Below are 115,343 nucleotides of genomic sequence, written 5' to 3' on the forward strand. Positions count from 1 at the left end.
TGAATTGCGTTGTCCATCCTGTTCTCATAATGGTACAAGAGTGTTAGATTCGCGTCCGGTAGACGAGGGGCGCTCTATTCGAAGAAGAAGAGAGTGTGAAAGTTGTTTAAGTCGCTTTACGACCTTTGAAAGGGTAGAAGAGTCACCTCTTATCGTTGTTAAAAAAGAAGGCACACGAGAAGAGTTTAATAAAGAAAAGATTTTACGCGGTTTAATTAAAGCGTGTGAAAAAAGACCAGTATCTTTAAGACAATTAGAAGAAGTAACACAAAGCGTGGAACGTGAACTGCGTAATTTAGGTATATCAGAAGTGAAAAGTGATATGATTGGTGAAATTGTTATGGAAGAACTTCGCGATATTGATGATGTTGCTTATGTACGTTTTGCTTCTGTATATCGTCAATTTAAAGATTTAAATGTATTTATTGAAGAATTAAAAGATATACTGCAAAAAGAAAGAGAGTAGAAGTTGTATTTTATTCTCTTTACATACCGTAAGTAATAGGATAAGAGAGCTAGAAGCGAAAGCTAATAGCTCTTTTTCACTAAGAATTTATATAATGAAGATAGAAGGAATGAAGTAGAGGATAGATTGGATGAGAGAAAGGAAAAGCAAGAATGGAAAAACAGTCATGGATGGAGCTATTGCCGATTGATCGTTATAAAGTAAGTGCGAAAGGGCTACTGCATAATTACGACCGAAAAGTATTAACGATGTTGTATCAGCCGTTAATAGGTAGTAGAGCTTTTAGCTTATACATGACACTATGGGGGGAGCTAGAGCAAGATCGTGTATTTGGAAAAGAGAATACACATCATTCCCTTATGGTGACTATGCAAATGCAACTTCCTGAAATATATGAGGAACGAGTAAAGTTAGAGGCAATTGGGCTTTTGAAGGTATATATTAAGAAAGAAAAAGATATTCGAATGTTCATATATGAGTTGCAACCACCTTTATCTCCGAAGCAGTTTTTTGATGATATTGTTTTAAGTATCTTTTTATACAATCGATTGAGTCGGACAAAATATAATCAAGTAAAGCAATATTTCTTAGAAGAAGAATTTGATTTTGCTTCTTATGAAAATGTTACGCGCTCTTTCAATGATGTGTTTGGTTCGTTTAATCCAGGACAGCTTGAGCATGCGCAAGAAGACCTTCGTATTCCAAAAACGACAACTATGCCAAGTAACGAGAAGGGAGACGCTCCGAAAGTTTGGAATGATTTCTTTGATTTCTCTTTATTTGTAGATGGATTGTCCGCTCTTGTTCCTAAAAAGGCGATTACAGATCAAGTAAGAGACTGCGTTATAACACTTGCTTATGTGTATGGTGTAGATGTGTTATCGATGCAAAATATCGTTCTTGGTGCGGTGACGGAGATGCAAACAATTGATATGGAAAGGCTTAGAAAAGGAGCGCGCGATTGGTATCAATTTGAAAATGGTCAAGCATTACCGGTACTAAGTGAAAGAGTACAGCCTCATGCTGCACGTACGATGAAAGAGAAAGAGCCTTCATCACAAGAGGAGATGTTAATAAAGCAGCTAGAGGAAATCTCGCCAAAACAACTATTGAAAGAGATTTCTGGTGGTGCAGAGGCAACGAAAGCGGACTTGCAAATCGTTGAAGATGTCATGATTAATCAAAAATTGACACCAGGAGTTGTGAATGTACTTATTTATTACGTTATGCTACGCTCAGATATGAAACTTGCGAAAACGTATGTCGAGAAGATTGCTGGGCATTGGGCACGTAAAAAGGTCGGTACAGTAGCGGACGCGATGGCGTTAGCGAAAGAAGAGAACCGTCAATATCAAGAGTGGGCTGAGACGAAGAAAAAAGGCCGTACGGCGAAGAAGACGGTACGAAAAGAAATGGTGCCAGATTGGCTTAAGGAAGAAGAGCCGAAGGAACAAGAGAAAGAAACGGCGAAGAAAGATGTAAGTGTAGAAAAAGATGCAAGTACGCTAGAAGATGAACGAAAACGATTAGAAGAAGTGCTAAAAAAATATAAGCGTGATTAATAGAAGAGAATGAACGCTCTTTGAGGTGAGAAAATGGAGCATATTCAAAATTCATTTACAAAATTAATGGAAAATGAAAACTTTAAAAATAGATATGAAGTATTAAAGGCAGAAGTAATGGCGCATCCGCGTGTGAAAGAATTTATAGACGAACATAAAGGTGAAGTAACGACTTCTATGATTGAGCGCAGTCTTGTGAAGTTATATGAATATATTGGACAAAGTGTAGGTTGCGTAGATTGCCCGGATTTAGGTGCATGTAAAAATATGCTGCAAGGGTATGAGCCAAAGCTTGTTATTCAAGGGAAAATGATTGATATTCAATACGATCGCTGCGTTAGAAAAGTAGCATATGACGAGAGAAAGAAATATGAAAAACTCGTTCAAAGTGTATATATGCCAACGGATATTTTACAGGCAACTATGGAAAACTTAGACCCTTCTGATTTAAATGCACGTATCGATGCAATTGGCGCAGCGAATGAATTTTTAAGTACATATGAACCAGGTAAAAAAGCACAAGGTTTATATTTGTACGGTAAATTTGGTGTAGGAAAAACGTACCTTTTAGGAGCAATTGCGAACGAGCTTGCTCGAAAGAAAATAAGTTCGATGCTCGTATACTTCCCGGAATTTTTACGTGAAATTAAAAGTTCGATTCAAGATAATTCGATTGGCGAAAAGATTGATGCTGTTAAACGCGTACAAGTTTTAATGTTAGATGATATCGGGGCAGAAGCGATGTCGAGCTTTGTGCGTGACGATGTGCTTGGTGCAATCTTGCAATTCCGTATGCTAGAAAACTTACCGACGTTCTTTACGTCTAATTTTGATTTTAAACAATTGGAACATCATTTAACGTATACACAACGTGGTGAGGCTGAAGAAATGAAGGCAGCACGTATTATGGAACGAATTAAATATTTAGCGAAACCAATTCCAATTGGTGGGAAAAACCGTCGTCATAAGTAAAAGAGCAAGCTGAGAAGCTTGCTCTTTTGTATTATAGTGATATTTTCTTTTCAAATATGAGATCGAAATATTCAGGTTGTCCAGAACTGCCAATCGTAGGGGCAACAATCTGTACGAACCTCCAGTCATCTCTAGCATGTTCTTGAATAATTTCTTGGTAGTCTTCAGCTAGTTTTGAGCGAGTGAGCCCCCAATGAAATTCGACTTTTACGAATTTATATTCAAACATTCAGATACCTCCCTTTAGTAATAAGTAAAGTATACAATAAAAAAATTCATAGTAGCTTGTATCATTTTTTTCTCCCTCCCTTAATATATATAAAATTAGCAAGCCATATTGAGTGGATTTTCTAACGATAGGAAATGTAATTCTACTAAGAGTGAACTTCACGCGGGACGGACTCTTATAGGATTTGTAACGTATAGATACAGTCCTTTAGAGCAGGGATAAAAGGGGGGACAAAAGTGATTGAAATTTGCTTCGAAGAAAAAAATGATGCTATGCACGTATATAGACAATTGCTGAAAAGAGCGGAAGTATTATATAAGGAAACGAGTGTGTATTTACAGGAACAAAAAGTGGTGATTCACATACCAGTACGTGAATCAAATTATATTGAAAAGATCTTATTGCCGGTAATGGTGTATTTTATTGTGAATGTGAAACAAAATGAGTGGATTTATACGATCTTAAAAGAAAAGTTTTTTTATGAAGAACAAGAAGAGTGTCATCAAATATTGCACATGGCACATGAGATTTTAAAGGGAAGAAGAAAAGGGGTAGCTCAGGATTTAACGCGTAACGCATTTGAGTCATATATTAAGTCTTCTTTAAATAATTGGCTTTGTGATCCGCTCTCATTCTCGTTTTCATCATATATCCGTTTTCGTCTTCGTACATATAGGGAAATGGTGGCTAAACTTGCGGAAGTGGCAATTGATGAATATAAGATGGAGCAAGAATACCAAATGTTCATTGAGACGCTTCGGCAACAAGTAAGTAGCCGTAAATCACGCTTGTCCTGTGTGCATCTTATTTTTGATGAAAGCTTTATCTTTTATGATGATAAAGGTAGACGTTTAAAACAGGAGAAGTTGGTCCAATATATAGATGAGGAATTATTAAAGCAAAATGATGTATATATTGATACGAAAGTAATTGCGCCGCTTCTTTCTATTTCGCCCAAAAAGATTTATTTATATACGAAAGAACAAGACCATAATATGATTATTACTTTGCGAAATGTGTTTCAAGAACGGGTCCAATTACATGGATTACATGATTTTGAGCGCAATGTGAAAAATTTAAAAAATAAAGGTAACGCCCTTGATTTTCTAAGTTTTTGAGCATATAATTACCTACATAAATGAAATATATCGAAATGTCATGATGAGGACATGAGTAGTTTTCTACGATTTTCAGAGAGGGAAGCCTTAGGGTGTGAGCTTCCTAGTACGGGATTATTACTTACCACCTCTAAACTTTAGCAGTGAACGGTTTTTCTAGTAATTGCTAACGGACAACACCGTTATGTTGAACTTGAGCAATTAACAATTATGTTAATTGGAACAAGGGTGGAACCACGAATTCAACACTCGTCCCTTTTTACGGGATGAGTGTTTTTTATTTTGAGAAAAAGAGGAGTGACCAGTGATGGCAGATGTAGTTAAAATTACTTTCCCTGATGGAGCTGTGAAGGAGTTTCCAAAAGGCGTAACAACTGAAGAAATCGCAGCTTCTATTAGCCCAGGCTTAAAGAAAAAAGCTGTAGCTGGAAAATTAAACGATGAGATGATCGATCTTGTTACACCAATCGAAGAAGATGGTGCAGTTTCTATTATTACATTAGATTCTGAAGATGGCTTATATATTTTACGCCATTCAACAGCCCACGTTTTAGCACAAGCGTTAAAACGTTTATATAAAGATGTTAAGCTTGAGCTTGGCATTGGTCCAGTAATTGAAAATGGCTTCTATTACGATATCGATATGGAAGAAGCAATTACAGTTGAAGACTTCAAGAAAATTGAAAAAGAAATGCAAAAAATCGTGAACGAAAACTTAGAAATCGTTCGTCATGAAGTACCACGTGCAGAAGCACTTCGTCGCTTTGAAGAAATTGGTGATGAGTTAAAATTAGATTTAATTAACGATCTTCCAGAGGATGCAGTTATTTCAATCTATGAGCAAGGCGAATTCTTCGACCTTTGCCGTGGTGTTCACCTTCCATCTACAGGGAAAATTAAAGTGTTTAAATTATTAAGCGTTGCAGGTGCTTACTGGCGCGGCGATAGCAATAATAAAATGTTACAACGTATTTACGGTACTGCATTCGTTAAGAAAGCAGAATTAGATGAGCACTTACGTATGCTTGAAGAAGCGAAAGAGCGCGATCACCGTAAATTAGGTAAAGAATTAAAACTATTTACTAATAGCCAAAAAGTAGGACAAGGTTTACCACTTTGGTTACCAAAGGGTGCAACAATTCGTCGTATTATCGAGCGTTACATCGTTGATAAAGAAGCAAGCTTAGGCTATGATCACGTATACACTCCAGTATTAGGAAGTAGAGAGTTATATGAAACTTCTGGTCACTGGAATCACTACCGTGATGGCATGTTCCCATCAATGGAAATGGATAATGAAGAATTAGTTCTTCGTCCAATGAACTGTCCTCACCATATGATGGTTTATAAAAATGATATTCACAGCTACCGTGAATTACCAATCCGTATTGCGGAACTTGGAACAATGCACCGTTATGAAATGTCAGGTGCGTTATCTGGGTTACAACGTGTACGCGGAATGACTTTAAACGATGCGCACATTTTCGTTCGTCCAGATCAAATTAAAGAAGAGTTAAAACGTGTTGTAAACTTAACTCTAGAAGTGTACAAAGATTTCGGTTTAGAGAACTACTCATTCCGTCTATCTTATCGTGATCCAGCAGATACTAAAAAGTATTATGCGGATGATGAGATGTGGGAAAAAGCACAAGGTATGTTAAAAGAAGCTATGGATGAAATGGGTCTTGATTACTATGAAGCTGAAGGTGAAGCAGCATTCTACGGTCCAAAACTTGATGTTCAAGTTCGTACTGCTCTTGGAAAAGACGAAACACTTTCAACTGTACAATTAGACTTCTTACTTCCAGAACGCTTTGAATTAACTTATGTTGGCGAAGACGGTAAGCAACATCGTCCAGTTGTAATTCACCGTGGTGTTGTATCAACTATGGAACGCTTCGTAGCCTTCTTAATTGAAGAATACAAAGGTGCATTCCCAACTTGGTTAGCTCCAGTTCAAGTACAAGTAATTCCAGTTTCTCCGCAAGTACATTTAGACTATGCGAAGAAAGTACAAGACGAATTGCGTCGTGCTGGTATCCGTGTTGAATTAGACACTCGTGAAGAGAAGATCGGTTACAAAATCCGTGAAGCACAAATGCAAAAAATTCCGTACATGCTTGTAGTAGGTGATAATGAAGTAACTGAAAACGGCGTAAACGTACGTAAATATGGTGAACAAAAATCAGAAACAATCGCATTAGATGCTTTTGTTGATATGATTAAAGTAGAAGGAAAACGATAAGAAAAAGCCGCGGTATACCGCGGCTTTTCTTTGTAATATAAAAGAGAAAAACTAGAAAAAATAACCATGTAACACTTATCATAAAAAAGTATTGCAAGTATGTTAGTTGTTTGTTACAATATTTCTTGTTGTTAGTAAAACACATCGCGTCTTCTTGACAGACGTCATGTCCTATGATAAACTCATCAAGGATAATAGAATATTGTTTTGTGGAACAAGTAGAAGCACCCGCTTCTCACCTGATGGACGCATTCGCAGTTAGCAGGTAAATGTATTTCTTACTTAAGATTTTACAAGTGTGGGTGTCGTATGCCCGCACTTTTTTTGTCGGGTTCTATGACTACAAAATATGTTCTGAGAAAACCTTGGAGGTGGCTTACTATTAGCAAGGATATGATGATTAACGAGCAAATTCGTGCACGTGAAGTACGTTTAGTTGGCGCAAATGGCGATCAACTTGGAATCAAGTCTCGTAATGACGCTTTAGACTTAGCTGCAAATCTTAATCTTGATTTAGTATTAGTTGCTCCAAATGCGAAACCGCCAGTATGCCGCATTATGGACTACGGTAAATTCCGCTTTGAGCAACAGAAGAAAGAAAAAGAGCAGCGCAAAAATCAAAAAGTAATTAGCATGAAAGAAGTTCGTTTAAGTCCAACAATTGATGAACACGACTTTAACACAAAACTTCGTAATGCTATCAAGTTTTTAGAGAAAGGCGACAAGGTTAAAGCGTCAATTCGCTTTAAAGGACGTGCCATTACTCATAAAGAAATCGGTCAACGTGTTTTAGATCGCTTCTCAGAAGCTTGTGCTGAAGTTAGTACAGTTGAATCTAAGCCTAAAATGGAAGGACGCAGTATGTTCTTAGTTTTAGCACCGAAAAACGATAAGTAATAGATAGAGGAGGAAATACCTATGCCTAAACAAAAAACTCATCGCGGCGCTGCAAAGCGTTTCAAAAAGACTGGATCAGGTAAACTGAAACGTTCTCACGCTTACACAAGCCATTTATTCGCTAACAAATCTACAAAAGCTAAACGTAAACTACGTAAAGCTGGTGTAGTAAGCGCTGGTGACTTCAAACGCATTCGTCAAATGCTTGACAACTTAAAATAAGTTCGGCTGATATATAGAACAATTAGGAGGTAATATTATGCCAAGAGTAAAAGGTGGTACAGTTACTCGTCAACGTCGTAAAAAAGTAATTAAATTAGCAAAAGGTTACTACGGTTCAAAAAATACATTATTCAAGGTTGCTAACCAACAGGTTATGAAATCTCTAATGTATGCATTCCGTGACCGCCGTCAAAAGAAACGTGACTTCCGTAAATTATGGATTACACGTATCAACGCAGCAGCTCGTATGAATGGTCTTTCTTACAGCCGCTTAATGCACGGTCTTAAAAATGCTGGCATCGAAGTTAACCGCAAGATGCTTGCTGACTTAGCTGTTCATGACGAAAAAGCTTTCGCTGAATTAGCAACAGTTGCAAAAAACAACATTAACTAATTAATTAGTTGAAACCTTAGAAGAATTTTCTTCTAAGGTTTTTTTGTTTGTGTTCAGAGAGAAGTTTGAAGTTCTAAAGATTAACGGATGTGTTGTTATCGATATGACAAAATCAACATAAAAACTATAGTGATATAGAAGAATATACATATGAAGTCAGGAGAATCCTCCTGGCTTTTTTTAATTATGCACGTTTGGAAAGAAGAGTATCTTTCCTAGCCGAAACGACACTGCTATAATGGAAAGATGATATGGAACTTTCATCAGATGAACAATTTAAGAGTGATGACTGAAACGTATTTGCAAATTAAGGACAAGCTATTTTATAAAGAGGTAGATAGCTGACTTATTCATAAGAACTGAAACATAATAATGAACTTTGAGATGAAACAACATTGTTGCGTAAAATGCGATGTTGGAGGAGGACAATAGAATGGACTTACTACAACTATTTAAATTACAAAAAGAATTAGATGACCGTATTGCAAAAGAACATGACTTACAACCGAAAAAATTGTTAAAAGAAAAAATGTTAGCTCTTCTTGTAGAAATTGGTGAACTTGCAAATGAAACACGTTGTTTTAAATATTGGAGCAACAAACCAGCTTCGGAACGTGAAGTAATATTAGAAGAATACGTAGATGGTTTGCATTTTATTTTATCAATCGGAATTGATTTAGGTATTGATAAAAACTTCTTATTCTATAAATGTGCACAAACGAATAAAACACAAGTGGAAATTTTCTTAGACACATATGCGAAAGTAATTCGTTTTACAGATCAACCATCTATTACAAACTATATTGAATTATTTACGAGCTATCTTCGACTTGGACAAGCACTTGAATTTGAGCAAGAAGAGATTGAAAAAGCATATTTAGATAAAAATGAGGTAAATCATCAGCGTCAAACACAAGGATACTAATTTAATTTTTGAATATTTCAATTTAATTATTGTATAATGAATTGACTGAAGAAAAAGGAGGGTGTTGGCAATGACAAAATTAGACGCGACATTGACAATGCTAAAAGAATTAACGGATGCACGTGGTATTGCTGGTAACGAACGTGAACCACGTGAAGTAATGAAGAAATATATCGAGCCGTTTGCGGACGAACTTTCTACTGATAATTTAGGGAGTTTAGTTGCGAAAAAAGTAGGGGAAGAAAACGGTCCGAAAATTATGGTTGCAGGTCATTTAGATGAAGTTGGATTTATGATTACACAAATCGATGACAAAGGTTTCCTTCGCTTCCAAACGGTTGGTGGCTGGTGGTCACAAGTTATGCTTGCACAGCGCGTGACGATTGTAACGCGTAAAGGAGATGTAACAGGTGTAATTGGTTCAAAACCACCGCACATTTTACCTCCAGAAGCTCGTAAAAAGCCAGTTGAAATTAAAGACATGTTCATCGATATCGGTGCTTCTAGCCAAGAAGAAGCGATGGAGTGGGGCGTACGACCAGGAGATCAAGTTGTACCGTACTTTGAATTCCAAGTGATGAAGAATGAAAAAATGTTACTTGCAAAAGCGTGGGATAACCGAATCGGTTGTGCAATTGCAATTGACGTATTAAAACAACTAAAAGATGAAAAGCATCCAAACGTTGTATACGGCGTTGGAACTGTACAAGAAGAAGTTGGTCTTCGTGGTGCAAAAACATCTGCGAATTATATTAAACCAGATATCGCGTTCGCAGTAGATGTTGGTATCGCTGGAGATACACCGGGTGTAACGTCAAAAGAAGCACAAAGTAAAATGGGCGATGGACCACAAATCATTTTATATGATGCTTCTGTTATTGGACATACAGGTTTACGTGATTTCGTAGTTGATGTTGCTGATGAATTACAAATCCCTTATCAATATGATTCAGTAGCGGGCGGAGGAACGGATGCGGGTGCGATTCACATTGCTGTAAATGGTATTCCTTCTATGGCAATTACAATTGCAACGCGCTATATCCATTCTCATGCGGCAATGTTACATCGTGATGATTATGAAAATGCAGTGAAGTTAATTGTAGAAGTTATTAAACGTCTTGATAAAGAGGCTGTACATAACATTACATTTAATTAATAGAAAAAGCGAAGGAGATTCTCCTTCGCTTTTTTATGTTTTAAAAAGGCCGTTCTAATCCCGCTGCAGTATGAGCGCCTAAAATAATTAAACGAGTTAATTGCATCGCCATAAAATGCGGGGTATATATCATTCCTCTTTTAAGCCATGACATAATCATCCCTAGATGGGCACCAGTAACATAACTAATGAGAATATCGCGTGGAACCATTAGTTTTTCATCGTTAGGTTGTGAAATAGAGAGGCTTAATGTTAAATGCGTTTGAATTGCTTTCATCATCTTATACGTATAGTTTCCGGCAGCTTTATCACCAAGCATGACGTTATAGAAGTTAGTGTTTTCTGCAATATGTTCGAACAAGGCCAAAAAACTTGGATGTGGCGAATCAAATGTTAGTTGGAAATCTTCTTTATTTCTATTTCTCGGTTTAATTACTTCAGTTAGCTTTTCTAACATTTCTTCAATGCTTTTGTCTAGTAAGTCATATTTATCGTGGTAATGGCTATAAAATGTAGCGCGGTTTACAGGAGCGCGTTCTGCAATATGTTGAACAGTAACATTTTCAAAACCTTTTTCGCCTACTAAAGCGACAAAAGCATCCTGTATGAGTTGTCTCGTCCGTTTTACACGTGGATCATTTGTATTTTTAATAGACATTTTTATTTCCCCTCGTTTAATTTTCTGTACTTAAACAACATATTGGTATTATATTGTTGTTTAAACGACATTTCATACGTAAATTGTCGGTTGTAGATTCAAAATAATTATTTATAATTATAAACGATAGTCCTTCAGAAATCAGCACCGCTCGCAGGTAGATAAATTTCGATTTACGCTGCAGATGGTGTGATTTTTTTGTTAAAAGGTTAATATAATTAACAATTAAACAATCTAAACAATAAGGGCATAAATAGTTTAGAAAAAAATTATATGCGATATAAGGAGAGGAATGCAATGAATCAGTTTCGAAGAATGGTAATTATCAACATTATCACATTAATTGTACTAGTTGGCGGCGGTATTGGCGGTTATTACTATTACAATCAAACGGAAAATTACTTAAAAACAGACAATGCAAAGATTGATGGAAAGGTAATTCCGGTTGCTTCACCAGTAGCAGGTAAACTAACTGACTGGAAAGCTGAAGTAGGAAAAAATTATAATGAGAACGATAAATTAGGTACTGTTACTGTAGCGGCAGCTAATGGAGAACAAACAGTAGATGTAACAATTCCACAAAATGCAACAGTTGTACAATCAAACGCAACAACAAATGCTTTCGTTGGAGCAGGTAGCCCGATTGCTTATGCATTTGATATGAACAATTTATGGGTAACAGCAAACATTGAAGAAACAGATGTTGATGATGTTCAAAAAGGTCAAGATGTAGATGTGTATGTAGATGCATACCCAGATACAACGTTAACAGGAAAAGTAGAACAAGTTGGCTTAACAACAGCGAATACATTCTCTATGTTGCCATCAAGCAACGCAACAGCGAACTATACGAAAGTAACACAAGTAGTACCAGTTAAAATTTCTTTAGATCATAGCAAATCAGTAAATATTGTTCCTGGCATGAATGTGACAGTTCGTATTCATAAGTAAGGGGGAGATGAGATGTCCTCAATTGTAATTGCAGGATATGCACTATTTTGTATAATCGTCTTCTTCCTTGTAAATCGTCTTTTACGAAAGAAAAAAACGAAAATGGGAGAAGAACAAGTCCCAGCCGTAAGTAAAATAGAAGTAAGTAAAGTTGAAACAGAAGAGAAAGAAATTGAACGAAAGCAAGAATCGGAAATTTCTAATGTAGTTGAGTTAGAAACAGGAAAGCAAGAAGAAGTAAAACAAGAAAAAGAAGTGCCGAAAAAACAAATGTCTATGCCTGTAGAGAATGTGAACGTAAAAGCAGTTGTAGCTGTATTAATTCTCGGCATGTTCGTTTCTATTTTAAACCAAACAATCATTAACGTTGCATTACCTCCGTTAATGAATGAATTTAATGTATCAACTTCAACAGCACAATGGTTAATTACAGGCTTCATGCTTGTAAATGGTATTTTAGTACCGATTAGTGCCTTTTTAGTTTCACGATTTACGTATCGTAAATTATTCGTAGCAGCAATGTTATTCTTCACGGTAGGATCTATCATTTGTGCTACTTCAGGAAACTTTACAATGATGATGACAGGTCGCGTAATTCAAGCAGTTGGTGCGGGTATTTTAATGCCGGTTGGTATGAATATCTTTATGACGTTATTCCCGCCTCATAAACGCGGAGCGGCGATGGGATTACTAGGTGTAGCGATGATTTTAGCGCCAGCTATCGGACCAACTGTAACAGGTTGGGTGATTGAAAACTATAGCTGGAACTTAATGTTCTATGCGATGTTTATTATTGGTTTAATTATTACGTTTCTATCTTTAAAATTCTTTACACTAGCTCAGCCAGTGTCTAAAACGAAATTAGATATATTCGGTGTGGTTAGTTCAAGTATTGGACTAGGAAGCTTATTGTACGGATTTAGTGAAGCTGGAAATAATAGTTGGACTAGTGCAGAAGTCATTATTTCACTTGTTATCGGTGTAATTGGTTTAGCGTTATTTATTTGGAGAGAGTTAACAACGGACAATAAAATGCTTGATTTACAAGTATTTAAATATCCAGTATTTACTTTTACTTTAGTAATTAACGCAATCGTTACGATGGCATTATTCGGAGGTATGTTATTGCTTCCAGTATATCTGCAAAACATTCGTGGCTTTACGCCAATTGAATCTGGTTTACTACTTCTTCCAGGATCATTAATTATGGGGATCATGGGACCAGTGGCGGGTAAATTATTCGATAAATATGGCATTCGTCCATTAGCGATAATTGGATTGGCAATTACGACGTATGCGACATATGAATTTACAAAATTATCGATGGATACACCGTATAGCGTTATTATGACGGATTATATTATACGTTCAATTGGTATGTCATTCATTATGATGCCAATTATGACAGCTGGTATGAACGCGCTGCCGATGAAATTAATTTCTCACGGTACAGCAACGCAAAATACGTCAAGACAAGTAGCGGGTTCAATCGGAACAGCGATTTTAATTACACTTATGACGCAACAAACGACTGCTCACGTAGCAGATTACGGCAACATGTTAACAACATCAAACCCAATTTTAGTTGATAAAGTACACGGCATGGGTCAAAGCTTAGCGGCCTTAGCTGGATCAGCTCAAGCAGGAGACGCGATGAGCACACAACTATTATATGGACAAATTTCAAAGCTATCTGCAATTAACGGTATTAACGATGCCTTCTTAATTGCAACGATACTTGCAGGGATTGCTTGGGTGTTATCGTTCTTCTTACCATCAGGCAATAAACCAAATAGAAAAGCAGGGAATTAATTTCCCTGCTTTTTTGCCTTTTTAAAGAGTGAGATATAAAAAATGATAACCAGTTACGGAGCACAGCCCTGTTATAAACAAAATTGTCCCCATAGAACAAATACTCGATATTTGCCTGCCGCTTATAATAGCTAATAGTCCAGCTAAAGAGAAGAAGCACCAATATAAAGTTCCCGAAATTGGAACCATCCCCTCTAAATCTATTCCAGAACCTATACAAACAATAGGAACAACGATTAGTAATATGCTAGTGAAACCAGCTATAATGGTAAGTAATTTACGATGTTTCATGCCAGCAATAATTAAAAAAATGCCGACGATGAATTCGCATAACATTAAAGTAAGAGCTAAAATCATCCAAGTTAATATTCCAAACACTTCTGTATTACCTCCGATTTGTGGGTTTCAAAAAATGTTATATATAGAATGAATCACCTACAGACATGAGTACCCAGAAAATAACCCCTAATATTCCAGTGGTAAAAATAATGAATCCCATATTACGTATACTTTTAATTTTTGCTTGTACTCCACTTACCCCTGCTAATAATCCAGTTAAAGAAAATAGCGTCCAGTATAGAGCAGTTGGAATCGGGAAAATTGTATCGATATGAATCCCTACACTTAAAAGAACAAAAGGTAGTGTGACAAAGGATAGGGTAAGTAGCCCCATTAAACCAACGAGTAATTTCCGATATTTAATCCCTGTTACTATTAAAAAAATACCACCAGCAATCCCGCATAGTAAGAGAAGTGGCGTGAAAAGCATCCAAATAATACTGAACATATGTAAACTCCTTTATGTGAATTAAGTTATATTTTACTACATGAGGTTTATTTTGGATATTATTAATGAGTATATATGAATTGAAGGAAATGGGTAATAACGATACGGATTATCAAAAACGCTAACCGCAGAAGAGTTTGAAGTTATGATAAAAGAGTAAAGAGAGGTATCGCGATGATACCTCTTTTTAACTCAAGAATGCCAACATGTTATTCATAATATGAAATAACATAGCTGGAATAATGGACTTTGTTTTTTTACATAAAATGGCCATTAATAATCCCATAAAGAAAGTAATTACCATTACCCCAAGTGAGTATGTATGAGCGATACCGAAGAAGAAACTTGTTACGATGGCTGCAATCCAAAATGGAAAGCGTTCTGAGAAGAAGCGAAGTATAAAACCACGGAAAATAAGTTCTTCAAAAATGGGTGTGAGTATTGCAAAGCTGAGAAGTAATAATATTTGATATTGCTTAAAGACGTCTAAGCTTAGTGCGGAAGATTGCTGCTTTGTTGCGTCTTGGAACACATAATTTAACAAGATGTAATTGAGTATGATGTTGATAACGAAGAAAAGAAGTAAGTATACGTATGTGCGCCATTCTTTCAGTGTTTTAAAGTTAAAAGACTTTAGTAGTAATTTTTTTGCGGGTTCGAATTTAAAAATGAAGAATAACAATACAGCTAGTTGTAATACGGTACTTGCAGTATTTGCAATAGATTCATACAGGGCAACTTGTTTTTTATCTGTAAGACCTGCTGTATAAATTGTTAATGGCATTGCGAGGAACACAGTAATAAGTCCAGTTCCAAAAAAGGCGAATAAAACAGAGCTAATAAATTGTCCCCATGACATCGAGTGTTTTTGTTCATTAGAAAGCTGTGTAGCGGGTTGCATTTGTAAAATCACCTCTTTTATATTTGTATATTTAATTATAAAGTAAATTGTTTTTGAATGTAACATTTAAATATTACATATAAAGTGAAACTTTAATCATTGGGGAGGTTCATCCCCCACTGATTATCAGCCCTCACCAATCGGGCTTTTACGGGCAGTTGATTCCCCATCTAACTTCCTCGTCTTTGCTGAATTTCGAGGTGGGGGTCTTACTGCCCGTTAATGCGGGATAAAGGTTTATTTTCCATAAAATAATAAAAGAGGTATCACCCTGTAGTGATGCCTCTTTCTCATTGATAACTATGTTCTGCCTTGTTATTCAATTTTGCTTGCTCTATTTGCAATTCACGCTCTACCAATCGATCTAATTGCTGAATAGCTTTAAGTGCTTTTTCATAAGAAATCGTTCTATAATGATGAGCTCCGCCTGGTTCTTCATCTGCTTCGTCTGCCCATTTAATAATGTTTTGAAGAGATGTTCTTTCAATTTCTTGTTCCACTAAGAAAGAATCTGTATGAAGAAGAATTGCGATAGAAATTTCTTTTGCTAGTTTTGGATGCTCTCCCAATCTAATAAGTAATTTATGAGCTCTTTCTGCGCCTTTAATTGCATGGATATCATTCTTTTTATATAAGTCATAGTCCCATTCGCCGCCTGTGTACCACGTATGATGTCCGATATCATGAAGGAAACCGGCTTTTGTCGCAGCATCGACTGAGGCGTGATGCTTTTTAGCTAAGTGAAACGCATGGTAAGCGACAGCAATCGCGTGGACCATTCCAGAACGGTTTACGTATTTTTGTGTAATGTGATGTTTAAAAACTTGTTCAAGCGTAATACGGTGCATAAAACATTCACTCCTTTTATCTAATGATGTATATGAAGAAAAATCGATCGGTTTAAATGTATTTTGAACATTGTACTCCATCATAGTTCGTTAGTAAAGTAGAAATGTTTAGGAGAAGAAAAATTTTTTCGTAAAAAAATCACCTTAGCTTATGCAAAGGTGATTTTCAAATTGCTTATTTTTTTAATCCTTGCTCTAGTGTTTCTAACATTTCGTGCTTTTCATTTTCATCAGCGTTTTTCCAAATGACTTCAAATAAAACACCAAGACCTGGAAGCATTTTTTCTTCACCGCTTTGAATTGCATCGACAATTGTTTCTTGTAATTGATCTTGTGAATTACCAGATACATTCGCTAATACGGCACCGCGTAAATTAAAACTCATTGCTTTCACCTCTTCTTCAGAATTGAAACTGACGTTAGTTTTTGTTCTTTTTTATGTAAATATGTATGAAAAATAGGCTATAATGATAAGACAAGAAGAGAGGGAAATACATATTATGAAAAACATTGATTCAGTACAAAATCCGCGTGTAAAGCAGTGGAAAAAGCTGCAAACGAAAAAAGAACGCGATAAAAAAGGTTTATTTTTTGTAGAAGGATTTCACTTAGTCGAGGAAGCTCTGAAGGCAGGAATTGTAACAGAACTTATCGTTTCAGATCAGACAGACCTTCCGAAAGATTGGACAGTTAATGATGTGGAAATGTATATCGTGCCTGAGGCGATTGTAAAAATACTTCGTGAAACAGAAACGACGCAAGGTGTATTTGCTGTTTGTGAGAAGCATGAGAAAGAAGTAGCTCTTACTGATGGGAAATTCCTTTTATTAGATGGCCTGCAAGACCCAGGTAATTTAGGAACAATTATTCGTACAGCTGATGCAGCTGGTATTCACGCCGTTGTGCTTGGAGAAGGTTGTGTTGATGTTTACAATAGTAAAGTACTCCGCTCTACACAAGGCTCTATTTTTCACTTACCAATTGTAAAAGGGAACTTAGAAGAATGGGTAGACAAGTTAAAAGAAAATAACGTTCCTGTATATGGAACAGCTCTTGAAAATGGAGTTCCGTATGGTGAAGTAACTCCGGCCGGAAGTTTTGCATTAATTGTTGGAAATGAAGGAAATGGCGTACGTCAAGAAATTCTTGCAAAAACGGATCAAAACTTGTATATTCCGATTTACGGCGGGGCAGAATCATTAAATGTTGCGGTTGCAGCAGGGATTTTAACGTATTATTTGCAAAGCCCGGTTGCGAACAAATAAAAAACTTCTTATAATAAGTTGAAGTACATTATATTAAAAGTTAAATAACGAAAAACGTTGATAGAGAAGAGTAGCTTACAAAATCGCCATATAGGGAGAGAATGCCGTAGACTGAAAGCATTCTTATGGTAGACGGAAGTGAATTCACCTCTGGAGTTGACGCCAGGACCATATATATGTAAAGGCGTTCCGGTCAGAATTGATCGTTATAACTAATGAGTGGGCAGACTTGTTCTGTCAATTTAGGGTGGTACCGCGAATTTACCTCGTCCCTTTTTGGGAGCGAGGTTTTTTTATTTTTAAAATTAGGAGGGTTCCAAAATGGAAGCACGTTTAAAAGAGCTAAAGCAAAAAGCGTTAGAGCTTATTGAAGAAGCGAAAGAGCTAAAGGGCTTAAACGACGTACGCGTAGCGTATTTAGGAAAAAAAGGTCCAATTACAGAAGTATTACGCGGCATGGGAAAATTATCAGCAGAAGAGCGTCCACGTATGGGAGCATTAGTAAATGAAGTACGTGAAGCGATCCAAACGCGTCTAGAAGACAAAATTGGTAACTTAGAAAAAGCAGTAATTGAAGCGAAATTAGCTACGGAAACAATTGATGTTACATTACCAGGTCGTCCTGTTGAAACAGGTTGTCACCATCCGTTAACAGCTGTTGTTGAACAAATTGAAGATGTATTCATCGGTATGGGTTATGAAGTAGCTGAAGGAACAGAAGTAGAAAAAGACTACTACAACTTCGAAGCACTAAACTTACCGAAAGATCACCCAGCACGTGACATGCAAGATACATTCTACATTACAGAAGAAACGTTACTACGTACACATACATCTTCTGTGCAAGCACGTACGATGGAAAATAATAAAGAAAAAGGCCCAATCAAAATTATCTGTCCTGGTAAAGTATATCGCCGCGATGATGATGATGCGACGCATTCACATCAGTTCATGCAAATTGAAGGTCTTGTAATTGATAAAAACATTCGTATGAGTGACTTAAAAGGTACACTGCAAGTATTCGTGAAAAAGATGTTCGGTGAAGATCGTGAAATCCGTCTTCGTCCAAGTTTCTTCCCATTCACAGAGCCATCTGTAGAGATGGATATTTCTTGTATGATGTGTCATGGCAAAGGTTGCGGCACTTGTAAAGGAACTGGCTGGATTGAAATTTTAGGCGCAGGTATGGTTCACCCGAACGTACTTGAAATGGCTGGTTATGATTCAAAAGAATATCAAGGTTTCGCATTCGGTATGGGCGCAGAGCGTATCGCAATGTTGAAATACGGCGTAGATGACATTCGTCATTTCTATACAAATGATGTACGTTTCTTACAACAATTCAAACGAGCGTAAGGGAAGGAGAGGATAAATATGTTCGTATCATATCGTTGGTTACAAGAGTATGTAGATATTAAAGATGTAACAGCACAAGAACTAGCAGACAAAATCACGAAAAGTGGTATTGAAGTAGAAGGTGTTGAAGTATTAAATAAAGGTGTAAAAGGTGTTGTAGTTGGTCACGTATTAGAATGTGAAAAACACCCAGAAGCTGATAAATTAAGCAAATGCTTAATCGATATCGGTGAAGAAGAGCCAGTTCAAATTATTTGTGGAGCTGCTAACATTGCAAAAGGTTTAAAAGTACCAGTTGCAAAAGTTGGTGCTGTACTTCCTGGTAACTTCAAAATTAAAAAAGCAAAACTACGTGGTGAAGCTTCTCACGGTATGGTTTGTGCTCTTCAAGAGCTTGGCATTGATGGAAAGTTAGTTTCAAAAGAATACGCAGATGGTATCTTCATCTTCCCAAGTGACGCTGAAGTTGGTGCAGATGCACTTGAAATTTTAAACTTACACGATGAAGTACTTGAGCTTGGCTTAACACCAAACCGTGCAGATTGCTTAAACATGTTAGGTGTTGCATATGAAGTGGCTGCTATTTACGGCCGCGAAGTAAAACTTCCAGCTATCGAATTACAAGAAACAGCAGAAAAAACTTCTGATTATATTTCTGTAAGTGTAGAAGCGAAAGAAGAAAACCCATTATACATTGCAAAAATGGTTAAAAACGTAAAGATTGGTCCATCACCAATGTGGATGCAAACTCGCCTTATGGCAGCTGGTATTCGTCCAATTAGCAACGTAGTTGATATTACAAACTACATTTTAATGGAATACGGTCAACCGTTACATGCATTCGATTACGATAAATTAGGTTCAAAAGAAATCGTTGTTCGTCTTGCAAAAGAAGGCGAAAAAATTGAAACGTTAGATGATCAAGAGCGTACATTACAAAGCCACCACCTTGTAATTACAAACGGTACAAAAGCTTTAGCTGTTGCTGGTGTGATGGGCGGAGCGGATTCTGAAGTTACAAATGAGACAGTAAACGTTCTAATTGAGTCTGCATACTTTGCAGGTCAAACAGTGCGTCGTACATCAAAAGACTTAGGTCTTCGTAGTGAATCAAGTGCACGTTTCGAAAAAGGAATCGACCCAACACGTACATTTGAAGCAATTCAACACGCAGCTGCTTTAATGGCGAAATATGCTGGCGGTGAAGCACTTGAAGGTGTAGTAGAAGCTGACAACTTACAAGTACAAGAGCGTACAGTATCTGTTACTGCTGAAAAAGTAAACCGTGTATTAGGTACAAATATTTCTGCGAGTGAAATGGGTACAATGTTCACAAACTTGAAATTCCCATTCACAGAAGTAGAAGGAACATTCCATGTAAATGTACCAGCACGTCGTCCTGATATTACAATTTCAGAAGACTTAGTAGAAGAAGTGGGCCGTCTATACGGTTATGACCACATTCCAGTTACATTACCTTCTGGAACAATGACTCGTGGTAAATTAACATCAGCACAAACGAAACGTCGTAAAGTACGCCGCTTCTTAGAGGGTGCTGGTTTATATGAAGCAATCACGTATTCATTAACAAGCGCTGACAAAGCGAAACAATACATGGTTGAGCCAAACGAAAAAGCACCTGTAAACCTTGCGCTTCCAATGAGCGAAGAGCGCAGCCAACTTCGTTTAAGCTTAGTGCCACAATTGCTAGAAGCAGTTTCATACAATGTTGCTCGTAAAAACGACAGCGTTGCTTTGTACGAAGTAGGTTCTATCTTCTTACCAACAGAAGCAGGAGAACTTCCGAAAGAAGAACAACACCTTGCAGGTGTTATGACAGGTCTTGCTCTTCACCATGCATGGCAAGGTGAGAAGAAAGTAGTAGACTTCTTCGTTATGAAAGGTGTACTAGAAGGACTATTCGACGTACTTGGCGTTTCAAACCAAATCACATATGCACCAGCAAAACGTGAAGGTATGCATCCAGGCCGTACAGCTGATATCGTATTAGATGGCGAAGTAATTGGTTTCATCGGTCAATTGCACCCAGAAGCAGAAAAACAATTAGATGTGAAAAATACATTCGTATTCGAACTATCTCTTGTAAAAGTATTCGGTGCAGACGCAGAAGAAACTTACTACTCAGCAATTCCACGTTTCCCATCTATGACACGTGACATGGCTGTTGTAGTAACAAAAGAAACAAAAGCTGGTGAAATGAAGCAAGTCATTGCTGAAGCTGGCGGAGAACTTCTGAAAGACGTAACACTATTCGACTTATACGAAGGTGAAAAAATGGAAGAAGGCAAGAAATCACTTGCATTCTCTATGACTTACTTCGATGCAGAACGTACGTTAACAGATGAAGAAGTAACAGAAGCGCATAACCGTGTATTAACAACGGTAGAAGAGAAATTTGGTGCGGAGTTACGTAAGTAATTAGAAAATTGCCGGATTCATTCCGGCAATTTTTTTTATTGCACAATCGTCGACAGATGTCGGTAAGTCGATATATTACAAAAATCGCTTATATATTTTCTGGCATCTTGCATCTTTCTCTCGAATGTAGTACATTAATTTTAGTTTAACAAAATGAAAGACGATGATAAGGAAAAGTAGTATATACTATAATCCAAAGCGAGTCAGGGGCGGTGAGAGCCTGATGAGGCGGTATATGTGAAGAACACCTTGGAGTTGCTAACCGAAATTGAATCTTGTATTCAAGAGTAGACTTAGACGGGAATCCGGCCTGTTACAAACCGGGAAGTATGTATTACATACGAGTTAAAGTTGGTCTTTATGACAAATTGGGTGGTACCGCGAAGTTTAACCTTTCGTCCCTTTATGGATGAAAGGTTTTTTTGTATTTAAATATATCAGCAAAGGAGAATTTCACTATGGAAAACACATTAGTAAAAAGTCTGTATAGAGATACAGAAAAGTATGCAGGTCAAACAGTACAAGTATCAGGGTGGATTCGTAACTTACGTGATTCAAAAGCATTTGGTTTCATCGAATTAAACGACGGTAGCTTCTTCAAAAGCGTTCAAATCGTTTTCGATACAGAATTAGAGAACTTTAAAGAAATTGCAAAGCTTCCACTTAGCTCTTCGGTGAAAGTAGAAGGTAAAGTAATTGCAACGCCTGGAGCGAAGCAACCATTTGAAATTAAAGCAGAAAAAATTGATATCGAGGGCTTATCAGATTCTGATTACCCACTTCAAAAGAAGCGTCATACGTTTGAATACTTACGTACAATCGCTCACTTACGTCCAAGAACAAATGCATTCTCTGCAACGTTCCGCGTACGTTCTATCGCAGCATTTGCGATTCACCAGTTCTTCCAAGAGCGTGGATTTGTACATGTCCACACACCAATCATCACTGGTAGTGATACAGAAGGTGCTGGCGAAATGTTCCGCGTAACAACGCAAGATTTAAATAACGTACCAAAAGGTGAAGACGGAAAAGTTGATGAATCAAAAGACTTCTTCGGTAAAGAAACAAACTTAACAGTAAGTGGACAGCTGAACGCTGAAGCGTATGCATTAGCATTCCGTGATGTATATACATTCGGACCTACATTCCGTGCGGAAAACTCAAACACAACTCGCCACGCTGCTGAGTTCTGGATGGTTGAGCCTGAGATTGCATTCGCTGAGTTAGGCGATGTAATGGATCTTACAGAAGATATGCTGAAATATGCAATGAAATATGTATTAGAGCATGCACCAGAAGAAATGGACTTCTTCAACAGCTTCGTTGATAAAACAGTTCTAGAGCGTATGAACAACGTGATTAACTCTGACTTCGGTCGCATCACATATACAGAAGCAATTAAAGTACTTCAAGAATCAGGTGCTGACTTCAAATACCCAGTAGAATGGGGTATTGACTTACAAACAGAGCATGAAAGATACTTATCAGAAGAGATCTTCAAACGCCCTGTATTCGTAACTGACTACCCGAAAGACATTAAAGCGTTCTACATGCGTATGAATGAAGATGGAAAAACAGTAGCTGCTACTGACCTTCTAGTTCCTGGCATCGGCGAATTAATCGGCGGAAGTCAACGTGAAGAAAGAATGGACGTTTTAGTAGACAGAATTAAAGAATTAGGTATGAACGAAGAGGACTACTGGTGGTACTTAGAACTTAGAAAATACGGCGGTACAAAACACGCTGGATTCGGTCTAGGTTTCGAGCGCTTCCTAATGTACATCACTGGTATGGCTAACATCCGTGACGTAATTCCATTCCCAAGAACTCCAGGTTCTTCTGAGTTCTAAAATGTGAAAAAAGCGAGAGGATTTCCTCTCGCTTTTTATTTTGCATAGTTTATTACCCTGTAGCAAAAAGTAACGCGAAGGGGTGAATATAAATGAGTAAAAAAGTGAAAAAAGATCATTCAAGATCGGGCCTAGGTTCTCCAGAAGTAGAAGGACAAGGAACGACGACACATGAAACAGGTTCTCATAAAGTACCTTCATCTAATAAGAAGCAGAAACGAAGCTAACATAACAAAGGAGAGTCTTAAGGGCTCTCCTTTGTTATGTGTTACATCATATTATCGTTAATTTCTTTTGTAATCTTATTTATGTCTTTGTCTAATCGATCGAAATAGAAAAACCACAGTAAACTTATGAACACGTAATAGATGGCCATAACGCTAAGGCTATCAGATATGTTTTCGAATGTGGATTTAGTAGTGAAGAAAGTGCCCCAAACAGTAGAAATAATGAAGTAAGAAAGTGGACCTACGAGGTGTATGAAAACATATAATAATTTTTTAACTTTCACAGCGTCCATATGAATTCCCTCCTTATGTAAACAATCCTTTTCTTCTAATCATGAATTCAAATTCCTCACAGAAGTGTTGTAGCTTGTTGTGCATCGTGTTTCACGATAAATTTTCGAATCCGAAAATTTAATAGGAATGATCTACCATATCTTTCGATTAAATTTTGGAACTCCTGTTGCTCACTTAATAGTTGGATATTCTCCCTAATTTTGAATTGTCTTTCATGGGATTACCTAGTAAGATGTTTAGAATCATTTATAGAAATAGTAATAGGAATTATCTTCTTTAATTTTAATAATATGTATATTTATGTTGTGACATAATTACAAGGACAATAGTAGGGTGAAACAAAAAACAGGAGTTTGTAGGCTCCTGTTTTTGTCGATACTATTTTAATAAGCGAAACGCCTTCTCTGTATTAGCGAAATGCAGTTTCACAAACTCAGGTAATCGTTCTTTACCAAGCTTTTGAATTAATTTAGCAGCGGCGATATCAACTTGTTTACCAGCACCTTTTGGAAGTGGCATACCAGCTTTTTTACTTAGTTCGTCAAACTGTTTTACGAATGAGTAGCGAGCTAAAATAGAAGCAGCGGCTACTGCTAAATGGACGCTTTCACCTTTCGTAGCGAAATAAACATTTTCACGCTGTACCTGTTTTTGTTTTGCTAAATATTTATAGTATGTATCAGGTTGTGTGAATTGATCGATTAAGACGCCTTCAGGTTTTGTAGGTGCCATTTTAGCTAATAAGTTTGTAATAGCTTTATTGTGTAGTAAAGCTTTTAACTTACCTTGGTTGTTTCCTTTATCAAATAGCTCGTTATATTTTTCATTATGAAGGACAAGGGAGCTGTAAGGAACAACGTGTAGAAGTTGTTTCGCAATGGCAGTAATTTGATCGTCATTTAAGTTTTTAGAGTCTTTTACACCAAGTTCTTTTAGTAGTGGAATTTGCTTTGCATCCACATATACAGCAACGACTGTCATCGGTCCAAAGAAATCTCCCGTACCAACTTCATCAGACCCTACAATAGACATTGTACTGATGGAAGCAGGCGGAGCATAACGATGGGAATCAACAGATTTTTTCACAGCTGTTTTCGGTGTTTGAGAGACAGTTTGCCAACGAGAAGCTTCTGCTTCAGCGCGGCCTCCTTGGAACATTACTTTTCCAGATTTATACGCTGTAATCGTGCAAGATGGTACCTTTGCCATGAAGATCCCGCCTTGCGGAGTTTTCGGGCTAAGCGAATGTTTATATTGTTGTTTCATGTCTTCAATTACTGTAGAATTTGTTAGAATTACGATAGAATTTGACATAATGGTCACCCCTTTTTTTATATTGTTATTTTTATCATATCGGATTGTTCTTTCTGTTTCCATATTATGAAGGTTCATGGTATGATAAACTTTAGGATTCTGTACGTGATTGGAGGCCGGTGAGTTGTCACAACAAAAGGGAAAGAAAAGTCGAATTAATGTAGAAATCTATGGTCAACAATATTCAGTTGTTGGCGATGAAAGTACAAGTCATATCCGCATGGTAGCAGCGATTGTGGATGATAAAATGCGCGAACTCAATGCCAAGAATCCTTCGCTTGACACGAGTAGACTAGCGGTATTGACGGCGGTAAACGTCATACACGATTACATAAAATTAAAAGAAGAACATGAGAAATTGAAAGAAAGTATGACAAAAAAAGGAATGGAATAACATGATTGATATTATTATCATTTTACTGCTTGTTATGGGATTTTTCCTCGGCTTACGCAGAGGGTTTATTCTGCAACTTGTAAAGTTAACAAGCTTTATTATCGCATACCTTGTTGCATACTGGTACTGTAAAGATTTATCGCCAGCACTTGCGAAATTTATTCCGTATCCATTTGATAAAAACGTATCTGTTCCAGAATGGATTGATGCAAATAATATTGAGACAGTATTTTATCAAGCGCTTGCGTTTATCATATTGTTTATTATCACTAAAATTGCACTTTCATTACTTGGTAATTTGTTAAATATGTTTGCAGAAATACCGGTTTTAAAGCAAGTAAATGCGTTTGCGGGGGCAATCCTCGGATTTTTAGAAGTATATATTATTTTGTTTGTCTTAATTATCATTGGAAATATTCTTCCGATTGAACAAGTACAAACACCATTACAAAAATCATCAATTAGCAAAATAATTGTAGACGATACACCGATTCTATCTGAAAAGGTGAAGGAACTATGGCAGACAGGTAGCAGAGTATAACTTCTCTTTTTTCGGAAAGAGAAGTTTTTTTCTATGAAAGAAAGGCGGGGCAATGATGAAAGTAAATAAAAAACAAGTTATCAAATTATTAGAGACAATCGGGCTTTTTATGGAACTAAAGGGTGCGAATCCATTTAAAATATCTGCATTTCGTAAAGCGGCAGCAGCATTAGAAAGTGACGATCGTAGTCTTTCTGAAATTGAAGATTTCACAAAGATTCCAGGAATCGGAAAAGGAACAGCAGCCGTTATTCAAGAATATATAGAATCGGGAACATCTGAAGTATTGCAAGAACTTGAGAAAGAAGTACCAAGTAGCTTATTGCCGTTATTAAAACTACCAGGACTTGGTGGTAAAAAGGTGGCTAAGTTATATAAAGAACTTGGTGTTGTTGATATGGAATCGCTAAAAGCTGTTTGTGAGGAAAATAAAGTACAGGCTTTAGCAGGTTTCGGTAAGAAGACAGAAGAGAAAATATTAGAAGCAATCGATCAAGTAGGCTCTCGTCCAGAGCGTTTACCAATTGCGATGGTATTGCCTATTGCCGGGGAAATAGAGGAGAAATTGTCGAATATTGCTGAAGTAATTCGTTTCTCTCGCGCTGGTAGCTTACGCCGTGTTCGTGAGACAGTGAAAGATTTAGATTTTATCATTGCAACGACAGAACCAGCAGCGGTACGTGAGCATTTACTACAATTCGATAATATGATTGAAGTAATCGCAAGTGGAGATACAAAAGTTTCTGTCCGCCTTCAATATGAATATGATATTTCAATCGATTTTCGTTTAGTAAAACCAGAAGAGTTTATTACAACTCTTCACCATTTCACAGGATCAAAGGACCATAACGTAAAAATGCGTCAAATCGCAAAAGATAAAGGCGAGAAAATTAGTGAATACGGTGTAGAGAACTTGGAAACAGGTGAAGTGAAAACATTTGAGACTGAAGAAGACTTCTTCGCTCATTTCGGTCTGCCATTTATTCCGCCAGAAGTGCGTGAAGATGGAAAAGAAATTGAATTAATTAAAGAGTATCCGAACTTAATTCAGTTTTCCGATATACAAGGTGATTTACATATGCATACAACTTGGAGTGACGGTGCTTTTTCTATTGAAGAAATGGTACAAGCGTGCCGTGCTCGTGGATACAAGTTTATGGCGATTACTGATCACTCGCAATATTTGAAAGTAGCGAATGGTTTAACGAAAGAGCGTCTTCGTGAGCAAGCGAAAGAAATTGAACGTATGAATGAAAAGTATCCAGACATTACAATTTTACGCGGAATTGAAATGGACATTTTACCAGATGCCTCTCTTGATTTTGATGGTGAAGTATTAGAAGAATTAGACTATGTCATTGGAGCGATTCACTCTAGCTTCTCACAAGACCGTGAAACGATTATGAAGCGTCTGCGTACTGCACTTGAGAATAAACATGTCACAATGATTGCCCATCCGACAGGACGTCTTCTCGGGCGCCGTGAGGGTTATGATGTAGATACAGATTTATTAATTGAACTCGCAAAAGAGACAAATACAGTTTTAGAATTAAATGCGAATCCGAACCGTCTAGATTTAAGCGCGAAATTATTAAAACAAGCACAAGATGCTGGTGTAAAAGTAGCGATTAATACGGATGCTCATACACTTGAAATGTTAGAAGATATGGAAACAGGTGTCGCTGCAGCACGTAAAGGTTGGATTCAAAAAGATAACGTGATTAACACATGGGATATTGAACGTTTATTAGACTATATTAAACGTAATAAGTAACACAAGGGGGACCTGCAACATGTTAGAAAGAACGTTGCGTGTATTAGAATACAATAAAGTAAAAGAACAATTACTTGAACATACAGCCTCTTCACTTGGCCGTGATAAAGTGAAGAATTTAGTGCCGAGCACTGATTTTGAAGAAATTGTAGAAATGCAAGATACAACGGATGAAGCAGCGAAAGTCATTCGTTTAAAAGGTAGTGCACCATTAGGTGGCATTACGGATATTCGCTCGAATGTGAAGCGTGCAAAGATTGGAAGTATGTTAAGCCCGAATGAACTACTTGATATTGCGAATACGATGTATGGTAGTCGTAATATGAAACGTTTCATTGAAGATATGGCTGATAACGGTGTCGAGCTTCCGATTTTAGAAACTCATGTCGCTCAAATTGTATCTTTATATGAGTTAGAAAAGAAAATTACAAATTGCATCGGTGATGGCGGTGAAGTAGTCGATAGTGCGAGTGATAAACTGCGTGGTATTCGTACTCAAATTCGTACTGCGGAAAGCCGTATTCGTGAAAAGTTAGAAAATATGACGCGTTCTTCAAACGCGCAAAAGATGCTGTCTGACTCGATTGTAACAATTCGTAATGAACGTTACGTAATCCCAGTAAAACAAGAATACCGCGGCGTATATGGCGGTATTGTTCACGACCAATCTGCTTCTGGACAAACATTATTTATTGAACCACAAGTAATTGTAGAATTAAATAATGCACTACAAGAAGCACGAGTGAAAGAAAAACAAGAAATTGAACGCATCTTATTAATGTTAACAGAAGAAGTGGCAGTAGAAGCCGATATCGTTTTATCAAACGTAGAAGTAGTTGCAAATCTTGATTTCATCTTTGCGAAAGCTTTTTATGCGAAACGAATTAAAGCAACGAAACCAATTGTAAATAACGAGCGTTATATGGATTTAAGACAAGCTCGTCATCCGCTAATCGATCCAGAAATTATTGTGCCAAATAACATTATGCTAGGTAAAGATTTCACAACAATTGTTATTACAGGACCGAATACAGGTGGTAAAACAGTTACGCTGAAAACAGTTGGTATTTGTGTATTAATGGCGCAATCTGGTCTTCACATTCCAGTAATGGATGAGTCAGAGATTTGTGTATTTAAAAATATCTTTGCTGATATCGGTGATGAGCAGTCGATTGAACAAAGCTTAAGTACGTTCTCCTCACATATGGTGAACATTGTAGATATTTTAGAAAAAGCTGATTTTGAAAGCTTAGTTTTATTTGATGAATTAGGTGCTGGAACAGACCCGCAAGAAGGTGCTGCACTAGCAATTTCGATTTTAGATGAAGTATGTAACCGCGGTGCTCGCGTTGTTGCTACGACGCATTACCCAGAATTAAAAGCATACGGATACAACCGTGAGCAAGTTATTAATGCGAGTGTTGAGTTTGATGTAAATACATTAAGTCCAACTTATAAATTATTAATCGGTGTACCAGGTCGCAGTAACGCCTTTGAAATTTCGAAGCGCCTTGGATTATCTGATCGCGTTATTGACCAAGCACGTAACCATATTAGTACAGATACAAATAAAATTGAAAATATGATTGCGAAGTTAGAAGAAAGCCAGAAAAACGCAGAGCGTGACTGGAACGAAGCAGAGGCACTTCGCAAACAATCTGAGAAACTTCATCGTGAGTTGCAACGTCAAATTATTGAGTTTAACGATGAGCGTGATGAAAAACTATTAAAAGCGCAAAAAGAAGGGGAAGAAAAAGTCGAAGCTGCGAAGAAAGAAGCAGAAGGGATTATTCAAGAACTTCGTCAATTGCGTAAAGCACAGCTTGTAAATGTGAAAGACCATGAGCTTATTGAAGCGAAGAGCCGTCTAGAAGGAACAGCGCCAGAGCTTGTGAAGAAACAAAAAGTAAACGTGAAAAACACTGCGCCGAAACAACAGTTACGCGCAGGTGATGAAGTAAAAGTATTAACGTTCGGTCAAAAGGGTCAATTACTTGAAAAAGTAAGTGATACAGAGTGGAGCGTACAAATCGGGATTCTGAAGATGAAAGTAAAAGAATCTAACATGGAATACATTAACACACCGAAGCAAACAGAGAAAAAAGCAGTCGCAAGTGTGAAGGGTAGAGATTACCACGTTTCATTGGAACTTGATCTTCGCGGTGAACGTTATGAAGATGCAATGATGCGCGTTGAAAAATATTTAGACGATGCCCAGCTTGCAAGTTATCCTCGTGTATCAATCATTCACGGTAAAGGAACAGGAGCGCTTCGCCAAGGTGTACAAGATTACTTGAAGAAGCATCGCGGCGTGAAGAATTACCGTTACGGTGACATGGGCGAGGGAGGCCTAGGCGTAACAGTTGTCGAATTAAAATAGCAAACAACGAAACAAAGGGGAAACCATTATATGTTTATGGACAAACTTGCAAAAGTATTGTTAGCTTGTTGTGGAATATTTTTGGTGATTGGGGTTATTTATTTAGTTGTTTTTGCGAAGTGAAAAAGCGTCAATCGTGGCATAATGATATTGCCATAGATTGACGTTTTTATTATATATGAAAAGGAATAAAACATGAAAATCAACCAATACATAAGCGAAGCAAAATCATGCTCAAGACGTGAAACAGACCGCCTTATTAAAGCTGGACGCGTGGCTATTAATGGCGAAATATGTACGCACGGTGCACTTGTGAGCGATGGTGATGTTGTAACGATTGATGGACAGGTTATTGCGAAAGAAGAGAAAGAAAAGGTGTATATCGCATTCCATAAACCAGTCGGAATTACTTGTACAGCAGCTGATCATATTGAAGATAATATTATTGATTATATCAATTACCCAGAGCGAATCTTTCCAGTTGGGCGATTAGATAAAGCATCAGAAGGACTTATTTTATTAACGAATGATGGCGCGATTGCCAATCAAATTTTACACGGTGATCACGAACACGAGAAAGAATATGTTGTCACAGTCGATAAACCTTTTACGGACTGGTTTATTGATGAGATGTCCAGCGGTGTAAAGATTAAAGATGGTATGACGAAGCCGTGCAAAGTGACGAGAGTCGATCAATCAACATTTCGTATCGTTTTAACGCAAGGAATGAACAGGCAAATTCGTAGAATGAGTCGTGCTTTCGGATTTACTGTAATAAAGCTAAAGCGAGTGCGCATTATGAATATAGAGCTAAATGAGCTTGGAGTAGGAAAATGGCGGAACATTGCAACTGAGGAATTAGAGATATTAAAAGGGCAGTTATAGGGAGGAAAAATTTTCTCCCTATATTTTTTTGTCAGAAAAAATAAAACTATTGATTTTTTAAAAAATAGCCCATATAATAAAAAACAACAAGTTTCGACAAGATATTTTATAAAAGTAATGATGAGGACATGAGTTGTATTTTACGATTCTCAGAGAGGGGAGCCTTAGGCTGTGAGCTTCCTAATACGAAAAGACAAGCTTACCACCTCTAAACTTCAAGAGTGAACTGCATACATGATGCATTGTAATTCTTGACGGATAAAACCGTTATCAATTTACACGAGCTATAAAATGAGCTTATTTTGCTATAAATTCATTTTATTAGAATAAGGGTGGAACCACGATTTCAACACTCGTCCCTTTGTTAGGGACGGGTGTTTTTTGCGTTCTTTTACGGGGAAGTATGCTTGAAAGAGGATATGTGACGGATTTAAAATCAGAATATTTTGTCAATTAATTATTTTAGGAGGTTAGTAGAAATGAAATCATCTTTAAAGTTTTCAGAGATGTTTGCAATAAGTTTAATGTTATTTGCACTGTTTTTTGGTGCAGGCAATATGATTTTTCCACCAGCGTTAGGGCAAGGTGCTGGAACGGACGTATGGATCGCGCTGTTTGGTTTTATCGTAACAGGGGTTGGACTACCTTTATTAGGAGTAATTGTTATAGCTTTAAAGGGAGATATTAATGAGCTAGCAGGACGTGTACATCCTATATTCGCACTTGTTTTTATCACTGCAATTTATTTATGTTTAGGCGTATTCGTAAGTGTGCCGCGTACAGGAACAGTAGCTTATGAGATGAGTGTTGCACCGTTTTTACCAAGTGAGATAGCTGGTCAGTCATATCCACTTGTTATCTTTACACTTATTTTCTTTGCAGTCACTTTCTATTTAGCTTTAAATCCTTCGAAATTAGTGGGGCGTATTGGTAAAGTACTAACTCCAATATTATTAGCAGTTATTGCAATTATCGTAGGTAAAGCACTTATTACACCAATTGGAGAATTTGGTGCACCGACAGAAGCGTATAGTGCTCCTCTCTTCAAAGGATTTATTGATGGATATTTAACTTTAGATGGACTTGCAGCACTTGTTTTCGGAAATGTTGTAATTCATGCGTTAAAAGAAAAAGGCATTACAAATAAAAATAGTATTGCAAAAGTAACAATCTTTGCAGGATTTATTGCAGCACTTGGTTTACTACTTGTATATTTAGCGCTTGCGTATCTTGGAGCTTCTAGTGTATCGCTTGGAATGGGCGCAAACGGAGGAATTATTTTAACAAATGTCGTGAATCATTTATTTGGTAGCTACGGAACTTTATTACTAGGGATCGCAATTACAGCAGCATGTTTAACAACTTCTGTAGGTATTGTTGCAGCTTGTGGTGATTACTTCTCTTCCTTATTACCAAAGCTTTCTTATCAAAAAGTCGTTTTCATTTTCTGTGTATTAGCATTTATGGTAGCAAACCTTGGGTTAACTCAGTTAAATGCATTAGCATTACCAATCTTAATCGCCATTTATCCAATTGGAATCGTACTTATCGTATTATCACTTGTTGAAAACTACGTTCGTCTTCCATTAGCGATGTATGTGGGCGGGATTGTAGGAGCATTTGCAATAAGTTTCTTTGATGGGTTACACAATGCAAACCTTCAAATTGCAGCGCTAGCACCTATTTTAGATAAGATTCCATTATATAGTGTAGGAATTGGTTGGTTAGTTCCAGGCATAATCGGTATAGGATTTGGTTATATAGTTTCTAAGTTTCAAAAGCAGGAAATTGCTGTAGAAAAATAGAGAAAAGAGGCTTTCTATAATAGAAAGTCTCTTTTTTTGTAGAAAAAGCCACATATAGAGAAATTCAGATATTAAAAATTTTATACGTAATATAGTTGACAAAAAATTTATGAGTAGGCTAAGATTGACTTAGTTGTGGAAATATTGGAAGGGAAGTGAGGGAAAAGGGTTTTCTATAACTAAAGTATTGTTAGGGGGAAGAGGTGAAAGAAGAGGAGAAGAGATAGTTTATTTTTTTTGATTTATATTGAGAATGATAATCAATAAATAAGTTTTGAAATTTTTTCTCAGTTTCTATGCCTTCATATAAGGAATAGGGTGAGATATTATTTTTAACATTAAATGAGAATGATAATCAATAATACTTATATTACATAAAAGAATGCTAATTAAATAATAGGTAGAAGAGATTATTTTTTTCTTATAAATTGAGAATAATTATCATTTTCAAAAAGTGGAGTGAAAGATAACAAAGGAGGAAACAAGAAAAATGAAAAAGGTTTCTGTATTACCCGCTTTTATTATAATGTTCGTATGTATGCTAGCTTTTCTTGTAATGCCATACGGGAATGCTTCAGCAAAACTAGCTGATGGTACTTACGATATTAATTACGTAATTCAAAAAGCGGAAAATGATTCAGCTTCAATGGCAAATGACTATTTTGAAAAGCCAGCAAAATTAATAGTGAAAAACGGTGAGATGAGAGTACAAGTTCCGATGAATCATAGTGCTTGGATTACAGAATTTAAAGCACCAGAGAACGGGAATTTTGTTGATGCGAAAGTTGTTAGTAAAGATGAATCGGCAGATAAAAGAACAGTAGAGTTTAAAGTAGATGATTTATCCAAACCAGCAGCTGTAAAAATCCATGTTGTTGTACCAAATGCAAACTATGACCACCACTACACAATTCGTTTTGCTTTTGATGCAAATGTAAAAGCTGTAGGTGGCGATAACGGTGTAGCTGCTACAACAAAAAATAATGATCAAGCGAAAACAGATACACAAGTAAAAGAAGAGAAAACAAAAGTAGAGAGTAAGGAAACAGCTAAAGAAGCGAACAAAGAAACAAAAAATGAAAATGGAAAAGCTGAAAAAACAGATAACCCAAAAACAGGCGATGAAGCACGTATTGGATTGTTTGCAGCGTTAATTCTTATTTCAGGTGCTTTCTTAATTCGTAAAGTGAAATTGAGTAAATAAATCTTTTGAAGGGTGATGAATATATGTTTAAACAATTTAAAATGATTATTGCCGTATTTGCTGTTTTATTTACATTTATCGCAACACTAGGTTTACAAGATGCAAAGGCTGCTACAAAACTAGCTGATGAAAAATATAATATTGCTTTTACTGTATGGAAAGGCGATAAAGATGAATCGTCTAGAATGAATAGTTATTTTGAAAGCCCAGCAACATTAACAGTTAAAAATGGAAAACAATATGTTTCATTTAAAGTGAAAGATAGTGCTTCTATTAAAAGTTTCCAAGTAGAAAAAGATGGTCAATTTGTAGAAACAACCGTGTTAAGTGAAAACAAAAAAGATAATACTAGAGTTGTAGAATTTGAAGTTGCTGACTTGTCAAAAAAACTAAATGGCAAGGTGAAAATTAATATTCCAATTATTAATTATAATGCTTCGTATGATATTCGCTTTGTATTTGATGGGAACAGTATTAAATAATTTTCAAAAGGGAGAGTCGTTCCATTGAACAGGTATACAAAAATTATTGTTGCTATGTTTTTAATGATATTTACATTCGTATCAACATTACAACCACTTGCAGTTCAAGCAGCTACCAAGTTGGCTGACGGTGAATATTCAATTGGCTTCAAAGTTTTAAAAGATACATCAGATGAAGAATCGATGATGAATCAATATTCAGTAAGCCCGGGAACTTTAAAAGTGAAGGATGGGAAAAAGAAAGTATCCTTTACATTAACGAATAGTTCATGGATTACGAAGTTTGAAACAGAAAAAGCAGGTAAGCTAGTTGCGACAAATGTAATTAGTGAAGATAAAGAAAAAGACACAAGAGTAGTAGAATTTGATGTAGAAGATGTAGAGAAGGTATTAAATGCAAAAGTAAAAGTAGATATTGATTTTTTAAATTATCATCATGAGTACGACGTTCGTATTGCATTTGATCAAAATAGCATTACACCAATTCATGTAGAAAAACCAAATGAAAAAGAGGACCCAGCTAATAAGCCAGATCCAAATGAAACTACTGATCCAGGTCAGAAGCCCGACCAAAAGCCTGACCCAGATCAACAACCAAATTCTAACACAATTACAGATGGTGCGTACAGCATTCCATTTAAAGTATTAAAAGATCAAACAGATGAAGAATCTAAGATGAATACTTACATGGTAAATCCAGGAGTATTAAAAGTAGAAAACGGTAAGAAAAAAGCAATTGTAACACTAAAAAATAGCTCATTAATTAAAAATTTCCAAACGGAAAAAGATGGCGCATTTGTTGATGCAAAAGTAGTGAGTGAGGATAAGGAAAAAGATACAAGAGTAGTAGAGTTTGAAGTAAACGATTTATCTAAAAAACTAAATACAAAAGTATTTATCGAAATGGCATCAAGAAATTATAAGCAAACGCATGATGTACAACTTTTATTTGAACAAGATAAACTTGAACAAATTAAAAATGAAGAGAAACAACCAGAAGTAGAAAAACCGGAAGCAGAAAAACCAGAAGTAGAAAAACCGGAAGCAGAAAAACCAGAAGTAGAAAAACCAGAAGTAGAAAAACCAGAAGTAGAAAAACCGGAAGTAGAAAAACCAGAAGCAGAAAAACCAGAAGTAGAAAAACCGGAAGCAGAAAAACCAGATGAAAATAAAAAACCAGATGCTGAAACAATTAAAGATGGTGAATACAGCATCAATTTTAAAGCATTAAAAGATCAAACAGACGAAATTTCAATGATGAACACATATACAAAAAGTCCAGGTGTGCTAAAAGTAAAAGATGGTAAGAAGTATGTATCATTTACGTTAACGAACAGTTCTTGGATTACAAAATTTGAATTTGAGAAAAATGGTTCGTTTGTTGATACAAATGTAATAAGTGAAGATAAAAAAGCTGATACACGCGTAGTGGAAGTAGAAGTAAACGATTTGTCTAAAAAATTAAATGCAAAAGTAAAAGTAGATATCGATTCAATGAATTATCACCATTTTTACGATATTCAATTTGCATTTGATAAAGGTAGCATTAAGCCGTTAGATAACCAAGATGGAAACGACAACCAAGGCGGAAATAACAACCAAGGTGGAAACGACAACCAAGATAATAACACAACAATTGATCCAAAAGCTCTTAAAGATGGTGAATACAGCATTGGCTTTAAAGTGTTAAAAGATCAAACAGATGAAATCTCAATGATGAACACATACACAAAAAGCCCAGGTGTATTAAAAGTAAAAGATGGTAAGAAATACGTATCGTTTACATTAACAAATAGTACATGGATTACGAAATTTGAATTTGAGAAGAATGGTTCTTTCGTTAATGCAAAAGTGTTAAGTGAAAATAAAGAACAAAATACAAGAGTAGTAGAAGTAGAAGTAAACGATTTGTCTAAAAAATTAAATGCAAAAGTAAAAGTAGATATTGATTCAATGAATTATCACCATTTCTACGATGTTCAATTTGTATTTGATCAAGACAGTATTAAAGCTTTAGGGAACCAAGGAGGAAACGACAACCAAGGAGGGAATGACAACCAAGGTGGGAATGGAAACCAAGGTGGAAATAATAACCCGAAAGTAATAGTTGACCCGAAAAATTTAGTAGATGGCCAATATGATATTACATTTAAAGTATTAAAAGATAAAACAGATGAGATTTCAAAGATGAATGACTATGTTGTAAATCCAGCGAAATTAATCGTAAAAGATGGTAAAAAATACATTGAGATGACGCTGAAAAATAGTGCGTGGATTACGAAATTCCAAACGGAAAACAAGGAACTATTCGCTGATGCGAAAGTAGTAAGCGAAGATAAAAATGCAAATACGCGAGTAGTACAGTTTGAAGTAGAAGATCTATTTAAAAAATTAAACGCAAAAGTAAAGGTAGACATCGATGAGATGAACTACCATCATTTCTACGATGTACAAATTCAATTTGATACAAATAATATCGGCGCGTTAGGAACTATTAAAGAGGAACCGAAAAATGAACCGAAAAATCCAGTGACTACACCGAAAGTAGATAATGTAAAAACAGTAGGTACTCCTGATTTTAACCGAAATGCAGATGGTCAGAAGAAAAAAGAAGATACAAAAAATAATTCGAAAAAAGAGAAAAACTCAAAAACTGCAGATACAGCACAACTTGGTTTATACATGGTGTTACTGCTAGGTTCACTTGCTTTACTAGTTCGTAAATATAGAGCAGGTAGATTGTAATTTTTGGAGTCTTGATGCATGTTCGCGTGCATCAAGACTTGTTTCATATTGTATGGAAGGGAGTGGTGATTGAGAGTGAAGAAAATCGTAAGTGTACTAATGGCTATCATTTTGTTAATGAGTATAGCTGGGTGCTCATCACCAAAAAAAGAAACAGCAAAGCAGGTAAAGAGTGAGAGTAAGGAGCGCGTTGTTGCAACAACAGTGGCTGTTACTGAAATTATGGATGCGTTAGAAGTAGATTTAGTCGGCGTTCCAACAAGTTCTAAAACTTTACCGAAGCGATATAAAGGTTTACCTGAAGTTGGGAATCCAATGAGTCCAGATATGGAAAAGGTAAAGTCATTAAAGCCTTCAGAAGTGTTATCTGTGACAACACTTGAATATGAATTAAAGCCAGTTTTTGATGGTGTGGGTATGAAAGCAAACTTTTTAGATTTAACGAGTTTAAAAAATATGCAAAGTTCTATTAGCGATTTAGGTAAGAAATATGGACGTGAAAAGCAGGCTGAAGCAGTAGTAACTAAGTTAGATAAAAAGGTTGCTAGCATTCAAAAGGAAGTAAAAGGAAAGAAAGAACCGACAGTGCTTATTTTATTAGGTGTGCCAGGCAGTTATTTAGTAGCAACAGAGCATTCTTATATTGGAGATTTAGTGAAACAATTAGGTGGTAAAAACATTGTACAAGGTGAACAAGTAGAGTATTTAGCTTCTAATACAGAGTATTTAAAGAAAGCTGATCCGGATATTATTTTACGAGCAGCTCATGGTATGCCTGATGAAGTTGTGAAAATGTTTGATAAAGAATTTAAAACAAATGATATTTGGAAGCACTTCGCTGCAGTTAAAAATAACCGTGTTTACGATTTAGAAGAGCGTTTATTTGGAACGACAGGTAATTTAGCAGCAATTGAAGCTTTAGATGAATTGAAAAAAATGATGTATCCGTGATGCATTTTAATATAAAGGAAGAGTGGAATGAATAAAAAAACGTGGAGTTTCCTCATTGTTACTGCATTGCTTATTGTTATGACATCATTTTCAGCGATGAAAGGGAGTTTAGAAGTAGGTATTGTTGAGCTTGTGCAAGGGATATTTACAGGTGGAAATGAAGATGTTGAAGTGATTAAAGATTTACGTTTCCCGCGTATTATTATTGCACTATTTACTGGAGCAGCTCTGGCTGTTTCAGGTGTGCTTTTTCAAGCTGTTATGAAAAATCCACTTGCTGATGCTGGGGTAATCGGGATATCTTCTGGAGCAAGTTTTATGACACTTGTTATTATTACGTTATTCCCGCAATTCTTTTTCTGGACACCAGTATTCGCCTTTTTAGGTGGTGCGTTTGCATGTTATCTTGTTTATGCATTTTCATGGAAGTCAGGGTTAAGTCCCCTTCGCATTATTTTAGTTGGTATAGCTATTAATGCGATGTTCACTGGATTAAATGAATCGTTCATTACGATTTGCGGATATTTCATTAAGAGTATTAAGCAAACGACGACTTCTAATATAACGATGAAGACGTGGGGCGATGTAGAAATAATGGTTATGTATGGAACAATTGGTCTTATTCTTGCTCTGTTCGTAGGAGCTTGGTGTAACTTATTATCGCTACAAGATAAGACTGCGAAAAACTTAGGCTTGCACGTGACGAGAGTTCGTCTTATTATTTCTGCCATTGCAGTACTCTTAGCGGCAGTATCAACAGCGATTGCAGGTGTTATTGCTTTTGTAGGATTACTAGTTCCGCATATTTCAAGACAATTAGTCGGTTCAGACCATAAAGTATTAATTCCATTTTCTGCTCTTGCAGGCGCGTTATTAATTTTGACGGCGGATACGATTGGAAGGTTAATTGTGCCACCTAACGAAATTCCAGCAGCAACAATTATGGCAGTTATTGGTGGTCCATTCTTAATATTCTTGCTTAGAAAGAGTGATAAAGTTCATGGAAATTAAAAATGTAACCTTTTCGTATGATAATGTAACGGATCGATTAAAGTCGGTTAGTAGTGAAATAGAGATTGGTAAAATTACAACAATTATTGGCCCAAACGGTTGCGGGAAATCGACATTACTTGGCGTGATGTCAAGAAATCACGATCCTCGTAGCGGAGAGGTAATACTGGATGGGAAGGCGATTAGCCAATATAAACCGAAGGAGTTTGCTAGAAAGTTAGCCGTTGTCCATCAACAAAATGAAGCACCGGCAGATATGACGGTAGAGAAATTAACAAGTTTTGGTCGTATGCCTCATAAAAATGTTTTTTCCTCGCAAACTGATGAAGATAGAGAAGCGATCGAAAGGGCTTTAGCATGTACGAATTTGCTAAGTAAACGTGATAAAGAGATTCATGCGTTATCTGGTGGAGAAAGACAACGTGTTTGGATTGCTATGACGTTAGCTCAGAAAACACCAATGCTCTTTTTAGATGAACCGACAACCTATTTAGATATTTATTATCAACTTGAAATATTAGAGCTAGTAAAAGAGTTAAATGAAGTACATGGATTGACGATCGTTATGGTATTACACGATATTAATCAGGCGATTCGCTATAGTGATCATATCATTGTTATGAAAGACGGCGAAATTGTTACGAAAGGTAAGCCAAATGATGTTGTGACAGAAAGTATGATAAAGACGATATACGGTGTAGATGTCGTTGTAAAGCAAGATGAAGATACAGGATTGTATATGGTCCCAATGGGTATTTAAATATGCGAACAATCCGTTTTGAGGTGATAATTTGAGTAGTAAAAAAGAACGGAAGAAGAATTCTTTTTTTCAACGAATACTTACAGTTGTTTTTTTAGGTACCTTTTTCTATTCAGTATATGAATTAGGTGATATTTTCATGGATTACTATGAAAATCGTAAAGTAATGGCCGAAGCACAAAACATTTATGAAAAAAGTCCGATGGAAGAGCAATCACAAGATGGGGAAGTACGTAAACAGTTCAAGGCTCTGCAGCAAATTAACCAAGAAATAGTTGGATGGGTTACGATGGATGATACACAAATTAATTATCCAATCGTTCAAGCGAAAGACAATGATTACTATTTATTTCGTAATTATAAAGGTGAAGATATGAGAGCAGGAAGCATCTTTATGGACTATCGTAATGATGTGAAATCTCAAAATCGAAATACTATTTTATATGGTCATCGTATGAAAGATGGTTCTATGTTTGGAAGTTTAAAGAAAATGTTAGATGAAGAGTTCTTCATGTCGCATCGTAAATTATATTACGATACATTATTTGAAGGATATGATCTTGAAGTGTTCTCGGTGTATACAACAACAACTGATTTTTATTACATTGAAACGGATTTTAGCAGTGATAAGGAATACACATCATTTTTGGAGAAAATTCAAGAAAAATCGTTGTACAAAACGGATACAAAATTGACAGCAAGTGATCAAATCGTAACACTTTCGACGTGTGACTATGCACTTGATCCAGAAGCAGGAAGGTTAGTCGTGCATGCGAAACTAGTAAAAAGACAGTAAATAAAAAAGTATAGAATATGAGAAGTGGTAACGCTTCTCATATTCTATACTTTAAAAAAGAAATATGTTTACTGTGCTGCAGCCATTGGCATACGTACAACTTCAACATTGTAGTAAGCGATTTTATTATCAAGAATATATTCTGGCATCCCGCCTTGATGTGAGTGAGCATCTTTAAATGCTGAGCTCTTCGTCCAACCTTGGAAATCTTCTTTTGCATTCCAGCGTGTGCTAATTGTTACTTCATCATAATCAACTGTATTTTGCGTTAAAAGAACTTCTAATCCTAAAAAGCCTGGCATTGTTTCGACTTGACCTACTTTATTAAAACGCTCAATTAATTTATGTCCATTTCCCTTTGTAATTTTAGCTGTATTTGTAACAATAATCATGTTTTATTCCTCCTATAAATGTAGCCTTTATTTTCGAGAACTCATATACATTAAATGATAATGAAAATCATTATCATTGTCAATGGTAAATGTAAAATAAATAAGTTTTTTTATTGTTTTGGACAGTAAGATTTCCCTTTCAAAATGTAGTAAATATATGGTGGTTAAGCGAGAGAATGAGCGAGTTGTACTAGCAAAGCAATAATATGGTATAGTGAAACGAGGCTGTTTTTCAGTCTCGTTTTTGAAATGCTTCCTATAGAGAAAGCATGCAAATGGAAAGGAAGTTATTATATGCGATCAGAAGTAACTGTAAAAATAAAACCGAAATTTATAAAAGAAATTAAAAGTGGATATCCGCTTATTTTAAAAGATGCAATTCAAAATTTAAATGATGTTCAGGAAGAAGGAACAATCATTAAAGTGGTAGATGAGAAGAGTCAATTTGTTGGAAAAGGTTATTATGGAAAACAAAATAAAGGATACGGCTGGATTTTAACGAGAAAAGAGAGTGAACAAATTAATCAATCTTTCTTTGAAAGTAAAATAAAATCTGCCTTACATAAACGAAAGCAATTTTACAAATCAAGTGATACGACAGCATTCCGTGTTGTGAACGGTGAAGGTGATGGTCTTGGAGGCTTAATCATCGATTATTATGATGGCTATTACGTAGTAAGTTGGTATAGTGAAGGGATTTATACTTTCAGAGATGAGATTATAGCAGCTCTTCAAAAAGTAGCAAACTTTAAAGGTATTTATGAGAAAAAGCGTTTTGATACGAAAGGGAAATACATTGAAGGTGATGATTTCGTAGCAGGAGAGCGCGGTGAGTTCCCACTTATCGTAAAAGAGAATGGTGTGAACTTCGCTGTTTATTTAAATGACGGAGCGATGGTTGGTGTGTTTTTAGATCAGCGTAGCGTTCGAAAACAAATTCGTGATAAATATGCGAAGGGAAGAACAGTGTTAAATATGTTCTCTTATACAGGTGCTTTCTCTGTATTTGCAGCGCTTGGCGGAGCGAGTAAAACAACGAGTGTGGACTTGGCAAATCGTAGTTTAAGTAAAACGATTGAGCAGTTTAGTGTAAATGAAATAGATTATGAAGCACAAGACATTATTGTAGAAGATGTATTCCTTTACTTTAAATATGCAGCGAAGAAAAATATGAAATTTGATATGGTCGTACTTGACCCTCCAAGCTTTGCGCGCTCAAAAAAATATACGTTTAGTGCAGCAAAAGATTATAAAAATTTATTAAAAGAAACAATTGCTATTACAGAAAATAACGGGATTATTGTTGCTTCTACAAATTGTAGCGCATTCGATATGAAAAAGTTTAAAGGCTTTATCGATACAGCATTTAAAGAAATGAATGGCAAATATAAAATATTAGAAGAACATTCTTTACCAGAAGATTTCCGTACCATTGATCAATTTAAAGAAGGAGACTATTTAAAAGTAGTTTTCATCGAGAAAATTAAAGGTTAATAAAGAAAAAGGAGCTCGAGTTTACTTGAGCTCCTTTTTCTTATTGGACGATATTTTGCACTCTACCGACTTGCCCGTCCTGCAATCGTACTTTAATACCATGCGGATGGGAAGGGGAGTTTGTTAAAATATCTTTTACAATTCCACGTGTTAATTTGCCGGTGCGTTGATCTTGTTTTAATACAATATCAACTTCAAGACCGGGTGCGATATTAGAACGTTTTTGTCCGTTCATTTATACACCTGTACGTCTACGTTGGTTGTTTGTTTTTTTAGTTTGTTGGTTTTGTAATTTTTTCGTTTCTTGGCTTTGATTTGTATTATTTGACCCATTTCCATTTCCTTGCTTTTTCTTTGCAAGTTGTTCGCGCATTAAATCAGCTAAGCTTACTTTTTTGTTTTCTGACATGATAAGTCTCCTTTATATAAAGTTAATTATGAACAATCGTAGTGAATTTTATCATATCATTGTTAGGGGAGGAAGGGAAGTTGGTTTGAAAATTCATATATTTGTTTCAAGTCTGTAGTAGTTACGATACAATTGAATTGTTAACGTTTGTAAAAAGGGGATAGACATATGTCACATCATATTTTATTAGTTGAAGATGATCTCTCAATTCAAGAGATGGTGGAAAAGTATTTAATAAAAGAGGGCTTTCAAGTTACAATCGCATCTGATGGAGAAGAAGGCGTGAACACATATTTAAAAGGTTCATTTGATTTGATTATCCTCGACATTATGATGCCAAAGCTAGATGGCTTAGAGGTTGTGCGTATCATTCGTGAAAAAAGTGCGGTTCCGATATTAATGATGTCAGCAAAAGATACAGATGTTGATAAAGCTGTTGGATTAGGACTTGGAGCAGATGATTACATTTGTAAGCCATTTTCTATGATTGAATTGGCGGCGCGTGTAAAAGCAGGTATTCGAAGATCTACGAAATATTCGGCTACAGAAACAACAGAAAAGATGATTCAAATTGGTGATTTAACAATCGATCCAATTAATTTTACTGTGGAAAAAAATAGGAAGCCTCTCAAGCTTACTTTAAAAGAATTTGAGATTCTAAAACTGTTCGTAAAGAATCAAAATCGTGTATTTACAAAAGCACAAATATATACGCTAGTTTGGAACGAAGAGTATTATGGTGACGATAACGTTATTAATGTTCATATGAGAAGATTGCGTGAGAAAATCGAAAGTGATCCATCTAATCCAGAATATATCAAAACGTTATGGGGCATCGGCTATAAGTTGGAAGTGATGTAATATGGTCAATTTGTTAATAGGTATTATTTTCATATTGTTATGTGTCATTTACATACAATATAAAATGAGAAAAAATAGTAGTAAAAATTTGCGATACACATATGAAAAGTTAGAAAGTATTGTAAATGTACAAACAGGCGAGAAGTTACTCGTTATGACAGATGATCGAGAATTGCAAAAATTATTAGTGGCAATTAATCAATTATTAGATGCAAAACAGAAAACAAATGCAGATCATGCGAAAGTAGAAATTTCGATGAGAAAAATGCTTTCAAATATTTCACATGATTTAAAGACGCCACTAACAGTTATTCTTGGATATACAGAAATGTTAAATAAGGATAAAACAATGAATAAAGAAGAACAACAAATATTACTTGAAAAGGTGCATGTGAAAACACTAGAAGTAATGGAACTAATTCATAAGTTTTTTGATTTAGCAAAATTGGAATCTGGTGACAAGGCAATCGAGATGACAAAAGTAAATATGAATGAGGTTTGTCGTGAGAAGATTTTATCTTTTTATGATTTAGTGACGACGAAAGGGTTTCAAGTTCATATTGATATACCAGAAAAAAATATATATGCACTTGGAAATGTAGAAGTATTAGGTAGAGTATTGAATAATTTAATATCAAATGCAATTACATATGGAGACGATGGAAAGATACTGGGTATGACGTTAAGAGATGATGAAACGAATGTGTATATAGACGTATGGGATAAAGGAAAAGGGATTGATGAATCTCATATTGATAAAGTGTTTGAGCGTATGTACACACTTGAAGATTCAAGAAATAGATTGTACCAAGGAAGCGGTTTAGGGTTAACGATTACGAAAAGACTGGTGGAAGCGATGGATGGAAAAATTCATCTTTCTAGTAAGCCGTATGAAAAAACAATTTTTACAGTTGCATTAAAAAAGATGCAGTTTTAGCTTGTAGAGAAGTAGATTCTACAAGCTTTTTTTTCAGCGTAAGGAATTTGTAAGAAACGGGTAAGAAAAAAGAGATTTCCGTTGTCTATTATAAAAATATAAAGTAGTGCGAAAGGGGAAAGTGACATGACCTATATATTAAAAACGAATCAGTTAACGAAAGTGTTTAAAGGGAAAGAAGTTATTTCTAGCGTTAACATGCATGTGAAAAAAGGAGAGATATACGGTTTCTTAGGACCGAATGGTGCTGGTAAAACAACGATTATGAAAATGATTACAAATTTAATAAAACCGACGAGCGGTGAGATTGAAATTTTAGGTGAGAAGTTAACAGACACATCTTATGAAGTATTAAAAAGAATGGGGACAATTATTGAATACCCAATCTTTTATGATAAATTAACGGCGAAAGAAAATTTAGAATTACATTGTGAATATATGGGCTATTACGATAAAAACGCAATTGACCATGCATTACATTTAGTGAAACTGCAAGGGATAGATAATAAAAAAGTAAAAGATTTTTCATTAGGAATGAAACAACGACTTGGTATTGCAAGGGCAATCGTGACAAAGCCAGAATTGCTCATTTTAGACGAACCCATAAACGGTTTAGATCCAATTGGTATTAAAGAGTTACGAGACTTATTTAAAATGCTCTGCAAAGAATATGGCATTACATTATTAGTTTCTAGTCATATTTTAGGTGAGATGGAATTAATGGCGGATACAATTGGTGTAATTCAAAATGGAAAACTAATAAAAGAAGTTTCAATGAAGAGTATTAACGGAAAACAAACAGAGTACATTGAAATTACTGTTCCTGATGTGAAGCGTGCAGCTTACATTTTAGAAGATAAACTTGGCATAAAAAATTATAAAATAATGAGCGGAAATATGATTCGTGTGTATGATACGGCAGTGTCTCAGCAAGCCATTTCAAAAGCACTTATTATGAATGATGTGGAAATTGAAAGTATTAATAAGAAACATAGTTCCTTAGAGGAATATTTCTTAAATGTAATGGATGGAGAGGGCATTCATGCTTAATGGATTGTTAGTGAATCTAGTAAGTGGATTGATCGTAATGTTCATAAGTGGGATTTCATATTATAGGAAACCAGAGCGAAAATGGTTGTTAATTCTACTAGTGATAGGAATGTTAAGCGTAATTACTGCTGGAATTAGAATGTTAACAGCGTAGAGAGAGTTATATAAAGAATGGAGGCGTGGTTTATATGTTTAAATTAATGAAACTCGAATGGAAAAAACATAAATTATCTAGTTATTTTAAAGGAGTAGCGATTTGTATTATAGCAATTTTTGCTGCGGTAAGTCTTATGGCATGGGCATCTAAAGTAGAGGATGAGTTGATGTTCTCTAGCTATATGGAATACATGTCTTTAGCAAATATTTTTATTAGAATTACATTTATTATTTTTGCATCGGTTATTTTATCACGTTTAGTGATTGATGAATACAAGAACAAAACAATACAGCTACTATTTATGTACCCACTGCAAAGGAAAATGCTAATGAGAGCGAAATTAGCAATTGTTTTTAGTTTTTGCTTTGTGAGCACGATAATCGCAACATTTATTATTAGTTTGCTCATATTCTGTATGAATCCAATAATAGGAATACTTGAAACGCCTGTTACGATGGGGGAAATAATAGCTACCGTTCCAACTACTATTATAAGTGCATTTATGATATCTGGTATAAGTTTAATTCCTTTATTTTTTGGAATGAGAAAGAAATCGACACCGACAACGATTACTTCAGCAGTAATAATTGGTATGCTGATTAATGGTAACGTTGGTCCTGGAAATGGTCAAGTAAGTATGTTTGATTTTATAGCTATCCCAATCGTGCTCTGTTTATTAGGAATTTTCATTAGTTATCTATCGTATCGAAAAATCGACAAGATTGATGTGGCGTGAAGCAAGCTTAAAACAAAAACGAACTGGGGTATGACTGGTGAAAAAAATAATAGTAATTGCAATATTAGTCATTACAATTGCTAGTGCGGTTTTGGGTTTTAAGGTATTTCAGGTGAAAGATTTTAAGCAAGAAAGGTCTTTTGAAATCAATAATATAAAAGAAATAGAAGTAGACAATGAAAACTGGAATATTGAATTTAAAAGTACAGACGCTAATAAAATAGTAATTTCCGCTCAAGGTCAACAAGTAGATAAAAAGATAGATCCCGTCAAAATAGAAAATGACGAAAATAAAATTGTGATTAAGCAAAAACAAAAGGTGACCAAATTTTTTAATGGTTTTACGTTTAGGAAGAAAAATAGTATATGTATAGCTATTCCGAGGAAAGCAATAGACAAAATTGTAGTCAATAATAAATCGGGTGATGTGAAAATAAACGATATAGTAGTAAAAAGTATCGTGACAAAAGGCAAGTCTGGAGATGGAATGATTACAGGACTATCGGCAGAGAAGGGTGAATTCATATCCGAAAGTGGGGATTTGATGTTAAAAGATAGTTCATTACAAGAAGTAAATATAACTTCTACTACTGGCGATAATTATGTGAAAAATGTAAAAAACGAAAATGTGAACATCACTTCAACATCTGGGGAAGTATTACTGAAAGATATGACAGAAGGAAAATCATTATTTATAGAAACAAAATCAGGGGATATTGGCGTACGGTATAAAGGTGTCCCAGCATCATTGAAGCTTATGGCTAAAAGTAATTCAGCTGATGTAATAGTGGATTTAAAAGGACTTAAGAAAGATAAAAATACAGAAAAAATAAAAATAGGAACGATTGGTGATGCAAAAAATGAAGCGAAGATTTTAAGTGAAACAGGAGTCATTTATATTGATTAAATCTTAGGAGGAAGGAGGACACTATCATGCTACATTTAATGAAGCTAGAATTGAAAAAGTTTAAGCTTGGTTGGTACGTGAAGAGAGCAATTATTGCAAATATTGTTATACTGGCATTAATGATCTTTGTGAGCATCATCGCTCAAGTAGAAGGTGATGCAGAAATAAGGAATCCAGAGACGATATTGTTAATGGCTAGCACAATAGTAAGAGCAACGTTTATTGTTTTTGGTAGTGTATTAATCGCAAGGCTAATAATTGGTGAATATAAAAATAAAACAATACTAATCATGTTTTCTTATCCCATTAACCGAAAGAAGATGATGGCTAGTAAGTTGGCTATTACAGCGACAGTAACATTTATAACAGTTATTGTATCTAACATTTTAGTAGTAGGAATTTTCTTTGGGATAGATAGTTATTTTTCAATTCTTCCTAATTCATTCACAGTAGATCAATTGATGCAAGAAGGAATAAAACTAGTTCCTTTAGCCATTGCAACTGCGGGGATGAGTTTAATCCCATTATATTTCGGAATGCGTAAACGTTCCGTGCCAACTACAATTGTTTCATCTCTTATCGTTGTCACAATTGCAATGAATAATGGCAACCCAGCGTTTTCTACAGCAACTTTTCTTCCCCTTCAACTAGCACTTGCAGCAATTGGAGTTGTAATTGCATATTACGGCATTAAAAATATAGAGAAGGAAGATATAACTGTATGATAAGAATATGTGAAAAAGAGTTGGTGTTACACCAACTCTTTTTTGTATATGTATGCTTCGTTACTACTCTGTAAATTTAGAGTGTGTGCTTAAATACTTTTGCACTTCTGGAGAAATGTTAAAGTTATTAGGACTTTTATATTCGATAGTAAACTCGCCGTCGGTACTTGTTTCAAAGGAGATTGCATAGCTATTCATTTTAGCATCGTAAGAAGTATTTTTGACTTCTGCATCTAGATTAAAATATTTTGTAATATACTCTTTTGAGTCCGTAATTGCTACTTGTTTTCCCCAAGGGGTACCATAATAGGTGAAATAAAGAGATACACTAATAACTCCAATAAGAGAAGTTAGTAAAATAGTTCCCATAGCTATTTTTTTATTTTTTGTATTCAATTTGGTTACTCCTCTTCGTAATATGTATTCATTTTAACCTATCTTTTCCATAAAACAACCATTAAGAAAAAATAGTTTCACATGAAACAAGTTACAGAAAAAGACAAGATATGTAAACATCTTGTCTTTTTTGTCGTTACATTTTAGGAGCTTCCATTCCAGCCGCAGCCCATTCTTCTTTTGCGGGGCCATATACGCCAGGAACTGTTAAGCCAGCTTGTCGCATTAAAACCGTCATTTGTCCGCGGTGGTGATTTTGATGATTAATGAGTGTCATTAAAAATATAGAATTCGGCATAGGGCGACCAAAGAAGTCATTAATAGTAGCTAAGTCTTTATCAGTCCATTTACTTTGAAGTGTTTCAACAAAAGCCGCGTTTACTTTACGGTATTCATCTGCAATTGTTTTTGCAGAAGTTGGAACAGGATAATCTTTCGATTCTCCTTCAAACTTTAGCCCTGTGCCAGATAGTATAACAGGAATTGCCGTCACGATGTGCCAAGCAACTCTACCTAACGTCCAATGTTCAGGTGCAATTTCTTGTGATAAAGATGCATCGGTTAATGAATCAAGCATTTTCTGAGTAGACTCTGCTTCGTATGTCCATGATTGCAAGAAGCCGTCAATTGTTTGGTACATTATTGTTATCCCCCTCTACTTATGTTCATAGATTAAGTTCGAGAAGAAATGACAAGTTCCCTTTATGTTTTAATGATGGTATTTAAAATTTTATATATAAATTTTATGATACTATTGAGTGTATATAGAATTATATTAATTTAGGGGGATATTATGAAAAGATTGATTTTAGGAATCATAATTTTATTTTTAATGGTAGGATGTAGCAATGAAATCTATAAAAAAGCAATGGATCAAGGGAAATTGGCGTTAGCGAGTAAAGAATATGACACGGCAGTAGCATCATTTGAGCTAGCATTAGAAGAGAAAAAGGATGATAAAGAAGCAAAGGTATTAAAAGACCAAACTACTAAGATGATAAGTTCGATAAAAGAGAAATCGAGTGGAAATATAGAACAAGCAATAGGTTTGTTTCAAGAAGTAGAAAAGATGAAAGATGGTTCCGCAATCCTTCAAAGTCAAGCGAAAGAACAAAAAGATTCGCTCATAGAGCATAAAGAGTTAAAAGGTCAATATATAGGTCAATTGGAAAAGGCAGAGAAGTTAAAGAATGATAAAAAGTATGAAGAGGCTAAAGGGATAGTAAATAAAATTGTTAACGATACTGGCCAAAATCAACAATTTATTTCGGAAAATCAACGGGCCGAAGAGCTGAATAAGCAAATAGATGGCTTACTAACTCAACAAGCAGAAGTTAAGAAAAAAGAGGAAGAGTTAAAAAATGAAAAGAAAAAAGAGGCTGATATTGGAAAGTTAAAGGGGTCTTGGATGTCATCAGAAAGTACAGACAGGCTAGTTGGGTTGGAAATAGAATCTATTAATAGTGAGAAAACAGGCGGAGAATTTATGGAACATAATATTTTTGGGAAAGGGACTACTATAGGAGACTTTCGAATATTAAGTGTGGACCAAGGGATTATTTCCATAGAGCTTGTATTTTTAATGGGAGAAAGAAAACAGAAGGTTGATTTGAAACTTGAGGAGAACACATTAACTGTACATCATGAGTTTATGGGAGGGACTAAATCTGTGAAATTAGTGAGATCAGAGTAATTTATCCCGCTATTCACCTGCAGTAAAATTCCCACCTCAAGATTCGGCTGGAGCAAAGAAGTTAGGTGGGAGATCCACTGCTCATAAAAGCCCAATTGGTTTGGGTTAATAATCAGTGGGGATGAAGCCCCCCCCACTAATTAAAGTTTCACTTTATTTAGTATATAAAAAGGAGGCTTCTAAAACGAAGCCTCCTTTTTAATTAACTTTCTTCCCACTCTTCCTCATTAGCCATAAGAAATAAGGTGCTCCAAGTACAGCAACGACAAGACCAGAAGGAATTTCTTTCGGATATGCGATTGTACGTCCAAGTAAGTCAGCAACAGAAAGAAGGATTGCTCCAAATAGTGCTGAACAAACGAATAGTCTTTGATGATTCATACCAACAACAATTCTTGCTAAGTGAGGTGCGACAAGGCCTAAAAAGGCAATTGTACCGACAGCAGCGATATTTACTGATGCAAGTAGTGTCGCTAGCACAATCAGAGCAAGACGTGTTTTATTTACTGGTTGCCCAAGTCCAGTTGCTAAATCGTCTCCCAGTACGAGAACGTCAAGTTGTTTTATTAAGAAAAAGATAATGAATACAAGAATTAGAGATGGATATAGAATGATATTTTCTAAGTGATTCCACCCTCTTGCATACGTACTGCCAGATAACCATGTTAAAGCAGCGGCAACATTCAAATTGGCTCTAACGATAAAGATTTGAATAATTGCTGAGCCAAGTGCAGAAATACCAATTCCTATTAAAGCAAGAGCTGTTGGGCTAAATCCTGATTTCCATGAGAAGAAGAGGACAATTCCAACTGCAAGTAGTCCGCCGATAAATGCACCAATTGGTAGGAAGAAACCAGGAAGTGCAGGAAAGACATACATAATCGTTAAAGCACCGACACCAGCTCCTGATGAAATACCAATAATAGAAGGATCGGCAAGTGGGTTTCGTAATATACCTTGGAAAACAAGCCCACTTATTGCAAGGCATGCACCAGCAATAGCGGCAACGAGCATTCTTGGTAATCGAAGATTCATCATCATGTTTTTGTCAAATTGTGTTAATTGACCTGATATAACATTTGTAATGCTTTCGATATAAGCGTTACTACCGATTGTAACACCAAGAGCAATCGTCACAATACAAAGTGTGATAGATATAATGATTACCTTTTTATAAGAATAATAGCGGGAACTAGCTCCAGCTGCATTCGCACCGTTATCATTCATATATTGTTTCGACTTCATCATTCGATACACTAAGTAAATAAGCCAAGGAGATCCAATCATTGCTGTGACTGCCCCAACAGGAAGTTCTGCACCGGTTGGATCTATTAATCTACCGACAACATCTGCTCCAAGCAATAATACTGCCCCCCATAAGAAAGAAGAGAGAAGAAGAGTAAAGTGTTGACGGTATCCGATAAGGCGCATTAAATGAGGTGCAACTAAGCCGACAAAGCCAATTGGTCCAACAACAGTAACAATTACTGCTGTTAAAAAGATTGCAGCAATGAAGGCGATAAGACGTGTTACTGCTGTTTTTTCACCAAGAGAAATAGCAACATCATCACCAAGTAAGAGAATGTTGAGTTTACGAGACATAAATAGTAAAACTAGGAAAGAAATAATGATAAATGGAAAAGCAAATTGAACGCCATCCCAGTTATTTTGAATAAGAGAGCCAGCTCCCCATAAAAATAAACCAGCTGTTTCATTTTCATAGAAAAGCTGCATCGTTCCGGTAAAGGCAGAGAGCATTAATGTAACGACCATACCAGCTAATGCCATTCTAAGTGGGGTTCCCTTTTTTCCACCAGAAATACGGTATACAAATAAAGCAGTAATAGCACCACCGATAAATGTGAACAGAAGAGAATTAATTTGTAAATCTTTCGGTAAGAAAATTGTAGCCGCTACTAGAAAGAAATATGCGCCAGAGTGAATACCCATTGTACTGGATTCAGCAAGTGGATTTTTCGTTAACGTTTGTAAAATAACCCCTGATGCAGCAAGAGCGCCTCCAGCTAAAATGGCAATTACAGCTCTAGGTAATCGAAGCATGATTAAAGTTTGATGTTCTAGCGATTGGTTCGGTGAGATAAGAGCATCAATAATCATACTATAGGAAATGTTTGCTTGACCTTGTCCGATATGAATAAAGAAAAGGAGGAGCAAGAGAGCTGCTCCTCCTCCGAATACAAGACTTGCTCGAAGTGTATGTTTTAGGCTATTCATCGTGTAATCACTTCTTCGCTGTCATTACATCTGCTACTTGTGTTGCTAAAGATGTTGCAGACTCAGGACCACCGAAAATCCAAGTGTCGCCTTTTAATTTATACATTTTGTTTTCTTTTTTGAACTTTAATTCTTCCCAAGCAGGGTTGCCTTTTAGTTGCGTGTCAAAAATGTTATCTTCATCCGCTACAATGTAAATGAAGTTTGAATCTTGTACACTTTGTAATGATTCTACAGTTGTTTGTTTAAAACCATCTGGCTCAGATTTTCCTGCTTCAAAAGTATTTGTTAGACCTAATTTTTTTGTAACTTGTAAAGCTAAAGAATTTTCAGTTAAGATACGGAATGTTGGTACGTTTTTAGCAGTAAATGCTTGTGCCATTGCGATGTTTTTATCTTTTAAGTCTGCTTTATCAATTTTTGCTTTTGCATCAGCGAATGCTTTATCCATATCAGCTAATACTTTTTTACCTTCTTCTTCTTTTCCAACTGCTTTTGCAATTTGTTTAAATGTTTCTGTCATTTCAGCAAAGTGATCGTTATTGCTTGTTGATGGATCAAACATAACTGTTGGTGCAATTTGCTCTAATTCATTTTTAATTGCTTTACCACGGAATGAAGCTGTAATAATTAAGTCTGGTTTTAAACGGCTAATTTCTTCTAAGTTTGGTTGTTGACGTGTCCCTACATCTACAACATCTTTACTCGGTTTTGTTTTTGTATTTACCCATTTATTATAATTCTTAATGTCTGCCATCCCTACTGGCTGAACACCAAGTGCTAATAAGTCTTCAGAATATACCCACTCAAGTACAACTACTTTTTTTGCTGGTTTATCTAACTTCGTTTCCCCTTCAGCGTGTTTAATTGTTATAGCTTGATTTTTATTGTCCGCTTTTGTTTCTTTTTTCTCCTCTTTTTGCTGTCCACATCCAACAGCGAATAGAAGAACTACTATGAAAATACTGAGAATTTTCTTCATCTTCTGCCCCCAAATTAAGTGTTTTTTGTAACTAGTACCATAAGTGAAAATGGTTATCAATTACAACACCCAAATCATACTATGAGGGTATTTTAAGTGTCAATATATTTTTAAAATTTTGACGAAAAATAACGAATTATACGGATTTTTATATATTATAGTCGCTATTTATGAAGAATAAGCCTCTTTACTAAAAATATTGGCGAATGTGGAAAGTTTAAATGGGAAAGTGGCTGTGTACGATAGTGTAATGTGTATTGTTAATAGTCTGTGGAGATAAGGCGAAAGTACAAGCAAAAGGAGAGTGAATCGCATGTAATAATTACTAGAATGTATGGAGGAAATCTGTGTTTTATCCCCGACTAGGCAAAGTATTTCTTTGTTATTTAGATAGGTGTTTTTTAAGTCGGTGATTGCGCTAAAAAGATCGAATGTAAAGGAAGTGATCAACATGTCTTCATGGAGCAATAACGTAAATGGATATTGTGGGTGTAATAATCAAAATGGTGTACATGTTGATTCATGCTGTTTTAGTTGCGATGGGACAGTTCCTAAGGTTGGTCCAACCGGTCCGACGGGGGCAACAGGAGCAACAGGTGGCGCAGGCCCAACGGGAGCAACAGGTGGCACAGGCCCAATGGGGGCGACAGGAGTAACAGGCGACACAGGTCCAACGGGAGCGACAGGAATAACAGGAGCAACAGGTCCAACGGGAGCGACAGGAATAACAGGAGCAACAGGCCCAACGGGAGCGACAGGAATAACAGGAATAACAGGGGCAACAGGCCCAACGGGGGCGACGGGAGTAACAGGAATAACAGGAATAACAGGGGCAACAGGCCCAACGGGGGCGACGGGAGTAACAGGAATAACAGGAATAACAGGGGCAACAGGCCCAACGGGGGCGACGGGAGTAACAGGAATAACAGGAATAACAGGGGCAACAGGCCCAACGGGGGCGACGGGAGTAACAGGTTCAACAGGAGCAACAGGCCCAACAGGAGCGACAGGTTCAACAGGAGCAACAGGCCCAACAGGAGCAACGGGTCCAACGGGAGCAACCGGGGCAACGGGTTCAACAGGAGTGACAGGCCCAACGGGAGCAACAGGCTCAACAGGCTCAACAGGTCCAACGGGAACGACGGGTTCAACCGGTCCGACAGGAGCAACAGGAGCGACGGGCTCAACGGGTTCAACCGGGGCTACAGGTACAAGTATCACGGCGACATATGCATTTGCAAATAATACGTCGGGAACAGCGATATCGGTAGTTCTTGGTGGAACGAATGTCCCGCTTCCGAATAATCAAAACATCGGTCCAGGAATTACTGTTTCTGGTGGAAACACAGTATTTACGGTTGCAAATGCTGGTAATTATTATATTTCATATACAATTAATATAACGGCTTCATTATTAGTCAGTTCACGGATTACAATTAATGGAGGGGCACTTGCTGGGACGATAAATTCTCCTGCGGTAGCAACCACATCATTTAGTGCAACAATTATTACAACTCTTGCAGCAGGAGATGCTATTAGCTTACAATTATTTGGTTTGTTAGCTGTTGCGACATTATCAACAACTACCCCAGGAGCGGTATTAACAATTATAAGATTAAGTTAATGACAAACTCTCTTACTCTTTTAAGATTAAGAGAGTTTCTACATATAATAAGAAGTTAATGAAGTAAAGCATAGTTATATAAAAGTCAGAATATTATGATTGTAACGTTATGGTGACTATAATATAATGAAAATAACCATCATGAATGAACATTCATTTATTTTTTATGTATTTGAAGGGGGAATGAAGGTGGAAAAACCATGGTTGAAAAGTTATCCAGAGGAAATTCCGAGTACGATTTCTTATGATATTCAGCCGCTTCATAGATATGTAGAACAGATGGCTTCTCGCTACCCAGAAAAGAAAGCGCTTCACTTTTTAGGGAAGGATATTACGTTTTCGGACTTCCATGATAAGGTGAAGCGGTTTGCAAATTATCTTCAAAAACTCGGTGTGGAAAAGGGTGATCGAGTTGCTATTATGTTGCCGAATTGTCCGCAAGCTGTAATTGGTTATTACGGTACATTACTTGCGGGAGGTATCGTAGTACAAACCAATCCACTGTATACAGAAAGGGAATTAGAATATCAGCTTCATGACTCGGGAGCAAAAGTAATTCTTTGTCTCGATTTAGTGTTTCCAAGAGTAACGAATGTTCAATCTGCTACAAAAATTGAGCATATTATCGTAACTCGTATTGCAGACTTTTTACCATTCCCTAAAAATCTATTGTATCCATTTGTGCAGAAAAAACAGTCGAATTTAGTTGTGAAAGTATCAGAGAGTGAAACGATTCATCTTTGGAATTCAGTAGAAAAAGAAGTGAATACGAATGTTGAGGTGCCTTGTGATCCTGAAAATGATCTAGCTCTTTTACAGTACACAGGAGGAACAACCGGATTTCCGAAAGGAGTTATGTTAACGCATAAAAACCTCGTCTCTAACACGTTAATGGGAGTTCAATGGTTATATAATTGCAAAGAAGGAGAAGAAGTCGTTCTTGGGGTTCTTCCATTTTTCCATGTTTATGGTATGACAGCTGTTATGAATTTAAGTATTATGCAAGGATACAAAATGGTCCTTATTCCAAAGTTTGATATGAAAATGGTTTTTGAAGCGATTAAGAAGCATAAAGTGACATTGTTTCCAGGGGCACCAACTATTTATATCGCTCTTTTAAATAGTCCGCTTTTAAAAGAATACGATATTTCTTCTATTCGTGCTTGTATTAGTGGATCAGCACCACTGCCAGTAGAAGTACAGGAAAAGTTCGAAAAAGTTACAGGTGGTAAACTAGTAGAGGGATATGGTTTAACAGAATCCTCTCCGGTTACACATAGTAATTTTTTATGGGAAAAGCGAGTGCCAGGTAGCATCGGAGTTCCGTGGCCAGATACAGAAGCAATCATTATGTCGCTTGAAACTGGTGAGGCATTACCGCCAGGAGAAATAGGTGAAATTGTAGTGAAAGGCCCTCAAATTATGAAAGGATATTGGAATAAGCCAGAGGAAACAGCGGCTGTATTGCAAGATGGCTGGCTCCATACAGGTGATGTTGGCTACATGGATGAAGATGGATTCTTCTATGTAAAAGATCGCAAGAAAGATATGATTGTCGCGAGTGGATTTAATGTGTATCCTCGTGAAGTTGAAGAAGTATTATATGAGCATGAAAAAGTGCAAGAAGTAGTGACAATTGGAGTTCCAGATCCGTACCGAGGAGAGACAGTTAAAGCATTTGTTGTGTTAAAAGAAGGTACGGAATGCTCTGAGGAAGAATTAAATCAGTTTGCACGTAAATATTTAGCGGCTTATAAAGTGCCGAAAGTATATGAGTTTAGAGATGAATTGCCGAAAACGACAGTAGGGAAAATTTTGCGCCGTGTTCTAATAGATGAAGAGAAGAGAAAGAATGAGGATGAGCAAACGGGCTAAGGCCCTTTCTTTTTGAAAAAATAGGATTGACACTTTTCTAAATAGTCAGTATTATAAGAATATGAATGACTATTCATTCAGTCATCTTCTTGAAGGGGACAGTAAAGTGAAGAAAAATAGACCGAAATACAATCAAATTATTGATGCGGCAGTCATTGTGATTGCGGAGAATGGGTACCACCAAGCGCAAGTTTCTAAAATCGCAAAGCAAGCTGGGGTAGCTGATGGCACGATTTATTTATATTTTAAAAATAAAGAAGATATATTAATATCCTTATTCCAAGAGAAGATGGGAGAATTTGTCGAAACAATTCGTCAAAAAACAGCAGGAATTGAAAGCGCTGTATCGAAGTTATTCATGTTGGTAGAAACGCACTTCTTGCTGTTGTCGCAAAATGATCCGCTTGCTATCGTTACGCAATTAGAGCTAAGGCAGTCCAATCAAGACTTGCGCCTTAAAATAAATGAAGTATTAAAAGGCTACTTACAAGTTATGGATGAGATTTTAGAGACTGGTATAAAACAAGGTGAATTTCAAGCAGATTTAAATGTTCGCGTGGCAAGACAAATGATCTTTGGAACAGTAGATGAAGTTGTGACCAATTGGGTAATGAGCGATCATAAGTATGATCTGGTCGCACTTTCAAAAACGGTACACGGGCTACTTATTGCAGCTTGTGGTTATCGTCAATAATGGGAGGGATCATGTTGAAATTCCTATCTGTAAGAGTTGAAGATCATATCGCGGTGGCGACGTTAAATCACGCACCAGCGAATGCGATGTCTTCACAAGTTATGCATGACGTTACTGAATTAATTGATCAAGTGGAAAAGGATGATAACATTCGTGTTGTTGTTATTCACGGTGAAGGACGTTTCTTCTCAGCAGGAGCAGATATTAAAGAATTTACATCTGTTACTGAAGCGAAGCAAGCAACAGAATTAGCACAGCTTGGACAAGTTACGTTTGAGCGTGTTGAAAAATGTTCAAAACCAGTTATTGCGGCAATTCATGGAGCGGCACTGGGCGGCGGCCTTGAGTTTGCTATGTCTTGCCACATGCGCTTTGCAACTGAAAGTGCAAAACTTGGTTTACCTGAATTAACACTTGGATTAATTCCTGGCTTTGCAGGTACACAGCGCTTACCACGTTATGTTGGGAAAGCGAAAGCTTGTGAAATGATGTTAACAAGTACACCAATTACTGGTGCAGAAGCATTAAAGTGGGGACTTGTTAACGGATTGTTCTCTGAAGAATCATTTTTAGATGATACGCTTAAAGTTGCAAAACAAATTGCTGGAAAAAGTCCAGCAACAACTCGTGCTGTACTAGAGTTATTGCAAACGACAAAATCGTCTCATTACTATGAAGGTGTACAACGTGAATCACAAATTTTTGGTGAAGTATTTACGAGTGAAGATGGAAGAGAAGGTGTAGCCGCATTTTTAGAAAAGCGTAAACCTTCATTTAGTGGCAGGTAGTTCAATTATTTTTTTAATATAAATTAACAGAAAATTAAAATTGATAGAATCTTTCTGAAAAACAAGGGGGTAAATGGAATGAACATCTACGTACTCATGAAACGAACATTTGATACAGAAGAAAAAATCGTAATTAAAAACGGTGCAATTTACGATGGCGAAGCGGAATTCATCATCAACCCTTACGATGAATATGCAATTGAAGAAGCAATTCAAGTAAGAGACGCACAAGGTGGAGAAGTTACAGTTGTAACAGTCGGTGGCGAAGATAGTGAGAAAGAACTTCGTACTGCATTAGCAATGGGCTGTGATAAAGCGGTATTAATTAATATTGAAGATGATGTAGAAAATGGTGACCAGTTCACGACAGCAAAAGTACTTGCTGAGTATTTAAAAGATAAAGATGCAGATTTAATTTTAGGCGGAAACGTTGCAATTGATGGTGCATCTGGACAAGTAGGGCCACGCGTAGCTGAAGCGTTAAATATTCCATATGTAACGACAATTACAAAACTTGAAATTGACGGTACAAATGTGAAGATTGAGCGTGATGTTGAAGGTGATACAGAAGTGATTGCAACTTCATTACCAGTTTTAGTAACAGCACAGCAAGGTTTAAATGAACCTCGTTACCCATCGCTTCCAGGTATTATGAAAGCGAAGAAAAAGCCACTAGAAGAATTAGAATTAGATGATTTAGATTTAGAAGAAGATGATGTGGAAGCAAAGACAAAAACAATTGAAATCTATTTGCCTCCTAAGAAAGATGCAGGAAAAGTGTTACAAGGCGAGCTGCAAGATCAAGTAAAAGAACTTGTATCGTTGCTCCATACAGAAGCGAAAGTAATCTAATAAAATACGAAATTATATATGCAGGAGGGAAAATCTATGGCTCGTAAAGTATTAGTAATGGGTGAAGTTCGTGATGGATCGCTACGTAACGTTTCGTTTGAAGCGGTAGCAGCAGCAAAAACAATTGCAGAAGGCGGTGAAGTAGTAGGTCTTCTAATTGGAGACAGCGTTGCCTCTTTTGCAAATGAATTGATTCATTACGGTGCAGATCGCGTTGTGACAGTTGAAAATGATAAATTAAAATCATATACATCTGATGGTTATGCACAAGCGTTTTTAGCTGTACATGCTGAAGAAAATCCAGAAGGTATTGTCTTTGGACATACGGCACTTGGTAAAGATTTATCACCAAAATTAGCAGCGAAGCTTGAAGCTGGTTTAGTTTCTGACGTAACTGCTTTAGAGGTTGAAGGTGGAAATGTTATCTTCACTCGTCCAATTTACTCTGGTAAAGCATTCGAGAAGAAGATTGTAACAGACGGCATCTTATTTGCGACAGTGCGTCCAAATAACATTGCAACTCTGGAAAAAGATGAGTCTCGCAGCGGTGACGTATCTTCTATTACAGTTGATGTGAAAGATTTACGTACAATTATTCAAGATGTTGTCCGTAAAACAGCAGAAGGTGTGGATCTTTCTGAAGCGAAAGTTATTATCGCTGGCGGACGCGGTGTGAAGAGTGAAGAAGGATTTAAACCATTAAAAGAGTTAGCTGACGTACTAGGCGGCGCTGTTGGGGCATCTCGTGGTGCTTGTGACGCTGAATACTGTGAGTACTCATTACAAATTGGTCAAACTGGTAAAGTTGTTACGCCAGACTTATACATTGCATGTGGTATTTCTGGTGCGATTCAGCATTTAGCAGGTATGTCTAACTCAAAAATAATCGTTGCGATTAATAAAGATCCAGAAGCAAGTATCTTCAAAGTAGCTGACTACGGTATTGTTGGTGACTTGTTCGAAGTTGTACCTCTTTTAACAGAAGAGTTTAAAAAGTTAAAAGTACATTCATGATTTAAGTACCCTTGAGTTCCAAGTGAAGTACCCCTATATATAGAAAAAGGTGAGAGATCCCCTGTCTCTCATCTTTTTAGTATTTAATCCATATTTTTATATAGTATAAAGGAACATTTTTTTGTTACAATACATAACGATACATATTATTCGCCACGTATATAAGTTAATGATATACTCTTGGTAGAATATACTTGAAGGAGGAAATAAAATGGCAATTGTAAACGCAAATGACCAAAGCTTCGCAGCTGAAACTAGCGAAGGTGTTGTATTATTAGATTTCTGGGCACCTTGGTGTGGACCTTGTAAAATGATCGCTCCTGTATTAGAGGAGATCGATGCAGAACTAGGAGAAAAAGTAAAAGTAGTAAAAGTAGATGTTGATGAGAACCAAGAAACTGCTCGTCAATTCGAAGTAATGAGCATTCCAGCTCTTTTCGTATTAAAAGACGGTAAAGTAGTTGATCAAACGTTAGGTTACAAACCGAAAGAAGCGTTAGTAGAATTAGTTTCTAAACATTTCTAAAATAAAAAAGCTACCAGTTGGTAGCTTTTTTTATTTTCTTTTTTACAGTCTTTCCGTTACAATAAAAGAACGTATGTTGGGTGTTTGAGCATAGTATGTTTTCAAGGGAAAATAAAAATGCTAAGTATGTAGAAATGGAGGGAGACGAGTGCACGAACATTTGAAAGAGAAGTTGGCTATTTTACCAGATCAACCTGGTTGTTATTTGATGAAAGATAAGCAAGGAACGGTTATATATGTTGGAAAGGCAAAAGTGCTTAAAAATCGTGTGCGCTCGTACTTTACTGGTTCACATGATGGGAAAACACTGCGGCTTGTAGGAGAAATTGTTGATTTTGAATATATTGTAACCTCTTCGAATTTAGAAGCACTTATTTTAGAGTTAAATCTAATTAAAAAATATGATCCGAAATATAATATTCAATTAAAAGATGATAAAACATATCCTTTTATTAAAATTACGGCGGAGAAGCAACCGCGCTTACTCATTACTCGAAATGTAAAAAAGGATAAAGGAAAGTATTTTGGTCCTTATCCAAATGCACAATCTGCTCATGAAACGAAAAAACTGCTAGATCGTATGTATCCACTTCGGAAATGTACGAATATGCCAGATAAAGTTTGTTTGTATTATCATATGGGTCAATGCTTAGCGCCGTGTGTGAAAGAAGTGACGGAAGAACAAAATAAAGAAATTGTAGATGCAATTATTAAGTTTTTAAATGGTGGACATAAAGAAGTTCGTTCAGAATTAGAAGTAAAAATGTATGAGGCCTCAGAGAAACTAGAGTTTGAACGTGCAAAAGAGTTGCGTGATCAAATTGCTCATATTGATGCGATTATGGAAAAACAAAAGATGATTATGAGTGACTTAGTGGATCGTGATGTGTTTGGATATGCAGTGGATAAAGGATGGATGTGTGTTCAAGTTTTCTTCGTTCGAAAAGGAAAGCTAATTGAACGTGATGTTTCTATGTTTCCAATTTACGATGAACCAGAAGAGGGTTTTTTAACATTTATCGGCCAATTTTATGAAAACAGTAGTCATTTTAAGCCGAAGGAAATCGTCGTTCCAGGAAGTATAGACTCGGAATTAGTAGAGCGCTTTTTAGAAGTAGAAGCGACACAGCCGAAACGTGGTAAGAAAAAAGACCTTGTAGAATTAGCAAATAAAAACGCGAAAATTGCTCTTGAAGAGAAGTTTTACTTAATTGAACGTGATGAAGAACGAACGATTAAAGCAGTAGATCATTTAGGGAAGCAGCTTGGGATTGAAACGCCGTATCGTATTGAAGCGTTTGATAACTCAAATATTCAAGGAACAAATCCTGTTTCTGCAATGATTGCTTTTATCGATGGGAAACCGGCGAAGAAAGAGTATCGAAAATATAAAATTAAAACGGTTCAAGGACCAGACGATTATGAGTCTATGAGAGAAGTTGTGAGGCGCCGTTATACAAGGGCCCTTAAAGAAAATTTACCTTTACCTGATTTGATTATTATTGATGGAGGAAAAGGCCATCTAGCGGCTGCAAGTGATATTCTAGAGAATGAGCTCGGATTATATATTCCGATGGCAGGTCTTGTGAAAGATGATAAACATAAAACCTCCCATTTAATTATTGGGGACCCACCGGAACCTGTGATGCTTGAGAGAAATAGCCAAGAATTTTATTTATTGCAGCGTATTCAAGATGAGGTGCATCGATTTGCGATTACATTCCATCGTCAATTACATGGGAAATCTGTCATTCAATCAGCATTGGATGACATTCCAGGAATAGGTGATAAACGGAAAAAGGTATTGTTAAAACATTTTGGTTCATTAAAGAAGATGAAAGAAGCTTCTATAGAGGAATTTGTCGAAGCGGGTATGCCGAAAAATGTCGCGGAGACGATTTATACGTATTTAACAGATAAGAAGACGTTGTAGTTTACAACGTCTTCTGTTTTTTGGTATAATTTCTGAAGATTTAAAATAAATGCATCTGAATGAAAATACAAAAAAGTCAACTAAACTGATATGTCTAGTTGACTGTAGGTAATGCTTACACTTCAATGAGATCTTTTATATCCCATTTTACAAGAAATGTAATAGAGTCAGAACGTTTTTTCTTTTCTTCGTATGACTCTGCAACGACGTTCCGTTGCTTTTGAATTTGTTCAGCGATGAATCCAGCTTCTAGTTGATAAGAAGAATGTCGTTTTTGTTTTTGACGTTCTGCAATGAGTGTGCCTTTAAGTTGGAACTGCATTTCACGACGCTTATGTTCAATAATGCTTAAAGTGCCCCAGCCAGCTTTTTCAAAGAACTGAATGACTTCTTCAATTGTTTCTAGCGGATATTTTCTTGCAAGGTTTCTACCAGACCAGTATAAAATACCATCTAAATCGTTGCCGATTAAATCAGGTAGTAATTCTTCACGTAGCAATTCATAAGCGAAGGCGTTCAATGAAACATCTTCTAAAGATGTTATATCGATTGTATTTTTACTCACAATATTCCCCTCTTTCTATAGGGATTATTATATAACATTTTTCATTTATAAAAACAGATTTTTCTTTAGGGAAATCTGAATATCTAAGAAGAAAAAAAGAATTGCCAAATTATATGCAAATTATGTATACGTTTTCTTGACGCTTCGACAAAAATAGGGGTAAAATGAACTTGTTATCAAATTATGCTGAAATATTTCGAATAATTTTTTCAGTTTTTCTTATGCCAATAGTGAAAAAACATTATTGTTATAAATTAATCTGAAAACAGCAGTCAAACATTCAAGGGGGTAATGGGGACATGAAAGGCCGCGAGTATACGTTTCGTAAGTGGCACTCATTAATGGGGGTCATCCCGGTTGGTGTCTTTTTGACGCAACATCTAATTGTAAACAACTTTGCAACAAGAGGAGCAGAGGCTTTTAACAAAGCTGCAGGCTTTATGGAGCTCCTTCCATTCCGGTATGCGCTAGAAATTTTCATCATCTTTTTACCGATACTGTACCATGCTATATATGGCTTATATATTGCATTTACAGCTAAGAACAATGCGGTTTCTTACGGTTATTTCCGTAACTGGATGTTCGTTTTCCAAAGAATTTCAGGTATCGTTACGCTGATTTTCATTTCTTGGCACGTCTGGGAAACTCGTATTCAAGCAATGTTAGGTAAAGAGGTAAACTATGATATGATGGCAGATATTTTAAACAATCCAGCTATGTTTGCATTCTACTTAGTTGGTGTTGTTTCAACAATTTTCCACTTTGCAAATGGACTATGGACATTCTGCATCAGCTGGGGAATTACAGTATCTCCACGTTCACAAAGAATCTCTACTTATGTAACATTAGCTATTTTCTTAGGTCTATCTTATGTAGGTGTGAGTGCATTATTAGCGTTCATCGATCCACAGCTAGCAAATCAGTAAGGAGTGGGAGAGCATGAAAGGGAAACTTATAGTAGTCGGCGGTGGCTTGGCTGGCTTAATGGCAACGATTAAAGCGGCAGAAGCAGGAGTAAATGTTGAACTGTTTTCTTTAGTACCAGTAAAACGTTCACATTCTGTATGTGCTCAGGGCGGAATTAACGGTGCCGTAAATACGAAAGGTGAAGGGGATTCTCCATGGATCCACTTTGACGATACAATTTATGGTGGGGACTTCTTAGCGAACCAACCACCAGTTAAAGCAATGTGTGAAGCAGCACCTGGTATCATTCATTTAATGGACCGTATGGGTGTTATGTTCAACCGTACGGAAGAAGGACTTCTTGATTTCCGTCGATTTGGTGGAACGCAACATCACCGTACAGCATTTGCTGGTGCAACAACTGGACAGCAATTACTTTACGCATTAGATGAGCAAGTACGTCGTCACGAAGTAGCAGGACTTGTAACGAAATATGAAGGCTGGGATTTCTTACGAGCTGTTGTTGATGATGAAGGTGTGTGCCGAGGAATCGTTGCACAAGACTTACAAACTATGGAGATTAAAAGTTTCGGAGCTGATGCCGTGATTATGGCAACAGGGGGCCCTGGTATCATTTTCGGAAAATCAACAAACTCCATTATTAATACAGGTACAGCAGCTTCTGCTGTATATCAACAAGGTGCATATTATGCAAATGGTGAGTTCATTCAAATTCACCCAACGGCAATTCCTGGAGACGATAAATTACGTCTTATGAGTGAATCTGCACGTGGTGAAGGTGGACGTGTTTGGACATATAAAGATGGTAAACCATGGTACTTCTTAGAAGAAAAATATCCGGCTTACGGAAACCTTGTACCTCGTGATATCGCAACGCGTGAAATCTTTGATGTTTGCGTAGAGCAAAAACTAGGTATTAACGGTGAAAACATGGTGTACTTAGATCTTTCTCATAAAGATCCGAAAGAACTAGATATTAAACTTGGTGGAATTATTGAAATCTATGAGAAATTTACAGGGGATGATCCTCGTAAACTACCAATGAAAATCTTCCCAGCTGTTCACTATTCAATGGGTGGACTATGGGTTGACTATAAGCAAATGACTAGTATTCCAGGTTTATTTGCAGCAGGTGAGTGTGATTATTCTATGCACGGTGGTAACCGCCTTGGTGCAAACTCACTATTATCAGCAATTTACGGTGGTATGGTAGCAGGACCAAACGCAATTGAATATATGAAAGGTCTTTCTAAATCATCAGATGCTGTTTCATCTACTGTATATGAGCAAAATGAATTAATCGAAACAGAGAAATTTAACAATATTTTAACGATGGATGGTAATGAAAATGCATATGTTCTTCATAAAGAGCTTGGAGAATGGATGACAGATAACGTTACAGTAGTTCGTGAAAATAAAAAGTTATTAGAAACAGATGCGAAAATTGAAGAGTTAATGGATCGTTACAAACGTATTAACATTAACGATACAGCGAGATGGAGTAACCAAGGTGCTTCATTTACACGTCAACTTGCAAATATGTTTGAGTTAGCACGTGTTATTACAATTGGCGCATATAACCGTAATGAGAGCCGCGGGGCGCATTACAAACCTGAATTCCCAAATCGTGATGATGCAAACTTCTTAAAAACTACTATGGCAAAATTTGAAGGAGAAGGAAATGCACCAGCATTCCATTACGAAGACGTTGATGTTTCATTAATTAAACCACGTAAACGTGATTATTCTTCAAAACATGATGTAGCTGCTAAGGGTGAAGAGAAGGGGGATAAACAACATGTCTGAGAAAACAATCCGCCTCATCATTACGAGACAAGATGGACCAGATGCACAAGAGTTTGACCAAGAGTTTGAAATTCCATATCGTCCTAATATGAATATTATTTCGGCGCTTATGGAAATTCGTCGTAATCCTGTTGATTCAAAAGGAAACCAAACAACTCCGATCGCATGGGATATGAACTGCTTAGAGGAAGTATGCGGTGCATGTTCGATGGTTATTAACGGAAAGCCACGTCAATCATGTACGGCTCTTATTGACCAATTAGAACAGCCAATTCGCTTAAAGCCGATGAAGACATTCCCAGTTGTACGTGATTTACAAGTTGACCGCAGTCGCATGTTTAATGCTCTAAAACGCGTTAAAGCTTGGATTCCAATTGATGGTACGTATGACTTAGGTCCAGGACCAAGAATGCCTGAGAAAAAGCGTCAATGGGCTTATGAGCTTTCAAAATGTATGACATGTGGTGTTTGCTTAGAATCATGTCCAAACGTAAACAGTAAGTCTGACTTTATTGGACCAGCGCCGTTATCACAAGCTCGTTTATTCAACTCACATCCAACGGGTGAAATGCATAAAGCAGATCGCTTACGTGCAATTATGGGAGATGGAGGACTAGCAAACTGTGGTAACTCTCAAAACTGTGTGCAGTCATGTCCGAAGGGTATTCCTTTAACAACTTCAATTGCGGCATTAAACCGTGATACAACAATTCAATCGTTCAAAGATTTCTTTGGTAGCGATAATAACTATTAATAAATATTGCCTCTTCATCTTGAAGGGGCAATATTTATAACTTCATTTTTCAGTTTATTCTGTTTTTTTTGGCAGGAAGGGGAGATAGCGTTGAAGAGAATTTCTTATATTGAAGACTTCGAGAAATGGGAAAGTGGTTTTTCATTTTACAATCCTGTAAAGGTTCGTTTTGGTGAAGTAGATATGTTTGGACATGTAAATAATGTCGTTGCTTTTACTTATTTTGAAGAAGCTCGTATCGCGTTGTTTAAAGAACTTGGATTTATGCAAGAGTGGACACATGCATCATCAGAAACGATGATCGTTGTTGCGGATTTACAATGTAATTTTATTAAGCAAATATATTTTGATGAACAGTTGAAGGTGTATGTAAAGGCAGGATCGGTTGGGAACTCTTCTTTAGATCTACATTATATGGTGAAGAATGCAGAAGGAGAGGTTTGTTTAGTAGGTCGTGGAATGATGGTTCAAGCGTCGAAAAAAACAGGAAGAGGCGAACCATGGCCTGAAGAATGGAAGAAGAAATTACTACAATGATAGAGTGAAAGAAAAATAAGAGAGCAATTTGCTCTCTTATTTTTTGTCTTCCATCGCTTCTTCTAATGTTAAGTGATGTTTATATAGGTATGTAGCGTATGGATTACCAACGTAGCGTAAGTGCCATGGTTCATATGCATATTCTGTTGTATCTGTTTTATCTTCTAAGTAACGAATGACAAAGCCGAATTCATGAGCGTGTTCCGCGACCCATTTTCCTTCTGCTGTCTCCCCGAAAATAGGCTCTAATTGAAATTTAGCTGTTTTTGAACTAATATCCATTGCTAAACCCGTTTGGTGTTCACTCGTACCAGGAATTGCGCTTACTGAATTAGCCTCAGCTTTTCCTTGACGCCTAACGTATGTATCATGCAACGATTTTTGGCGTTTGTATGAACGATAACCAGATACAGCTGTAAAATCAAGCCCTTCTTTTTTCGCAGCTTTGAACATGTTTTCAAGTGCCTCTGCAGCATCTTTGCGTAGCAATGTTTTTTCTTTATCTTTTGGACTAGCAAATGGTACGTTTGGTCTCGTTAAGTCTTCAGGAATGTATCCATCTGGTAGTTTTCGATGTTTATTAATTAAGACAAGATTAGATTTTGGATTTGTTACAACTGAAAAGTTATTGTCTATTTTCTTTGCATTATGATCAGCTTTTGGAAAAGCAGGAATCTCTTCTTTTGGGTGATTAGTATGTTTTTGACTTTCGACAGCTTTCGCTTCATTATGTAGTGGTGATTTAGAACCAAAGTAAGTGAAAGATGTGATACCGATTACAATAGTAGTGGCAGAAATAATTATTATCTTTTTCATAATGCCTTGTAACCACAGTCCCTTCTTAATAAAATGTGTAGCGTTTTTTTATTATAAGTCTAGTTTGTTGGAAAAGGAATATAAGAGTCATAACGTAATAGAAATGCAAAGAAAATGTCAGAAAATGTGTGAATTTGTAGTATTTTTTTATATAATTCATTTCTTATCTTTCATGAATTGCATTTTTTATGTAATATATATACATAAGAAGATGTAGCGATTATCGAGAATAAAGAACTTCTTGTATAGACTAGGAGTGAATGGGAATGGATTTTGCAACAATTATTGGACTTGTTTTAGGATTTTTAGCAGTGGTAGTAGGGATGGTCGTCAAGGGCGCTGACGTAACAGCCTTATTAAATCCTGCCGCAGCATTAATTATTTTTATCGGTACATTTGCTGCAGTATGTATTGCATTTCCGATGAATCAACTAAAAAGGGTTCCAAAACTATTTAAAGTTCTTTTTGGTTCAAATAAAAAGGATTTAAGTTATGAACAGTTGCTAGAATTATTTGTTCATTGGACATCTGAAAGTAGAAAATACGGTATTTTGTCTTTAGAGCAACAATTAGACAAAATTCAAGATGAATTTCTTTTGCGCGGTATGAAATTTGTGATTGATGGCGTATCCGCAGAAGATTTAGAGCAGATTTTGGAATCTGAATTAGAGGCAATTGAAGAAAGACATGCAAAGGGAGCTGCTATTTTTTCACAAGCTGGTACGTATGCACCGACATTAGGAGTTTTAGGTGCTGTTATCGGTCTTGTAGCTGCGCTTGGTAACTTAACTGATATTGAAAAGTTAGGTCATGCTATTTCGGGTGCGTTTATTGCAACGATTTTTGGTATTTTTTCAGGTTATGTATTATGGCATCCATTTGCAAATAAGTTAAAGCAAAAATCTTCAGCTGAAATTGAGAAAAAACGTTTAATCATTGATTGTTTATTAATGTTACAAGAAGGTACATATCCGTTTATTATGAAGAACCGCATTTTAGGTGCACTTTCTGCAACTGAGCGTAAAAAGCTAGAAAAAGGAGCAGAAAAAAATGCGGAGTAAGAAAAATAGAAGAGGCAAAAAGAAAAAACATGATGAGCATATCGATGAAACGTGGTTAATTCCATATTCTGATATGTTAACGTTGTTATTTGCATTGTTTATCGTTTTATTCGCAATGAGTAGTATAGATGCTGCGAAGTTTAAACAGATGGCAGTTGCTTTTCGAAGTGAATTAGCTGGGGGAACAGGTAACAAAGAATTTTTAAGTGATCAAAAGCCAAATGAGGAAAAAGAATTATCAGCAAGTAGCCTTGAGGCAGAACAAGCAAAAAAACAAGAAGAAGCTAGAGCTAAAGAAAAAAAAGAGATGGATGAATTGAAAGCATTACAAAAAAAGATTGATCAATATATTAATGAAAAACAATTATCCTCTTCTTTTCAAACTAAATTAACTGAAAAGGGATTAATGGTGACAATATTAGAAAATATACTGTTTGATTCGGGGAAAGCAGATGTGAAATTAGAATCTTTAGGGATTGCGAAAGAGATGTCTAGCTTACTTGTTTCAGCGTCACCTCGTGAAATTACAGTATCGGGTCATACGGATAATGTCCCTATTGCGAATGCGCAGTTTGCGTCGAATTGGGAATTAAGTACGCAGCGGGCAGTTAATTTTATGCAAGTATTACTGCAAAATAAAGAATTACAACCAGAAAAATTTAGTGCGATTGGATACGGAGAATACCGTTCAATTGCTCCAAACGATACACAAGAAGGAAAGGCAAAGAATAGACGTGTGGAAGTGTTTATCTTGCCTTTAACAGAGAAAGTAAAATAAAGAGGATGGCGAATGCCATCCTCTTTTATTTTACTTCAAATGATTTTAAGTTGTTGCGACGGATTTTATCTTTTTCTGCATCTGATTTTTTGAAATCATAATCATATAAAGCGCCTTCCCAATCGCCATACATTGGATTCGGGAAAATAATGAATTTCTCACCAAATTGTGCTTTTGAATCTTCTACTGTTTGGTTACGATCTTTTACAGATTTTCCATCAAAACCTGTGAAATCAGATAAGTTATCACCGAAGAATAAGACAATATCATGGGTTTGAGAAACGAGTTCACGGCGTTTTTCTTTTCCTTTTTCTTTCGGATCTTGTAGTAATATATGTTCTTTCGTTGCTTGAGGAGCACCTACACGCTCAAGATTTTTAATTGTTGCATCTAGTTGGTTCGTTTTACGATTTGAGATGTAGTAAATATCTACACCTTTAGACTCTGTATATTTTAAGAAATCAATTGCGCCTGGAAGGGCTTCAGCCTCAGCTTTATTAATCCAATCATCCCATTTGTAAGGATAGCCTTTGCCTGTTTTTACGCTCATTGCTTGATGAGGACTGTTATCTAAAACAGTTTCGTCTAAATCAAGTACGATAGCAGGTTTTTTCTCTGTCCCTTTTGCAAGAACTGCATCAAGCTTTAATTGACCGATATTGTACCCTTGGTAGTAAAGTGCTTTCGTTTCGCCAGCTGTTTGATACCATAAATCAGCCATTAATTGCTGTTCTGTTAATTTTACTTTCTCTTCTTTCGCCACTGTTTTCTCTGGTGTTCCTGAACATGCTACAAGTGATGTAGATAGAACCGCTACAGATAATAGAGTGGTAATGCCCCTCTTCATCTTCATATGTACCCTCCTTGATGTTAGAAAATCATTTTATATTATATATTAAAATATAATATTTTTATATGAACATTTGCATATTGTCTTTTGTATATATAGTAGTATGTCCTATATTAGAAAGATGAGCAAAATAATAATAGTTATTTTGACAAGTTTTATTGTCGTAATGACAATTATAATTGACAAAAAGAGTTTTGTTATTTACAATTTTAACTAAATAGAACAAATGATGGATTAATGACGGTGTTTACATATAAGAGGATGAAGTGTAGTGCTATATTTTTTCTTGAATAAACATAGTCTTTGAAAGAGAGTACGAATGATACTAAAGGGGAGGCTTTATACTTTGAGTTTACAAATTCAAAACTTAACGAAACAATTTGGGGAATCAAAAGCAGTTAACGGTTTGCAAATTTCGTTACCAAAAGGTGAAGTACTAGGATTACTTGGACGAAATGGTGCAGGGAAAACAACAACAATCAAAATGCTTCTCGGATTATTAACGCCTAATGAAGGTACGATTACGTGGGATGGAAAAGCATTTGGGGATAGTGGCGTAACAATTGGGTATTTACCAGAAGAAAGAGGTTTATATACAAAAAGTAGAGTAATAGATCAGTTGCGATATTTTGGTAGATTAGAAGGAATGTCGAAGAAAGAAGTAGATCAAGCTATTGATCATTGGTTAGAGCGTTTAGCGATACCAGAATATAAATTTAAAACGGCTGGAGAGCTTTCAAAAGGGAATCAGCAAAAAATCCAATTAATTGCTGCTCTTCTTCATAATCCGGAACTTCTCATTTTAGATGAACCATTCAGCGGCCTTGATCCAGTTAACGCCGGGATGTTAGCTAGTATTATTGAAGAACAAGTACAGAGCGGAAAGACGATTATTTTATCAAGTCATCGTATGGAACAAGTAGAGGCTTTTTGCCAACATGTATGTATTTTGAAAAAAGGTGAAGCAGTCGTAAAAGGACAGCTAAGTGATATTAAGAAAGAATACGGTTTCCGTAATTTAACGATTGAAGATACAGTAGAGAATGAAAAGGGATTAGAAGCTATACATGTATCGTATGAAAAACAACAAGGCCTTCTTTATGTGAAAGTACAAGACGATGCGGAAGCTCTCAAGATTTTGCAACAGTTGCAAGAGCAAGGTGTTAGCTTACGACAATTCAAAATGTTAGAGCCGACGTTAAATGAAATCTTTGTAGAGAGGGCGAAATAACGATGCGTAAATTTTCTCACGTATTTTCATTTTATTTTAGGGAAGCATTTTTATCTAAAAAATCATTAATTACGAGTGCCATTTTATTTTTAGTTGTGTTTGGGATTTTTGCATTTAATCATTTTACTTCAGGCGATGATAAAAATAAGGATAAAGATAAAATTGCAGTTGTAGTAGAGAGTTCCACATATAAAGTACAAAAAGATGAGCTAAATAAGTTATTGCCATCAGCAAAAATAACACTTGGTTCAAAGGATGATTTTGATAAACTGCATAAGCAAGTAGAAGAAGGCGATTTAGATGGTCTATTCCATGTGACGGAAAAGGGTGGGGCTCCATCGATTACATATATGTATAATGGATTTCCAAGCCAAGCAACTTCTGCAATTATGGCAGGATATTTAAAGCAACAATATACGATGGTGACAATTGCCCAAAATAATGTTTCACCAGAAATTGCACAGCAATTACAAACAGAAATTCAAGTAAAGCAAGAAGCGATAAAAGATCGTACATCTTCTTTCGGAATTGCCTATTTCTTTACATTTGCTTTATATATGTTTATTGTAGCGTTCGGAAATACAATCGCAATGAATATTGCATCTGAGAAGGCGTCACGTGTAATGGAAGTAATGCTTCCGAAAGTGAAACCTCTTACGATGATGTATGCGAAAATTTTAGCGGTTGTTTCAACGGCTTTATTGCAACTTGTCATATTGGCGTGTGGTTATCTTATTCCATATTTGTTAGGTTGGGTCGATTTAGAAAGTGCCTCACTATTGGGTATTCCAATTGACTTTACGAAATTAGATGCAAAGGTTGTAAGCATGTTTCTTGTTTATTTCATTACGGGATATTTACTTTATGCAATGATGTATGCTGCTGCTGGAGCTGTCGTGTCTAAGACGGAGGATTTACAAGCTGTATCTTTCCCGATAATGATTTTAATTATGGCTGCATTCTTCATTAGTATTAAATCATTAAGTGATCCGAATAGTACTATCGTTGTTGTAAGTTCTTACGTTCCATTTTTTACACCGATGGTTACCTTCTCACGTATTGTAGCTGGTGAAGCAGGTATGCTAGAAATTACGATAACATTAGCAGTCTTATTGGCGACAATTGCGATATTAAATGCTGTTACAAGCCGCATTTACGTAAATGGCGTAATGAATTACTCAGATAAAGTGAAATTTAAAGATTTAGCGAAATTTATAAAGCGTCAATAATGAGAGAAAAGCATGATTTCCTATTGAAATCATGCTTTTTCTTTATGTATAAATTAAAAATAGTATATAATAATAAGAGTCGTCTTTTAATAGAATGAATAAAAAGGAGGGTGTGCAGATGGGGATTAGTAGTCGTTTTACAGTAGGTGTTCATATGCTGACATTACTTGCGATAGATCGAAACTCTCGCTGTACCTCTGAATGGATTGCCGGTAGTGTGAATACAAATCCAGTTGTGATTCGTCGCATTACAGGAATGTTGAAGAGAGCAGGACTTGTTGATGTACAAGCTGGTAAAGGTGGTACGACACTTGCTCGAGATTTAGAAGAAATTACATTACTTGATGTATATAAAGCAGTGGAAGTTGTAGAAGAAGGACAGCTATTTTCCTTCCATGAAAATCCCAACATTGAATGTCCAGTAGGAGCTAATATTCAATCAGTATTAGAAATTATTTTAATGCAAGCGCAAGAAGCGATGGAAAACGTGCTTGCAAATGTAACGGTAGATCAATTAGTTACAAATTTAAAGTCTAAAATGAAAGAATAAAAAAGCGAGCTTCCTCATAATGAGGGCTCGCTTTTTTTTATTCATAAATATTGAAAATTCTATTTTTCAGTATTTAAAATGAATTTACCTACGATAGCTGCGAAGATACCACCAAGAATTGGTGCTACGATGAATACCCATAGTTGAGAAAGTGCTTCTCCACCAACAAATAAAGCTGGTGCGATACTACGAGCTGGGTTAACAGATGTTCCAGTTAACGGAATTCCTAATAAGTGGATTAAAACTAATGTGAAACCAATTACTAGTCCAGCTAAAGAAGAACTTCCTTTTTTACCTGTTACAGCGACGATAACTAAAATAAATACGAAAGTTAAAATGAACTCAACTAAAAATGCTCCAGATAAACCAAGAGTTCCGAAACCATTTTGTCCTAAATTATCTAAAGGTGTTTTAGCAGATTTTAAAATTGTTACTAACGTTGCAGTTCCTAATAAACCACCTAAAATTTGAGCTAATACATAATAACAAAGTTCCATAGCGTTCATGCGTTTGTTGATGAACATAGCTACTGATACTGCTGGGTTAATGTGACATCCAGAAATTGTTCCGATGCTATATGCCATAGCTACAATAGATAAGCCGAAAGCCATAGCGATTCCTAATGTTCCAATTCCTTCGATTCCGCCGCCAGTGACAGCTACTCCAGTTCCGAATAATACAAGTACAAAGGTACCAATAAATTCAGCGATTGCTTTTTTTAACATAATTTACCTCCTATTAATGCGCATGAAACGTATTATAACATACGTTTTAGTATAAACAGCCAATGAAATACTATTCTGATAAGGCGAAATAGGGGGACAATAAAAAAGAGTATGGTTCATCTCTATAGAACCATACTCTTTTTTTATGCTGATTTTTTCTGTTTAACGGCTGGAATAGATCGGTTTAAAATACTATTTGCAACCATTCCTAACATAATAATAATCATTCCAAGTAGGGAAAGCCCGCCAGGAAACGAACCATTCAAGAAAACAATTTCTCCAAGTACGGTAAAGACCATCGTTCCAGCTTGTGTTGCTTCAACAGCTCCAAGTAAAGCCAGGTTATCTTTTGCTAAGTCAGTAGCAAAGAAAAATGTCATCGTTGCAATAACGCCGGAACATAATGCTAACAAAAATCCTTGAAGCATTTGGCTAGATGTTGGAATACCCGTAGTAGAAAATCCGTATACACCAAGCAAAATTGTTATAGGAAGACTTCCAATTGCCATTCCTAATACACGTTGGAACGTATCAAGGCGTCCGCCAACAAGCTCCATCATTTTTCGGTTACCGAACGGATATAAGAAAGCGGCTAATACGACAGGTAAAAAACCTGAAATGAACTGAGTCATTGTAATATGGCCTGCGGCAGTTGCTTGCATACAAATTACACCAAGTAAAATAAATAAAGCAACATATAAGCTACGAAGTGGAATTTTTCCACGTACAAGTTTCGTACCTGATTTTGTTTCTATTTTCACAAAAAATAGTGGTGATAGTAGTAAACCAGCTAAAATCGTAACTTGCCAAGTTCCAGCAACGAGCCAAGCTGGAGAAAAGACAGCTGCGAAACTTAATAAAGAATAAAAACCAATACCGGCAACAGAACCCCATCCGATCCACGCCAATGGATGTTTTTTTAACTCTTTCCATAATCCCCTAAAGTTTTTGCGAAATAAAACGATAAGGAATAAAATAGGGAGAGCAAATAAAAAACGGAAGGAAGCTGTCCAAGCCCAGCTCGTTCCAGATACATTCATTGCTCTATTAATAATAAAGGTTGCAGAAAAAAAGGCCGATGATAAAAGACCTAATAAAATTGCGCGCATGAAGTATAGCACTCCTTTCGAAAATAAATAATTATGTATAGTATGATATACTTTAATTTAATAAAAGTAAACTATTTTATACTTTGAGGTGGTTTTATATATGAAAGAAAATGAAGATATGCAAACGAAAGAAGTCATTCAACAAGTTGGACAGTTATTGAGACAAATTCGAAATGAACAGAAATTAAGTTTAGAAGAATTAGCTCATAAAACAGGAGTTAGTAAATTAACATTAGGAAAGATCGAAAGAGGGGAAACAAATCCGACGCTAGCTGTCATTTGGAAAATAACGAAAGGGTTATCAATTCCTTTATCTAGATTAATGGTTTTTGGAGAACCAGTAGCCGTCGCGCGCTGTGGAGAAGGATTTGCAGTAGATGTAGGACAAGCATGGCATTTAGAAACGATGTTCCGTTATACGAAAGAAACAGGGATGGAAATGCACCGTGCTTGTTTACGATCAAATAGTATATATGAACCAGAAGCTCATCATGAAGGTGCGATTGAGCTTGTAACGGTAATGAAAGGGAAAGTGTCTATTCAAGTGGAGAATGATGTATATGAATTAAATGAGTTTGATTCCATTCAATTTGAAGCGAATAAGAAGCATATTTATAAAAATGAAGAAGAAGAAGTGGCGGTATTACATTTAACGATGAAATATTCTTCATGAAAAAATCCCCTATAGAAAAATCTATAGGGGATTTTGTATACACTATGCTCAAATATATGAAAGAATGTTATTAGTAAGAGCGTGGCATAAGTAATAAACAAATAAAATAAACTAAAAACCCCGTCCCAAAACATAAAACTGCAATGACCCAAAGTATGCGAATGAGAGTAGAGCTAATATCAAAATATTCTCCTAAACCACCGCATATACCAAATAGCATTTTATCAGTTTCGGATTTACATAATCTTTTTGACATCTTCCAATACACTCCTTTTTATAGCAAACTCTATACTTCTATTCTATATGGAAATCTATGAGGAGACTATGAGGTTGTATGACATTTTTTTAGGGAACAGTCATATTAATTGTCTTAATTTTCAGTTGATATTAAAATTATAGTAAGAGGTAACTTTTAATAAAGGGTGGGGAAATAGAGATGACGGTATATTGGTTGACTAATGTAACGCTTGAATCGGGGTATACATATGAAGAGGGGAGAATTTCAAAAACAGAAACAGAGTTATGTAGTTTACTTATTGAAGAGGGACGAATTAAAAAAATTATAGTAGGGACTGTTCAAGAGGAAGGGGTACTCATTCTTGATGCTAATCGTTTATTAATTTTGCCCGCTTTCGAAGAGATGCATATTCACATTGATAAGACATATTATAGTGGTCCTTGGAAAGCTTGTATGCCAGCAGAAAGTATTTTTACACGTTTTAATGAAGAAGAAAAAATTTTACCAAAGCAATTAGCGACTGCCCAAAATAGAGCGGAAAATATGCTAGAGTTACTACTGCAAAATGGTGCAACGAATATTAGAACGCATTGTAATGTTGATCCAATTATTGGGCTTGGTAATTTGGAGGCGACGTTAGCGGCATTAGAAACATATAAAAATCGAGTGTCTAGTAGAATTGTTGCGTTTCCGCAACATGGATTATTGCGCAGTAATTCTGTGCAACTCGTGAAAGATGCGATGCGTATGGGTGCTCATCTAGTCGGAGGCGTAGATCCAGCTACAGTGGATAATGACATTGAAAAATCATTACATACAATTATGGATATCGCAGTAGAATTTAATGCGGATGTTGATATTCATTTGCATGATGCGAATAATCTTGGAACCTTTACGATGAAGAGATTGGCAAGTTTAACAGAAGAAGCAGGATGGCAAGGTCGTGTAACAATTAGTCATGCACTTGGACTTGGTGGTGTTACTGATAAAGAGGCTGAAGAAGTGGCAGAAAGACTCGCAAATGTAAATATTGATATTACTTCAACGGTACCAATTGGTAAACAAGTAATCCCAATTCCGTTATTAGATAAAAAAGGTGTTAAGGTTTCATTAGGAAATGATAGTATTACAGATCATTGGTCACCGTTTGGAACAGGTGATATGCTTCAAAAGGCGAATCGATTAGCAGAGCGTTTTGGGTGGAGTGACGAAAGGTCTTTAGGAAAAGCACTTCGCTTTATTACAGGAGGAAAAGAAACGTTAAATAATGAAGGGAAGCGAGTATGGCCGAATGTAGGGGATGAAGCGAGTTTTGTTTTGACAAATGCGACATGCGCTGCTGAAGCAGTAGCGCGTCAAACAGAAAAACGTTTAGTCGTGTATAAAGGAAATATTGTTGTTGGAATTTTAAATGAGGTGGAATTAAATAATCTTGTGTAGAAGAATCGTTTAAATATTTTGAGGGGGGTTCTAATGGTAAGTCTAGAACTCTTCTTTTTTATTCTTACAATATATTTTTTATAGGAAAGCTAGAAGGGATGAAAATTTTGGACAATCAACATAACCAAAATCATATTATGGGAACTTTGCAATGGTTTATATTTTTATTAGCAAATTCAATCGCACTACCAATTGTCGTTGGCGGATTATTTCATCTTACGACGGAAGAAATATTTTATTTAATGCAGCGTACGTTTTTTGTAGTTGGTATATCTTCTTTTTTACAAGGCTGGCTTGGGCATAGACTGCCAATTGCGGATGGGCCGGCTGGATCTTGGGTTGGTGTATTTACCGTACTTGCTTATGCAACGGCCGGACAGGATCAATTACATAGTACACTGCAAATTTTAGAATTAGGAATGATAATCTCCGGTGTTATTTTAATAGGATTAGGAGTAACTGGTTTTATAGGACGTATTTTATTTTTATTTACGCCGCTTGTGACAGGGACGTTTTTACTTTTATTATGTTTACAATTAAGTGGTGTATTTTTAAAAGGAATGTTAGGAATTACAGCTACTATTTCTCAAATCGACGGATTTACAGCAATGATCGCGTTTAGTATATTTTTGTTCGTTATTATACTATCTAATTTCGGAAAAGGCTTTGTCAAAAGTTATGCAGTTTTAATAGGATTAATTAGTGGGTGGATTATTTTTCTCATTGCAGGAAAAGTGACAATCCCATCTCAAGTAACTCATTTTGTGCAACTTCCACATATATTTGCTTGGGGACTTCCAAAATGGAATACAGGTATGGCTGTGTCAAGTTTCGTTATGGTATGTATTTTAGTTTCGAATACGGTGGCAGCTATTATAGCAATTAATCAAGCAACTATTCATAAAGCGACTATTGAACAAAAACAGTTGAAAGATGGAACATGGGTTGGGGGGATTTCACATATCATCTCTGCTGTATTTTCAACTGTAGGTGTCGTTCCGTTACCAGCAACGGCAGGATTTATACGTTTAACAAAACAAAAGTATATACGATCGTTCTTAATGGCATGTGCGTTACTAGTCGTAATGTCTCTTTTTCCAAGTATTATTCGTTACTTAGCATCTTTACCATCTGCTGTCGCATCGGCTGTTTTAATGGCTTCGTTCGTACAGTTAATTGGAATTGGATTTAATAATATAAAACAAGTGCCGATGAGTGAAAGGAATGTAACGATTTTAGGCGTTGCAGTATTATTTGGCAGCGGCGTTATGTTTTTACCGTCTGGAGCACTTCAATCCTTGCCGTCTGTTATGCAATATATATTCGGTAATGGTTTATTTGTAGGTACGGTTGTAAGTATATTGCTAGAACAAATATGGCGCGTTGGAAAGTAAGTGGATAAAAGGAGTGTACGCACTGTATAAAAGTCTAAAATAACATAGGAAATAAAGCCCATTTTCATTCACCACCTGCACATTTCGTTCATACAATATCTTGACTAAATAAACACCCAACTTACACATACACAGCTCTGGCTTAAGCAAGGAGGGTTATACCAGTTGAAGGAAAAAGCGTATCAATCTAAACCTTTACTCACAAAGAGAGAAAGAGAAGTATTTGAATTACTGGTTCAAGATAAAACAACGAAGGAAATTGCAGGTGAACTTTTTATAAGTGAAAAGACAGTTCGCAACCACATCTCAAACGCAATGCAAAAGCTAGGGGTTAAAGGACGTTCACAAGCAGTTGTGGAGCTTCTTCGTATGGGAGAGCTCGAACTATAAGAAAGCAGCCGACTTTTATACAAAGAGTCGGCTATTTTTTTGTTTGCTTCACTTGCTATATGAATGATAAGAACACTCCATACATAAATAGGTAATAAGGAGGGGATAAGTTGAAAAGGATACTGTTAGTTTCAACAAGTGCTCATGATATGAATGGACACCCGACTGGTTTGTGGCTTGAAGAGCTCGCAGCTCCTTATCATTTATTTAAAAAGGCTAAGTTTGATGTTGATATTGTGTCAATAAAAGGCGGGAGAGTACCTATAGATAGAGTGTCTATTCCGAATGGTATACCTCGTGAATTCAAGCATGTAGCTTCTTTATTGCAAAATACGAGGCCGATTTCAAATGTTCATTTCTCGGATTATGATGCGGTTTTATTTGGTGGTGGGCACGGGGCGATTGTAGATTTTCCAGGTAATTCATATGTAGCAAATTTGATTGAGAATATGTATAACGATAACCGGATTGTAGCGGCTGTTTGTCACGGAGTAAGTTCCTTTGTCGGTGTGAAAAATAAGGATAGCTCGTTTTTTGTTGCCGGTAAGCGTATAACAGGTTATACAAACGATGAAGAAAAAGCTGTACATTTAGAAAAGCGCGTTCCGTTTTTGTTAGAAAGTAAGTTGAAAGAAGAAGGAGCTTTGTTTTATGTAGCGCCTAATTTTACGCCGCATGTGGTAGTAAATGGGCATTTAATTACAGGGCAAAATCCACAGTCTAGCGTGGAAATAGGTAAGGCTATAAAAAGGGCTGTAAATAAATTATAGAAAAAGTACCCGCTACTAACAAAGGTAGTGGGTATTTTTATCCTAAAATTCCCCCCTCAAAATTGGTTTGTAACCGTCCAGTTGGTGATAATGGATTCTAGTTCTTTATGTATAGTATATGAAAATGTAATAAACTAAAAAAGCATAATGAGTATAATAACTTCATTTATAATCATTCGTGAATTTGCTATACTATTTTGTATGGACAAAAGGGGAGGCTCTTTTAAATGAGAAAAGTCGCATGTGCAAATACTTATATTAATAAAATAAAGCCCGTTATTAGAAAGACGAGTTTTAGCCAATTGAAAATAGATGAAATTGCGAAATATATGGATATTAGTAAAGCTACTTTATATAAACGTTTTTCTTCGAAAGATGAAATTATTGAGGCGATAGTAGAGGATTTTATGAATTATCTACTCGAAGGTGATGCGGACAATCAAGATGAAAGCATGTCTTTTGCAGAACGTTTCCAAAAGACGTTTATCCACTCTTTAAAATGTGTGACATATATTTCGGATGTTTTTTTGCAAGATTTGAAAGAAGCATATCCGCATTTGTCAGATCAATTAGTCGCTGCACAACAAAATCGTAATCATAATTTGCAAATGTTTTTTGAAGCGGGTATGGAACAAGGTTATTTTAATAAAATGAATGCGCAATTATTTATGGTACAAGATGATGTGATGTTACGACGTATTATAGATCATTCTTTTTGTATTCAGTACGATATTACTTTAAAGAAAGCGATACTTGATTTTTATCAATTAAAGAAGTATCAACTTTTTAAACCAGAGTATATAGAAGCAATTGATGATTCTGAAATTGAAAAAGAAGTTATTGCTATTTTGCAAATGATTTCGTAAAAAAGCAGATCTCCCTTAATAGAGGGGAATCTGCTTTTTTTAGTACATAATTATTTTTGCAACTGTTTTAATACTAATTCGGCTACTGGACCACCTGAAGCTGGGTTTTGACCAGTGATAACACGATTATCTTCTAGAGCAAAAGCTTCCCAAGGCTGTGCAGCTTTTTCGTAAAGTCCTCCATTTTTAATGAGTTCATCTTCTGTTAAAAATGGAACGAATTGATCTAATTCAGCTAATTTTTCTTCTTCATTTGAAAAGCCTGTTACCTTCTTACCGCTAATTAAACGATCCCCATTACTTAATGTAATATGAAATAAACCAGCAGCTCCATGACAAACGGAAGAAACAATACCGCCGTTTTCATAAATATTGCGGCTAATATTTTGAAGTTCTTTATTTTCTGGGAAGTCCCAAATAACCCCGTGACCACCTGCGTAATAAATAACAGCGTAGTCTTCTGGATTCACTTCACTTGGTTTCATTGTAGAACCGAGGCGATTCATAAACTCTTTCTTTTGGTACCATTCCCAATCGATGCTCTCCGCCATTGCTAAACTATGTGGATCAATTGGTGTATAACCGCCTTGTGGACTGACGTAATCAACTTCGTAACCCGCTTCTTCTACTTTTTTTACGAAATGTACAGCTTCACCGAGCCAAAGTCCGGTAGCCCTATTTAAATTTGGGTATTTTTCTACGCTTGTTAATACAACTAACATTTTTTTCTTCATCATAATCCTCCTATAATGTCTCTTCTATATAAAAGTTCTGTATTCGTTTCATTTTATTAAGTTAAAAAATGCAAATTTGAATAATCATGCCAGTCCTCCTTATATCAGCTTCGAAATTAGTTTATAATAACTTTTGAACAAAGTAAACTAAAAATACTAAATTAGTTTACTTTGTATGTTTTTCGTTGACAAACTGTAATGCTGAAACTATGATAGTTCCATGAATATCGAACAACATACGTGTTTCGTTTCGAATCCAATTTATACATTTAATGAAGTTGTTTAGTGGTGATACAACATTTAAATAACTTCATTTTTTTATCTATAGTTTGATAGTTTTAAAATTGCAATCAGGAGAGTGTTACACATGGGGAAAGATATAAGTAACCATTCGAAATGGTTTGTTTTTACATTATGTTTTATTGTTTTGTTAGGACCGATGAACGCTGTGTTATTTAATGTAGCGCTAGAGGATATTGCTAATGATTTATCAATTAGTCAATCGAAAGTAAGTTGGGTTGTAGTAGGGTATTCTTTAGTCGTCGGTATCGGTTCGATGATATATGGAAAACTGGCTGATCGTTACAGTGTAAAAAGGCTATTAATTATTTCTATTATCATATTTGTAGCTGGTTCTATTGTTGGGTTTGTAAATCAATCTTATGAGATTATCATTTTCGCAAGGCTAGTGCAGGCGAGCGGAGGAGCAGCGTTTATTGCGCTTAGTATGATTGCGGTGGCTAAATTAGTTGCTCCAGCTAAAAAACCGGGTGCGTTAGCAATGATTAGTTCTTCTATTGCATTAGCGGTTGGTATTGGACCTTTAGTTGGTGGGGCAATTACAAATACGTTAGGGTGGCCGTATTTATTTTTATTTATGGTTATTTCAATGGTTGGTATTTTCTTGCTCGTAAAATTTATGCCAGAAGAGGTGCAACATACCGATGAAGTGTTCCACTTTGATTTCATTGGAGCATTTTTATTATTTGTATTGATTACGACCGTTTTATTAGGAGTGAATATTAATAGTTGGCTTTTTGTGTTATCTGTTGCTTTCCTATTTTTATTCAAGGCTCATATGAAGAGAGCAGAGTCGCCGTTTATTGATATTGAGTTGTTTACAAATAAACCATTACTGCGTTTAATAGCGGTCGGATTTATCATTAATGTGGCGTTATGTGCTAGTTTATTATTATTACCATTACTGTTAGGAAGAGGGCACGGATTGTCTCCGTTCGTTATTGGAATTGTATTGTTTGTTGCATCTCTCTTTGGTATTGTATCTAGTTTTATTACTGGAAAGATTATTCCTGCGTTTGGGAATGTGAGGATGATGTATGTAGCGTCTGTAGTTATGATCATTGGCTTTTTAATTTTAGGGATTATTCCAGACGGGAACTTACTCTTTATTTTATTTGCGGTTATTTTAACATTTATGAGTTATTCGGCAATTCAAGTATCATTAAACACATTTATTCCGAAAACATTAAATCCAGCTAAAGTTGGAGTCGGCCTTGGTTTATATAATTTAATTAACTTTTTCGGTATGGCATTCGGACCAGCTGTAGCAAGCAAAATTATGGAATCTACAAATAGTTATCGATTGAATTTTATTTTGATCGTCATTTTAATTTCTGTTCATTTCGTCTTATTAATGGGAATGTCTTCTTTTCAAAAAAAGATGGAGCAATGAATATGCATTTTATATAGAAGAAACCGACTTTCTTATAGAAGGTCGGTTATTTTTCTATCTTGCAAATTATGAAAAAAAGGAGCAAAATAAAAAAGGTCCTAGTCTATACATGGGCAAATGAAAATTTTCATACAGAAGCATTTGAAGTGAGCGAACTTAAAGTGTGTAAAATATAATGATAAACATAAAAGATGATGAATGAGAAAACGGGTGATGAAGTTGAATAGAGCAATCGGTGTTATCGATTCAGGAGTTGGCGGTTTAACAGTAGCGAAGGAATTAATTCGTCAGTTGCCGAAAGAGCGTATCATATATTTAGGAGATACAGCACGTTGTCCTTATGGTCCACGTTCTCGAGAAGAAGTACGTCAATTTACGTGGGAAATGACGGAGCATTTACTAGATTTAAATATTAAAATGTTAGTTATTGCGTGTAATACAGCAACTGCAGTTGTATTAGAAGAGATGCAAAAACAATTACCAATTCCAGTAGTAGGAGTTATTCACCCAGGATCACGTACAGCTTTAAAAGTGACAAACACGTATCACGTTGGGATTATTGGAACGATTGGAACGGTGAAAAGTGGTGCATACGAAGAGGCGTTAAAGTCTATTAATAACCGTGTTATGGTAGAAAGTTTAGCTTGTCCACCTTTCGTTGAACTTGTAGAGAGTGGGAATTTCGAAAGTGAAATGGCGTATGAAGTTGTAAGAGAAACGCTGCAACCACTGAAAAGTACCGGTATTGATACACTTATATTAGGGTGTACACACTATCCGATTTTAGGACCTGTTATTAAAAAAGTAATGGGAAATAAAGTACAACTAATTAGTTCTGGTGATGAAACAGCACGTGAAGTAAGTACAATCTTATATCATAGTAAAATGTTGAATGAAGGAGAAGAACAAAGCGATCATCTCTTCTTAACAACAGGAAAAATAGGCTTGTTTAAAGAAATTGCATCAAAATGGTTCGGTCAACCGATTGAAAATGTGAAGCATATTCATTTAGAAAAAGAATAATAGTAGAATTCATATAAGTGAGCTCCTGAGAAATCAGGAGTTTTTTGTTTTATCTTGCTATTTGCTGGGCAGTTAGACCCTCCACTGATTAAAGTTTCACTTTATAAGAGGCACAGCTTGTTCTAAAATGTGAAACGGCTCGTATACATAATAGTACAAACTTAGATTTTAGGGGGGAATGGCATGCCTAAATCCACTTTTAAATGGGTTGTTGGTGCTACTGTGAGCGCTGTTTTACTAACAGGGTGTGGCTTTATAAATCAGGAGAAAGCAACTGAACAAATTGATCCGCCAAAACAAGTTACGTATACAGAGGGTGGGAAGAAAGAAGTAGCTAAAAAAGATAAGCAAGGGCAAATGGTAAATAGAGAACTATACCTTGTTGATAAAAATGGTTATGTTGTACCACAAACGTTAGCTATACCTACTCCGAAAGCAAATGAGACTGTGAAGCAAACGTTAGAATACCTTGTGAAAGATGGACCGGTAACGAATTTATTACCGAATGGGTTTCGTGCAGTCATTCCGGCGAATACAACGATGACTTTAGATTTGAAAAAGGACGGGACGGCAGTTATTGATTTCTCTAAAGAAATGAAAAACTATGCGAAAGAAGAAGAGCGTCAAATCATTGAATCTATAGCGTGGACGTTGACGCAATTTACAGAGATAAAACAAGTGCAGTTCCAAATAAATGGTGAGAAATTGGCGAAGATGCCGGTTGCTGGTACACCGCTTGGTGAAGGAGTGAGCCGTGCAAATGGTATTAACTTCGATGATGAACAAGTAGCAGATGTAACGAATACAAAACCAGTCACACTATATTTCATGGCGCAAAATAATAATAAACAGCAATACTACGTACCAGTCACACGCCGCGTTGCGGAAGGAAAAGAAAATGATTATGCAGCAATTATAGATGAACTTGTAAAAGGTCCGATTCATCAATCGCTCCTGAATGATTTTAATCCAGGCGTTAAGCTTATTACGAATCCGAAATTACAAGACGGAAATCTTACATTAAACTTTAATGAAAATATATTTGTAAACCCAGATAAAAATATGATCTCAAATTACGTATTGAAGTCGTTAGTTTTATCTTTAACAGAAAAGAAAGGTGTGAAAAATATTTCTATTGAAGTGAATGGAAAAGCAAATCTTATAGATGAAAAGGGCGGAAAGTTAATAAAACCTGTAGATCGTCCAGAAAACGTGAATACAGGTAGTTTTTAATCTTGAATAATTTGATATACTTAAGTAAGAAAGGAGAATTGCTTTTTGGGTTCTCCTTCTTTTATTGTATACATATCATACATTTAAATTTGGCTATACTAACGAGTAGTAATTAAGAGGAGGTTATTTTTATGCGAGTAGATGGTAGAGAGAAAACAGAATTACGCCATATACATATTCACACGAATTATTTAAAACATCCAGAGGGATCTGTATTAATTGAAGTTGGGGATACAAAGGTGATTTGCTCAGCAACAATTGAAGAGCGTGTACCACCGTTTATGCGTGGAGAAGGAAAAGGATGGGTAACAGCTGAATACGCGATGATTCCACGTGCAACAGAACAACGTACAATTAGGGAGTCAAGCAAAGGGAAAGTAACAGGACGTACAATGGAAATTCAACGTCTAATTGGACGAGCATTACGTGCGGTAGTTGATTTAGAAGCGCTTGGCGAGAGAACAGTTTGGATTGACTGTGATGTTATCCAAGCAGATGGTGGAACGAGAACAGCTTCTATTACAGGTGCATATGTAGCGATGGTATTAGCTTTCGAGAAATTATTACAAGCAGAAAAAGTATCTAAAATTCCAGTAAAAGATTATTTAGCAGCAACGTCAGTAGGAATTGTTGAAGAGCAAGGTGTTGTTTTAGATTTAAACTATGCAGAAGATTCTAAAGCAGACGTTGATATGAACGTAATTATGACTGGAAAAGGCCAATTTGTTGAAGTGCAAGGAACTGGAGAAGAAGCGACGTTTAGTAGAGCGCAGTTAAATGAACTACTTGATGCTGCGGAAAAAGGCATTTTCCAACTGATTGATATACAAAAAGAAGCTTTAGGTGACATCGTATCTCATATAGAGTAGAGGTGGAAAGTATGAAACAAGTTGTTGTAGCGACAAAAAATATGGGAAAAGTACGTGAGTTTGCTGAGTTATTTGAGCGATTTGATTTAGAAGTGAAATCATTACACGATTTTCCTCATATTGAAGAAGTCGAAGAAACTGGTGAAACATTTGAAGAAAATGCGATCTTAAAAGCGGATAGTTTGAGTAGACAGTTGAATTCTATCGTAATTGCGGATGATTCGGGTCTTATTGTAGATGCTTTAAATGGAAAACCAGGAGTGTATTCAGCGCGTTTTGCTGGTGAACCGAAAAATGACCAAGCAAATATCGATAAAGTGTTACAAGAATTAAATGGCGTTGACTTTGAAAAGCGTAAAGCTCGTTTCTATTGTGCATTAGCAGTTGCTTTCCCTGAAGGTGATAAAAAGCCTGTCATTGTAAATGGGACATGTGAAGGATTTATCTTAGAACAACGCCGCGGAGAAAATGGCTTTGGATACGATCCGATTTTTTATGTGGAAGAATACAAAAAAGCAATGGCGGAATTAAGTTCAGATGAAAAAAATGCTATTAGCCATCGTGGCCGTGCTCTTCGTAAGTTAGAAGAAAAAATCCCGGAATGGTTTTTAGGAGAATAAGGGAGAGAGAATGATGAAAGCTTTAATCGTAAGCGATAGTCATAGCTCTGTGAAGGAATTACAGCAGTTGAAAGAGAAATATGAAGGGAAAGTAGATATCATGATTCATTGCGGTGATTCAGAGCTAACGCCTGCTCATGAAGAACTGCAAGGTTTCCATGTTGTAAAAGGAAACTGTGATTATGCTAACTTTCAAGATGAAATTGTAACTGATGTAGATGGAATTCGCTTCTTAGTAGTGCATGGACATCGCCATAATGTGAAAATGACATTACAAACGCTAGCGTACCATGCTGAAGAAGTGGGAGCGCAAGTTGCATGCTTCGGACATTCTCACGTATTAGGTGCGGAATTAATCGAGGGCGTTTTATTTATTAATCCAGGCAGTATTTTATTACCACGTCAGCGTGTAGAAAAGACATTTGCTTTATTAGAAATGGATGAAAATCAAATGGAAGTTCGTTTTGAAACGTTAGACGGACAACTAGTTGAACAAGCAGTTTTTAAAAGAGGATAAGAAAATTTATCCTCTTTTAAAAAAGGTGTTGACTTTATGTGTGGTTATACATATAATAAATATTGTCGATAGGGCAACGGTGCTAACGAAGAAAAGAAAATAACATATGCGGGTGTAGTTTAGTGGTAAAACAAGAGCCTTCCAAGCTCTGGTCGAGAGTTCGATTCTCTTCACCCGCTCCATGTCCCAGTAGCTCAGCCGGATAGAGCATACGCCTTCTAAGCGTACGGTCGGGAGTTCGAATCTCTCCTGGGACGCTAAAAAAACCTTTTGCGGTGACGTCAAAGTCCGCAATATATAAGCTCTCTAATTCGTAAGTTGAATCGTACAATGTGCGGTCGCTAACGAGTTAGGGGGCTTATTTTTTTATGTCAAAAAAACGCGATTCTTTAACGATTAGTGAGGATTTATCGAATGTTTTTGGCGATAGATTGAAAAGCGATCAGAGAAAGAAAGAGACCGCAGAAAATCGTTATACGTTCAATTTAACAATCGACAAAGCGCTCGAGATAATTGTACGTCAAATGAAAGCGACAGGCTTACGTGAGCGCACGATAAACGATTATTACATACACGTTAGTCATTTTGCGAAAATAACAGACACGCACTATATAGAAGAATTGAACGTTAATCATATTTACGAGTGGTTGTCGTCTATGAATGTTAGTAATCAAACGAAATTAACCCGTTTGAAGTGTCTAAAGGCATTTCTAGGACGTTGTCATGATAACGGGTGGATTGATATTAACTTTTGGCGCAATGTGAAGATAAAGGTGGATACACCTGTTAAAGAAGGTGCGACAGACCGTGAAATTAATATCTTGTTATCGGTACTCGATTTAACACGATTCTTAGATTTACGAGATGCCACCGCTATCTTACTTATGTATCAGACGGGAATACGGGTCGGCACATTAGCGCAACTCGAACATAAACACGTCGATTTAGAAGCGAAAGTATTAAGTGTTGATGGCGGTATTATTAAGAATCATGAATCGATATATCTACCGTTTGATGACGCTCTCGCACGATTGCTAGACGTTCTTATGAAACAAAATGAAATCATTCGCAGAGAGTACCAAGCGAAAAATGGTTATCTCTTTATTACAAAGAGTGGTGGAAGTGTATTAACTAGTCCGACGAATAATATTATTTCAAAACGAATGACTAAACATGCGAAGGAATACGGGCTTAAAAATATAAATCCTCACGCCATACGTAGAGGGTTTGCGAAGAATCTTCTAAAGAAAGGTGCAAATGTTGCACTGATATCTAAAGCGCTAGGACATAGTGATATATCCGTTACAACGCGTTATCTGCATCTAGATAAAAACGAAGTAGCAGAAAGTCTACGAAATTTCTTGTAAATAAAAAGTCCCCGACGGCAATCGGAGACTAAAAACATACACAAATCAAACTAAATACAGGACAAGCCGTATCAGTCCGAATTTCTACCTTCATTCTATCGAAAAAAATCGAGGATTGCAAGGTGTCTTTAGTGATGTCTTTTTTAGGTACTGATGCGGTAGTAAGTCGAAAAGCGGAAGCCGTACCGCTATAAAAACGTAAAAGGGGAGCTAGACCGCTGCAAACACTAGCGCTATACAATTTAACGCATATCATTCCCCGTGCGTCGTATAGGTCTAGCCGATTGCGGGCATTGTACGGCAAGGGTGGAAATACGTTGTTATTACGGTAACAGGGTGTATCGAAAGGTTTACGCACTATGGGACGTTTTGTAGTGTAGAAAGTCGATATGTGTGAAAGCACAAGGACGGGGAATGCGTTACTGAAAACCTCACACAACGAGCCGACGCTAGTTGTTAACGCCTTACCTCTATTTGCATAGAAACTACGAAATTATGACGAAGTTTAAAACGCTCCGTTATTTTTTTATCTATGCGAAATAGGGGTTCAAACTGCGCCCAGCTTCCTACGACTTCCTCACCTCTGCTAGTCGATGCGTCACCGATTGTCAATAGCATAACTTCGATATTGAACGCCACTAGCGGAAGTGAGTTAAATATCGGAGGGTACAGGTGCTATAAGAGGTGGAAGACTTACGTATGGAAAGCAGACTTAATATAAGACAATACGCAAATAAAGGCGAAGACATAAGCGCAACATTAAATAGAATAGCGATACTAGCTAAAGAAGAAGTGGAAGATTATTACACTGGAATATGCGATAATAAGTATGTAGAAAAAATTGAAGTGCATTACATACCGTTGATTGAAAACTTAGCCAAAGCTAACTGGCATAAGATGAATAACGAAGTACACTTTATAGACGATTGTTTCCGTAGAATAAGATATGCGATTAGAACGTTTGATATAAATAAGGGCGATTTCGATAAGAGAGTTAAGAGTTTTATTTATCAAGCATTACGTAAATATTGCGGAGAAAGAGGAAAAAGAAGAACGGTACTAACACTTATAAGTGATATTAACGTACTTGAAACGCTAGAGGATTGTGCAGAAAATGCGGAAGAGGAAGCAATCTGTAATATAATGACTAACCGAGATACTTACGCAAAGCTATATGAAAACATATGCAAGAAGAAAATAGATTTCATTGTACTAGATACTATGATACATACGGCAGAGAATAACGAAAAGGTTACGGAGGTTGCGATTTCTAGAGCATTATCGAAGAAGACGGGGCGATCATTTGATTCCGCTAGAAGTACGGTGAGAGGATTTAAGCAGAGAATCCGAAAAAGAAATATTAGAAAGGAAGATAGGGCGTGAAGGATAGAAAGAAAGAGAAAAATACAAGGGCGAACCTGTTAATAGTTGCATTTGCATTGCTGGTTGTTACAAAGATAATCGGAAACGCCATTATAGGTGGGCTAGCAGTAGTGTTTGCAATGGCTGTAGTCGCATCGGTTATTACTGCTAGGATTGGAGAGTTTATGCGGAAGAGGAAGGAAGATGAGGACGTATAAAGATTCGATTTAAGAAAGAAGGCGGAGAAAGCTAGTTATTTAATGAACGATATATAAATAGATATATTCAAAATAATTGTGCGAGGAAAGTTGACGCAATGGGCATAGCGAGGGAGATATCAAATAATGAATACATACAAATCAATTCAAAAAGTAATGTTACTAGGAATCACGGCAACCACGCTATTGAGTGGGTGCGGTGGTTCCGACGAAGGTGCTACTAGCAAAAATCAGTCTAAAGAAGTTAATGCTGAAAAGTCATCGAAAGAAATTGCGCAGGAAATGTACGAAGCCGAAAAGAAATCGAAGGAAGTCGAAAAAGAATTGAACGCATTACGCGAATCTGATAATAGCGAATTTCTTATCGATTTTAACATCAAAATTGACGGTAAGAAGCCACAGAAACTAACGTTTGATGTTAATAATGGCGGAAATTTATCGCTAGATTCATTTAAATCGTTAAAAGTCGGTATGAGTGCAGAAAAGGTAGCGAAAACACTAGATACAAACGTTGCATCTGCGTCATTCATGCGCATCAAACAGTACGGCAAGTTGTGGGAAGGTACAATGTACACATATGAGTATGAGAATGGCGGAATAGTAACGCAGATTGAAGCTTATTTCACTCACGAAGACGATGAATTGAAGTTATATGGTGCACGTCGTACGGAAGTAAATCGTGCTAATAAGTCGAAACAAACGACTTTAGACAATAAACGTGGATTCATCGGACAAGGAGCGGATACGGAAAAGGATACACCTAAGAATGATCGCGAAGCAGATACGACTAGCGAAGGTGTTACGAAGTCTACTGACAAGCCCGCACCTAGTAAGTCGGATACATCAGCAAAGAGTGCAAAGTCTTCTATTCCTAATGATTATTGCGGACATGGACACGATGAAACGAAACAAGAAGCGCACGGATGCGAAAAGATTATTGATGAAGAAGCGCACCAAAGGCATCTGCGACAACAAGAAAGAGAATATGAAGAACAGCAACGCAAGGAAGCGGAAAAATACCAAGATGAAATGACCGAAGAAGATAAGGCGAGAATCCTACGTCAAGAAAAGCGTTGGAATACGCCTAGCGGTGGTATTGGTGATAAGTGGCAAGATGAATTAAAAGAAATGGAAGAGCAGGAAGGGACGCGTTAAAGTTCGATTTAAGAAAGAAGGGGGCGCGTGAAGATTTTACGCGAAGAAAATAAAATTATGGGATAAGCAGATGATGCTTAATACATATATCCATGTGCTGCCGACGATGCAACGGGAGGTAGCGGGTAAGTTGGATGAGATGTTTGGGTGTATATGTACACATCATCATTTATGTTTTTCGAAATATTGACTCAATTATTATGGGGATATATTCTATTAATGTTTTAACAACCACAACTATAAGGTACGGGGGGATTATATTGAGTTTAAAAACGTTTGAAAAAGAATTAGGTAACATAGTCAAAAAAGTTGTTGAAGAAAAATTAAAAAAGGGAGAAGAAATTGACGAAGATAAATTATTATCCGCTATAAAAGGAATATATTCAAAGGAAAACCTTGATGAGTATGCAAGTCCTATCTACTCTACACTTAAGCAAACAACACCAAAAATGGTAGAGGAAGAGAGGTTAATACATCAAGAATTTGAGTCGCGACTCCAACTTAGATGGTTAGATGCTTTTTACGATTTAGCCTCTATTATAAAGATTTCAGAAGAAACAGCTATGAATATTATTGATGAGTATATGGAAGAGCATGCTGAAGTAGAAAATAATAAATATTCAATTTCTGTTACCTTTGATGTACTAATGAAACTCTATGCTAAAGCAATCGTTATAAGCAAGGAAATATATACTTTGCTTAAATCGGGATTTTCAGATGGAGCAATGTCTAGATGGAGAAGTCTCCATGAATGCAATGTATATTTTCGAAATCTAACTTCAAGGTATAGCGATAAAGGGTTCACAGACGATTTAATATGTAAATTCATAGATTATTCAGTTGTTGAAGACTACCAAGAGTTGACTAAATATAGGAAAAAAGATGACGAGTTTAAACTAAATCAAATAGAAGCAAATAATATAGAAAAGGATTATAAAGAGGTTCTAAAGAAATACGGTAACGATTTTAGCAAACCATATTCATGGGCGAAATCTTTATTTCCTTTTAAAAATAGAATATACTTCAGTGATTTAGAGAATAATGCAGGAATTGATCGCCTATCTATTTATTATAAACAAGCAAGCTATCACATACACGCAAGCCCTACTGGATTATACAATAGCTTAGGGGATATTCAAGACGAAAGGGTACAGAAACATGGATATGTTTTTGGTCCTAGTAACTACGGTTTATCAATACCAGGCCAATTAACTATTATATCATTAATGCAAATGGCGACTTCTTTATTGTTACTAAACTCAAACATAGATAGATTAATAAGGGCAACAGTTTTTCAAAAGTACGCAGATAATGCAATACTTGAGTTTGATAAGGTCCAAAATGAGATTGAACAGGAAGAGATTGAAGAGAGTATTTTGAATACCACTTTATACTAAAAGAACAAATTACATATAATGCCACTGGCTACGAGAGGGATAAGTGATAAGGGATGACGAGAGTTATTACCACTAACTAAGTGAGGGGAACGCGTAAAGGGTAGGTAATTATAATCAGTAAGAAAATCCAAAAATATAAAATAGCACATGAAAATTTCACATAACCAATTTGTAATGGGAGGGACCTATGAACATACAAGAAGAAATGTTAATAAAGCAGTTAGAGGAAATTACTCCAAAACAACTGCTGAAAGAAATTTCAGGTGGTGCAGAGGTAACGATAGCAGACTTAAAAATAGTCGAAGATATAATGATAAATCAAAAGCTAAGACCAGGTGTAGTGAACGTATTAATTTATTATGTTCTACTTAGAAACGATATGATGTTGCCAAAATCATACGTTGAAAAAGTCGCTGGACATTGGGCACGAAAGAAAGTTAATACGGTCCGTGAAGCACTAGCGCTTGCGAAAAAAGAAAATCGTCAATACCAAGAATGGGCAGACAGGAAGAAAGAAAGTGCTAAACCAACGCCTGTTGAAAGGGCTAGAAGTATAGCAATAGAGCAGGCGATTTCTCAGGGGATTTCCGATGAAGAGTTAGGGAAGTTTGTTCGTACATTATTTGAAGGAAATCAATAAGGTTAATGACATGTCGATATGCCAATCGATAGGGGGGAAGAGGGTAGTGACATGTGGCACCGACTAAGCATGCGTGCCTTATTCGGACACATACAACGGTATACTTAACGTAACTTAACATTTTAGCGTACTCTAACCGTTATACATTACGTTACATATTACCAGCCGAAACCTTGTAACGCACGTCCCCCCTCTGAAACTAACAAGAATGCAATTACGTATGTTTACCGTTGAGGTATCGTACACAAATCGACTGTACACTAGCTGGTAATATTGCGCATGATATAATGTCTTATACATGTTAGTCTGTAGCGTTAATTCTTCGTTAATATACGCAGTTTTAACGTCTGTCTTCGTCTTCTTATCGATATTTAATAGTCTTGTAAGAACTTATTTGCTATCAAGTGATATCATGCGTAATCGTGGTGTTGCTCGTTTTACAAAACTTAATTTAATTAGTTAATTATATTAAAATCCTTGAATGGATAAAACTCACAAAATATGATAAAATATTACTATTGTGATTATTGCCTTTTAATAGAATTGTCAGAAATGCGGGGGGACTAACTTGCTACTAAGTAATAATGATATAAAGAGAGAATTAATTAAAGGTAATATTAGGATTCACCCTTTGAATATGGATAATATTAAAGGGGGTTCAATAAACCTAACTGCAAGCCAATTGGCATGGAGGGTGTCAGATAAAAATTCTGCTGTTAAGGATAATATTATAGAGATTCCTCCTAATGACACTGTTTGTATTTACACAAATGAAGCAATATGGGTGTCTAAGTGGATAGGAGGTACATATCATCCTAGAGTATCACTTGTTTCAAAAGGATTAGGTCATATCTCAACTACCTTAGACCCTGGATGGGCTGGTTTGTCATTAATTGCTGTTAATAATCCTACAAATAAAGCTGTAAGCATCATAGTAGGGGAATCATTAGTTTCTATTATGCTGTACTATTTAAAAACTCCCTCTTCTTTAAACACATTAGAAAACACACCGAGTCGACCAGATATTGCCAAGACCTTTAACTTAAGTAGTGGAGAGGATTTATTTCTGCAAGAACAATGGCATAGGAATGAACAAGGTATATCAGGTAGAATGTTAAAATCAGACAGTTATAAAGAGTTTTATAAAGAAGAAAATGCAGAAATAATCAAAAAAGAACAAGATAAAAAAAAGTTTAAGGAAACTTTTAAGTATCCTTTAAGTATAGCTATAATAGGGGCAGTTTTAGGAGCAATTTTAGGGAGTGCACTGTCTACTTATTTGGCAAGTTTGTTTTTAAAGTAAAATTAGCTAAAGTTAGGATAAGGAAAGGTTTTTAGGGGGACTTTTTCATTTAAGATATTTTTTTAGGTATATTTGAAAGCCCTTCCATCTCTCTTTCCTCCCATAATCTCAAAGAAGTCAGAGCGATCTATTGAAGCTTCTTATGAATTGGTATGCTTTAATAGAATTGTAGTACCGTATAGTTGGTAATTGATAGGAGGGTTACGCTGAGAAGGTGTAGCTCTTTTTATATGTGCAAAGTAACGAAAATTTATGTCGTGTAAACTATCTGACAATTTAACGTAAGACAGCGCAAAGCTATGCCACTGTAGGGTTTATGATGGTTTAGGTGTAAATATAACGATTACAACGATTTACAAAAATAAGCGATGTCACGGGGGAAAATGTCGTCAGATTGGTGTGTAGCGCTGCGAATGACAGCTATACACCTGCTGAGGAGTAGGAAGAGCGTCGACTTCGGAACTCGGGGGGTGAAGAAATCAGCGCATAATAAAAAGACACCGACCTATTCTGCCGATGCTTCTTGCTGGTCACGTTGCTTTCTAGCGAATCGTTGTAGCGTACTCATGCTAATACCCGTTGCTTCCGATAGCTGGCGGAATGAGTAGCCCATTTTCTCTTTCATACGCATAGCTTCGACTAGTTTTTTATCTGAATGCGACTTCGGGCGACCTTCCTTGTAATTTGGATTCTGTCTAGCTACTATTTTACCTTCCTGCGTTCTTTCTAAGATTAGGTTACGCTCCATTTCTGCGACTGCTAATAACGTTTGTAAAAAGAAACGCCCCATTGTCGTATCTTCTAGTAGTCCTACGTTGAGAACGTGAACCCTTATACCTCTCTTGAATAGCGCTTCAATTATCTCGATACCTTCCTTTGTATTACGTGCAAGGCGATCTAGCTTTGTTACTGTCAGTGTATCTCCTTCGCTTAATATTGCGAGTACTTTCGATAGTTCGGGGCGGTCTGTCGTCGTTCCCGTGAACTTTTCCGAATAAATGACCGCGCACCCTTCTGCTTTTAACGTTTGTAATTGTGATTCTAAATCTTGAGTTACCGTTGAGACACGAGCGTATCCATATTTCATAATTAATCCGTCCTTTCTGCGTCACTATTTTTGACATAAAGTTATGACACAACAAGATGATGCTATATTACTACACTTTAAAATCTATGTCAAATCTCGAGAGTTATGACATAAGTATAATGACATATGACATTGCATCTATTGACCAAGCCCTTATTACATACTCGAATACCCCGCTATGTGTTTCGTATTACCAAGCGCTGACACCACATCACCAACAGCCCGCACTATATTACCAACAGGGGTATGCCTATCCTTGCATACCCGACGTACCACACCACAATACCACGGCGCTCACATGATCGCTCGTACACGTTCAATCAATATAAAAATTCGAAGTAGCTAACGGCTCTTATTCGGCTTGACTGACGCCTTTAACGCAATAGGCTACGTACACGTACTATATAGTACAGCGTATCACTCATCATGCCGTGGCTTGCCGTGCTCACGATGAGCATATGAACGTTGTGCGTGATTGATTCGTTGTGATTGATTCGATTGTATTTGCGATTCAATTCAAAATAATAATGAAAAGATTGCGAAGTTATTTTGATTGCTTTCTTCTTCGTTGTCTTCTTCTTCGATTGTGATTGCGATTGTAATTCGAATCGAATTCGTAAATGATTTCGTCTCTCTTTCTTCTTCGAATTAAGTTTCGATTGTGATTGCGATTCGAATTAAGTTTCGAACTTCTTTGCGTTTGCTTTTGTGATTCGAATTCGTTTCTTTTTGAGTCTCAAAACTTTTGCGAAGTCTTTGAAGCACTTCTTTGACTCGCTGATGAACGATAAGGACGACGTGACCAAATCACTCGCCCATCACTCGAAAACTCGCTCCCCTCCAAGCCACCCCCTTGATACCCCTGAAGCAAGCCCCTACAAATAGCGCACACCATTTTTGAACCGAGGGGTTAAACGCAATCATCTAGTGAAGCCCTTGCCATTCCGTCACGATGCCCACTAAATCGCAATGTAGTCCGCCCTTATGGACGTATATGAGTACGTCAATAGATACGTAGGGACAGCGTTTATATAAGTGAATAGAAAAAGATTATATCGAATTAACCTTTTTCGTGGGTGTGATGCCCCTATGTAATTGTAAAACGACGCACCCCACTACGGCGTCAATTACAAACACTGGTCGGGCGATCTTCCCTAGCGCCCAGCCCCCTTTCTATTCTACTAGTAATGCGTGGCAATCTTTTTAATAAAGTACTTACGTTATTACTATTATTGCGTTAGCTTTAGCTACGCTCTTACGAAGTAAGACAGATATATAACTCTCGTTATATATATAATCTCATTCGTATAAATATCGTTAATAGATAAATCTTGTATCCGTGCAAATATGGGTAAATTTACGACTGAATTCAAACGAATTTCACGTAATCCCATACGCAAATAAGTGTAATCCCATACGCAAATATAGGAATACATAAAATACCAATTGTAACGGGAGGAATCAACATGAAGTCAATCATAACTAAGTTAATCAATGGCGACACTATCGAAGATATCAGCGAAGAAATTCAATTCACAAAGGAACAACTAGAAGAGCCAGCGAGTGAAATCACGAAGCGATACAAAAAGCAAGGGCTAGGGCAACACGTCTTTGATAAGTCGAAGGACGCACCGAAAAAGATGACGGAAAACTCCCACGAATTCGACGAGAGGGGAAAGCACCCACGTACATTCGTCAAGATGCCCCACTATTTGCGTTATTACTCGTATATGGTGGATTACGGCGTAAAGGACTCGGCAATACTTATGTATCAATTAATCATAGATTTCTATAATGCGAGCGAAGGTAAGTCGTACCCATCTCAATATGTTCTCGCCTTACAGTCGGGAAAGAGCATACGTAACGTAGTAGGAACGCTAAAAGCGTTAAAAGACGTGGGACTAATCGAAGTAAGGCGCACAAGTATCGGAAGTAGTAACGAATATAGACCGCTCACACCATTACCGCCCGAAGAACTATTTACACGCTACCCGCAAGCGCTAAAGCGGTTAATAAAGAATCACGCAATGATTACAGAAAAGCGTGAACGTGATTTTAAAAGGCGAGAAGAAAAGAAAAAAGAAAGCAAGTGGGAATAATTCAAGGGCGATCCGTGGCGCAAAAAATATAAAACTACTATTAAAGGAGAGTGATGCGCAATGTGCTACGGTTACATCCGCATACCGAAGTCGGAGTATCGTTATCTTGACCTCCCCGAGTCGAAGAAAGCGGAAATGAAAACGAAGAAACGTCGCCGACGGCGTAGGAAGACAAGAAGCACCGCCGAGAACTCGAGTGACGGTGTGACTATCATCGAAGGTAATAACGTGGTACGAGTTAATGCGAAGACAAATGAGCCGAAGAAGGTCGCAAAGGAAATCCCTAGACAACAAGCGGGGCATTCTTTGCATAGGAAGCCGAAAAAAGTTCCGATAATTATCGAGTGGAACGGCGGGAAGTGTTAGAGGAAGATGAGCAAGTGCTTATAAAACGACTAAATTAACTAAGGGAGAGACTAAAGATGGAATTAAAACTAGTAATGAATAAGGATGCAGTACAAGGAAAGGTTAATGAACTAATCGAATCAAAGGCGCAACGTGACGAACTGGCAGGGCGTGTTGGCGTACTAGAAAAGGTCAAAGGGTTGCTATTACTTCCTAACATGGAATTTGCAACGAATAGACAGATTGCGGAATTCTACGAGGTACCTGTTAAGACTATACAAAAGATATATACCCGACACATTGCGGAAATTCGCGAAGATGGATATACGACCATGACAGGAAAAATGTTGGCGGAGAATTTAGCCACCGACATGATGTCTACGGCTAAAGTTACGAGAGAAAAAGGTCACATTCTAATAGAATTTGATGGAATGGCGACACAAATTCCATATTCAACGATTGGGCTATATCCTAAACGCGCAATTCTTCGTATCGGCATGTTGCTACGAGATAGCGAAGTTGCGAGGGAAGTCCGCACCCAGTTACTAAATATCGAGGAGAAGGTGAGCAAAGAGGTCAAAGTAGCCGAAATCAATAACGAACTAGAGTTACAAATGGAACTAGCGAGGGCACTTATGAACGGTGACGTACAAGCCGTTGCCTTAGTTAATGCGAAAATCATCGAATATAAAAACCGCCATATCGCAAAAGTAGAAGCGAAACTAAACGAAGTCACAGAAGAAAGGGATTCACTAGGCGAAAAGGTATCGGCATTCATCGAATCTGATGAAGTATATACGTTTGGTGAGGTCGCAGAAGGAATCGATGGACTGTCCGCACAAGCATTGCGTGAATTCCTACAAGTACATGGCGTACTGGGTCATAAGTCGAGAGGTGAAGTGTATCGACCGATTGGAAAGTATAAGGGACTAGGCTGGTTCAGTATACAAACGAGAGTGGCAAAGTGGTCGGGAGTTATGTTTACTAACACGTACATTACGACGAAGGGACGCATGGAAATCGCTGAATTCTATAAGAAGGTGCAAGCGCAGGAGATGAGTGCGTAAAACTGACCGAGAACAAGTGAGAAGGTGCGCCCATACATACGAAGCGGAGATAATTTCATTTACCGTAAATAAAATAGAAAAATATTACGGTGGGTATGCAAATTATATACCCTCAGTCCCCAATATATAACGTAGGGAACTACGAGCGGATACGATTAGATGATGCATAGGCGGGCTTTTCCTTTATTTATCCGCTAAGTATGGAGAACACAAAACCCCAGTATGTAATTAACAATGCCAGGAGGTATAGGAAAATGGGAGCAAGAGACATCAAAGCACTTCGTCAACTTATAGGATTGTCACAAAATGAATTCGCACGACTTATCGGCGTGTCGGAATTAACGGTGAATCGCTGGGAATGCGGTCACGTACAACCGAAACTAGCAAGCATTAAACGAATCGAGTCGTTAGTAGGTGCGAAAAACTTACAGGTTATACAATCGACACTCATTTATAATATGCCGTTGCTAGAAGTGGCGGAAGATATTCAGAAACGTATACAGGCAAAGAGGTGTGAGCGTTAAAATGCCAACACACGAAATAAAAAAGAGCAAACGGATCGCCAGCAGCCATTTCATAAAATGGTGCAAAAGGCTATTCAAACACATGCAGATATAAACCAAACTAAACTAATTAAGGGGATGTATTAATATGACAAACACTAAATCAATCAATGAGTTAATCGTAGAAGCAAGAGAAATCAAAAGTGCTACACCTAGTTTCGTAGTCGAACTGGTACGAGGTCAAGGCGGACTATACGAAACAACAAGTAAAATCGATACAGACGCAAATCTAACGTTCTAAGGCAAGCAAGCGAAGAAAGGGCGAGTAAAGAAAGTTGCTGAATATGTGCTAATGACTGAAATGAAAGAGCGCCGAGAGAAATACGACGCACTACTAGATGAAGCTGAAAAGCAAGTACGAGCGAAGTTAACACCGCAATTCGAAGACCTAGAGGAAAGCGACCGTATTTTATATGATGCGGAAATCAGCGACCTAAAAACGAAGGTGTTATTATCAGTCGACGAAAAACTATCAATGCAATACCTAGAGAAAATGGTAAATCTAGCGAGCAAGAATGGAAAGACGGCGCACGAGTTACAGGGATATCTAACTGGGCAACTAGCGGAAATGGTCGGCAAAAGTCAGAATCTAGCACATATCCGTCCGCAACTACTAACGATGTCCAAGAAACTAGCACGGGCGTCACAGGTCGACGATTTCGACGGCATCAAGGCGCAACTAAACGATATTAACGAAATGAGAGAGGTTGCATTTGCGGTAGGTCAAACGCAAACAGCTATCACAGAAAATATCGGACACGTTGCAGGGAAATATGTAAATAATCCCGCGAAGTATTTCGAAGAACATTCGGAAACAGTCGAGTTCGTAGAAGGCAAGATTGAGAATCATAAACGATTCGGTCACGACCTATATAGCGAGTAAGACAGGAAGAGGGCGTTATGCCCTCGCCTATCTCGTAAATTATAAATATATTGGAGGGAAACGAAACTATGAAAACTATCATCGAAATCGAAGCAACAAAAGGCGAGCAAATCAATCACGACAACATTAAGCGTCAAATGTACGCACTAAACGAGAAGTACGGTAATGATATTACTGTTAAATTCTCGAAGAATGGTACGGCAAACGATGTCGTAGTTAATGCGAAATAACAAACGTAACGGGGCGGACGATATCGCTCCACCTATTCTACTAATCGGAGGGAAACGGAATGAGCAAAAGAAAAGGCGAAGCAATTCTACATATTCTCGACCAACTAACAAAATCAGATAAAGAAGACGTAAACATAATGCTACGAGTAGGAGCGCATTTGCACGGGCGTGACGGATTTAATTTAATTCGATGCGCAAAGACTAACGAGTGGCAAATAGTAAAGAAAGTCAATAAAGGAAATGCGGGGGTTGACGAATACGAACGACGCCACCGAGGTTATACAAGCAACGAATTAAGTTTCGCAATCTAAAACGGATCGCTGGAAGAAGAAGGGGAGAGATAACATGACGAAAGTAAACAAAACAACGCTAAGATTACATAATACGGACATTGTCGAGGATATCGGCGAAGCATTACGAAGCAAGATAGAGTTAGTACCATCGGCACACACGGAAATAGATAGAATCACAAAAGAGGACGAAGGCGCATCGCTTTCAGACGTTGTACTACTAAAAGCGGTTGGGCGAGTGCTAGAGTTAGAAAAAGAAGTTAAACGGCTAAGCGAAGGGGAGAGATAATATGAAGAAACAAGATGCGCAAAAGGTAACGACCCAAATGACATCGAGAGATATTCAGCCGAAAGGGAACGACGCACCACGAGAGAAAACTATTGTTCGAGGTATGGCGACGTCTAGGCATCTGAATTCGAATTAATAGACTTGCGTGAAACGAATGGCGGTGTTTAATGGCATCGCCTTTCTTTTTATATCTTACATTCAAAAACTACGATGTTGAGAAACGCAATTCTAGGCGATTAGATTTAATGTGATGAACAGTTTATACGCTTATATGCGCTCTATGGCGATTTAAATAGATTAGGAGAATGATGAAATTGAGGGGACAGCAGACTCGTTACATTTTTTATTTTTATGTGTTATATTTAGAAAATGAAATTAATTATTTGAATAATATAATAATTTAGCAACTTGCGAAATTATATACTTAAATATAATCCTAAAAAGAAACGAGGAATAAATATGAATGTGGAATATATAGTGAATGAATTGAAAGCGAATGGGACTGTGGCAGTGGCGGAAAAAATTGATATGAATGACAAAAAGTTGCGTAAAGCATTAAAAGCCGCAGGTTATGAATATAGTCGAAATAGTGGCAGAGGTTGGTATTTTGCGGGTGCAGGCGAACCACCTTTAAAAGCGGATATCCGAGAATTTATAACAGGCACTGACGATACGCAGGCGGAAAATACAGATAATACTCTTAAGAAAAAAAAGGTAAGTGGGCTACGGAAAATGCAACAAAAGGAAAAGGTTTTGGCACAGAAGAATACTAATTCGATTCATTCGTTAAATGAGCGTATTAGGAAAAGTGGGTCGAAAGAAAAGGTTAGTAGGACGGTGTATCTCGGCAAGGAGACATGTTCGAAATTAGGTATAGCCGAAGATGTGCTTCGAATCAATCGTGATGATATTATAGAGATTGCGCTTCGTGAGTTCTTTGAGAAATATAAGGTGTAATAACGGTGAGAGGGACGTGGGATTTATAATCTGCGTCTTTTTTCGGCTGTAATTGCGTAAAGGTTCGCCGAGATTGCGGTTTTAAGGCAATTATCTTTTCTCCAGTGGATATAGTATCATCTAAATGCATCAGAATTTTCGAGAGGGAATCGATAGAATAAGAGTGCTTTTAACATTGACGCAAAACTACTATATAGCGTATAATATTAATTAACAAAAACGGTCAGTTGACCGCACAAATGAACGTTCAGCAAGCGATGAAAGAATCGTTTATATATCATAGGTAATTGACGGGTCGGGAGTTCGAATCTCTCCTGGGACGCTAAAAAAACCTTGTTATCTTTTGATAACAAGGTTTTTTGTTTGTCTACAAATTGATGTATGTGCAAGAAGTGTAAAATATAACGCAATATATGATAATTATTATTTATTATGGATGGAAGTACATTAAGAAAAGAGCGCCATTTATGCGCCCTATTCCTCTTATTTAATTTAAAGAATCAATAGGTTTATGATGGAACTCAAATCCATATCCAGATTCTCCTAATTGTTCACTTACAATATTATAAAACTTTTTCCCGTAAAAACTAGGTTCATTCTGCGAATACACTTGTATAATGAAATGTGTTCTTCCTATTGTACTTGGAACTTTTTCGTAGATTTCATCACTTTCAATGAATCCTAAATATGTATTGATTTTGTCTTGTAAAAGTAAAATGTGTTCATCGTCAAGTTCTTCGCTTTTATTCCACTCTAAAGCATCAAAGATTGTTAAGTATACATTATCTTTATTATCCTCATCTATTAAAACTAAATCGACTTGATCCGTATCATGTAATGCCATATAAAAGCCTCCTTATTCTTCTTTTCTTATTACATTTATTTTCGTTGGTGGGATCTCTTCTAAATGTTCAAATGGTGGTTTGTTCCTACTTTTAACTATTGCACCTGATTCCGCAATTTCAGGGAAGGCTTTTTTCTGATTTTTAGTAAGAGGTGCAGTAGGTGAAGATTTTAACTCTACTAAGTCAATCTTGCCATTTACGTCCTTGCCTCCTATATCTATACGAGTGCGTACGCCCGATTTTGTTTGTACGGTTATTTGTTCATTCAATTCAGATTTAGGTTTTTGTTGTTTTATAACCTCGAACATTTTTGTTTCGTATTCTTTACCTGCTAAGCTATTAGCTTTTAAAGTTTTCCGTTGTTTTTCTAGTGTGGCTGCTGCATCTATTGCATTGGAAACTTTTTTGCGCCTTTGACTACTTTTATTCCCTTACCAACGGGCGTAAGCCCCGCAAAAACCATGACACCAGCACCAGTGCGTTCCCACCATGAAAGTTTTTCGCCAGTATCGGGATCAACACCTTCTATAACACGTCGTACATCGTATTCTCCCGATAACTCGCCCACTAGGTCTCTAGTAACTTTCTCTAAACTTTCACCATCTTTTTTCGAAGAAGATGCACCAGGTGATGTGTTGTTATTTTCTGAAGAAGGAGTATTAGCTATAATCTCACTTTCAACTAGATTGCCGTCGTACTCAGCATCTGCCTTGCGGAATTTTTCCGCAACTCTTTCTAATTCGGTAGCTATTTTATCGAATTCCATTAAAACTGTGAACATTTTTGGTTTAGCTTCGTTAAACATTTGATAGAAATGTTGGCTAGTTGCTCCTGCCCAGTTTGCGGCAATATGTTCTGTTTGATTGTATAAATCATTATGTATTTGTTCTAAGGTGTACCGTACGTTCTTTACCGTCTTGGCTACTTGCTCTAGACGTTCAGGTGTTACTTTTATTTGTACCATACCATCCCTGCTTCTCCTATAATATTTTCACAAGAAGTGATTACTTATAAGTTTCGCGTCTAGTTTGGGTTATAATTGTAGCTCATTCTTAATATCTGTAACCGTTCCTTCGATATTAAGCAGTTGTATATGTAATTCTTTTTCTTAAATAAAAGGAGCGCCGTTTATGCGCCCTGTTCCTCATAGTATTTAATTTAAAGAATCAATAGGCTTATGATGGAACTCAAATCCATATCCGTATTATCCTAATTTTTTACTTAGAATGTTCTAAAACTTTTACCATTCTAGTACGATTGAGCAGCAGTTATCGGAACTTATCCCCGGCAGTGTGTTACAATTAATAGAAGCGGAAAACGAGAATCTCCAATTGACTGGACCTGTGATTGGTTAGAGGGTTTAAGAAGGTCGTATAAAAAAGGGAGATGGCGCAAAGATGGCGAGATCAAATGAGAATGATTTAACGGAGAAATTGGCAGAAGGTCACCGAAAATATGGTGACGGCAACTTTACAGTACAGAACATTGGTGATGAAACTAACCCGAATTGGACTGTTGTAAAAAATGTGAGGAAGGGATCGGCAGGCATTCGCGAGGGCGAAGATATATTAAGACTGCGATCAAAATATATAAAATAGTACGGAAATGGCCGGAGTGGGAGTTCGAATCTCTCCTGGGGTGCTAAGAAAACCTTGTTATCTTTTGATAACAAGGTTTTTTGTGTATTTTAAATTAGTTGTTAATAAACTTGTCAAAGACAAAACCATAATCTTTCACATTATATTGTTTCTTCGTATCAACAAGCCAGTTAAAGGCAATCTCGTTCATTTCTTTAAATTGCTCTGCTAAATTTACTTGTGCGTTTGAAATGCGGCTAAAGGCATTAGATGCCATATCTAAACTTTTATGTGCATATTGTAATGTAATATCGTTGTCGTATGAAATTTCTTCGATTTTAAGTAAAGCCTTATATAAATCTTTTAATTCTTCAATATGTTTTTTATGAACATCAATTGAGTAATGTTCATCGCCCATTTGAAACTTAATTTCTACATCTAAATCAATCGTTCCTGCAGTTTCAAGTGCTACGTTTTTAATTTGATATTTGCTATAGCTATAGCGGCGCAGTGTACGTTTTTTGCTTGTTGCGCTTGTACCGTCTAAGTGAATTAACCCTTTGTTTGTGAAGCAATATTCATCTGATTTGGATTTAATTAGAAAATAAATTTTCTCCCCATCTTCATGCATCACATAATCATCAGCATCGACCTTATCATAGTCTTTAGGTGTAATGACAGAACCTACATCGCTTAGTCCTAATACATCTGCCGCCATTTTTTTAAACATATATAATCCCCCTTGTAAATTAAATTCTTAATTGTACAAAAATATATTAACACGATTTTCACCCGTTGTTTTCTTGTAATACGAAAATATCTGAAGGTAAGTTAAGAAAAGTAACGAATAATTATTTTGATTCTAAATTATTTAGTGAATCTATTAGTTTAAGAGTCTATTCGCTGAAAAATAACCAAGAGAAAAAAGTTAATTTTGCAAGTGATTATAGAGAAATTCCGTGAAAGCACATCAAGCGATATGAGGTGTTTTTCAATCTCTTTTTGGAATCTTACAATTCTGTAAGGTAACTGTAAGGTAGTTCGATGGTAAGAAATTGCTAATCTTTTATAATGAAGATAACAACGATAAAACGAGGAGGCAGAAATGATGAAAGGATTAGTTGTAACGGGCTTAACGGTTGCTTTTGGATTTGTAGCGTATGAGAAATTAACGTATGTAGTTGATGTTGTGAAACATTTGATCGCTTAGAGAAAACAGCCATGAGAGGGAAAGGGAATGAGTGAATGAATGGAATGGTTATTTGGAATTATAGGTACTTGTAGTGTAGTGTTATTGTTCTTTGTCCCAAGTGGTATACTTAGTTCGACAACAAGTTTGTTCTTCTTAAGTTTGTTTGCTTGTACGATGCTTATTATTATGTTTTTAATGAAGCGAAGTAAACCAATCTTCTATTTTAGCATGATTGTTATGGCAATTATTGTTCTCCAAATTATTACCCTTGTAATATACCCCACAATTATAAAAGCTTTCCATTAATGATGAATCCTCTGCGCTTGTTGCTGGGGATTTTTATTTGTACAATTTTAATTTTTAGTAGAAATTTATTCGTATTGGAATGTAAAAATTAAATATTTTCATATTTAAAACAAATAGTTTAGGGATGTTGTGTTCTCATTACTCATTTGATATATTTACTTTGAACATAATTAAAATCAAGAAAAAGAGGCGGACGTATGGATAAAAAAGAAAATACGGTCGTATTGTTTCCACAACTATCAGAGCGCTATATTGATGAAGGTTTTTTAGCGCTGAAAGAGCGGGAATTCGAAGATGCATTGCGTTGCTTTGAAATATTACGTCAGTATAATGCGGAAACGGAACAAACGGAATTAGCTTCAGTTATTTGTTTACTCGAATTAAAACGTATGGAAGAAGCGAAAGACAAATGTGAACAGTTGCTTAAAACAGGAGTTGTCTTATTTGGTGATATTCTTGAAACGTACGTAACTATTTTAGTTCAAACAAATGATTATGAAGGTGTTATTGAAACTGTTGAAAAGGTTTTACAAACGAAAGATATAATGCCTGATCAAAAGGAAAAATTAGCGCAGCTTGCTTTATTTGCAGAAGGTATGCTAAATGAGGGAGACGCATCGCTAGTGGATTCAAATTTTGAATTGGATGAGTTTACTAATGAAATTTTTGGAGAAAACTTTGGACAGAAGCTAAGAGCGATTCAGCGACTTTCGTTAAAAGACTTAGATCTTGCATTACCTGTTTTAAAGAAATTTTTAATAGACGAAGAGCAGCACCCCTATTTGAAAACTTCTATTTTGTATAAAATGATAGAAAGTCAGGTAGAAGAAGAAATAGAGGTAGAAAAGTTTGGAAATACGATTAAGGTGATTCCAGCATTTACAGGTCATAATGAGGAGCAATCCAATAACATTATACATAAATTATCAAGCCGATTAGAGCAAAATTATCCCGATATATTTGAAGCAATGGTTACATATTGGAAAGAGTTGCAAATTAGCGTTTTCCCATTCGCTCTATTAATGGATAAAGAAGAGATTTGGTCAGCTGTTTTAGAGAGAATTGGAAGAAAGCGTTTCGGATTGGCTATAGATGAAGAAGAGCTTATGGCAGCATATAATATCGAATTGGAAGAGTTTCATATTGCCTATCAATGGTTATTACGTGTTGAAAGAGAAGGATATTTGCCCGTATAATTATGAAAAAGAATCGTTCAGTTCTTGAAACGAGCATATTCTATGTTATAATGTAAGGGTTGCAAAAGGCAGAAATCTGCCTGTTTGTAAGAGAAGAGAAGTGTAATTCTCTTACTTAATATGTTTCATATTATTCTCGAACAAAATATACCGTAGTTGTCTTCTGGGCAATTAGTAGATTGGAACATTATATCTGAAAGCTTTTGCTAGAGGATTATTTGTGTATTTGTTATTTCAAAAAAGAGATAATGAAGATCTTAATCTATAGAGGTATGTGCATACATTATTATAGTTGGAGGGAAAGAATAAATGTCTACAAAATGGGAAAAATTAGAAGGTAACGTTGGCGTTTTAACAATCGAAGTTGATGCTAAAGAAGTAAACAACTCTATCGACGCTGCGTTCAAAAAAGTAGTAAAAACAATTAACGTACCAGGTTTCCGTAAAGGAAAAATGCCTCGTCCATTATTCGAACAACGCTTTGGTATTGAATCTTTATACCAAGATGCTTTAGATATTATTTTACCAAAAGCATACGGTGAAGCGATTGAAGAAGCTGGTATCTTCCCAGTTGATCATCCTGAAATCGACATCGAGAAGTTCGAAAAAAATGCTAACCTTATCTTCACTGCAAAAGTTACAGTGAAACCTGAAGTTAAATTAGGTGAGTACAAAGGTTTAGCAGTAGAAAAAGTTGAAACAACTGTAACTGACGAAGATGTAGAGAACGAATTAAAATCTTTACAAGAGCGTCAAGCTGAACTAGTTGTTAAAGAAGAAGGAACTGTTGAAAACGGTGATACAGCTGTAATCGACTTCGAAGGTTTCGTTGATGGCGAAGCATTTGAAGGCGGAAAAGGCGAAAACTACTCTCTAGCAATCGGTTCTGGTACATTCATTCCAGGTTTCGAAGAGCAAGTAATCGGTCTTAAATCTGGTGAGTCTAAAGACGTTGAAGTATCATTCCCAGAAGAGTACCATGCTGCTGAATTAGCTGGCAAACCAGCAACATTCAAAGTAACAATTCACGAAATCAAAACAAAAGAACTTCCTGAGTTAAACGACGAGTTCGCTAAAGAAGCAGACGAAGCGGTTGCAACTCTTGATGAATTAAAAGCAAAACTTCGCACAAACTTAGAAGAAGGCAAAAAGCACGAAGCTGAGCACAAAGTACGTGACGAAGTAGTAGAATTAGCTGCTGCTAACGCTGAAATCGAAATTCCAGAAGCTATGATCAACACTGAGTTAGATCGTATGGTTCGTGAATTCGAGCAACGTTTAAGCCAACAAGGTATGAACCTTGAGCTTTACTACCAATTCACAGGTACTGACGCTGACAAATTAAAAGAGCAAATGAAAGAAGATGCACAAAAACGTGTAAGAATCAATCTTGTTCTTGAAGCTATCATTGAAGCTGAAAACATCGAAGTTACTGAAGAAGAAGTAACTGCAGAAGTTGAAAAAATGGCTGAAATGTACGGTATGCCAGTAGACGCTATCAAGCAAGCTCTTGGAAGCGTAGACGCTTTAGCTGAAGATCTTAAAGTGCGTAAAGCTGTAGACTTCTTAGTAGAAAACGCTGCATAATAAAATAACAAGGCACGATTTTAATCGTGCCTTGTTTTATAAATATAGAAATATATTTATAAAACTTTTCGATGGAGAAGGAAAAGTTCCTTTACAAGTCGAATATACATATTTCAAAAGTTTTAAAATTTTTTTATTTGTACATAACTAGTCATATTATTTGTATTTCTCGCCACGTAGTGACATAATATGTATTTACATACGATACATTTATCGTGTACATACGAAGGCAAGAGGTTAGCACTTTGTAAGGGGTGTGAAAATATGTTTAAATTTAATGATGAAAAAGGGCAATTAAAATGTTCTTTCTGTGGTAAAACACAAACGCAAGTTCGAAAGTTAGTGGCAGGTCCAGGTGTTTACATTTGTGACGAGTGTATCGAACTTTGTACTGAAATTGTACAAGAGGAGCTTGCGAAGGACGAAGAAGTAGAATTCAAAGATGTACCGAAACCGGTAGAAATTCGTGAAATCTTAGATGAGTATGTCATCGGGCAAGATAGCGCGAAAAAAGCACTAGCGGTAGCGGTATATAACCATTACAAACGCATTAATTCTAACAGCAAAATTGATGATGTAGAATTAGCGAAGAGTAATATCGCACTTATCGGGCCAACAGGTAGTGGTAAAACATTACTTGCACAAACGTTAGCGCGTATTCTAAATGTTCCATTTGCAATCGCGGACGCAACATCTTTAACAGAAGCTGGATATGTTGGGGAAGATGTAGAAAATATCTTACTAAAATTAATTCAAGCAGCTGATTATGATGTAGAGAAAGCGGAAAAAGGAATCATTTATATTGATGAGATTGATAAAGTGGCACGTAAGTCCGAAAATCCATCAATTACACGTGATGTATCTGGTGAAGGTGTGCAGCAGGCACTTCTGAAAATTTTAGAAGGTACTGTAGCAAGCGTTCCACCTCAAGGTGGTCGTAAGCATCCGCACCAAGAGTTTATTCAAATTGATACAACGAACATCTTATTCATTTGTGGTGGAGCGTTTGATGGCATTGAGCCGATTATTAAACGTCGCCTTGGTGAGAAAGTAATTGGATTTGGTTCTGAGAAGAAAAATGCTGATGTAAATGAGAAGCATGTTTTATCTCACGTATTACCAGAGGATCTTTTAAGATTTGGTTTAATTCCAGAGTTTATCGGTCGTCTTCCAGTTATTGCGAACCTAGAGCCACTTGATGAAGATGCTCTTGTTGATATTTTAACGAAACCGAAAAATGCACTTGTTAAGCAATTCCAAAAACTATTGGAGCTTGACGATGTTGAGTTAGAGTTTGAAGAAGGTGCACTAATCGAAATTGCGAAAAAAGCAATTGAACGTAAAACGGGTGCTCGTGGACTTCGTTCTATTATTGAAGGCTTAATGCTTGATGTAATGTTCGAACTTCCATCTCGTAAAGATATCGAGAAGTGTATTCTTACAAAAGAAACAGTAGCTGATAATGAACCGCCAAAATTGGTGTTACAAGACGGTACTGTACTTGATACAAAAACATCTGCATAATGCGAAAGGGAAACAGCAATTTTTATAATTGCTGTTTTTCTTTATGTTTAGCTACGTTCCTCCGCGGAAATACTAAGAGATAAAATATTGCGGGAGGAAATAAATAATGAGCTGGACAAATATATTTTTAGTTGTTCAACTTGTTTTTGGTGTAATTGTCGGATTATATTTCTGGCATTTACTTCGAAATCAACGAACACAAAAAGTTTCAATTGATCGAGAATCGAAAAAAGAATTAGAACAGCTTCGTAAAATGCGTGAGATTTCTTTAACAGAGCCGCTAGCAGAAAAGGTGCGTCCTACAACCTTTTTAGATATTGTAGGGCAAGAGGACGGGATTAAGTCCTTAAAAGCGGCTCTTTGTGGTCCGAATCCGCAACATGTAATCATATATGGCCCACCAGGTGTTGGGAAAACAGCGGCAGCACGTCTTGTATTAGAAGAAGCGAAACGAAATCCTAAATCTCCATTTCGTACGAATGCAACATTTATTGAACTTGATGCGACGACAGCTCGGTTTGATGAACGTGGTATCGCAGACCCTTTAATTGGTTCGGTGCATGATCCGATTTATCAAGGTGCTGGGGCGATGGGGCAAGCAGGTATTCCGCAACCGAAAAAAGGTGCTGTAACAGATGCGCATGGTGGTATTTTGTTTATTGATGAGATTGGCGAACTCCATCCGATTCAAATGAACAAAATGTTAAAGGTGTTAGAAGATCGAAAAGTATTTTTAGAAAGTGCGTACTATAGTGAAGAAAATACGATGATCCCAACATATATACATGATATTTTCCAAAAAGGCTTACCGGCAGATTTTCGCTTAGTTGGAGCAACGACACGTTCGCCAGAGGAAATTCCTCCTGCTATTCGGTCACGTTGCTTAGAAGTATTTTTCCGTGAATTAGATACGGAAGAGATTCAAAAAGTAGCGAAAAACGCCGCGGAAAAAGTGGAAATGCAAATAGGTGAAAATGGTATTGAAATGATTGGGATGTATGCAAGAAATGGACGAGAGGCGATTAATCTCGTACAAATTTCTGCTGGTATGGCGATAAATGAAGAACGTTCTTTTATTAAAGATGAAGATATAGAGTGGGTTGTTCACTCAAGTCAGCTTACGCCGAAATACGAAAAGCACATTTATCCGATTCCAAGGATTGGTCTTGTAAATGGTCTTGCTGTATACGGACCAAATACAGGTGCGTTATTAGAAATTGAAGTAACAGCAATTCCGGCGAAAGATAAAGGATCGGTAAATGTTACCGGAATTGTAGAAGAAGAAAGTATTGGTAGTCAAACGAAATCGATTCGCCGTAAAAGTATGGCAAAAGGCTCTGTTGATAATGTATTAACAGTACTTCGTTCTTTAGATGTGTTGCCAGAAGGATACGATATACATATTAATTTTCCAGGTGGTATCCCAATTGATGGACCTTCTGCAGGAATCGCTATGGCAACAGGTGTATATTCTGCGGTGCATCGCACATATGTAAATAATGAAGTAGCGATGACAGGTGAAATAAGTATACACGGAGAAGTAAAGCCTATTGGTGGCGTGTACGCAAAAATAAAAGCTGCGAAAAAAGCGGGAGCTAAGAAAGTCATTATTCCTGCTGAAAATATGCAACCATTTTTGTATACGATAAAGGGAATCGAAATTATTCCTGTCCGTAAATTAAAAGAAGTATTTGAGTTAACGTTTATGCAAGAAAATATGCATAGAGAGCTAGATGTACATACTAACGTAGACGAAACAGATGCACAATCTATGTAAAAATAAACAATAATAAAATTTGCCAGACTTCGTTTAAGTTTGTATGCTTAATCGGAGTCTTTTTTCTTTTCGTGAGGTAGAAAAACAAGCTATTTACAATTGCGAGGAATCTCAGCAATTGCATCTAGGTGTATTGTAATATAAAATAGTTGAACAGGAGTTTAATTTATTATGGAGGTGCTATGTCTAGTATGAATACGAACGAAAGAATCGTGCCCCTCCTACCATTAAGAGGCGTTCTCGTATATCCAACGATGGTTTTGCATCTTGATGTAGGACGTGATAAATCGATACAAGCACTAGAGCAGGCGGCAATGGATGAAAATATCATCTTTTTAGCAATGCAAAAAGAAATGAATATCGATGATCCGAAAGAAGATGACATATATAGTGTAGGTACAGTGGCGAAAGTAAAGCAAATGCTAAAATTGCCGAACGGTACGCTTCGTGTCCTTGTGGAAGGTTTACATAGAGCAGAAGTAATAGAGTTTATCGAAGAAGAAAATGTAGTACAAGTGTCTATTAAAACGGTAACTGAAGAAGTAGAAGATGATTTAGAAGAGAAAGCTCTTATGCGTACGTTACTGGAGCATTTCGAACAATATATTAAAGTTTCGAAAAAAGTTTCAAATGAAACATTTGCAACGGTAGCTGATGTAGAGGAACCAGGGAGATTAGCTGATTTAATTGCTTCTCACTTGCCGATTAAAACGAAGCAGAAACAAGAGATTCTAGAGATTGTATCTGTAAAAGAACGATTACATACACTTATTTCAATTATTCAAGATGAACAAGAGTTACTTAGCCTAGAAAAGAAAATTGGGCAACAAGTGAAACGTTCAATGGAGCGCACGCAAAAAGAATATTTCTTACGTGAGCAAATGAAGGCGATTCAAACTGAACTTGGCGACAAAGAAGGTAAGGGCGGAGAAGTAGAAGAACTTCGTGAAAAAATTGAACAGTCAGGAATGCCTGAAGAAACAATGAAGGCTGCGCTGAAAGAATTAGATCGTTATGAAAAGTTACCAGCAAGTTCTGCGGAGAGTGGTGTTATTCGCAATTATATTGATTGGTTATTAGCGCTTCCGTGGACAGAGGCAACAGAAGATATAATTGATCTTGCTCATTCGGAAGAGATTTTAAATAACGATCATTACGGTCTTGAAAAAGTGAAAGAGCGTGTACTTGAATATTTAGCTGTACAGAAGTTAACGAATTCATTAAAAGGACCTATCCTTTGTTTAGTAGGCCCTCCTGGGGTCGGAAAAACTTCGTTAGCGCGTTCAATTGCAACATCATTGAATCGTAACTTTGTCCGTGTATCTCTTGGTGGTGTGCGTGATGAATCTGAAATTCGTGGTCACCGCCGTACATATGTTGGAGCAATGCCAGGACGCATTATTCAAGGTATGAAAAAGGCGAAAACAGTTAATCCAGTCTTCTTATTAGATGAGATTGATAAAATGTCTAACGATTTCCGTGGAGATCCATCAGCAGCATTACTTGAAGTATTAGATCCAGAACAAAACCATAACTTCAGTGATCATTACATTGAAGAACCATATGATCTATCGAAAGTTATGTTTGTAGCAACTGCTAATACACTTTCAAGTATTCCAGGTCCATTACTTGACCGTATGGAAATCATTTCGATTGCTGGCTATACAGAACTTGAAAAAGTACACATTGCTCGTGAGCATTTATTGCCGAAACAATTAAAAGAGCATGGCTTACGAAAAGGTAATTTACAAGTACGTGATGAAGCGCTTCTTGAAATTATTCGTTATTATACA

At 36.5% G+C, this 115,343-nt stretch carries 119 protein-coding genes, 2 tRNA genes, 2 pseudogenes and 5 other annotated features (1 of these 128 only partly in view); of the genes and pseudogenes, 94 read left to right on the top strand and 29 right to left on the bottom strand.

What is annotated here, in order from left to right:
• Positions 1 to 4: 4 nt before the first annotated feature.
• From nrdR to dnaI, 3 genes are all read left to right on the top strand, one after another.
• The gene (nrdR, locus tag CQ064_RS05450; RefSeq protein WP_001203687.1) at positions 5 to 466 is read left to right on the top strand and encodes a transcriptional regulator NrdR; all 462 of its coding nucleotides are present in this window, start codon (positions 5 to 7) and stop codon (positions 464 to 466) included.
• A 152-nt stretch (positions 467 to 618) separates the two neighbouring features.
• Positions 619 to 2,028: a replication initiation and membrane attachment family protein gene (locus CQ064_RS05455; protein WP_000415025.1), complete on the top strand. Its 1,410-nt coding sequence runs from the start codon at positions 619 to 621 to the stop codon at positions 2,026 to 2,028.
• Between the two features lie 33 nt (positions 2,029 to 2,061).
• Complete coding sequence (dnaI, locus tag CQ064_RS05460) at positions 2,062 to 3,000, top strand: primosomal protein DnaI (RefSeq protein ID WP_000400120.1); 939 nt, start codon at positions 2,062 to 2,064, stop codon at positions 2,998 to 3,000.
• A 31-nt stretch (positions 3,001 to 3,031) separates the two neighbouring features.
• Here the strand turns inward: dnaI and CQ064_RS05465 are convergent, their stop codons facing one another.
• Positions 3,032 to 3,229: a DUF4177 domain-containing protein gene (locus CQ064_RS05465; RefSeq protein WP_000464454.1), complete on the bottom strand. Its 198-nt coding sequence runs from the start codon at positions 3,227 to 3,229 to the stop codon at positions 3,032 to 3,034.
• Between the two features lie 236 nt (positions 3,230 to 3,465).
• Here CQ064_RS05465 and ytxC point away from each other — a divergent pair, with 236 nt between their 5' ends.
• The 7 genes from ytxC (at position 3,466) to CQ064_RS05500 (ending at position 10,186) form a co-directional block, all read left to right on the top strand.
• The gene (gene ytxC, locus CQ064_RS05470; RefSeq protein WP_000569629.1) at positions 3,466 to 4,347 is read left to right on the top strand and encodes a putative sporulation protein YtxC; all 882 of its coding nucleotides are present in this window, start codon (positions 3,466 to 3,468) and stop codon (positions 4,345 to 4,347) included.
• A 31-nt stretch (positions 4,348 to 4,378) separates the two neighbouring features.
• Positions 4,379 to 4,607, top strand: a binding site (T-box leader).
• Between the two features lie 47 nt (positions 4,608 to 4,654).
• A complete protein-coding gene (gene thrS / locus CQ064_RS05475) occupies positions 4,655 to 6,592 on the top strand; it encodes a threonine--tRNA ligase (protein WP_000786087.1) in 1,938 nt (645 codons plus the stop codon).
• A gap of 210 nt (positions 6,593 to 6,802) precedes the next feature.
• Positions 6,803 to 6,923, top strand: a sequence feature (ribosomal protein L20 leader region).
• A 62-nt stretch (positions 6,924 to 6,985) separates the two neighbouring features.
• Entirely contained in the window at positions 6,986 to 7,489 is a 504-nt protein-coding gene (gene infC / locus CQ064_RS05480) for a translation initiation factor IF-3 (protein WP_000973215.1), read from the top strand.
• A 21-nt stretch (positions 7,490 to 7,510) separates the two neighbouring features.
• Positions 7,511 to 7,711: a 50S ribosomal protein L35 gene (rpmI, locus tag CQ064_RS05485; protein ID WP_001125945.1), complete on the top strand. Its 201-nt coding sequence runs from the start codon at positions 7,511 to 7,513 to the stop codon at positions 7,709 to 7,711.
• 37 nt (positions 7,712 to 7,748) lie between these two features.
• On the top strand, positions 7,749 to 8,105 hold the full coding sequence (gene rplT, locus CQ064_RS05490) for a 50S ribosomal protein L20 (RefSeq protein ID WP_001138362.1): 357 nt from the start codon (positions 7,749 to 7,751) through the stop codon (positions 8,103 to 8,105).
• Between the two features lie 433 nt (positions 8,106 to 8,538).
• Positions 8,539 to 9,030 carry a dUTP diphosphatase gene (locus CQ064_RS05495; RefSeq protein WP_000365050.1) on the top strand — a complete coding sequence of 164 codons (492 nt, stop codon included), beginning with the start codon at positions 8,539 to 8,541 and terminating at the stop codon, positions 9,028 to 9,030.
• Between the two features lie 70 nt (positions 9,031 to 9,100).
• Positions 9,101 to 10,186 carry a M42 family metallopeptidase gene (locus CQ064_RS05500; protein ID WP_000163555.1) on the top strand — a complete coding sequence of 362 codons (1,086 nt, stop codon included), beginning with the start codon at positions 9,101 to 9,103 and terminating at the stop codon, positions 10,184 to 10,186.
• Positions 10,187 to 10,226: 40 nt separating this feature from the next.
• On the opposite strand, the gene CQ064_RS05505 is transcribed toward CQ064_RS05500, so the two are convergent.
• Entirely contained in the window at positions 10,227 to 10,844 is a 618-nt protein-coding gene (locus CQ064_RS05505) for a TetR/AcrR family transcriptional regulator (RefSeq protein ID WP_000023672.1), read from the bottom strand.
• A gap of 297 nt (positions 10,845 to 11,141) precedes the next feature.
• On the opposite strand from CQ064_RS05505, the gene CQ064_RS05510 reads away from it, so the two are divergent.
• Positions 11,142 to 11,795, top strand: a complete 654-nt coding sequence (locus CQ064_RS05510) for an HlyD family secretion protein (protein ID WP_001071419.1) — start codon at positions 11,142 to 11,144, stop codon at positions 11,793 to 11,795.
• Between the two features lie 12 nt (positions 11,796 to 11,807).
• The gene (locus CQ064_RS05515; protein WP_000095293.1) at positions 11,808 to 13,607 is read left to right on the top strand and encodes a DHA2 family efflux MFS transporter permease subunit; all 1,800 of its coding nucleotides are present in this window, start codon (positions 11,808 to 11,810) and stop codon (positions 13,605 to 13,607) included.
• A gap of 21 nt (positions 13,608 to 13,628) precedes the next feature.
• On the opposite strand, the gene CQ064_RS05520 is transcribed toward CQ064_RS05515, so the two are convergent.
• The 5 genes from CQ064_RS05520 to sspI form a co-directional block, all read right to left on the bottom strand.
• Positions 13,629 to 13,985 (bottom strand): hypothetical protein, encoded by a 357-nt coding sequence (locus tag CQ064_RS05520; RefSeq protein WP_000467059.1) that lies wholly within the window; start codon positions 13,983 to 13,985, stop codon positions 13,629 to 13,631.
• Between the two features lie 37 nt (positions 13,986 to 14,022).
• Positions 14,023 to 14,394 (bottom strand): hypothetical protein, encoded by a 372-nt coding sequence (locus CQ064_RS05525; RefSeq protein WP_000491397.1) that lies wholly within the window; start codon positions 14,392 to 14,394, stop codon positions 14,023 to 14,025.
• A 187-nt stretch (positions 14,395 to 14,581) separates the two neighbouring features.
• Positions 14,582 to 15,295, bottom strand: coding sequence for a CPBP family intramembrane glutamic endopeptidase (locus CQ064_RS05530; RefSeq protein WP_001182112.1), 714 nt, complete (start codon positions 15,293 to 15,295; stop codon positions 14,582 to 14,584).
• 290 nt (positions 15,296 to 15,585) lie between these two features.
• Positions 15,586 to 16,143 carry an HD domain-containing protein gene (locus tag CQ064_RS05535; protein WP_000554803.1) on the bottom strand — a complete coding sequence of 186 codons (558 nt, stop codon included), beginning with the start codon at positions 16,141 to 16,143 and terminating at the stop codon, positions 15,586 to 15,588.
• Between the two features lie 175 nt (positions 16,144 to 16,318).
• Entirely contained in the window at positions 16,319 to 16,528 is a 210-nt protein-coding gene (gene sspI, locus CQ064_RS05540) for a small acid-soluble spore protein SspI (protein WP_000009509.1), read from the bottom strand.
• Positions 16,529 to 16,610: 82 nt separating this feature from the next.
• Between sspI and CQ064_RS05545 the strand changes: the two genes are divergently transcribed.
• The 5 genes from CQ064_RS05545 to CQ064_RS05565 all read left to right on the top strand — a co-directional run bounded on the left by CQ064_RS05545 (position 16,611) and on the right by CQ064_RS05565 (position 23,280).
• Positions 16,611 to 17,408: a TrmH family RNA methyltransferase gene (locus CQ064_RS05545; protein WP_001986644.1), complete on the top strand. Its 798-nt coding sequence runs from the start codon at positions 16,611 to 16,613 to the stop codon at positions 17,406 to 17,408.
• A 48-nt stretch (positions 17,409 to 17,456) separates the two neighbouring features.
• Positions 17,457 to 17,685: a binding site (T-box leader), on the top strand.
• Between the two features lie 44 nt (positions 17,686 to 17,729).
• The gene (pheS, locus tag CQ064_RS05550; protein WP_000388220.1) at positions 17,730 to 18,764 is read left to right on the top strand and encodes a phenylalanine--tRNA ligase subunit alpha; all 1,035 of its coding nucleotides are present in this window, start codon (positions 17,730 to 17,732) and stop codon (positions 18,762 to 18,764) included.
• Between the two features lie 18 nt (positions 18,765 to 18,782).
• Positions 18,783 to 21,203, top strand: coding sequence for a phenylalanine--tRNA ligase subunit beta (gene pheT, locus CQ064_RS05555; protein WP_000498195.1), 2,421 nt, complete (start codon positions 18,783 to 18,785; stop codon positions 21,201 to 21,203).
• Between the two features lie 154 nt (positions 21,204 to 21,357).
• Positions 21,358 to 21,609: a binding site (T-box leader), on the top strand.
• 52 nt (positions 21,610 to 21,661) lie between these two features.
• Complete coding sequence (gene asnS / locus CQ064_RS05560; protein WP_000432188.1) at positions 21,662 to 23,053, top strand: asparagine--tRNA ligase; 1,392 nt, start codon at positions 21,662 to 21,664, stop codon at positions 23,051 to 23,053.
• 92 nt (positions 23,054 to 23,145) lie between these two features.
• On the top strand, positions 23,146 to 23,280 hold the full coding sequence (locus CQ064_RS05565) for a YuzL family protein (protein ID WP_000039588.1): 135 nt from the start codon (positions 23,146 to 23,148) through the stop codon (positions 23,278 to 23,280).
• Positions 23,281 to 23,321: 41 nt separating this feature from the next.
• On the opposite strand, the gene CQ064_RS05570 is transcribed toward CQ064_RS05565, so the two are convergent.
• The 3 genes and pseudogenes from CQ064_RS05570 to rnhC all read right to left on the bottom strand — a co-directional run bounded on the left by CQ064_RS05570 (position 23,322) and on the right by rnhC (position 24,888).
• Positions 23,322 to 23,573 (bottom strand): hypothetical protein, encoded by a 252-nt coding sequence (locus CQ064_RS05570; protein WP_000340262.1) that lies wholly within the window; start codon positions 23,571 to 23,573, stop codon positions 23,322 to 23,324.
• 13 nt (positions 23,574 to 23,586) lie between these two features.
• A pseudogene (locus CQ064_RS05575) lies at positions 23,587 to 23,820 on the bottom strand (hypothetical protein).
• A 132-nt stretch (positions 23,821 to 23,952) separates the two neighbouring features.
• The gene (rnhC, locus tag CQ064_RS05580; RefSeq protein ID WP_000071564.1) at positions 23,953 to 24,888 is read right to left on the bottom strand and encodes a ribonuclease HIII; all 936 of its coding nucleotides are present in this window, start codon (positions 24,886 to 24,888) and stop codon (positions 23,953 to 23,955) included.
• Between the two features lie 124 nt (positions 24,889 to 25,012).
• On the opposite strand from rnhC, the gene zapA reads away from it, so the two are divergent.
• The 13 genes from zapA (at position 25,013) to srtB (ending at position 40,616) form a co-directional block, all read left to right on the top strand.
• Entirely contained in the window at positions 25,013 to 25,282 is a 270-nt protein-coding gene (gene zapA, locus CQ064_RS05585) for a cell division protein ZapA (RefSeq protein ID WP_000082701.1), read from the top strand.
• Between the two features lies 1 nt (position 25,283).
• Positions 25,284 to 25,823, top strand: a complete 540-nt coding sequence (locus CQ064_RS05590) for a CvpA family protein (protein ID WP_000565417.1) — start codon at positions 25,284 to 25,286, stop codon at positions 25,821 to 25,823.
• Between the two features lie 55 nt (positions 25,824 to 25,878).
• Positions 25,879 to 27,597, top strand: a complete 1,719-nt coding sequence (polX, locus tag CQ064_RS05595; RefSeq protein ID WP_000867534.1) for a DNA polymerase/3'-5' exonuclease PolX — start codon at positions 25,879 to 25,881, stop codon at positions 27,595 to 27,597.
• A gap of 19 nt (positions 27,598 to 27,616) precedes the next feature.
• Positions 27,617 to 29,977, top strand: coding sequence for an endonuclease MutS2 (locus CQ064_RS05600; RefSeq protein WP_000893743.1), 2,361 nt, complete (start codon positions 27,617 to 27,619; stop codon positions 29,975 to 29,977).
• A 195-nt stretch (positions 29,978 to 30,172) separates the two neighbouring features.
• Complete coding sequence (locus CQ064_RS05610; RefSeq protein ID WP_000700737.1) at positions 30,173 to 30,862, top strand: 23S rRNA pseudouridine(2604) synthase RluF; 690 nt, start codon at positions 30,173 to 30,175, stop codon at positions 30,860 to 30,862.
• Positions 30,863 to 30,970: 108 nt separating this feature from the next.
• Positions 30,971 to 31,226 (top strand) — a binding site (T-box leader).
• Between the two features lie 115 nt (positions 31,227 to 31,341).
• Positions 31,342 to 32,667, top strand: a complete 1,326-nt coding sequence (brnQ6, locus tag CQ064_RS05615) for a branched-chain amino acid transport system II carrier protein BrnQ6 (RefSeq protein WP_000842650.1) — start codon at positions 31,342 to 31,344, stop codon at positions 32,665 to 32,667.
• 490 nt (positions 32,668 to 33,157) lie between these two features.
• On the top strand, positions 33,158 to 33,871 hold the full coding sequence (isdC, locus tag CQ064_RS05620) for a heme uptake protein IsdC (RefSeq protein WP_000757939.1): 714 nt from the start codon (positions 33,158 to 33,160) through the stop codon (positions 33,869 to 33,871).
• A gap of 23 nt (positions 33,872 to 33,894) precedes the next feature.
• Positions 33,895 to 34,353: an NEAT domain-containing protein gene (locus CQ064_RS05625; RefSeq protein ID WP_000476160.1), complete on the top strand. Its 459-nt coding sequence runs from the start codon at positions 33,895 to 33,897 to the stop codon at positions 34,351 to 34,353.
• 24 nt (positions 34,354 to 34,377) lie between these two features.
• Positions 34,378 to 37,098 (top strand): NEAT domain-containing protein, encoded by a 2,721-nt coding sequence (locus tag CQ064_RS05630; protein ID WP_001083198.1) that lies wholly within the window; start codon positions 34,378 to 34,380, stop codon positions 37,096 to 37,098.
• A 69-nt stretch (positions 37,099 to 37,167) separates the two neighbouring features.
• Positions 37,168 to 38,049, top strand: coding sequence for a heme ABC transporter substrate-binding protein IsdE (gene isdE, locus CQ064_RS05635; protein ID WP_001264109.1), 882 nt, complete (start codon positions 37,168 to 37,170; stop codon positions 38,047 to 38,049).
• A gap of 27 nt (positions 38,050 to 38,076) precedes the next feature.
• Complete coding sequence (locus tag CQ064_RS05640; RefSeq protein WP_001036824.1) at positions 38,077 to 39,060, top strand: FecCD family ABC transporter permease; 984 nt, start codon at positions 38,077 to 38,079, stop codon at positions 39,058 to 39,060.
• A complete protein-coding gene (locus tag CQ064_RS05645; protein ID WP_000403738.1) occupies positions 39,050 to 39,820 on the top strand; it encodes an ABC transporter ATP-binding protein in 771 nt (256 codons plus the stop codon). Before CQ064_RS05640 ends, CQ064_RS05645 begins: the two co-directional genes overlap by 11 nt.
• Before the next feature lie 31 nt (positions 39,821 to 39,851).
• Positions 39,852 to 40,616: a class B sortase gene (gene srtB, locus CQ064_RS05650; protein ID WP_000095598.1), complete on the top strand. Its 765-nt coding sequence runs from the start codon at positions 39,852 to 39,854 to the stop codon at positions 40,614 to 40,616.
• Between the two features lie 68 nt (positions 40,617 to 40,684).
• Here srtB and isdG read toward each other — a convergent pair whose 3' ends face one another.
• Positions 40,685 to 41,008 (bottom strand): heme oxygenase, encoded by a 324-nt coding sequence (isdG, locus tag CQ064_RS05655; RefSeq protein ID WP_000587824.1) that lies wholly within the window; start codon positions 41,006 to 41,008, stop codon positions 40,685 to 40,687.
• Between the two features lie 294 nt (positions 41,009 to 41,302).
• On the opposite strand from isdG, the gene CQ064_RS05660 reads away from it, so the two are divergent.
• Positions 41,303 to 42,502, top strand: coding sequence for a class I SAM-dependent rRNA methyltransferase (locus CQ064_RS05660; protein ID WP_001255968.1), 1,200 nt, complete (start codon positions 41,303 to 41,305; stop codon positions 42,500 to 42,502).
• 40 nt (positions 42,503 to 42,542) lie between these two features.
• On the opposite strand, the gene CQ064_RS05665 is transcribed toward CQ064_RS05660, so the two are convergent.
• Both CQ064_RS05665 and CQ064_RS33345 read right to left on the bottom strand, forming a co-directional pair.
• On the bottom strand, positions 42,543 to 42,737 hold the full coding sequence (locus tag CQ064_RS05665) for a YwbE family protein (RefSeq protein WP_001014310.1): 195 nt from the start codon (positions 42,735 to 42,737) through the stop codon (positions 42,543 to 42,545).
• On the bottom strand, positions 42,738 to 42,911 hold the full coding sequence (locus CQ064_RS33345; protein WP_001293585.1) for a hypothetical protein: 174 nt from the start codon (positions 42,909 to 42,911) through the stop codon (positions 42,738 to 42,740).
• A 168-nt stretch (positions 42,912 to 43,079) separates the two neighbouring features.
• Between CQ064_RS33345 and CQ064_RS05675 the strand changes: the two genes are divergently transcribed.
• The 7 genes from CQ064_RS05675 to CQ064_RS05705 all read left to right on the top strand — a co-directional run bounded on the left by CQ064_RS05675 (position 43,080) and on the right by CQ064_RS05705 (position 48,284).
• Complete coding sequence (locus tag CQ064_RS05675) at positions 43,080 to 43,772, top strand: response regulator transcription factor (RefSeq protein WP_000018060.1); 693 nt, start codon at positions 43,080 to 43,082, stop codon at positions 43,770 to 43,772.
• A gap of 1 nt (position 43,773) precedes the next feature.
• On the top strand, positions 43,774 to 44,709 hold the full coding sequence (locus CQ064_RS05680) for a HAMP domain-containing histidine kinase (RefSeq protein ID WP_000247669.1): 936 nt from the start codon (positions 43,774 to 43,776) through the stop codon (positions 44,707 to 44,709).
• Between the two features lie 126 nt (positions 44,710 to 44,835).
• Positions 44,836 to 45,759 (top strand): ABC transporter ATP-binding protein, encoded by a 924-nt coding sequence (locus tag CQ064_RS05685; RefSeq protein ID WP_000221100.1) that lies wholly within the window; start codon positions 44,836 to 44,838, stop codon positions 45,757 to 45,759.
• Positions 45,752 to 45,913 carry a hypothetical protein gene (locus CQ064_RS33350; protein WP_000931770.1) on the top strand — a complete coding sequence of 54 codons (162 nt, stop codon included), beginning with the start codon at positions 45,752 to 45,754 and terminating at the stop codon, positions 45,911 to 45,913. Before CQ064_RS05685 ends, CQ064_RS33350 begins: the two co-directional genes overlap by 8 nt.
• 34 nt (positions 45,914 to 45,947) lie before the next feature.
• Positions 45,948 to 46,652, top strand: coding sequence for an ABC transporter permease (locus CQ064_RS05695; RefSeq protein ID WP_000475535.1), 705 nt, complete (start codon positions 45,948 to 45,950; stop codon positions 46,650 to 46,652).
• A 37-nt stretch (positions 46,653 to 46,689) separates the two neighbouring features.
• Complete coding sequence (locus tag CQ064_RS05700) at positions 46,690 to 47,559, top strand: DUF4097 family beta strand repeat-containing protein (protein WP_000721012.1); 870 nt, start codon at positions 46,690 to 46,692, stop codon at positions 47,557 to 47,559.
• Between the two features lie 26 nt (positions 47,560 to 47,585).
• A complete protein-coding gene (locus tag CQ064_RS05705) occupies positions 47,586 to 48,284 on the top strand; it encodes an ABC transporter permease (RefSeq protein WP_000902920.1) in 699 nt (232 codons plus the stop codon).
• 63 nt (positions 48,285 to 48,347) lie between these two features.
• Here CQ064_RS05705 and CQ064_RS05710 read toward each other — a convergent pair whose 3' ends face one another.
• Together CQ064_RS05710 and CQ064_RS05715 are read right to left on the bottom strand one after the other, a co-directional pair.
• Positions 48,348 to 48,680, bottom strand: a complete 333-nt coding sequence (locus CQ064_RS05710; protein ID WP_001093302.1) for a YfjL-like protein — start codon at positions 48,678 to 48,680, stop codon at positions 48,348 to 48,350.
• Between the two features lie 136 nt (positions 48,681 to 48,816).
• Positions 48,817 to 49,320, bottom strand: coding sequence for a DinB family protein (locus CQ064_RS05715; protein ID WP_000284950.1), 504 nt, complete (start codon positions 49,318 to 49,320; stop codon positions 48,817 to 48,819).
• A gap of 153 nt (positions 49,321 to 49,473) precedes the next feature.
• Here CQ064_RS05715 and CQ064_RS05720 point away from each other — a divergent pair, with 153 nt between their 5' ends.
• Entirely contained in the window at positions 49,474 to 50,373 is a 900-nt protein-coding gene (locus tag CQ064_RS05720; protein ID WP_000825572.1) for a tetratricopeptide repeat protein, read from the top strand.
• Positions 50,374 to 50,571: 198 nt separating this feature from the next.
• On the opposite strand, the gene fhuB is transcribed toward CQ064_RS05720, so the two are convergent.
• Both fhuB and CQ064_RS05730 read right to left on the bottom strand, forming a co-directional pair.
• The gene (fhuB, locus tag CQ064_RS05725; protein WP_001086669.1) at positions 50,572 to 52,608 is read right to left on the bottom strand and encodes a Fe(3+)-hydroxamate ABC transporter permease FhuB; all 2,037 of its coding nucleotides are present in this window, start codon (positions 52,606 to 52,608) and stop codon (positions 50,572 to 50,574) included.
• A gap of 7 nt (positions 52,609 to 52,615) precedes the next feature.
• Positions 52,616 to 53,590 (bottom strand): ABC transporter substrate-binding protein, encoded by a 975-nt coding sequence (locus CQ064_RS05730; protein ID WP_000722820.1) that lies wholly within the window; start codon positions 53,588 to 53,590, stop codon positions 52,616 to 52,618.
• 451 nt (positions 53,591 to 54,041) lie between these two features.
• Between CQ064_RS05730 and CQ064_RS05735 the strand changes: the two genes are divergently transcribed.
• The 8 genes from CQ064_RS05735 (at position 54,042) to uvrC (ending at position 62,896) form a co-directional block, all read left to right on the top strand.
• Positions 54,042 to 55,214, top strand: coding sequence for a BclA C-terminal domain-containing protein (locus CQ064_RS05735; protein WP_105559641.1), 1,173 nt, complete (start codon positions 54,042 to 54,044; stop codon positions 55,212 to 55,214).
• 189 nt (positions 55,215 to 55,403) lie between these two features.
• A complete protein-coding gene (locus tag CQ064_RS05740; protein WP_000414744.1) occupies positions 55,404 to 57,089 on the top strand; it encodes a long-chain-fatty-acid--CoA ligase in 1,686 nt (561 codons plus the stop codon).
• 106 nt (positions 57,090 to 57,195) lie between these two features.
• Entirely contained in the window at positions 57,196 to 57,783 is a 588-nt protein-coding gene (locus tag CQ064_RS05745; protein WP_000742223.1) for a fatty acid metabolism transcriptional regulator FadR, read from the top strand.
• An 11-nt stretch (positions 57,784 to 57,794) separates the two neighbouring features.
• The gene (locus CQ064_RS05750) at positions 57,795 to 58,571 is read left to right on the top strand and encodes an enoyl-CoA hydratase (RefSeq protein WP_000911291.1); all 777 of its coding nucleotides are present in this window, start codon (positions 57,795 to 57,797) and stop codon (positions 58,569 to 58,571) included.
• Between the two features lie 78 nt (positions 58,572 to 58,649).
• Positions 58,650 to 59,423: an electron transfer flavoprotein subunit beta gene (gene etfB / locus CQ064_RS05755; RefSeq protein WP_001029028.1), complete on the top strand. Its 774-nt coding sequence runs from the start codon at positions 58,650 to 58,652 to the stop codon at positions 59,421 to 59,423.
• A gap of 36 nt (positions 59,424 to 59,459) precedes the next feature.
• On the top strand, positions 59,460 to 60,437 hold the full coding sequence (etfA, locus tag CQ064_RS05760; protein WP_000101946.1) for an electron transfer flavoprotein subunit alpha: 978 nt from the start codon (positions 59,460 to 59,462) through the stop codon (positions 60,435 to 60,437).
• Positions 60,438 to 60,648: 211 nt separating this feature from the next.
• Positions 60,649 to 60,963 carry a thioredoxin gene (gene trxA / locus CQ064_RS05765; RefSeq protein WP_001018944.1) on the top strand — a complete coding sequence of 105 codons (315 nt, stop codon included), beginning with the start codon at positions 60,649 to 60,651 and terminating at the stop codon, positions 60,961 to 60,963.
• A 148-nt stretch (positions 60,964 to 61,111) separates the two neighbouring features.
• Complete coding sequence (uvrC, locus tag CQ064_RS05770; RefSeq protein WP_000544292.1) at positions 61,112 to 62,896, top strand: excinuclease ABC subunit C; 1,785 nt, start codon at positions 61,112 to 61,114, stop codon at positions 62,894 to 62,896.
• Positions 62,897 to 63,011: 115 nt separating this feature from the next.
• On the opposite strand, the gene CQ064_RS05775 is transcribed toward uvrC, so the two are convergent.
• Entirely contained in the window at positions 63,012 to 63,461 is a 450-nt protein-coding gene (locus tag CQ064_RS05775; protein WP_000042214.1) for a YslB family protein, read from the bottom strand.
• A gap of 299 nt (positions 63,462 to 63,760) precedes the next feature.
• Between CQ064_RS05775 and sdhC the strand changes: the two genes are divergently transcribed.
• From sdhC to CQ064_RS05795, 4 genes are all read left to right on the top strand, one after another.
• Positions 63,761 to 64,387 carry a succinate dehydrogenase cytochrome B558 gene (sdhC, locus tag CQ064_RS05780; protein ID WP_000678354.1) on the top strand — a complete coding sequence of 209 codons (627 nt, stop codon included), beginning with the start codon at positions 63,761 to 63,763 and terminating at the stop codon, positions 64,385 to 64,387.
• Between the two features lie 13 nt (positions 64,388 to 64,400).
• Positions 64,401 to 66,194, top strand: a complete 1,794-nt coding sequence (sdhA, locus tag CQ064_RS05785) for a succinate dehydrogenase flavoprotein subunit (RefSeq protein WP_000676743.1) — start codon at positions 64,401 to 64,403, stop codon at positions 66,192 to 66,194.
• On the top strand, positions 66,187 to 66,948 hold the full coding sequence (gene sdhB, locus CQ064_RS05790; protein WP_001291830.1) for a succinate dehydrogenase iron-sulfur subunit: 762 nt from the start codon (positions 66,187 to 66,189) through the stop codon (positions 66,946 to 66,948). The genes sdhA and sdhB overlap by 8 nt, the downstream gene beginning before the upstream one ends.
• Positions 66,949 to 67,038: 90 nt before the next feature.
• A complete protein-coding gene (locus CQ064_RS05795) occupies positions 67,039 to 67,485 on the top strand; it encodes an acyl-CoA thioesterase (protein WP_000822727.1) in 447 nt (148 codons plus the stop codon).
• A 36-nt stretch (positions 67,486 to 67,521) separates the two neighbouring features.
• Here the strand turns inward: CQ064_RS05795 and CQ064_RS05800 are convergent, their stop codons facing one another.
• On the bottom strand, positions 67,522 to 68,301 hold the full coding sequence (locus tag CQ064_RS05800) for a M15 family metallopeptidase (protein ID WP_000720210.1): 780 nt from the start codon (positions 68,299 to 68,301) through the stop codon (positions 67,522 to 67,524).
• A 266-nt stretch (positions 68,302 to 68,567) separates the two neighbouring features.
• Between CQ064_RS05800 and motA the strand changes: the two genes are divergently transcribed.
• Entirely contained in the window at positions 68,568 to 69,362 is a 795-nt protein-coding gene (gene motA, locus CQ064_RS05810) for a flagellar motor stator protein MotA (RefSeq protein WP_000344862.1), read from the top strand.
• Positions 69,352 to 70,140 carry a flagellar motor protein MotB gene (motB, locus tag CQ064_RS05815; RefSeq protein WP_001256741.1) on the top strand — a complete coding sequence of 263 codons (789 nt, stop codon included), beginning with the start codon at positions 69,352 to 69,354 and terminating at the stop codon, positions 70,138 to 70,140. Before motA ends, motB begins: the two co-directional genes overlap by 11 nt.
• Before the next feature lie 25 nt (positions 70,141 to 70,165).
• Here the strand turns inward: motB and CQ064_RS05820 are convergent, their stop codons facing one another.
• Positions 70,166 to 70,993 carry a 5'-nucleotidase, lipoprotein e(P4) family gene (locus CQ064_RS05820; protein WP_000782772.1) on the bottom strand — a complete coding sequence of 276 codons (828 nt, stop codon included), beginning with the start codon at positions 70,991 to 70,993 and terminating at the stop codon, positions 70,166 to 70,168.
• A gap of 343 nt (positions 70,994 to 71,336) precedes the next feature.
• Here CQ064_RS05820 and CQ064_RS05825 point away from each other — a divergent pair, with 343 nt between their 5' ends.
• From CQ064_RS05825 to CQ064_RS05835, 3 genes are all read left to right on the top strand, one after another.
• Positions 71,337 to 72,221: an ABC transporter ATP-binding protein gene (locus tag CQ064_RS05825; protein WP_000058130.1), complete on the top strand. Its 885-nt coding sequence runs from the start codon at positions 71,337 to 71,339 to the stop codon at positions 72,219 to 72,221.
• Positions 72,222 to 72,223: 2 nt separating this feature from the next.
• A complete protein-coding gene (locus CQ064_RS05830) occupies positions 72,224 to 73,450 on the top strand; it encodes an ABC transporter permease (RefSeq protein ID WP_001224989.1) in 1,227 nt (408 codons plus the stop codon).
• Positions 73,451 to 73,568: 118 nt separating this feature from the next.
• Positions 73,569 to 74,000, top strand: a complete 432-nt coding sequence (locus tag CQ064_RS05835; protein ID WP_000512998.1) for an Rrf2 family transcriptional regulator — start codon at positions 73,569 to 73,571, stop codon at positions 73,998 to 74,000.
• Positions 74,001 to 74,059: 59 nt separating this feature from the next.
• On the opposite strand, the gene CQ064_RS05840 is transcribed toward CQ064_RS05835, so the two are convergent.
• Positions 74,060 to 74,725, bottom strand: coding sequence for an aquaporin (locus CQ064_RS05840; RefSeq protein ID WP_000913213.1), 666 nt, complete (start codon positions 74,723 to 74,725; stop codon positions 74,060 to 74,062).
• Between the two features lie 143 nt (positions 74,726 to 74,868).
• A complete protein-coding gene (locus CQ064_RS05845; protein ID WP_001201639.1) occupies positions 74,869 to 75,834 on the bottom strand; it encodes a DMT family transporter in 966 nt (321 codons plus the stop codon).
• 100 nt (positions 75,835 to 75,934) lie between these two features.
• Between CQ064_RS05845 and CQ064_RS05850 the strand changes: the two genes are divergently transcribed.
• A complete protein-coding gene (locus CQ064_RS05850) occupies positions 75,935 to 76,507 on the top strand; it encodes a helix-turn-helix domain-containing protein (RefSeq protein WP_000661921.1) in 573 nt (190 codons plus the stop codon).
• Between the two features lie 70 nt (positions 76,508 to 76,577).
• Here the strand turns inward: CQ064_RS05850 and CQ064_RS05855 are convergent, their stop codons facing one another.
• Positions 76,578 to 76,763: a PspC domain-containing protein gene (locus CQ064_RS05855; RefSeq protein ID WP_000044337.1), complete on the bottom strand. Its 186-nt coding sequence runs from the start codon at positions 76,761 to 76,763 to the stop codon at positions 76,578 to 76,580.
• Between the two features lie 180 nt (positions 76,764 to 76,943).
• Here CQ064_RS05855 and CQ064_RS05860 point away from each other — a divergent pair, with 180 nt between their 5' ends.
• From CQ064_RS05860 to CQ064_RS05880, 5 genes are all read left to right on the top strand, one after another.
• On the top strand, positions 76,944 to 78,185 hold the full coding sequence (locus tag CQ064_RS05860; RefSeq protein ID WP_000219590.1) for an amidohydrolase family protein: 1,242 nt from the start codon (positions 76,944 to 76,946) through the stop codon (positions 78,183 to 78,185).
• Between the two features lie 98 nt (positions 78,186 to 78,283).
• A complete protein-coding gene (locus CQ064_RS05865; RefSeq protein ID WP_000697130.1) occupies positions 78,284 to 79,579 on the top strand; it encodes a purine/pyrimidine permease in 1,296 nt (431 codons plus the stop codon).
• Between the two features lie 165 nt (positions 79,580 to 79,744).
• On the top strand, positions 79,745 to 79,969 hold the full coding sequence (gerE, locus tag CQ064_RS05870; protein ID WP_000659484.1) for a spore germination transcription factor GerE: 225 nt from the start codon (positions 79,745 to 79,747) through the stop codon (positions 79,967 to 79,969).
• Positions 79,970 to 80,118: 149 nt separating this feature from the next.
• The gene (locus tag CQ064_RS05875; protein WP_003271927.1) at positions 80,119 to 80,739 is read left to right on the top strand and encodes a type 1 glutamine amidotransferase domain-containing protein; all 621 of its coding nucleotides are present in this window, start codon (positions 80,119 to 80,121) and stop codon (positions 80,737 to 80,739) included.
• Positions 80,740 to 80,966: 227 nt separating this feature from the next.
• Positions 80,967 to 81,605 carry a TetR/AcrR family transcriptional regulator gene (locus CQ064_RS05880; RefSeq protein ID WP_001233012.1) on the top strand — a complete coding sequence of 213 codons (639 nt, stop codon included), beginning with the start codon at positions 80,967 to 80,969 and terminating at the stop codon, positions 81,603 to 81,605.
• A 50-nt stretch (positions 81,606 to 81,655) separates the two neighbouring features.
• Here the strand turns inward: CQ064_RS05880 and CQ064_RS05885 are convergent, their stop codons facing one another.
• A complete protein-coding gene (locus CQ064_RS05885) occupies positions 81,656 to 82,339 on the bottom strand; it encodes a type 1 glutamine amidotransferase domain-containing protein (RefSeq protein ID WP_000728514.1) in 684 nt (227 codons plus the stop codon).
• A gap of 367 nt (positions 82,340 to 82,706) precedes the next feature.
• Here CQ064_RS05885 and CQ064_RS05890 point away from each other — a divergent pair, with 367 nt between their 5' ends.
• The 15 genes and pseudogenes from CQ064_RS05890 to CQ064_RS05965 all read left to right on the top strand — a co-directional run bounded on the left by CQ064_RS05890 (position 82,707) and on the right by CQ064_RS05965 (position 95,736).
• Positions 82,707 to 84,032, top strand: a complete 1,326-nt coding sequence (locus CQ064_RS05890; RefSeq protein WP_000513864.1) for an MFS transporter — start codon at positions 82,707 to 82,709, stop codon at positions 84,030 to 84,032.
• A gap of 213 nt (positions 84,033 to 84,245) precedes the next feature.
• On the top strand, positions 84,246 to 85,055 hold the full coding sequence (gene racE, locus CQ064_RS05895) for a glutamate racemase (RefSeq protein WP_000774006.1): 810 nt from the start codon (positions 84,246 to 84,248) through the stop codon (positions 85,053 to 85,055).
• Positions 85,056 to 85,238: 183 nt separating this feature from the next.
• On the top strand, positions 85,239 to 86,288 hold the full coding sequence (gene gerM, locus CQ064_RS05900; protein ID WP_001126743.1) for a spore germination protein GerM: 1,050 nt from the start codon (positions 85,239 to 85,241) through the stop codon (positions 86,286 to 86,288).
• Between the two features lie 131 nt (positions 86,289 to 86,419).
• Positions 86,420 to 87,157, top strand: coding sequence for a ribonuclease PH (rph, locus tag CQ064_RS05905; RefSeq protein ID WP_001261762.1), 738 nt, complete (start codon positions 86,420 to 86,422; stop codon positions 87,155 to 87,157).
• A gap of 11 nt (positions 87,158 to 87,168) precedes the next feature.
• Entirely contained in the window at positions 87,169 to 87,777 is a 609-nt protein-coding gene (locus CQ064_RS05910; protein ID WP_000815949.1) for an XTP/dITP diphosphatase, read from the top strand.
• A 13-nt stretch (positions 87,778 to 87,790) separates the two neighbouring features.
• Positions 87,791 to 88,294 (top strand): metallophosphoesterase, encoded by a 504-nt coding sequence (locus CQ064_RS05915; protein ID WP_000645488.1) that lies wholly within the window; start codon positions 87,791 to 87,793, stop codon positions 88,292 to 88,294.
• Between the two features lie 108 nt (positions 88,295 to 88,402).
• Positions 88,403 to 88,476, top strand: a tRNA-Gly gene (locus CQ064_RS05925).
• 1 nt (position 88,477) lies between these two features.
• Positions 88,478 to 88,551 (top strand) — tRNA-Arg (locus CQ064_RS05930).
• 111 nt (positions 88,552 to 88,662) lie between these two features.
• A complete protein-coding gene (locus CQ064_RS05935) occupies positions 88,663 to 89,661 on the top strand; it encodes a tyrosine-type recombinase/integrase (protein ID WP_000039108.1) in 999 nt (332 codons plus the stop codon).
• A 699-nt stretch (positions 89,662 to 90,360) separates the two neighbouring features.
• On the top strand, positions 90,361 to 91,044 hold the full coding sequence (locus tag CQ064_RS05940; protein WP_000445880.1) for a hypothetical protein: 684 nt from the start codon (positions 90,361 to 90,363) through the stop codon (positions 91,042 to 91,044).
• A complete protein-coding gene (locus CQ064_RS05945) occupies positions 91,041 to 91,241 on the top strand; it encodes a hypothetical protein (protein ID WP_000654946.1) in 201 nt (66 codons plus the stop codon). The genes CQ064_RS05940 and CQ064_RS05945 overlap by 4 nt, the downstream gene beginning before the upstream one ends.
• Before the next feature lie 126 nt (positions 91,242 to 91,367).
• Positions 91,368 to 92,396: a hypothetical protein gene (locus tag CQ064_RS05950; RefSeq protein WP_001099639.1), complete on the top strand. Its 1,029-nt coding sequence runs from the start codon at positions 91,368 to 91,370 to the stop codon at positions 92,394 to 92,396.
• Between the two features lie 260 nt (positions 92,397 to 92,656).
• Positions 92,657 to 93,793, top strand: coding sequence for a DUF5677 domain-containing protein (locus tag CQ064_RS05955; RefSeq protein ID WP_000054132.1), 1,137 nt, complete (start codon positions 92,657 to 92,659; stop codon positions 93,791 to 93,793).
• 196 nt (positions 93,794 to 93,989) lie between these two features.
• Positions 93,990 to 94,325: pseudogene (locus CQ064_RS05960) on the top strand (DnaD domain protein); the annotation flags it as partial.
• A 676-nt stretch (positions 94,326 to 95,001) separates the two neighbouring features.
• Positions 95,002 to 95,736, top strand: coding sequence for a dCTP deaminase domain-containing protein (locus tag CQ064_RS05965; RefSeq protein ID WP_000927248.1), 735 nt, complete (start codon positions 95,002 to 95,004; stop codon positions 95,734 to 95,736).
• A 505-nt stretch (positions 95,737 to 96,241) separates the two neighbouring features.
• Here CQ064_RS05965 and CQ064_RS05970 read toward each other — a convergent pair.
• A complete protein-coding gene (locus CQ064_RS05970; protein ID WP_000873666.1) occupies positions 96,242 to 96,823 on the bottom strand; it encodes a recombinase family protein in 582 nt (193 codons plus the stop codon).
• A gap of 1,466 nt (positions 96,824 to 98,289) precedes the next feature.
• On the opposite strand from CQ064_RS05970, the gene CQ064_RS05975 reads away from it, so the two are divergent.
• From CQ064_RS05975 to CQ064_RS06010, 10 genes are all read left to right on the top strand, one after another.
• Positions 98,290 to 98,922, top strand: a complete 633-nt coding sequence (locus CQ064_RS05975) for a hypothetical protein (RefSeq protein ID WP_000835777.1) — start codon at positions 98,290 to 98,292, stop codon at positions 98,920 to 98,922.
• Between the two features lie 228 nt (positions 98,923 to 99,150).
• A complete protein-coding gene (locus CQ064_RS33355) occupies positions 99,151 to 99,288 on the top strand; it encodes a hypothetical protein (RefSeq protein WP_003271945.1) in 138 nt (45 codons plus the stop codon).
• Between the two features lie 311 nt (positions 99,289 to 99,599).
• Entirely contained in the window at positions 99,600 to 100,334 is a 735-nt protein-coding gene (locus CQ064_RS05985) for a phage antirepressor KilAC domain-containing protein (RefSeq protein WP_228528763.1), read from the top strand.
• 254 nt (positions 100,335 to 100,588) lie between these two features.
• On the top strand, positions 100,589 to 100,858 hold the full coding sequence (locus CQ064_RS05990) for a helix-turn-helix domain-containing protein (protein ID WP_000501236.1): 270 nt from the start codon (positions 100,589 to 100,591) through the stop codon (positions 100,856 to 100,858).
• Positions 100,859 to 100,985: 127 nt separating this feature from the next.
• A complete protein-coding gene (locus CQ064_RS33360) occupies positions 100,986 to 101,138 on the top strand; it encodes a hypothetical protein (RefSeq protein WP_015055192.1) in 153 nt (50 codons plus the stop codon).
• A gap of 51 nt (positions 101,139 to 101,189) precedes the next feature.
• Positions 101,190 to 101,780, top strand: a complete 591-nt coding sequence (locus tag CQ064_RS05995; RefSeq protein WP_000138117.1) for a hypothetical protein — start codon at positions 101,190 to 101,192, stop codon at positions 101,778 to 101,780.
• Between the two features lie 68 nt (positions 101,781 to 101,848).
• Complete coding sequence (locus CQ064_RS33365; protein ID WP_000848813.1) at positions 101,849 to 102,010, top strand: hypothetical protein; 162 nt, start codon at positions 101,849 to 101,851, stop codon at positions 102,008 to 102,010.
• A 59-nt stretch (positions 102,011 to 102,069) separates the two neighbouring features.
• Entirely contained in the window at positions 102,070 to 102,321 is a 252-nt protein-coding gene (locus CQ064_RS06000) for a hypothetical protein (protein WP_000044269.1), read from the top strand.
• Between the two features lie 34 nt (positions 102,322 to 102,355).
• Positions 102,356 to 102,589, top strand: a complete 234-nt coding sequence (locus tag CQ064_RS06005; RefSeq protein ID WP_000170096.1) for a hypothetical protein — start codon at positions 102,356 to 102,358, stop codon at positions 102,587 to 102,589.
• 459 nt (positions 102,590 to 103,048) lie between these two features.
• Positions 103,049 to 103,546, top strand: a complete 498-nt coding sequence (locus CQ064_RS06010; protein WP_001100287.1) for a hypothetical protein — start codon at positions 103,049 to 103,051, stop codon at positions 103,544 to 103,546.
• Between the two features lie 487 nt (positions 103,547 to 104,033).
• Here the strand turns inward: CQ064_RS06010 and CQ064_RS06015 are convergent, their stop codons facing one another.
• The 3 genes from CQ064_RS06015 to CQ064_RS34015 all read right to left on the bottom strand — a co-directional run bounded on the left by CQ064_RS06015 (position 104,034) and on the right by CQ064_RS34015 (position 105,355).
• Complete coding sequence (locus CQ064_RS06015) at positions 104,034 to 104,390, bottom strand: DUF6572 domain-containing protein (RefSeq protein ID WP_001173693.1); 357 nt, start codon at positions 104,388 to 104,390, stop codon at positions 104,034 to 104,036.
• Positions 104,391 to 104,402: 12 nt separating this feature from the next.
• Positions 104,403 to 104,699, bottom strand: a complete 297-nt coding sequence (locus CQ064_RS34010; protein WP_003271950.1) for a hypothetical protein — start codon at positions 104,697 to 104,699, stop codon at positions 104,403 to 104,405.
• Between the two features lie 77 nt (positions 104,700 to 104,776).
• On the bottom strand, positions 104,777 to 105,355 hold the full coding sequence (locus CQ064_RS34015) for a WXG100 family type VII secretion target (RefSeq protein WP_003271952.1): 579 nt from the start codon (positions 105,353 to 105,355) through the stop codon (positions 104,777 to 104,779).
• 433 nt (positions 105,356 to 105,788) lie between these two features.
• On the opposite strand from CQ064_RS34015, the gene CQ064_RS06025 reads away from it, so the two are divergent.
• Positions 105,789 to 105,989: a hypothetical protein gene (locus tag CQ064_RS06025; RefSeq protein ID WP_000124460.1), complete on the top strand. Its 201-nt coding sequence runs from the start codon at positions 105,789 to 105,791 to the stop codon at positions 105,987 to 105,989.
• A 94-nt stretch (positions 105,990 to 106,083) separates the two neighbouring features.
• On the opposite strand, the gene CQ064_RS06030 is transcribed toward CQ064_RS06025, so the two are convergent.
• The gene (locus tag CQ064_RS06030; RefSeq protein WP_000473872.1) at positions 106,084 to 106,698 is read right to left on the bottom strand and encodes a PH domain-containing protein; all 615 of its coding nucleotides are present in this window, start codon (positions 106,696 to 106,698) and stop codon (positions 106,084 to 106,086) included.
• A gap of 519 nt (positions 106,699 to 107,217) precedes the next feature.
• Here CQ064_RS06030 and CQ064_RS06040 point away from each other — a divergent pair.
• The 6 genes from CQ064_RS06040 to lon form a co-directional block, all read left to right on the top strand.
• Positions 107,218 to 107,466: a hypothetical protein gene (locus tag CQ064_RS06040; RefSeq protein ID WP_001983650.1), complete on the top strand. Its 249-nt coding sequence runs from the start codon at positions 107,218 to 107,220 to the stop codon at positions 107,464 to 107,466.
• A gap of 197 nt (positions 107,467 to 107,663) precedes the next feature.
• Complete coding sequence (locus tag CQ064_RS06045) at positions 107,664 to 108,662, top strand: hypothetical protein (protein WP_000358255.1); 999 nt, start codon at positions 107,664 to 107,666, stop codon at positions 108,660 to 108,662.
• Positions 108,663 to 108,971: 309 nt separating this feature from the next.
• A complete protein-coding gene (gene tig, locus CQ064_RS06050) occupies positions 108,972 to 110,249 on the top strand; it encodes a trigger factor (RefSeq protein WP_000105215.1) in 1,278 nt (425 codons plus the stop codon).
• Between the two features lie 264 nt (positions 110,250 to 110,513).
• Complete coding sequence (clpX, locus tag CQ064_RS06055; protein WP_000472289.1) at positions 110,514 to 111,773, top strand: ATP-dependent protease ATP-binding subunit ClpX; 1,260 nt, start codon at positions 110,514 to 110,516, stop codon at positions 111,771 to 111,773.
• A gap of 106 nt (positions 111,774 to 111,879) precedes the next feature.
• On the top strand, positions 111,880 to 113,550 hold the full coding sequence (gene lonB, locus CQ064_RS06060) for an ATP-dependent protease LonB (protein WP_000119173.1): 1,671 nt from the start codon (positions 111,880 to 111,882) through the stop codon (positions 113,548 to 113,550).
• A gap of 182 nt (positions 113,551 to 113,732) precedes the next feature.
• Positions 113,733 to 115,343: the 5' portion of an endopeptidase La gene (gene lon / locus CQ064_RS06065; RefSeq protein ID WP_000097288.1), read on the top strand. 720 nt of this gene lie beyond the right edge of the window; 1,611 of the gene's 2,331 nt are visible here — the first part of the coding sequence; the start codon lies at positions 113,733 to 113,735; its stop codon lies off the right edge, out of view.

The sequence above is a fragment of the Bacillus sp. MYb78 genome, from assembly GCF_002975115.1.
Taxonomy (GTDB): domain Bacteria; phylum Bacillota; class Bacilli; order Bacillales; family Bacillaceae_G; genus Bacillus_A; species Bacillus_A cereus.

Excerpts from the sequence above, each read along its gene's own strand:
- CQ064_RS05455 (WP_000415025.1), top strand. The coding sequence starts at position 619 with ATGGAAAAACAGTCATGGATGGAGCTATTGCCGATTGATCGTTATAAA.
- dnaI (WP_000400120.1), top strand. The coding sequence starts at position 2,062 with ATGGAGCATATTCAAAATTCATTTACAAAATTAATGGAAAATGAAAAC.
- CQ064_RS05465 (WP_000464454.1), bottom strand. The coding sequence starts at position 3,229 with ATGTTTGAATATAAATTCGTAAAAGTCGAATTTCATTGGGGGCTCACT.
- thrS (WP_000786087.1), top strand. The coding sequence starts at position 4,655 with ATGGCAGATGTAGTTAAAATTACTTTCCCTGATGGAGCTGTGAAGGAG.
- infC (WP_000973215.1), top strand. The coding sequence starts at position 6,986 with ATGATGATTAACGAGCAAATTCGTGCACGTGAAGTACGTTTAGTTGGC.
- rpmI (WP_001125945.1), top strand. The coding sequence starts at position 7,511 with ATGCCTAAACAAAAAACTCATCGCGGCGCTGCAAAGCGTTTCAAAAAG.
- rplT (WP_001138362.1), top strand. The coding sequence starts at position 7,749 with ATGCCAAGAGTAAAAGGTGGTACAGTTACTCGTCAACGTCGTAAAAAA.
- CQ064_RS05495 (WP_000365050.1), top strand. The coding sequence starts at position 8,539 with ATGGACTTACTACAACTATTTAAATTACAAAAAGAATTAGATGACCGT.
- CQ064_RS05500 (WP_000163555.1), top strand. The coding sequence starts at position 9,101 with ATGACAAAATTAGACGCGACATTGACAATGCTAAAAGAATTAACGGAT.
- CQ064_RS05505 (WP_000023672.1), bottom strand. The coding sequence starts at position 10,844 with ATGTCTATTAAAAATACAAATGATCCACGTGTAAAACGGACGAGACAA.
- CQ064_RS05510 (WP_001071419.1), top strand. The coding sequence starts at position 11,142 with ATGAATCAGTTTCGAAGAATGGTAATTATCAACATTATCACATTAATT.
- CQ064_RS05515 (WP_000095293.1), top strand. The coding sequence starts at position 11,808 with ATGTCCTCAATTGTAATTGCAGGATATGCACTATTTTGTATAATCGTC.
- CQ064_RS05525 (WP_000491397.1), bottom strand. The coding sequence starts at position 14,394 with ATGTTCAGTATTATTTGGATGCTTTTCACGCCACTTCTCTTACTATGC.
- CQ064_RS05530 (WP_001182112.1), bottom strand. The coding sequence starts at position 15,295 with ATGCAACCCGCTACACAGCTTTCTAATGAACAAAAACACTCGATGTCA.
- CQ064_RS05535 (WP_000554803.1), bottom strand. The coding sequence starts at position 16,143 with ATGCACCGTATTACGCTTGAACAAGTTTTTAAACATCACATTACACAA.
- sspI (WP_000009509.1), bottom strand. The coding sequence starts at position 16,528 with ATGAGTTTTAATTTACGCGGTGCCGTATTAGCGAATGTATCTGGTAAT.
- CQ064_RS05545 (WP_001986644.1), top strand. The coding sequence starts at position 16,611 with ATGATAAGACAAGAAGAGAGGGAAATACATATTATGAAAAACATTGAT.
- pheS (WP_000388220.1), top strand. The coding sequence starts at position 17,730 with ATGGAAGCACGTTTAAAAGAGCTAAAGCAAAAAGCGTTAGAGCTTATT.
- pheT (WP_000498195.1), top strand. The coding sequence starts at position 18,783 with ATGTTCGTATCATATCGTTGGTTACAAGAGTATGTAGATATTAAAGAT.
- asnS (WP_000432188.1), top strand. The coding sequence starts at position 21,662 with ATGGAAAACACATTAGTAAAAAGTCTGTATAGAGATACAGAAAAGTAT.
- CQ064_RS05565 (WP_000039588.1), top strand. The coding sequence starts at position 23,146 with ATGAGTAAAAAAGTGAAAAAAGATCATTCAAGATCGGGCCTAGGTTCT.
- CQ064_RS05570 (WP_000340262.1), bottom strand. The coding sequence starts at position 23,573 with ATGGACGCTGTGAAAGTTAAAAAATTATTATATGTTTTCATACACCTC.
- rnhC (WP_000071564.1), bottom strand. The coding sequence starts at position 24,888 with ATGTCAAATTCTATCGTAATTCTAACAAATTCTACAGTAATTGAAGAC.
- CQ064_RS05590 (WP_000565417.1), top strand. The coding sequence starts at position 25,284 with ATGATTGATATTATTATCATTTTACTGCTTGTTATGGGATTTTTCCTC.
- polX (WP_000867534.1), top strand. The coding sequence starts at position 25,879 with ATGAAAGTAAATAAAAAACAAGTTATCAAATTATTAGAGACAATCGGG.
- CQ064_RS05600 (WP_000893743.1), top strand. The coding sequence starts at position 27,617 with ATGTTAGAAAGAACGTTGCGTGTATTAGAATACAATAAAGTAAAAGAA.
- CQ064_RS05610 (WP_000700737.1), top strand. The coding sequence starts at position 30,173 with ATGAAAATCAACCAATACATAAGCGAAGCAAAATCATGCTCAAGACGT.
- brnQ6 (WP_000842650.1), top strand. The coding sequence starts at position 31,342 with ATGAAATCATCTTTAAAGTTTTCAGAGATGTTTGCAATAAGTTTAATG.
- isdC (WP_000757939.1), top strand. The coding sequence starts at position 33,158 with ATGAAAAAGGTTTCTGTATTACCCGCTTTTATTATAATGTTCGTATGT.
- CQ064_RS05625 (WP_000476160.1), top strand. The coding sequence starts at position 33,895 with ATGTTTAAACAATTTAAAATGATTATTGCCGTATTTGCTGTTTTATTT.
- CQ064_RS05640 (WP_001036824.1), top strand. The coding sequence starts at position 38,077 with ATGAATAAAAAAACGTGGAGTTTCCTCATTGTTACTGCATTGCTTATT.
- CQ064_RS05645 (WP_000403738.1), top strand. The coding sequence starts at position 39,050 with ATGGAAATTAAAAATGTAACCTTTTCGTATGATAATGTAACGGATCGA.
- isdG (WP_000587824.1), bottom strand. The coding sequence starts at position 41,008 with ATGATTATTGTTACAAATACAGCTAAAATTACAAAGGGAAATGGACAT.
- CQ064_RS05660 (WP_001255968.1), top strand. The coding sequence starts at position 41,303 with ATGCGATCAGAAGTAACTGTAAAAATAAAACCGAAATTTATAAAAGAA.
- CQ064_RS05665 (WP_001014310.1), bottom strand. The coding sequence starts at position 42,737 with ATGAACGGACAAAAACGTTCTAATATCGCACCCGGTCTTGAAGTTGAT.
- CQ064_RS33345 (WP_001293585.1), bottom strand. The coding sequence starts at position 42,911 with ATGTCAGAAAACAAAAAAGTAAGCTTAGCTGATTTAATGCGCGAACAA.
- CQ064_RS05675 (WP_000018060.1), top strand. The coding sequence starts at position 43,080 with ATGTCACATCATATTTTATTAGTTGAAGATGATCTCTCAATTCAAGAG.
- CQ064_RS05680 (WP_000247669.1), top strand. The coding sequence starts at position 43,774 with ATGGTCAATTTGTTAATAGGTATTATTTTCATATTGTTATGTGTCATT.
- CQ064_RS05685 (WP_000221100.1), top strand. The coding sequence starts at position 44,836 with ATGACCTATATATTAAAAACGAATCAGTTAACGAAAGTGTTTAAAGGG.
- CQ064_RS33350 (WP_000931770.1), top strand. The coding sequence starts at position 45,752 with ATGCTTAATGGATTGTTAGTGAATCTAGTAAGTGGATTGATCGTAATG.
- CQ064_RS05695 (WP_000475535.1), top strand. The coding sequence starts at position 45,948 with ATGTTTAAATTAATGAAACTCGAATGGAAAAAACATAAATTATCTAGT.
- CQ064_RS05705 (WP_000902920.1), top strand. The coding sequence starts at position 47,586 with ATGCTACATTTAATGAAGCTAGAATTGAAAAAGTTTAAGCTTGGTTGG.
- CQ064_RS05715 (WP_000284950.1), bottom strand. The coding sequence starts at position 49,320 with ATGTACCAAACAATTGACGGCTTCTTGCAATCATGGACATACGAAGCA.
- CQ064_RS05720 (WP_000825572.1), top strand. The coding sequence starts at position 49,474 with ATGAAAAGATTGATTTTAGGAATCATAATTTTATTTTTAATGGTAGGA.
- fhuB (WP_001086669.1), bottom strand. The coding sequence starts at position 52,608 with ATGAATAGCCTAAAACATACACTTCGAGCAAGTCTTGTATTCGGAGGA.
- CQ064_RS05730 (WP_000722820.1), bottom strand. The coding sequence starts at position 53,590 with ATGAAGAAAATTCTCAGTATTTTCATAGTAGTTCTTCTATTCGCTGTT.
- CQ064_RS05735 (WP_105559641.1), top strand. The coding sequence starts at position 54,042 with ATGTCTTCATGGAGCAATAACGTAAATGGATATTGTGGGTGTAATAAT.
- CQ064_RS05750 (WP_000911291.1), top strand. The coding sequence starts at position 57,795 with ATGTTGAAATTCCTATCTGTAAGAGTTGAAGATCATATCGCGGTGGCG.
- etfB (WP_001029028.1), top strand. The coding sequence starts at position 58,650 with ATGAACATCTACGTACTCATGAAACGAACATTTGATACAGAAGAAAAA.
- etfA (WP_000101946.1), top strand. The coding sequence starts at position 59,460 with ATGGCTCGTAAAGTATTAGTAATGGGTGAAGTTCGTGATGGATCGCTA.
- trxA (WP_001018944.1), top strand. The coding sequence starts at position 60,649 with ATGGCAATTGTAAACGCAAATGACCAAAGCTTCGCAGCTGAAACTAGC.
- sdhC (WP_000678354.1), top strand. The coding sequence starts at position 63,761 with ATGAAAGGCCGCGAGTATACGTTTCGTAAGTGGCACTCATTAATGGGG.
- sdhA (WP_000676743.1), top strand. The coding sequence starts at position 64,401 with ATGAAAGGGAAACTTATAGTAGTCGGCGGTGGCTTGGCTGGCTTAATG.
- sdhB (WP_001291830.1), top strand. The coding sequence starts at position 66,187 with ATGTCTGAGAAAACAATCCGCCTCATCATTACGAGACAAGATGGACCA.
- CQ064_RS05800 (WP_000720210.1), bottom strand. The coding sequence starts at position 68,301 with ATGAAAAAGATAATAATTATTTCTGCCACTACTATTGTAATCGGTATC.
- motA (WP_000344862.1), top strand. The coding sequence starts at position 68,568 with ATGGATTTTGCAACAATTATTGGACTTGTTTTAGGATTTTTAGCAGTG.
- motB (WP_001256741.1), top strand. The coding sequence starts at position 69,352 with ATGCGGAGTAAGAAAAATAGAAGAGGCAAAAAGAAAAAACATGATGAG.
- CQ064_RS05820 (WP_000782772.1), bottom strand. The coding sequence starts at position 70,993 with ATGAAGATGAAGAGGGGCATTACCACTCTATTATCTGTAGCGGTTCTA.
- CQ064_RS05830 (WP_001224989.1), top strand. The coding sequence starts at position 72,224 with ATGCGTAAATTTTCTCACGTATTTTCATTTTATTTTAGGGAAGCATTT.
- CQ064_RS05835 (WP_000512998.1), top strand. The coding sequence starts at position 73,569 with ATGGGGATTAGTAGTCGTTTTACAGTAGGTGTTCATATGCTGACATTA.
- CQ064_RS05840 (WP_000913213.1), bottom strand. The coding sequence starts at position 74,725 with ATGTTAAAAAAAGCAATCGCTGAATTTATTGGTACCTTTGTACTTGTA.
- CQ064_RS05845 (WP_001201639.1), bottom strand. The coding sequence starts at position 75,834 with ATGCGCGCAATTTTATTAGGTCTTTTATCATCGGCCTTTTTTTCTGCA.
- CQ064_RS05850 (WP_000661921.1), top strand. The coding sequence starts at position 75,935 with ATGAAAGAAAATGAAGATATGCAAACGAAAGAAGTCATTCAACAAGTT.
- CQ064_RS05855 (WP_000044337.1), bottom strand. The coding sequence starts at position 76,763 with ATGTCAAAAAGATTATGTAAATCCGAAACTGATAAAATGCTATTTGGT.
- CQ064_RS05860 (WP_000219590.1), top strand. The coding sequence starts at position 76,944 with ATGACGGTATATTGGTTGACTAATGTAACGCTTGAATCGGGGTATACA.
- CQ064_RS05865 (WP_000697130.1), top strand. The coding sequence starts at position 78,284 with ATGAAAATTTTGGACAATCAACATAACCAAAATCATATTATGGGAACT.
- CQ064_RS05875 (WP_003271927.1), top strand. The coding sequence starts at position 80,119 with ATGAATGGACACCCGACTGGTTTGTGGCTTGAAGAGCTCGCAGCTCCT.
- CQ064_RS05880 (WP_001233012.1), top strand. The coding sequence starts at position 80,967 with ATGAGAAAAGTCGCATGTGCAAATACTTATATTAATAAAATAAAGCCC.
- CQ064_RS05885 (WP_000728514.1), bottom strand. The coding sequence starts at position 82,339 with ATGAAGAAAAAAATGTTAGTTGTATTAACAAGCGTAGAAAAATACCCA.
- CQ064_RS05890 (WP_000513864.1), top strand. The coding sequence starts at position 82,707 with ATGGGGAAAGATATAAGTAACCATTCGAAATGGTTTGTTTTTACATTA.
- racE (WP_000774006.1), top strand. The coding sequence starts at position 84,246 with ATGAAGTTGAATAGAGCAATCGGTGTTATCGATTCAGGAGTTGGCGGT.
- gerM (WP_001126743.1), top strand. The coding sequence starts at position 85,239 with ATGCCTAAATCCACTTTTAAATGGGTTGTTGGTGCTACTGTGAGCGCT.
- rph (WP_001261762.1), top strand. The coding sequence starts at position 86,420 with ATGCGAGTAGATGGTAGAGAGAAAACAGAATTACGCCATATACATATT.
- CQ064_RS05910 (WP_000815949.1), top strand. The coding sequence starts at position 87,169 with ATGAAACAAGTTGTTGTAGCGACAAAAAATATGGGAAAAGTACGTGAG.
- CQ064_RS05915 (WP_000645488.1), top strand. The coding sequence starts at position 87,791 with ATGAAAGCTTTAATCGTAAGCGATAGTCATAGCTCTGTGAAGGAATTA.
- CQ064_RS05935 (WP_000039108.1), top strand. The coding sequence starts at position 88,663 with ATGTCAAAAAAACGCGATTCTTTAACGATTAGTGAGGATTTATCGAAT.
- CQ064_RS05940 (WP_000445880.1), top strand. The coding sequence starts at position 90,361 with ATGGAAAGCAGACTTAATATAAGACAATACGCAAATAAAGGCGAAGAC.
- CQ064_RS05950 (WP_001099639.1), top strand. The coding sequence starts at position 91,368 with ATGAATACATACAAATCAATTCAAAAAGTAATGTTACTAGGAATCACG.
- CQ064_RS05970 (WP_000873666.1), bottom strand. The coding sequence starts at position 96,823 with ATGAAATATGGATACGCTCGTGTCTCAACGGTAACTCAAGATTTAGAA.
- CQ064_RS05975 (WP_000835777.1), top strand. The coding sequence starts at position 98,290 with ATGAAGTCAATCATAACTAAGTTAATCAATGGCGACACTATCGAAGAT.
- CQ064_RS05985 (WP_228528763.1), top strand. The coding sequence starts at position 99,600 with ATGACAGGAAAAATGTTGGCGGAGAATTTAGCCACCGACATGATGTCT.
- CQ064_RS05990 (WP_000501236.1), top strand. The coding sequence starts at position 100,589 with ATGGGAGCAAGAGACATCAAAGCACTTCGTCAACTTATAGGATTGTCA.
- CQ064_RS33360 (WP_015055192.1), top strand. The coding sequence starts at position 100,986 with ATGACAAACACTAAATCAATCAATGAGTTAATCGTAGAAGCAAGAGAA.
- CQ064_RS05995 (WP_000138117.1), top strand. The coding sequence starts at position 101,190 with ATGACTGAAATGAAAGAGCGCCGAGAGAAATACGACGCACTACTAGAT.
- CQ064_RS33365 (WP_000848813.1), top strand. The coding sequence starts at position 101,849 with ATGAAAACTATCATCGAAATCGAAGCAACAAAAGGCGAGCAAATCAAT.
- CQ064_RS06000 (WP_000044269.1), top strand. The coding sequence starts at position 102,070 with ATGAGCAAAAGAAAAGGCGAAGCAATTCTACATATTCTCGACCAACTA.
- CQ064_RS06005 (WP_000170096.1), top strand. The coding sequence starts at position 102,356 with ATGACGAAAGTAAACAAAACAACGCTAAGATTACATAATACGGACATT.
- CQ064_RS06010 (WP_001100287.1), top strand. The coding sequence starts at position 103,049 with ATGAATGTGGAATATATAGTGAATGAATTGAAAGCGAATGGGACTGTG.
- CQ064_RS06015 (WP_001173693.1), bottom strand. The coding sequence starts at position 104,390 with ATGGCATTACATGATACGGATCAAGTCGATTTAGTTTTAATAGATGAG.
- CQ064_RS34010 (WP_003271950.1), bottom strand. The coding sequence starts at position 104,699 with ATGTTCGAGGTTATAAAACAACAAAAACCTAAATCTGAATTGAATGAA.
- CQ064_RS34015 (WP_003271952.1), bottom strand. The coding sequence starts at position 105,355 with ATGGTACAAATAAAAGTAACACCTGAACGTCTAGAGCAAGTAGCCAAG.
- CQ064_RS06025 (WP_000124460.1), top strand. The coding sequence starts at position 105,789 with ATGGCGAGATCAAATGAGAATGATTTAACGGAGAAATTGGCAGAAGGT.
- CQ064_RS06030 (WP_000473872.1), bottom strand. The coding sequence starts at position 106,698 with ATGTTTAAAAAAATGGCGGCAGATGTATTAGGACTAAGCGATGTAGGT.
- CQ064_RS06040 (WP_001983650.1), top strand. The coding sequence starts at position 107,218 with ATGGAATGGTTATTTGGAATTATAGGTACTTGTAGTGTAGTGTTATTG.
- CQ064_RS06045 (WP_000358255.1), top strand. The coding sequence starts at position 107,664 with ATGGATAAAAAAGAAAATACGGTCGTATTGTTTCCACAACTATCAGAG.
- tig (WP_000105215.1), top strand. The coding sequence starts at position 108,972 with ATGTCTACAAAATGGGAAAAATTAGAAGGTAACGTTGGCGTTTTAACA.
- clpX (WP_000472289.1), top strand. The coding sequence starts at position 110,514 with ATGTTTAAATTTAATGATGAAAAAGGGCAATTAAAATGTTCTTTCTGT.
- lonB (WP_000119173.1), top strand. The coding sequence starts at position 111,880 with ATGAGCTGGACAAATATATTTTTAGTTGTTCAACTTGTTTTTGGTGTA.